Annotated in this window: 85 protein-coding genes, 3 pseudogenes and 1 riboswitch; of the genes and pseudogenes, 48 read left to right on the forward strand and 40 right to left on the reverse strand. The window is 68.9% G+C overall.

All coding sequences use genetic code 11. The annotated features are described in order from the left end of the window. Nucleotides 1–399: 399 nt before the first annotated feature. Nucleotides 400–729 (reverse strand): annotated as a pseudogene (locus AB0F41_RS17280) (Tn3 family transposase); the annotation flags it as partial. A 241-nt stretch (nt 730–970) separates the two neighbouring features. Between AB0F41_RS17280 and AB0F41_RS17285 the strand changes: the two are divergent. The 3 genes from AB0F41_RS17285 to AB0F41_RS17295 all read left to right on the forward strand — a co-directional run bounded on the left by AB0F41_RS17285 (nt 971) and on the right by AB0F41_RS17295 (nt 3268). Further along, nucleotides 971–1855 carry a PIN domain-containing protein gene (locus AB0F41_RS17285; protein WP_357424821.1) on the forward strand — a complete coding sequence of 295 codons (885 nt, stop codon included), beginning with the start codon at nt 971–973 and terminating at the stop codon, nt 1853–1855. Nucleotides 1856–2032: 177 nt separating this feature from the next. Continuing rightward, nucleotides 2033–2203 carry a hypothetical protein gene (locus AB0F41_RS17290; RefSeq protein ID WP_357424823.1) on the forward strand — a complete coding sequence of 57 codons (171 nt, stop codon included), beginning with the start codon at nt 2033–2035 and terminating at the stop codon, nt 2201–2203. A gap of 513 nt (nt 2204–2716) precedes the next feature. After that, nucleotides 2717–3268, forward strand: coding sequence for a hypothetical protein (locus tag AB0F41_RS17295; RefSeq protein ID WP_357424825.1), 552 nt, complete (start codon nt 2717–2719; stop codon nt 3266–3268). A gap of 214 nt (nt 3269–3482) precedes the next feature. On the opposite strand, the gene AB0F41_RS17300 is transcribed toward AB0F41_RS17295, so the two are convergent. After that, nucleotides 3483–4097 carry a maleylpyruvate isomerase family mycothiol-dependent enzyme gene (locus AB0F41_RS17300; RefSeq protein WP_357424828.1) on the reverse strand — a complete coding sequence of 205 codons (615 nt, stop codon included), beginning with the start codon at nt 4095–4097 and terminating at the stop codon, nt 3483–3485. A 65-nt stretch (nt 4098–4162) separates the two neighbouring features. Between AB0F41_RS17300 and AB0F41_RS17305 the strand changes: the two genes are divergently transcribed. After that, entirely contained in the window at nt 4163–5098 is a 936-nt protein-coding gene (locus AB0F41_RS17305) for a MerR family transcriptional regulator (protein WP_357424830.1), read from the forward strand. 95 nt (nt 5099–5193) lie between these two features. Continuing rightward, complete coding sequence (locus AB0F41_RS17310) at nt 5194–5661, forward strand: hypothetical protein (protein ID WP_357424832.1); 468 nt, start codon at nt 5194–5196, stop codon at nt 5659–5661. A 3-nt stretch (nt 5662–5664) separates the two neighbouring features. Here the strand turns inward: AB0F41_RS17310 and AB0F41_RS17315 are convergent, their stop codons facing one another. Then, complete coding sequence (locus AB0F41_RS17315) at nt 5665–6351, reverse strand: helix-turn-helix domain-containing protein (RefSeq protein ID WP_357424834.1); 687 nt, start codon at nt 6349–6351, stop codon at nt 5665–5667. Nucleotides 6352–6483: 132 nt separating this feature from the next. On the opposite strand from AB0F41_RS17315, the gene AB0F41_RS17320 reads away from it, so the two are divergent. Further along, nucleotides 6484–7980, forward strand: coding sequence for an MFS transporter (locus AB0F41_RS17320; protein ID WP_357424836.1), 1497 nt, complete (start codon nt 6484–6486; stop codon nt 7978–7980). Nucleotides 7981–8046: 66 nt separating this feature from the next. On the opposite strand, the gene AB0F41_RS17325 is transcribed toward AB0F41_RS17320, so the two are convergent. The 3 genes and pseudogenes from AB0F41_RS17325 to AB0F41_RS17335 form a co-directional block, all read right to left on the reverse strand. After that, nucleotides 8047–9105, reverse strand: coding sequence for a glycerophosphodiester phosphodiesterase family protein (locus tag AB0F41_RS17325; protein ID WP_357424838.1), 1059 nt, complete (start codon nt 9103–9105; stop codon nt 8047–8049). Nucleotides 9106–9240: 135 nt separating this feature from the next. After that, nucleotides 9241–9357: pseudogene (locus AB0F41_RS17330) on the reverse strand (sugar ABC transporter ATP-binding protein); the annotation flags it as partial. A gap of 194 nt (nt 9358–9551) precedes the next feature. Next, the gene (locus AB0F41_RS17335; protein WP_357424840.1) at nt 9552–11183 is read right to left on the reverse strand and encodes a DEAD/DEAH box helicase; all 1632 of its coding nucleotides are present in this window, start codon (nt 11181–11183) and stop codon (nt 9552–9554) included. 461 nt (nt 11184–11644) lie between these two features. On the opposite strand from AB0F41_RS17335, the gene AB0F41_RS17340 reads away from it, so the two are divergent. Next, nucleotides 11645–12325 (forward strand): NPCBM/NEW2 domain-containing protein, encoded by a 681-nt coding sequence (locus tag AB0F41_RS17340; RefSeq protein ID WP_357424842.1) that lies wholly within the window; start codon nt 11645–11647, stop codon nt 12323–12325. On the opposite strand, the gene AB0F41_RS17345 is transcribed toward AB0F41_RS17340, so the two are convergent. Further along, nucleotides 12315–13376: a TfoX/Sxy family DNA transformation protein gene (locus tag AB0F41_RS17345; protein ID WP_357424844.1), complete on the reverse strand. Its 1062-nt coding sequence runs from the start codon at nt 13374–13376 to the stop codon at nt 12315–12317. The genes AB0F41_RS17340 and AB0F41_RS17345 overlap by 11 nt on opposite strands. A 272-nt stretch (nt 13377–13648) precedes the next feature. Here AB0F41_RS17345 and AB0F41_RS17350 point away from each other — a divergent pair, with 272 nt between their 5' ends. Genes AB0F41_RS17350 through AB0F41_RS17360 form a run of 3 tightly spaced genes read left to right on the forward strand, consistent with a single transcriptional unit; the run spans nt 13649 to nt 17908 of the window. Continuing rightward, on the forward strand, nt 13649–15235 hold the full coding sequence (locus tag AB0F41_RS17350) for an amidohydrolase family protein (RefSeq protein ID WP_357424846.1): 1587 nt from the start codon (nt 13649–13651) through the stop codon (nt 15233–15235). Between the two features lies 1 nt (nt 15236). Beyond that, entirely contained in the window at nt 15237–16454 is a 1218-nt protein-coding gene (locus AB0F41_RS17355; protein ID WP_357424848.1) for a M20/M25/M40 family metallo-hydrolase, read from the forward strand. A 17-nt stretch (nt 16455–16471) separates the two neighbouring features. Then, nucleotides 16472–17908 carry a hypothetical protein gene (locus tag AB0F41_RS17360; protein ID WP_357424850.1) on the forward strand — a complete coding sequence of 479 codons (1437 nt, stop codon included), beginning with the start codon at nt 16472–16474 and terminating at the stop codon, nt 17906–17908. 53 nt (nt 17909–17961) lie between these two features. Here AB0F41_RS17360 and AB0F41_RS17365 read toward each other — a convergent pair whose 3' ends face one another. Further along, nucleotides 17962–18735 carry a GntR family transcriptional regulator gene (locus tag AB0F41_RS17365; RefSeq protein ID WP_357424852.1) on the reverse strand — a complete coding sequence of 258 codons (774 nt, stop codon included), beginning with the start codon at nt 18733–18735 and terminating at the stop codon, nt 17962–17964. 144 nt (nt 18736–18879) lie between these two features. On the opposite strand from AB0F41_RS17365, the gene AB0F41_RS17370 reads away from it, so the two are divergent. The 3 genes from AB0F41_RS17370 to AB0F41_RS17380 all read left to right on the forward strand — a co-directional run bounded on the left by AB0F41_RS17370 (nt 18880) and on the right by AB0F41_RS17380 (nt 22003). Then, the gene (locus AB0F41_RS17370) at nt 18880–20004 is read left to right on the forward strand and encodes a diaminopropionate ammonia-lyase (RefSeq protein ID WP_357424854.1); all 1125 of its coding nucleotides are present in this window, start codon (nt 18880–18882) and stop codon (nt 20002–20004) included. Between the two features lie 9 nt (nt 20005–20013). Next, nucleotides 20014–21288: a Zn-dependent hydrolase gene (locus AB0F41_RS17375; protein ID WP_357424856.1), complete on the forward strand. Its 1275-nt coding sequence runs from the start codon at nt 20014–20016 to the stop codon at nt 21286–21288. Between the two features lie 136 nt (nt 21289–21424). Beyond that, nucleotides 21425–22003, forward strand: a complete 579-nt coding sequence (locus AB0F41_RS17380; protein ID WP_357424858.1) for an MspA family porin — start codon at nt 21425–21427, stop codon at nt 22001–22003. Nucleotides 22004–22222: 219 nt separating this feature from the next. Here the strand turns inward: AB0F41_RS17380 and AB0F41_RS17385 are convergent, their stop codons facing one another. Next, complete coding sequence (locus AB0F41_RS17385; protein ID WP_357424860.1) at nt 22223–22522, reverse strand: DUF1540 domain-containing protein; 300 nt, start codon at nt 22520–22522, stop codon at nt 22223–22225. 266 nt (nt 22523–22788) lie between these two features. On the opposite strand from AB0F41_RS17385, the gene AB0F41_RS17390 reads away from it, so the two are divergent. From AB0F41_RS17390 to AB0F41_RS17410, 5 genes and pseudogenes are all read left to right on the forward strand, one after another. After that, complete coding sequence (locus AB0F41_RS17390) at nt 22789–24015, forward strand: cytochrome P450 (RefSeq protein WP_357424862.1); 1227 nt, start codon at nt 22789–22791, stop codon at nt 24013–24015. Continuing rightward, nucleotides 24012–24743, forward strand: coding sequence for a TetR/AcrR family transcriptional regulator (locus tag AB0F41_RS17395; protein WP_357424864.1), 732 nt, complete (start codon nt 24012–24014; stop codon nt 24741–24743). The genes AB0F41_RS17390 and AB0F41_RS17395 overlap by 4 nt, the downstream gene beginning before the upstream one ends. 158 nt (nt 24744–24901) lie before the next feature. Next, nucleotides 24902–25816, forward strand: a complete 915-nt coding sequence (locus AB0F41_RS17400) for a hypothetical protein (protein WP_357424866.1) — start codon at nt 24902–24904, stop codon at nt 25814–25816. A 254-nt stretch (nt 25817–26070) separates the two neighbouring features. Continuing rightward, the gene (locus tag AB0F41_RS17405; RefSeq protein ID WP_357424868.1) at nt 26071–26718 is read left to right on the forward strand and encodes a type IV toxin-antitoxin system AbiEi family antitoxin; all 648 of its coding nucleotides are present in this window, start codon (nt 26071–26073) and stop codon (nt 26716–26718) included. A gap of 49 nt (nt 26719–26767) precedes the next feature. Continuing rightward, nucleotides 26768–27331: pseudogene (locus AB0F41_RS17410) on the forward strand (nucleotidyl transferase AbiEii/AbiGii toxin family protein); the annotation flags it as partial. 148 nt (nt 27332–27479) lie between these two features. Here AB0F41_RS17410 and AB0F41_RS17415 read toward each other — a convergent pair. After that, complete coding sequence (locus tag AB0F41_RS17415) at nt 27480–28316, reverse strand: helix-turn-helix transcriptional regulator (protein WP_357424870.1); 837 nt, start codon at nt 28314–28316, stop codon at nt 27480–27482. Between the two features lie 100 nt (nt 28317–28416). Here AB0F41_RS17415 and AB0F41_RS17420 point away from each other — a divergent pair, with 100 nt between their 5' ends. The 5 genes from AB0F41_RS17420 to AB0F41_RS17440 all read left to right on the forward strand — a co-directional run bounded on the left by AB0F41_RS17420 (nt 28417) and on the right by AB0F41_RS17440 (nt 31566). Then, nucleotides 28417–28962 carry a YceI family protein gene (locus AB0F41_RS17420; RefSeq protein ID WP_357424872.1) on the forward strand — a complete coding sequence of 182 codons (546 nt, stop codon included), beginning with the start codon at nt 28417–28419 and terminating at the stop codon, nt 28960–28962. Between the two features lie 218 nt (nt 28963–29180). Continuing rightward, nucleotides 29181–29513, forward strand: coding sequence for a WXG100 family type VII secretion target (locus AB0F41_RS17425; RefSeq protein ID WP_357424874.1), 333 nt, complete (start codon nt 29181–29183; stop codon nt 29511–29513). Beyond that, nucleotides 29510–29806 carry a WXG100 family type VII secretion target gene (locus tag AB0F41_RS17430; RefSeq protein ID WP_357424876.1) on the forward strand — a complete coding sequence of 99 codons (297 nt, stop codon included), beginning with the start codon at nt 29510–29512 and terminating at the stop codon, nt 29804–29806. Before AB0F41_RS17425 ends, AB0F41_RS17430 begins: the two co-directional genes overlap by 4 nt. A gap of 3 nt (nt 29807–29809) precedes the next feature. After that, the gene (locus tag AB0F41_RS17435) at nt 29810–31192 is read left to right on the forward strand and encodes a hypothetical protein (protein ID WP_357424878.1); all 1383 of its coding nucleotides are present in this window, start codon (nt 29810–29812) and stop codon (nt 31190–31192) included. Continuing rightward, nucleotides 31168–31566 carry a hypothetical protein gene (locus AB0F41_RS17440; RefSeq protein ID WP_357424880.1) on the forward strand — a complete coding sequence of 133 codons (399 nt, stop codon included), beginning with the start codon at nt 31168–31170 and terminating at the stop codon, nt 31564–31566. Before AB0F41_RS17435 ends, AB0F41_RS17440 begins: the two co-directional genes overlap by 25 nt. Before the next feature lie 358 nt (nt 31567–31924). Here AB0F41_RS17440 and AB0F41_RS17445 read toward each other — a convergent pair whose 3' ends face one another. Next, a complete protein-coding gene (locus AB0F41_RS17445; RefSeq protein WP_357424882.1) occupies nt 31925–33184 on the reverse strand; it encodes a helix-turn-helix transcriptional regulator in 1260 nt (419 codons plus the stop codon). A gap of 138 nt (nt 33185–33322) precedes the next feature. On the opposite strand from AB0F41_RS17445, the gene AB0F41_RS17450 reads away from it, so the two are divergent. Beyond that, on the forward strand, nt 33323–33643 hold the full coding sequence (locus AB0F41_RS17450) for a hypothetical protein (RefSeq protein WP_357424884.1): 321 nt from the start codon (nt 33323–33325) through the stop codon (nt 33641–33643). 197 nt (nt 33644–33840) lie between these two features. Here AB0F41_RS17450 and AB0F41_RS17455 read toward each other — a convergent pair whose 3' ends face one another. From AB0F41_RS17455 to AB0F41_RS17465, 3 genes are all read right to left on the reverse strand, one after another. Further along, nucleotides 33841–34833: a GAF domain-containing protein gene (locus AB0F41_RS17455; RefSeq protein ID WP_357424886.1), complete on the reverse strand. Its 993-nt coding sequence runs from the start codon at nt 34831–34833 to the stop codon at nt 33841–33843. A gap of 10 nt (nt 34834–34843) precedes the next feature. After that, on the reverse strand, nt 34844–36265 hold the full coding sequence (locus tag AB0F41_RS17460) for a cytochrome P450 (RefSeq protein ID WP_357424888.1): 1422 nt from the start codon (nt 36263–36265) through the stop codon (nt 34844–34846). A 724-nt stretch (nt 36266–36989) separates the two neighbouring features. Further along, nucleotides 36990–37610: an antibiotic biosynthesis monooxygenase gene (locus tag AB0F41_RS17465; protein ID WP_357424890.1), complete on the reverse strand. Its 621-nt coding sequence runs from the start codon at nt 37608–37610 to the stop codon at nt 36990–36992. Between the two features lie 384 nt (nt 37611–37994). On the opposite strand from AB0F41_RS17465, the gene AB0F41_RS17470 reads away from it, so the two are divergent. Next, nucleotides 37995–38798: an alpha/beta hydrolase gene (locus AB0F41_RS17470; RefSeq protein WP_357424892.1), complete on the forward strand. Its 804-nt coding sequence runs from the start codon at nt 37995–37997 to the stop codon at nt 38796–38798. A 176-nt stretch (nt 38799–38974) separates the two neighbouring features. Here AB0F41_RS17470 and AB0F41_RS17475 read toward each other — a convergent pair whose 3' ends face one another. After that, on the reverse strand, nt 38975–40132 hold the full coding sequence (locus tag AB0F41_RS17475; RefSeq protein WP_357424894.1) for a TIGR03364 family FAD-dependent oxidoreductase: 1158 nt from the start codon (nt 40130–40132) through the stop codon (nt 38975–38977). A gap of 198 nt (nt 40133–40330) precedes the next feature. Here AB0F41_RS17475 and AB0F41_RS17480 point away from each other — a divergent pair, with 198 nt between their 5' ends. Both AB0F41_RS17480 and AB0F41_RS17485 read left to right on the forward strand, forming a co-directional pair. Next, the gene (locus AB0F41_RS17480; RefSeq protein ID WP_357424896.1) at nt 40331–41083 is read left to right on the forward strand and encodes a GntR family transcriptional regulator; all 753 of its coding nucleotides are present in this window, start codon (nt 40331–40333) and stop codon (nt 41081–41083) included. Nucleotides 41084–41243: 160 nt separating this feature from the next. After that, nucleotides 41244–42443 (forward strand): cytochrome P450, encoded by a 1200-nt coding sequence (locus AB0F41_RS17485; RefSeq protein WP_357424898.1) that lies wholly within the window; start codon nt 41244–41246, stop codon nt 42441–42443. A 31-nt stretch (nt 42444–42474) separates the two neighbouring features. Here AB0F41_RS17485 and AB0F41_RS17490 read toward each other — a convergent pair whose 3' ends face one another. The 3 genes from AB0F41_RS17490 to AB0F41_RS17500 form a co-directional block, all read right to left on the reverse strand. Beyond that, nucleotides 42475–43518: an NAD(P)/FAD-dependent oxidoreductase gene (locus AB0F41_RS17490; RefSeq protein ID WP_357424900.1), complete on the reverse strand. Its 1044-nt coding sequence runs from the start codon at nt 43516–43518 to the stop codon at nt 42475–42477. Continuing rightward, complete coding sequence (locus tag AB0F41_RS17495; RefSeq protein WP_357424902.1) at nt 43515–44459, reverse strand: AraC family transcriptional regulator; 945 nt, start codon at nt 44457–44459, stop codon at nt 43515–43517. Before AB0F41_RS17495 ends, AB0F41_RS17490 begins: the two co-directional genes overlap by 4 nt. 208 nt (nt 44460–44667) lie before the next feature. Next, a complete protein-coding gene (locus AB0F41_RS17500; protein ID WP_357424904.1) occupies nt 44668–45618 on the reverse strand; it encodes an aminoglycoside phosphotransferase family protein in 951 nt (316 codons plus the stop codon). A gap of 271 nt (nt 45619–45889) precedes the next feature. Here AB0F41_RS17500 and AB0F41_RS17505 point away from each other — a divergent pair, with 271 nt between their 5' ends. Continuing rightward, complete coding sequence (locus tag AB0F41_RS17505; protein ID WP_357424906.1) at nt 45890–46816, forward strand: alpha/beta hydrolase; 927 nt, start codon at nt 45890–45892, stop codon at nt 46814–46816. Nucleotides 46817–46821: 5 nt separating this feature from the next. Here the strand turns inward: AB0F41_RS17505 and AB0F41_RS17510 are convergent, their stop codons facing one another. Then, the gene (locus AB0F41_RS17510) at nt 46822–47634 is read right to left on the reverse strand and encodes an ABC transporter permease (RefSeq protein ID WP_357424908.1); all 813 of its coding nucleotides are present in this window, start codon (nt 47632–47634) and stop codon (nt 46822–46824) included. Beyond that, complete coding sequence (locus tag AB0F41_RS17515; protein ID WP_357424910.1) at nt 47631–48584, reverse strand: ATP-binding cassette domain-containing protein; 954 nt, start codon at nt 48582–48584, stop codon at nt 47631–47633. The genes AB0F41_RS17510 and AB0F41_RS17515 overlap by 4 nt, the downstream gene beginning before the upstream one ends. Before the next feature lie 91 nt (nt 48585–48675). Here AB0F41_RS17515 and AB0F41_RS17520 point away from each other — a divergent pair, with 91 nt between their 5' ends. From AB0F41_RS17520 to AB0F41_RS17530, 3 genes are all read left to right on the forward strand, one after another. After that, nucleotides 48676–49371 carry a TetR/AcrR family transcriptional regulator C-terminal domain-containing protein gene (locus AB0F41_RS17520; protein ID WP_357424912.1) on the forward strand — a complete coding sequence of 232 codons (696 nt, stop codon included), beginning with the start codon at nt 48676–48678 and terminating at the stop codon, nt 49369–49371. 319 nt (nt 49372–49690) lie between these two features. After that, on the forward strand, nt 49691–51232 hold the full coding sequence (locus AB0F41_RS17525; RefSeq protein WP_357424914.1) for an MFS transporter: 1542 nt from the start codon (nt 49691–49693) through the stop codon (nt 51230–51232). Beyond that, nucleotides 51229–51813, forward strand: coding sequence for a TetR family transcriptional regulator (locus tag AB0F41_RS17530; protein ID WP_357424916.1), 585 nt, complete (start codon nt 51229–51231; stop codon nt 51811–51813). The genes AB0F41_RS17525 and AB0F41_RS17530 overlap by 4 nt, the downstream gene beginning before the upstream one ends. 86 nt (nt 51814–51899) lie before the next feature. Here AB0F41_RS17530 and AB0F41_RS17535 read toward each other — a convergent pair whose 3' ends face one another. Beyond that, complete coding sequence (locus AB0F41_RS17535; protein ID WP_357424917.1) at nt 51900–52676, reverse strand: SDR family oxidoreductase; 777 nt, start codon at nt 52674–52676, stop codon at nt 51900–51902. A 281-nt stretch (nt 52677–52957) separates the two neighbouring features. Here AB0F41_RS17535 and AB0F41_RS17540 point away from each other — a divergent pair, with 281 nt between their 5' ends. From AB0F41_RS17540 to AB0F41_RS17550, 3 genes are all read left to right on the forward strand, one after another. Further along, nucleotides 52958–53599 (forward strand): TetR/AcrR family transcriptional regulator, encoded by a 642-nt coding sequence (locus AB0F41_RS17540; RefSeq protein WP_357424919.1) that lies wholly within the window; start codon nt 52958–52960, stop codon nt 53597–53599. Between the two features lie 84 nt (nt 53600–53683). Beyond that, complete coding sequence (locus AB0F41_RS17545; protein ID WP_357424921.1) at nt 53684–55081, forward strand: lipase family protein; 1398 nt, start codon at nt 53684–53686, stop codon at nt 55079–55081. Between the two features lie 49 nt (nt 55082–55130). Beyond that, nucleotides 55131–55793, forward strand: a complete 663-nt coding sequence (locus tag AB0F41_RS17550; RefSeq protein WP_357424923.1) for an O-methyltransferase — start codon at nt 55131–55133, stop codon at nt 55791–55793. A gap of 4 nt (nt 55794–55797) precedes the next feature. Here AB0F41_RS17550 and AB0F41_RS17555 read toward each other — a convergent pair whose 3' ends face one another. Further along, a complete protein-coding gene (locus tag AB0F41_RS17555) occupies nt 55798–57213 on the reverse strand; it encodes a DUF2252 domain-containing protein (protein ID WP_357424925.1) in 1416 nt (471 codons plus the stop codon). A gap of 150 nt (nt 57214–57363) precedes the next feature. On the opposite strand from AB0F41_RS17555, the gene AB0F41_RS17560 reads away from it, so the two are divergent. The 6 genes from AB0F41_RS17560 to AB0F41_RS17585 all read left to right on the forward strand — a co-directional run bounded on the left by AB0F41_RS17560 (nt 57364) and on the right by AB0F41_RS17585 (nt 66449). Beyond that, nucleotides 57364–58527, forward strand: coding sequence for an ROK family protein (locus AB0F41_RS17560; protein WP_357424927.1), 1164 nt, complete (start codon nt 57364–57366; stop codon nt 58525–58527). A gap of 151 nt (nt 58528–58678) precedes the next feature. Continuing rightward, nucleotides 58679–59719: an ABC transporter substrate-binding protein gene (locus AB0F41_RS17565; RefSeq protein WP_357424929.1), complete on the forward strand. Its 1041-nt coding sequence runs from the start codon at nt 58679–58681 to the stop codon at nt 59717–59719. Continuing rightward, nucleotides 59716–60561 (forward strand): ABC transporter permease, encoded by an 846-nt coding sequence (locus AB0F41_RS17570; protein WP_357424931.1) that lies wholly within the window; start codon nt 59716–59718, stop codon nt 60559–60561. The genes AB0F41_RS17565 and AB0F41_RS17570 overlap by 4 nt, the downstream gene beginning before the upstream one ends. Continuing rightward, entirely contained in the window at nt 60537–61259 is a 723-nt protein-coding gene (locus AB0F41_RS17575; RefSeq protein ID WP_357424933.1) for an ABC transporter ATP-binding protein, read from the forward strand. Before AB0F41_RS17570 ends, AB0F41_RS17575 begins: the two co-directional genes overlap by 25 nt. 13 nt (nt 61260–61272) lie before the next feature. Next, nucleotides 61273–62643, forward strand: coding sequence for an LLM class flavin-dependent oxidoreductase (locus AB0F41_RS17580; protein ID WP_357424935.1), 1371 nt, complete (start codon nt 61273–61275; stop codon nt 62641–62643). Next, nucleotides 62640–66449 carry an ABC transporter ATP-binding protein gene (locus AB0F41_RS17585; RefSeq protein WP_357424937.1) on the forward strand — a complete coding sequence of 1270 codons (3810 nt, stop codon included), beginning with the start codon at nt 62640–62642 and terminating at the stop codon, nt 66447–66449. Before AB0F41_RS17580 ends, AB0F41_RS17585 begins: the two co-directional genes overlap by 4 nt. Before the next feature lie 57 nt (nt 66450–66506). Here the strand turns inward: AB0F41_RS17585 and AB0F41_RS17590 are convergent, their stop codons facing one another. Further along, on the reverse strand, nt 66507–66920 hold the full coding sequence (locus tag AB0F41_RS17590) for a Dabb family protein (RefSeq protein ID WP_357424939.1): 414 nt from the start codon (nt 66918–66920) through the stop codon (nt 66507–66509). A 122-nt stretch (nt 66921–67042) separates the two neighbouring features. Between AB0F41_RS17590 and AB0F41_RS17595 the strand changes: the two genes are divergently transcribed. Beyond that, nucleotides 67043–67684 (forward strand): TetR/AcrR family transcriptional regulator, encoded by a 642-nt coding sequence (locus tag AB0F41_RS17595; protein WP_357424941.1) that lies wholly within the window; start codon nt 67043–67045, stop codon nt 67682–67684. Nucleotides 67685–67864: 180 nt separating this feature from the next. On the opposite strand, the gene AB0F41_RS17600 is transcribed toward AB0F41_RS17595, so the two are convergent. Continuing rightward, a complete protein-coding gene (locus AB0F41_RS17600) occupies nt 67865–68233 on the reverse strand; it encodes a helix-turn-helix domain-containing protein (RefSeq protein WP_357424943.1) in 369 nt (122 codons plus the stop codon). Nucleotides 68234–68332: 99 nt separating this feature from the next. Between AB0F41_RS17600 and AB0F41_RS17605 the strand changes: the two genes are divergently transcribed. Continuing rightward, nucleotides 68333–69019 carry an NAD(P)-binding domain-containing protein gene (locus tag AB0F41_RS17605; protein ID WP_357424945.1) on the forward strand — a complete coding sequence of 229 codons (687 nt, stop codon included), beginning with the start codon at nt 68333–68335 and terminating at the stop codon, nt 69017–69019. 61 nt (nt 69020–69080) lie between these two features. Here AB0F41_RS17605 and AB0F41_RS17610 read toward each other — a convergent pair whose 3' ends face one another. The 5 genes from AB0F41_RS17610 to AB0F41_RS17630 all read right to left on the reverse strand — a co-directional run bounded on the left by AB0F41_RS17610 (nt 69081) and on the right by AB0F41_RS17630 (nt 75176). Then, nucleotides 69081–70712, reverse strand: a complete 1632-nt coding sequence (locus tag AB0F41_RS17610) for an ABC transporter ATP-binding protein (protein WP_357424947.1) — start codon at nt 70710–70712, stop codon at nt 69081–69083. Nucleotides 70713–70736: 24 nt separating this feature from the next. Continuing rightward, nucleotides 70737–71600 carry an ABC transporter permease gene (locus tag AB0F41_RS17615; RefSeq protein ID WP_357424949.1) on the reverse strand — a complete coding sequence of 288 codons (864 nt, stop codon included), beginning with the start codon at nt 71598–71600 and terminating at the stop codon, nt 70737–70739. Beyond that, the gene (locus AB0F41_RS17620; protein WP_357424951.1) at nt 71597–72556 is read right to left on the reverse strand and encodes an ABC transporter permease; all 960 of its coding nucleotides are present in this window, start codon (nt 72554–72556) and stop codon (nt 71597–71599) included. Before AB0F41_RS17620 ends, AB0F41_RS17615 begins: the two co-directional genes overlap by 4 nt. Nucleotides 72557–72562: 6 nt before the next feature. Further along, nucleotides 72563–74131 carry an ABC transporter substrate-binding protein gene (locus AB0F41_RS17625; RefSeq protein ID WP_357424953.1) on the reverse strand — a complete coding sequence of 523 codons (1569 nt, stop codon included), beginning with the start codon at nt 74129–74131 and terminating at the stop codon, nt 72563–72565. 79 nt (nt 74132–74210) lie between these two features. Then, nucleotides 74211–75176 (reverse strand): TauD/TfdA family dioxygenase, encoded by a 966-nt coding sequence (locus AB0F41_RS17630; protein WP_357424955.1) that lies wholly within the window; start codon nt 75174–75176, stop codon nt 74211–74213. 226 nt (nt 75177–75402) lie between these two features. Between AB0F41_RS17630 and AB0F41_RS17635 the strand changes: the two genes are divergently transcribed. Beyond that, nucleotides 75403–76074 carry a helix-turn-helix domain-containing protein gene (locus tag AB0F41_RS17635; RefSeq protein WP_357424957.1) on the forward strand — a complete coding sequence of 224 codons (672 nt, stop codon included), beginning with the start codon at nt 75403–75405 and terminating at the stop codon, nt 76072–76074. 50 nt (nt 76075–76124) lie between these two features. Here the strand turns inward: AB0F41_RS17635 and AB0F41_RS17640 are convergent, their stop codons facing one another. The 5 genes from AB0F41_RS17640 to AB0F41_RS17660 all read right to left on the reverse strand — a co-directional run bounded on the left by AB0F41_RS17640 (nt 76125) and on the right by AB0F41_RS17660 (nt 81920). After that, nucleotides 76125–77852, reverse strand: a complete 1728-nt coding sequence (locus AB0F41_RS17640; RefSeq protein ID WP_357424959.1) for an alpha/beta fold hydrolase — start codon at nt 77850–77852, stop codon at nt 76125–76127. A 67-nt stretch (nt 77853–77919) separates the two neighbouring features. After that, entirely contained in the window at nt 77920–78474 is a 555-nt protein-coding gene (locus AB0F41_RS17645; protein WP_357424961.1) for a TetR/AcrR family transcriptional regulator, read from the reverse strand. A 72-nt stretch (nt 78475–78546) separates the two neighbouring features. After that, on the reverse strand, nt 78547–79812 hold the full coding sequence (locus tag AB0F41_RS17650) for a sensor domain-containing diguanylate cyclase (protein WP_357424963.1): 1266 nt from the start codon (nt 79810–79812) through the stop codon (nt 78547–78549). Between the two features lie 27 nt (nt 79813–79839). Further along, a complete protein-coding gene (locus tag AB0F41_RS17655; RefSeq protein ID WP_357424965.1) occupies nt 79840–80649 on the reverse strand; it encodes an SAM-dependent methyltransferase in 810 nt (269 codons plus the stop codon). A 203-nt stretch (nt 80650–80852) separates the two neighbouring features. Next, nucleotides 80853–81920: a dihydrodipicolinate reductase gene (locus AB0F41_RS17660; RefSeq protein ID WP_357424967.1), complete on the reverse strand. Its 1068-nt coding sequence runs from the start codon at nt 81918–81920 to the stop codon at nt 80853–80855. A gap of 461 nt (nt 81921–82381) precedes the next feature. On the opposite strand from AB0F41_RS17660, the gene AB0F41_RS17665 reads away from it, so the two are divergent. After that, nucleotides 82382–82828, forward strand: coding sequence for an NUDIX domain-containing protein (locus tag AB0F41_RS17665; protein WP_357424969.1), 447 nt, complete (start codon nt 82382–82384; stop codon nt 82826–82828). A gap of 115 nt (nt 82829–82943) precedes the next feature. Here the strand turns inward: AB0F41_RS17665 and AB0F41_RS17670 are convergent, their stop codons facing one another. The 3 genes from AB0F41_RS17670 to AB0F41_RS17680 form a co-directional block, all read right to left on the reverse strand. Next, nucleotides 82944–83276 (reverse strand): multidrug efflux SMR transporter, encoded by a 333-nt coding sequence (locus tag AB0F41_RS17670; protein ID WP_357424971.1) that lies wholly within the window; start codon nt 83274–83276, stop codon nt 82944–82946. A gap of 1 nt (nt 83277) precedes the next feature. Continuing rightward, the gene (locus AB0F41_RS17675) at nt 83278–83592 is read right to left on the reverse strand and encodes a multidrug efflux SMR transporter (protein ID WP_357424973.1); all 315 of its coding nucleotides are present in this window, start codon (nt 83590–83592) and stop codon (nt 83278–83280) included. A gap of 10 nt (nt 83593–83602) precedes the next feature. After that, nucleotides 83603–83669, reverse strand: a riboswitch (guanidine-III (ykkC-III) riboswitch). 76 nt (nt 83670–83745) lie between these two features. Next, complete coding sequence (locus AB0F41_RS17680; protein ID WP_357424975.1) at nt 83746–84726, reverse strand: DMT family transporter; 981 nt, start codon at nt 84724–84726, stop codon at nt 83746–83748. A gap of 28 nt (nt 84727–84754) precedes the next feature. Here AB0F41_RS17680 and AB0F41_RS17685 point away from each other — a divergent pair, with 28 nt between their 5' ends. Next, nucleotides 84755–86170, forward strand: a complete 1416-nt coding sequence (locus tag AB0F41_RS17685) for a PLP-dependent aminotransferase family protein (protein WP_357424977.1) — start codon at nt 84755–84757, stop codon at nt 86168–86170. A 31-nt stretch (nt 86171–86201) separates the two neighbouring features. Here AB0F41_RS17685 and AB0F41_RS17690 read toward each other — a convergent pair whose 3' ends face one another. Together AB0F41_RS17690 and AB0F41_RS17695 are read right to left on the reverse strand one after the other, a co-directional pair. Beyond that, on the reverse strand, nt 86202–86813 hold the full coding sequence (locus AB0F41_RS17690; protein ID WP_357424979.1) for an ATPase: 612 nt from the start codon (nt 86811–86813) through the stop codon (nt 86202–86204). Then, nucleotides 86810–87394: a peroxiredoxin-like family protein gene (locus AB0F41_RS17695; RefSeq protein WP_357424981.1), complete on the reverse strand. Its 585-nt coding sequence runs from the start codon at nt 87392–87394 to the stop codon at nt 86810–86812. The genes AB0F41_RS17690 and AB0F41_RS17695 overlap by 4 nt, the downstream gene beginning before the upstream one ends. 71 nt (nt 87395–87465) lie before the next feature. On the opposite strand from AB0F41_RS17695, the gene AB0F41_RS17700 reads away from it, so the two are divergent. Next, nucleotides 87466–88074 (forward strand): TetR/AcrR family transcriptional regulator C-terminal domain-containing protein, encoded by a 609-nt coding sequence (locus AB0F41_RS17700; protein WP_357424983.1) that lies wholly within the window; start codon nt 87466–87468, stop codon nt 88072–88074. A 39-nt stretch (nt 88075–88113) separates the two neighbouring features. On the opposite strand, the gene AB0F41_RS17705 is transcribed toward AB0F41_RS17700, so the two are convergent. Further along, entirely contained in the window at nt 88114–88338 is a 225-nt protein-coding gene (locus AB0F41_RS17705; RefSeq protein WP_357424985.1) for a hypothetical protein, read from the reverse strand. Between the two features lie 286 nt (nt 88339–88624). Between AB0F41_RS17705 and AB0F41_RS17710 the strand changes: the two genes are divergently transcribed. Together AB0F41_RS17710 and AB0F41_RS17715 are read left to right on the forward strand one after the other, a co-directional pair. Continuing rightward, a complete protein-coding gene (locus tag AB0F41_RS17710; protein WP_357424987.1) occupies nt 88625–89797 on the forward strand; it encodes an aminoglycoside phosphotransferase family protein in 1173 nt (390 codons plus the stop codon). 255 nt (nt 89798–90052) lie between these two features. After that, the gene (locus AB0F41_RS17715) at nt 90053–91339 is read left to right on the forward strand and encodes a cytochrome P450 (protein ID WP_357424989.1); all 1287 of its coding nucleotides are present in this window, start codon (nt 90053–90055) and stop codon (nt 91337–91339) included. Nucleotides 91340–91546: the final 207 nt, after the last annotated feature.

The raw sequence follows: 91546 nt of genomic DNA on the forward strand, positions 1-91546 counted from the left end.
CCGGACCAGGTGGCATCCTGGCTGCACGATGCCGGATTCGTGGTCGAGGCCCAGATGCTGCTCGACCCGGATGCGAAAGCTCAGCAAGCGATTCTTTTCGCACGCAGTAAGTCCTAACTTCTGCATATATCGGGCTCGCCACTGGCCGGGTGTGGCGGGTGATCAGCTGGCACTCCGGACGCCAGTGGGCGGGCAGCACCCGCCGACAAGCTGCGGATCGGCGTCGAGGGCGCTCCCTACGCCCTCGGCTACGTCGCCAGACCGCACTACCCGCGAGCCTGGGACCACGACTGGACCCAGGGCGGACGATCCTGTGCGGACCTGATCCCGGACATGAGGACCACCGAATGGCTCGACAGCGAGCACACGAACTGGGCCCTGGTGTAACGCCGGGACCGGTCAGAACAGGGTGTCGCGCACCCGCAGCGGCCGGTAGCCCGTCGGGCCGAGCGCGGCGAGTTCGGCCTCGATGTCGACTTCGATCGCGCCGAAGAAGTTGATGTTGGCGCTGTGCGCGGGGGAGATGTGGGCCAGGACCTCGTCGTCGATGCGGTGGCCGGCCCGGCGCATCTGGGCGACCGCGAGGCCGTAGTACTCGGTGGTCCAGGCGATCACGGCGTTAGTGGCCAAGGTCAGACACCACGCCTGCTCGGTCTGGTCGGCGAGCTGGCGGGCCCGGATCGTGCCCTCGTGGGCGTAGAGCAGATCGCGGCGCAGCGCGTGAAAGCTTCTTGAATGCGGCGAAAGACGTGCTGGAGTTCCCGAGATGCAAGTTCCTCGGGTCGATCAGATTTGCCCCTTCCGGGTCCAGCTCCAAGGGGCTTCTTCCTTAGGTACTCGCCCTCGGCCCACCTCGACACGCCGCCATCCACAGAACCAGCTCCCGCCCCGCGGTGAGACCTGGGGCCGTGTTCCGACGGATCAAGAGCACTCCACGAAACTGGTCGTCAGTAGGTGCAAGAGTGGAGCAATGAGCGCTGCCCTGCCGGACTCCTACACCCAGAGACTGCTCACCGAGCTGGACTATATCGCCGCCGCCTACAGCGAGGTTCTAAGCGCGTCGCAGATCAGAAACATTGATCCGAACCGTGGCGCGGGTGACGGGGTTGTATTCCTCGGGTTCGCCAAGTGGGGCTGGGAACCCAGCGATCCGTCCTTGGAGACCACCCGCATGGCAGTGCTGTCTCAAGTCCGCGATCTCGAACCGCGGGTGCGGCTGCTGTTCCCTCATCCGACGACACAGGTGGCAAAAAGACTCGACGCCGCGTTCAAGCACCTGAGCAGTTGGCTAGTCCGGATGAAGGGGCCGAAATCGGTTCCCGCGACCATCGAGAAGGCAAACGCGGCGATCACGGAAACAATTGCGGACCTGCGGGCGTTGATCGAGCTCGTGCCGAGCGACGAGTATGCAGTCAGGGTCGTTGTCGACACCAACGCACTGATCGACAACCCCGATCTAACCGTGTACAGGGCTGAGCTGGGCAGCAAGTATGTTGCGCACCTGCTCCCCGTGGTCCTGCGCGAAATCGACGAACTCAAACGAGGTGGCCGCAACCAGGATCTGCGTGATCGTGCCAAGGCTGCCGAGCGGCGACTCAAAGGAATCCGCAGCAACGGTGATGTCCGAGCGGGAGTCCGCGTGGCAGGGGATGTCATCGCGAAGTTCGAACACATCGAGCCCAGAAGTGCAGACCTACCCGATTGGTTGGACCTGGATGTCCCTGACGACAGGTTCGTTGCCTCGGCATTGCTGCTGCAATCGCAGCACCCGGGCTCGGCGCTGTATGCGGCCACCAGCGACATCAATCTGCAGACCAAACTGGCTGCAGTGGGACTTCCATACGTCGAGCCGTGAACCAACGGCTTCCTCGCGGCCCGGCAAGCATCAATAGCGTTGAGCCCCTACTCGTGAACGTGACTTCGATCGGACACAGCCCGCTCTGACCCGGTAACTGATAGGGGAATCCGTCCCTTCTGGACTCCCTCGAACCATGTCCTCGCCCAACCCGAACGAGGGCCACTGCTGGATCAATTGCGGACCCTGCGGCAGCAATGGGGAGTCGATGAACACCCCGGCACCCGCGCCGGTGCCGACGGCATCATCGCCGACCTTGCCACCGGCGAACTCACCCGGCCGCGGATCCACGCCAGCGAAACCGGACCGAGTGCCTCGGACGAAACAAGCGAACCGAGCCTGTTCTGACCTTCCCTTGTCGACTACTCGGGACCCAACGGCGACCACGTCCGACAAACCGTTACGAAATACCAACCGACCCCCTATTCGTGGCCTGACGTACGCGAATAGGGATTGAACGGCCGACTCCAAACCGTACGCGACCATGTGTTATCATGATCGTGACCGGGACATCTGTATCCGGATGCTCTGACTGACCACAGTCGGAGCTTTTTTCGTTTCCGCCCCCTGCCATTCGGCCGGGGGCTTTTTTTATGCCCTGTGGAGGTCGCCGTTGCTCGCCAGCCCCGCCGTCTCAGCCATCACCTCATTGGCCGGGACCAGTCTGCTTATCGTCCTTCTCGTCGCGTGCGCGGCTATCCTGATCGTGACGATCGTTGCTCTCGTCCGCGCTGACAAGCGAGATATTCCGCAGGTCTTCGGGTCGTTCGCCGCCGCTTTCGGCTTCCGCAAAACCACCCCAGCTCTTCCTGATCGCGCCCCACAGCCCGCAGCCGAGAGCCCTGGAGCCGGGGAGAATCGATGACTCGCTACCGTCACCGCACAAACCGTGTGGAGCAGCAAGCCACCGATGCCGCCGACGCACCCGGGTTCGACAAGTTCCTCCGAGAGCTCATCGAGACCCTCTCGCCCGAGCGCGCCGAACTCGTCCAACGCCTGAAGAGCGGTATGTCGCTTCGGCAGATCGCAGATACGCAGCCGAACATGACCTACGAACGGGCGCAGCGCCAGTTCTACGCCGTGCAATCGCAGCTGCGGCACCCCTCCCGCGCAATGCTGCTCGATCGCGTCCTCCGCGACCTGACCGACGACGAGATCCACGGCATCACCAGGCATTTGGAACGGATTGCGCTCCGCGATGCCGACGCCGCCCCTCTGTCCTGGTGCAAATACCACGGCTGGACCGAACCCCTCGGATTCCCGCAATGTGGCGGTTGCCCCTGCGAGGTTCCACCCGAGATCTTCGGTGACCTCGCTCCACTCGGCCGGCCACGTAAATACTGCTCCAACGCCTGCCGCCAACGCGCCTACCGCCGCCGCGTCGGCAGCCAACAACCCCCGGACAGTGCCTGAGGTTGATACGCGGCTCAAGACCACCGATTCGGGTCACTTATCGGCGGTCAGCAGCCGAGGTCGCGCCGGCCCGGAGCCTGTCCACCTGGGTGTACCTCAAATCGGCAACCGGCGCGGGCGACGAGCACGGCCCCGCAGATAGCCCGTCAAGCGTGACTCTTGTCGTTGATTCCCGGACCCGCCGACGGTGAGGGTAATTCCCACCTGGTCGGGCTCAGGCCGGGGAGATCGTCGGCACGGGTTTACGGCCGGTGAGCATCAACAGCAGCTCCGCGATCGGTGCCCGTACCGGTGTCCCGGTTCCGGCCGACCATTGCGCATCGGTCGCGATCAGCCGGTGCCCGGCGAGATCCCGCTGCGCATGGAACGGCCACCCCATCTCCCAGATCCGGTCGGCCGACCATCGCGCGGCCTGCGTCGGGATCTCCCGTTCGAGGCCGAGGGGTACCGCGATGTCCTGGCCGTGGACAATCAGGTCCATCAGGCGGTCGGTCGCCGTCGTCCCGACGGGCGTGTGCCGGAGTGTGACCAGCGCATTCAGTTCGGCGAGCAGAGTCTCCGGGGTCCTGCCATCGGCATAGCGGATGGCGGTCTCGAAGTTCATCCTCGCGATGCTCCCGCGCGCCAGGACCAGTTGCCACAGCAGCCATCCGAGCCGGGCCCGGGAGGTCAGCAGGATATGGGCGACGATATCGCGGACCCGCCAGCCCGCACACAGCGACGGATGGTCCCACTGTGCTTCCGGCAGCTCGGCCAGCAGGCCTGCCAGGCTCCGGCGTTCGGCGGCGACTGCCGCCCAGACGAGTTCTTCGGTGTGATCGCTGCTCATATCGGTACCTCCGGTGCTCGGGTCGTCTCCGGTACCGTAGGAACTCCACCCGGGTGGAGGTTCCAGTGACTGTGACGCACCTCATATATCCGCGGGACGCGGTGAGCATCGGTGAGGCTTCCCGGCGCACCGGTGTCCCGGTGCGCACCATCCGGTTCTACTGCGACGAGGGACTGCTCACCGCCTACCGCACGACCGGCGGGCATCGGGTTTTCGCACCGGCGGACCTCGACCGGCTGGGATCGATCCGGCGACTGCGGGCCGTCGGCCTGGGGTTGGCCGCCATCGCCGAGGTGCTCGCCGGTGACCAGGAGGCCGCCACCGCGATCGCCGCGGAACGCGCGGCGGTGGCGGCGGAACTCGATGAGCTGTCCTGGCGGCACGCGGTGCTGTGCGCGCTCGAGCGGGCGGAAGGTCACGACCACGCGCTGACGAGTCTGGCGGCGGTGGCCGACCGCACGGCGGCCCGCACGGCGCTGATCGATTTCTGGCGCCCGCTCCTGTCCGCCATGCCGTCGCCACTGTTCGATGATTTCGCCGAGATGGATATCCCGCCGATCCCGGCGGCGCCGGACCCCGGGCAGGTGCTCGCGTTCGCCGAGCTCGTACGGCTCGTCCGGACGCCGATATTGCGCGAGGTGATCGCCCGGCAGCTCTGGCGATCGGACGCGGAATCGATCCGCGACGAGCGCGCCCTGCTCGCCGATCTGGCCACCGCCTACGCTCCGGCCGCGAACCGGGTACTCGCCGGTGACGAGCCGGCGGCCGGGCCGGAACTGGATCTGTTCGTCGCCGCGCACGCGCGGGCGCGCGGGCGCCGGGACACCCCCGGGTTCCGGCGGAAACTGCTGGCCGGTTCGGCCGCCGGGCATCCCGCCGCGGTCCGCTACTGGACGCTCACCGCGGAGACCGTGGGTAGCCACTGCACCACCGGCGCCGTGCAGGACTGGCTGGACGCGGCGCTGCTGCGCTCGGCCGGGCCGGAGCCGGCGCGGCGGTGATCCGGGCGGATCACCGCTCCTGGTCGGTGACATCATGATTCGGTCACCGACGGTTGTCGTGCGGCCGCGCCGGGTGCCCGGGTACGCTCCGACGGGTGGGCGGGAGCAAACGAATCCGGTGGAGTGTCCTGGCCGTGCTGTGCGCGGCGGCGACACTGCCGGGCTGTGGAAGTACGGTGCCGGGCTCGGCGATCGCCGCGGAGGGTGACGGGCCCGCGGCCGCGGGGTCACCGGAGACGACCGCGATCGCCGGTCGCTGGGTCGGGACCTATACGTGTGTGCAGGGTGATACCGGGCTGACCCTCACCATCGAACCCGCCGGGCAGGCCCAATTCCGCTTCTATCCGGTGCGGACGAATATGTCCGTGGAGTCCGGAACGTTCGAGATGCGCGTGTCGTTCGAGGCCGGGCTGCCCCGGTTCGAGCAGGTCGCCTGGCTGGAACCGGCCGAGGGGTACTCGATGGTGGATCTGGCCGCGACCGAACTCGACGACCACACCATGCGCGGAACCGTGATCGCGCCGGGGTGCTCGGTCTTCAGTGTGAGCCGGGAACGGTCGTAGTCGTCAACGCCGCCGGCCGGAGGCGCACGGGCCGGCCTTGGCGGTTTTGGCCTGATCGACCTCGTCATCGGTCAGGGCGCGGACGGGAAGGTCCTGGCGCGCGACGCTGTCCGCCCGGATACCGTTCAGCGTGATCGCCATATAGCGGCGCCAGACGTCCGGGTTGATCGGTTTCGCGAACTCGGCCAGGCCGTCGACCATATGGATCATCGCGAAGAGGTCCGAGGGTTCGATATCGGGTTGCAGGACACCCGCTTCCCGGGCGCGCGCCACGATCGCCGCGACGGCGGGTTTGATCCGGTCGCGCATCCCGTGGAAGCGCTCGGTGTCCAGGTCCAGTTCGAGGATCACCTCGCTGAATCCCCGGTTGATCGCCAGATGCCGGCAGGCGTATTCGACGAACTCGACGACACCGAGCCAGGGGTCGGGGTTGGCCCGGGCGGCCTCGGCGGCGTCGGCGAAATCGCCGAGGCCCTGTTCGAAGACCTCGGTGATGAGGGCGGCCTTGTTGGCGAACCGGCGATAGACCGTGCCCACACCGACGCCCGCGTGTTCGGCGACATCGTCGAGGGTGATCTCGAGTCCGCGATCGGCGAACAGTTCCCGGGCGGCCTCGACGATGCGCTGCTGATTGCGTGCGGCGTCGGCGCGCAGCCGCCGCGGTGCGCGCAGGGTCGTGGCGTGTTTCACAGCCACATTCTAGCAACGACGGGATTATGTGGAGGGCCTTCCTCCGTTATTGTGATAGCGTTCATCAAAGCGGAGATACTTCCTCCGTTTCTCTGATCTTTCCTCCATGACCACCTTCTTTCAAGGGGCGAGATGACTACCACCATCGATCGCGGGCCATCCGCGCAGAAAACACCGACGGACAGACGCGGTTCACACGCGCTGCGCTGGTGGGTGCTCGCCGTCCTCGGCGTCGCCCAGCTCATGGTCGTGCTCGACGCGACCGTCGTGAATATCGCGCTTCCCGAGGCGCAGCGCGATCTCGGTTTCGACGATGCGAGCCGGCAGTGGGTGATCACCGGATACGCCCTGGCCTTCGGCAGTCTGCTGCTGCTCGGCGGCCGGCTCAGCGACCTCTTCGGCCGGCGCAACACCTTCATCATCGGGCTGATCGGTTTCTCGGTGGCCTCGGCCGTCGGTGGCGCGGCCACCAACTTCGAGATGCTGGTCGGGGCACGTGTCGGCCAGGGCGTCTTCGGCGCACTGCTCGCGCCCGCGGCTCTCTCGCTGCTCACTGTGACCTTCACCGAACCCTCGGAACGCGCGAAGGCCTTCGGTATCTTCGGCGCGGTCGCCGGAACCGGCGGTGCGATCGGACTGCTGCTCGGCGGCGCGCTCACCGAATGGGCGTCGTGGCGCTGGGTGATGTTCGTGAACCTGGTCTTCGCGGCCGTCGCGCTGGTCGGCGCGGTGCTGCTGCTGGCCCGGCACGCCGGGGGTGCCCGGCCGAAACTCGATATTCCGGGCACGGCCGTGGTCACCGCCGCGCTGTTCGCCATCGTCTACGGGTTCTCCCACGCCGAAAGCAACGGCTGGACCGATTCGGCCACCCTCGCCTTCCTGATCGGCGGCGCTGCCCTGCTGGCGCTGTTCGTCTGGCTCGAGACCCGGGTGGCGCATCCGCTGCTGCCGCTGCGCATCGTGCTCGACCGCACCCGCGGCGGAGCCTACCTGGCGGTGTTCGTCATGGGAATCGGGATGTTCGCCATCTTCCTGTTCCTCACCTACTACATGCAGCTGACGCTGGGCTATTCACCGATCATGACCGGCGTGGCGTTCCTGCCGATGGTGGCGGCGATGGTCGCCTCGTCCACTACCACACCCTCGCTGCTGCTGCCGAAACTCGGCCCCAAGGTGGTCGTGAGCGGTGGGTTCGTGATCGCCGCGGTCGGAATGGCCTGGCTCACCCGGATCGGTCTCGACACCGGGTACGCCACGCATATCCTGCCCGGATTGATCCTGCTGGGCCTGGGTCTGGGCGGTGCGATGTCGACCGCCTTCCAGAGCGCCACGGCCGGGGTGCGCCACGACGACGCCGGTGTCGCGTCCGCGATGATCAACACCAGCCAGCAGGTCGGCGGGTCGATCGGTACCGCGCTGCTCAGCACCATCGCGGCCTCGGCCGCCGGTGACTACCTGGCCGCGCGGACGCCGGATCAGCTCACCGTCGCGCAATCGGCCATCGAGAGTTACACCACCAGTTTCGCCTGGGGCGCAGGTATTTTCGCCTTCGGCGCGGTGGTGCTCGGCTTCCTGCTGCCGAACGCGCTCCCGGCTCCGGCCGAAGGGGAACCGGTACTCGCGCACTGAGTTCCGGTCACTCGCCCCGGTCTCGAACCGCCCGTCGCCGCATATCGCGGCGGCGGGCGGTCGGCGTTACCGCCACCGAACCGGCTCCGGCAGCGCGTATCCGCGCTCCGCCAAGAGATCTCGCAGCAGATCGGGCCGGTTCGTGATGAGCCCGTCGACGCCGAGGTCGAGCAGGGCGGCCATGGTGGCGGGGTCGTCGACCGTCCACGGCACCACCCGGATCCCGTGCCGGTGCGCGGCGTCCACCAGCGCCCGCGTGGTGAAGGGCCGGTAGCCGGGGTCGCCGCGGACACCGTCCTGCGGGTCGCCGTGGACCGGTGATACCGCGGCGACGCCCAGCGAAGCCGCGGCCGCCACATACTTCTCCGGCAGCGTGCCCGGGAAATCGTCGATATCGAGACCGCCCAGCCACGGTGAACGTCCGGGCCGGCCGTCCTGGAGGAACTGCGCGCCGTTCGTGAGCGCGACCAGCGCGAGTTCGGGCGCGAGTTCGCGCACCGAGCTGAGTGCCGCCCAGTCGAAACTCTGGATCGTGACCCGGCCGGTCAGCCGGGCCCGCCGGACCTCGTCGACGACGATGCGCGCGAAATCCGCGCGCGGCATGGTCTCCGACGGTGCGGCGGCCTCCACTTTGGTCTCGATATTGAAGCGCACCGATTCGGCGCGAGCGGCGCGCACGAGATCGAACACCTCCGACAGCAGTGGTATCGCCGCCCCGGGGGCGGTGCGCTGCCGCGGGTGGCCGGGCAACCGCCGGGAGCCGCAGTCGAGTGTCCGTACCTGGGCGAGGGTGAGGTCGCGGATGAATGTCGTTCCGGGAACGTAGGGGAACTCGGGGTCACCGGGGAAGGCGGGGGCGGTATCGGCGCACTTGGCCGGGTTCGGATCGCGGTCGTGGGTGACCACGGGGTAGCCGTCGGCGGTGATCTGCACATCCAATTCGAGTGTGCTCACCCCGAGTTCGACGGCATCGGCGAAAGCGGCGAGGGTGTTCTCCGAAACCAGTCCGAGCCCGCCCCGATGCGCTTGCAGATCGAACTCCCGCGGTGTGTCCGGCGTGCGTTCGGCGGCCGGGGCGCAACCGGCGACCAGGACCAGGAACATCAGCGTGACAACCCACCGCACAACCCCATCGTGTCCCGCCCCGCACCACCGCGTCGACCGTTCGGAGCCCGATGTTCCAACTGTCAACGACCTGGTCGGATGCGGTTCACCGGTGCGCAATCGTCCCGGTGCCGCATAGGTGGTCACTCTTCATGCCTGGTAGTGGGTGACGTACAGGGACGTCGTGGCCGGCCTGCGGTGCAGTGCGACGAAGTCCGCGCGGGTGGCGCCGCGCAGTGTGGTGTCCAGGTTGGACAGCGGCTCATCTCGGACGCCCCGCCACCGTCCATGGAACGCGATTCAGTGCAGTGCCGGCCGTCGGTGCGCTGTCGCGTCACCCGGTGCGCACGGCCGGAGCGGCCGGTCAGCGTTCGCACTCGAAGCGGCCGATGGGCAATACGCGGTCGGCCGACCCACCCGCGGGCGGTGCCGCGGGTGGGTCGGCCTGTGGTTCGGGTGCGGTCGGGTCAGCCGGTGGGCCGGGTTGCCCGGCGGGGCCGCCGCGACCCGCGCGCCGAGTCGCTGTGGTGTGCGCCGCCGGTGGCCGCGTTCCGCGAAGTGGCCGAATGCTGGTTGCCGCCCTGCTGCCGCCCGGTGGCGGCCGCGGGCTGGCGGGTCGAATGCCCGGGCGCGCCGACCCGTTTCCGGGTGCCGTCGGTGCCGTTGCCGCGGCGGGCGCCGGAACCACGTGCCCCGGCGTGCTCCACCGCGCCGGCCCGGTTGTCCGAGGTGCCGCCTTGGCCGCGACGCCCGCCGCGCGGGGCGGCGTGCTCGGCGGTCCCGCCGGTATTTCCGCCGTCCCGGCCGCGCGCCGCGGAGCCGCGTCCGCGGCCGCCACGGGAACGCCCCTGACCGCCGCCGGTGTTGCGGGCACCGTCACGTTCGGAGGCCACCGGCCGGGACTCGGCCACAACCGGTCCGGGCACCGCTCCGCCGGTGAGCGCGGTAACCGCCGGGGACGCGGCGGTCACGGATCGCGGGGCCACATCGATACCGGCCTTGCGCAGCAGCGCCGCCACATCCTTGCGCTGATCCGGCAGCACCACCGTCACCACGGTGCCTGCCGTGCCCGCGCGCGCGGTGCGGCCGGAACGGTGCAGGTAGGCCTTGTGCTCGGCGGGCGGATCCACGTGCACGACCAGTTCGAGATCGTCGACGTGGATGCCGCGGGCGGCGATATCCGTCGCGACCATCACCTTCGCGGTACCCGCGGCGAACGCCGCGAGATTGCGGTCGCGGGCGGGCTGGGACAGGTTGCCGTGCAGATCGACGGCGGAGATCCCGGCGCGCGTCAGCTCTCCGGCGAGCCGCCGGGCGTGATGTTTGGTGCGCATGAACAGGATGCGGCGGCCGTCGCCCACCGCCAGCGCCCGCACGAGTTCCTTCTTCGACGTGGCACCGTCGACCTCGAAGACGTGGTGTTCCATCTTCGGCGGCGGCGCGGCCGCGTCGTCGACCGAATGCGAGACCGGGTTGCGCATGAACCGGTTGACCAGCTTGGAAACGCCGTTGTCCAGCGTCGCCGAGAACAGCAGCCGCTGGCCGTCGGCCGGCGTGGCCGCGAGAATCCGGGTCACGCCGGGCAGGAAGCCGAGATCGGCCATATGGTCGGCCTCGTCCAGCACGGTGACGCGGACCGCGTCCAGGGTCAGTGCCCGCTGCTTCATCAGGTCTTCCAGCCGGCCGGGGCACGCGACGACGATATCCACGCCCTGCGCCAGCGTCCTGATCTGGCGGTTGACCGGAACGCCACCGAATACGGTCGTCACCCGGAGTCCGCGGATCTGGGCCAGCGGGGTGACGGTGGCCGCGATCTGGGTGGCGAGTTCACGGGTGGGGGCCAGGATCAGGCCGGTGGGTCGTTTCGGGGCTCGCGCGGTTCCGGCGAGCCGGGCCACGAGCGGGATCCCGAACGCGAGGGTTTTGCCGCTACCGGTTTTCCCGCGACCCAGGACATCGCGCCCGGTCAGGGAGTCGGGCAGGGTGGCGGCCTGGATGGGGAACGGTTCGGTGATACCGCCGGTCGCCAGCGATGCGGCGATATCGGCGGGCACGCCCAGGTCGGGGAACGACTGCGCGGCAGCAGTATGGACAGACATGTATTACGGGGGCCTTTCGGCATCGGAGGTGAAACCGCGACGTCCGTTCGGACCGTTCGTCCGCGCCTACACGAGGTGGCGGTGTCGCGGGTCCCGACGCGAAAGGCTGAGAATCCGCGACGGATAGTACGGGGGTGCGCATCGGGCGCAAGTACTACGAACACCCTACCGTACCGATCGGCCCGTTCCGATCATGGCGAACGTCACCCCGCGCCGTCGCTGCCGAAGTGAGCCGAAATCCGGCTCGGCGGCCTTCCCGTCCGGTCCGGTCCAATGAAACGTGAAAACGTGCCGACAATTTCATTGCCGGAGCGTTGCCCGGCGGGGTACTTGCGATCATCGGCTCCCCGGCGGAACAATCGAGTGAAGCGCTCCAATTCCGTAGCTCTATCTGTCGTGGTATATCTCTGCTGCGGCGCCCGACCGGGTTCCGTCGAGTTTCGTCGAAGAAGAGTGTGCGCGTGTCCAATCCAACCGAACCCACTCGCGGGCCGATCCCGCGCCCCCATTCGCTGACGACGGGCTCCGGGCCCGGGTCGTCCGGCGGCGGAGCCGAGCGCGGAGTGCTGATCGTCTCTGGTGTGGGTATCGGGTTGGCGATCGTCGGGCTGGTTGTCTCCCTGGTCGCCGGGACCGGGACCGGTGACGCGGATTCCGATACCGCACAACCGATTACGACCTCCACCTCCAGTTCGGCGTCGGTACCCCCGCCGGCGCCGCCGGCGCCCGCCGTGCCGCAGCAGTACCTGGCCGATATGTCGCCCACCAGTGGCCCGGCCTACATGGGGGCGATGACCGTGGCCGGCGCGTCCTACCCGCATTCGATTTATCAACAGTTCAGCGGCTGCGATACCGAGGTCGCCCACACCTACAACCTGAACCGCGAGTGGTCGCGTTTCTCGTCGACCGTCGGCATCGCCGACGGCGGTAATTCCCAATCGGTCCTGCAGTTCGAACTGATCGCCGACAACAAATCGATCTATAACTCCGGAAATGTCCGGGCGGGCGAGTCGCCGAAGATCGATGTGCCGGTGACGGGTGTGCAGAATCTCACCATCAGTTTCCTGTTCGTCGGCGGCAATTTGGAGAGTTGCAGCCAGGCCGGCAACGGCGTGTGGGGAGACGCGGGTCTCAGCAAATAAGGCCGCGGGCGGGCTCCGGCGGGCGGTCCAGCGCCACCGCCAGTTCCCGTTTGCGCGCGGAGGACAGGTGCCGGTAGTTGCTGCCGGAGATCGCGCAGTCCAGCGCCCACAGCATCCGCAGGTCGAGGTTCTCGCCCCCGGCCGCCCGCATCTGCCGGTAGGTCTCCACCGCACCGACCCGCCGTAACGCCTCGAAGCTGTCGATATCGGCCTTCGCGAGCCAGGCGGCGGCGTGCCGGCCGACCTGCCACTGCCGGTCGTGCCATTCGAGAATCTTCAGGTGGGCTCGGCCGCGCACGATATCGGCGGCATCCCAGATGGCGGGGCGCAGTTCGCCGGGGTCGGTGGGCGCGTCGGCGCGCTCCAGCACCGACTCCCTGGCCCGTATCGCGGTGCTCACCATGTGGTGGAACCGCCGGAAGATCTGGATCTCGCCGCTGACCCACCCGCCGGAGTGGTCCAGGTAGGTGTAGTCGGTGCCGCCGGATTCGGTGTCCAGCTGGGCGGCATTCAACGCCCAGTCGCGGCATTCCCGCGGCGAGGAGGGCCGGACCACGATTGCCTCCGCCACTCGTTCGGTATGTCCGTGCTCGGGTTCCCGATACGGCGAATGCGCGGCTCCGGCGAGTCCGCGGGTCCGCCAGCGCACGGTGCCCTCCGGTGCGGACCGTAGCGGCAGTGCGCGCCGGAGCTCGCGGGTGGCCCGGGTGGTGAGCCGCGTGCACCAGCCGGGTACCAGCACGATCGGATCGGCGGGGTCGGCCTCGAACGGGGTCGGGCTCAGGAACGGGCGATCGATCACGAGCACGGTGCCGGGGCGGGCCTGGTAGGCCAGCCCCCACAGCAGGGTGGCCAGCAGGCGCGCGCCGTGATCGTCGGAGAGCACATGCCAGGTGTAGTGGTGGTAGTTCGTGCTGAACCGGGCGGTCGTCCCCGGGCGCAACGAGATGACGGTGTGGCGACGTCCGTCCAACCGCATCGACCGGCGATGCAGTTTCAGCCCGTCACCCACCGCCCGTGCGGTCCGGGGGCGCTGTTGGAGTGTGCTCATCGCCTTCCATGAAGCCGGACGGGGTGGGCGGATTCAACAGGTTTTCGCCGCCGCGGCTCCGTTCCGGCCCGGGAGCAACCGGGCCGCGCGCCGCTCGGTGGTCTTCTATCAGCGGAGACTCGCGATAATCCGCGGTCGGGCCGGCGCGTGTCGTGAGCGTTTCCGGCCTGCCCCGGACGTAACCATCATGTTTCCTTCCTTTCCCGTTCTCTTCCGCGCGCCTGCACCCTGTGTTAGAACTCATGTCAGTTGTCATACAAATTGGAGGCACCGTGGAGGCAGCCCTTCTGATCACCGATGTCGATGTCATCGACGAAACCGGTGTCCGGACCGCTGACGTCGCCGTGGAGGGCGGCCGGATCGCCGCGGTCGGCCCGCGGCTGCCGGTCGAATCGGCCCGCGACCGGATCGACGGCACCGGACGGCTGCTGTTCCCCGGATTCATCGACCTGCACGCGCATTCCGCACTCCGCGCGTTCGACGATCCGCTGCTCACCGCCAAGATCGCGCAGGGATTCACGACCGAGCTGATCTGCCCGGACGGGCTGGGACCCGCCCCGGTCACCGACGCGACCCTGGCGAGCCGGCGCCGGTACCTGCAGGGGCTGGAACCCAGCGCGTCGGCGCCGTGGAACTGGCGCGGTACGGGGGAGTACCTGGGAGCGCTGGCCGGGGCCCGGCCAGCCGCGAACATGGTCGCCTGTGTTCCGCACAGCGCGGTCCGGGAGGCGGTGATGGGTAACGCCGACCGGCGGCCCGATGCCCGGGAGATGGCCGCGATGCGGGATCTCATCGAGGAATCGCTGGCCGCGGGCTGCCGGGCGGTCTCGTTCGGGATGATCTACGCACCCGGTCTCTACGCCGATACCGAGGAACTCATCGGGATCGCGGAGTGTGCGGCGAAGTTCGACGTTCCGCTGGTCCCGCATGTGCGCAACGAGGCGGCGGGGGTGCTCGAGTCGATCGCGGAATTCGTCCGGGTCGCCGAACTCACCGGAGCGGCGCTGCATGTCTCGCATGTGAAGCTGGTGGGCGTTCCGGAGCTGCTGGCCGACCTCATCGACCTGCTTGCCTCGGCGCAGGACCGCATCCGGCTCACCTTCGACCAGTACCCGTACGGCGCCGGCAGCACCCTGCTGAGCGCCCTGCTGCCGCCCTACGCCTTCGACGGTGGACCCACCGCGACGCTCGAACGCCTCCGCGACCCCGCCGAACGGGAACGGATGGGCCGCGATATGCATCGCGGTATCCGCGGCTGGGAGAACCTCTTCGGCGCCTGCGGGCCCGACAATATCGTCATCACCCAGGCCGGTGGCCCGCGTGCCGGGGACATGAGCAAAACCGTCGCGCAGATCGCGGGGGAGACCGGCGCGGATCCGGCGTTCGCGGTGCTGGACCTGCTCTCCGAAACCGAGCTGGACGCCGCCATGATCGACCACTACTCGGCCGAATCGGTGGTCGAGGAGATCTTCGTCCGCTCCGGTGCGATGGTCGGCTCCGACGGAGTTTTCAACCCGCATCCGCATCCGCGGCTGTACGGCACGGCGCCGAAAGTGCTCGGGCGGTTCGCGTTGCGCGAGAGCCTGATCACCCTGCCGGATGTGGTGACCCGCATGTCGGCCGGTCCGGCGCGGCTGCTCGGGCTCGACGATCGGGGCGCGGTCGCCGACGGGTTGCGCGCGGACCTGGTGCTGATCGATCCACGTCGCTACATCGACAGCGCGACCTACGCCGACCCGCACCGCACCCCCGACGGGGTGGATCTGGTGACGGTCGGCGGGACCCCGGTCTGGCGTGCGGGCGCGCATACCGGCGCGCGCCCGGGCACCGTGACCGGCGCGACCGGAAGTGAGTGCTGACATGGGCGGAACCGCCGCATTCGGCCACCCGCTGCCCGACCATCCGGATCGTGACGCGGTCAGGGGTTTCCTGTTGCGGCTGCTGGCCGCACGCAGCCCGGCCACGGCCGAACAACCCGCGGCGCGGGTATTGCGTGCGGAGCTCACCGCGCTCGGGTTCACCGTCACCGTCGACGACTGGGGCAATGTGATCGGGACCAGGAGGTTCGGGGACGGGCCGACGGTGCTGGTGGACTCTCATCTGGACACGGTGGAGGTCGCCGACCCCGGGGCGTGGTCACACGATCCGTGGGGCGAGGTGGCCGGTGGCGTGGTCTACGGCCGCGGCGCGGTCGATATGAAAGGCGCGCTGGCCGCCTGCGTCCACAGCGCGGCGATGCTCGCCGATTGCCGGCGCGGGACCCTGGTGATCTCGGGGACCGTCTGCGAGGAACTGGTCGAAGGGCCCGCGCTGAGCCGGGTACTCGAACAGGTGCGCCCCGATGTCGTGGTGATCGGGGAACCGTCGGCGAACCGGTTGATGCTCGGGCAGCGCGGCCGGGCGGAGGTCCGGGTCGAAGTGCTCGGCAGGTCGGGTCATTCGGCCTACCCCGAGGCCGGGGTGAACGCCGCCGAGGTCATGGCCGATGTGATGACCGCGCTGCGCGGGCTGGAGTTCCCTGATCACCCGGATCTCGGTCCGGCGATGATCGCGCTGACCAACCTGAAATCCGAGCCCTATCCGAATGTCTCGGTGCTGCCGGACCGGTGCACCGCCGTCTACGACCGCCGCACGGTGGTCGGGGAATCGGCCGGCGATGTGCTGGCGCCGGTCCGTGCGATCGCCGAACGCGCGGCAGGGGCGTCGGGTGCCCGCGTCCGCGTCGGCCTCGCGCACAGCGATTTCACCACCTGGACCGGAACGGCCGTACGCGCCGAATCCTTCGCCCCGGCATGGTGCTTCCCCGCGGACCGGTGGCCCGCGGCAGATGCGCTGAACGCGTTCGCCGCGGCCGGTCTGGACGCCGGCCCCGGCTACTACCGGTTCTGCACCAACGGTTCGGCCTCCGCGGGCCGCCACGGGATTCCCACCCTCGGGTTCGGCCCGGGCGATCCCGGCCGCGCCCACACCACCGACGAATGCCTCGCACTCGACGACCTGTACCGGGGCACCTACGGCTTCGCCGTCCTGTTACGGGCACTGCTCACCGCTGAAGAGTCTGCGTCCGAGCAGATCTGAACACCGAAGGATCGACAATGAACGCGACCGTTATCACCATCATGGTGGTCTATCTGGCCGTCATGATCGGGATCGGGCTGTACGCACGGACCCGCATCAAAGACGGCACCGATTATCACCTCGCCGGGCGCCGCCTGGGCGTGATGATGATGGCCGGCACCCTGGCCGCCACCGAGATCGGCGGCGGCAGTTCGGTCGGCGTGGCCAGTAAGGCCTACGGCGACTGGGGCCTGTCGGCGGGCTGGTATGTGGTGGCCGCCGGAATCGGCATCCTGCTGGTGTCGTTCGTGGCGCCCGCGATGCGCCGGACCATGGCGGTCACCGTGCCGGAGGTCATCGGGCGGCGGTACGGCCCGGCCGCGCAGACGATGTCGGCGGTACTGGGCAGCGTCGCGCTGGTGGCGCTGACCGCTGTGCAGATCACGGCGACCGCCACCATCGTGTCCACCCTGGGCGGTGTGAGCCTCACCTGGTCGATCCTGTTCACCGGGGTCGCGGTGATCTTCTACACCTGGATCGGCGGAATGTGGAGTGTCACCCTCACCGATTTCGTGCAGTTCTTCCTGATCGTGGGTGGGTTCGCTGTCGCGATCCCGTTCGCGTTGCACAACGCGGGCGGCTGGGGGTCGGTGGTGGACAATCTGCCCGAGGGGCAGCTCGGGTTCACCAAGATCGGCTGGCCCACCATCATCGGTCTCGTGGTGCTGTACTTCATGACCTTCTCCACCGGTCAGGAAGCGGTGCAGCGGTACTACTCCGCGAAATCGCCGCGGACCGCGGTGCTGGGCTCGGTGCTGTGCGGTTCGCTGATGTCGGTGTATGCCTTCATCCCCGCGGTGCTCGGGCTGATCGCGCTGGCCGTGTATCCCGATATCGATCCCAACAACGCGCTGGCCACGGTGTCGGTGGGTCTGTTGCCGCCGCTGATCGCGGGATTGCTGCTGAGCGCGGTCGTCTCGGCGACGCTGTCCAGCGCCAGCGGGAACATGCTCGGTTCGTCCACCATCTTCATCAAGGATCTGCTGCCCAAACTGGGCCGGCCGGTCACCGAGGACAACGAACTCCGCTACAGCCGCATCGCCGTGGTGGTGGTCGGGGTGCTGGCGACCCTGATCTCGCTGTGGAGTCAGGCGATCATCCCGTTGCTGGTCTTCGCGTTCACCATGCGGTCCGCCGGACCGTTCTCGGCGTTCCTGTTCGCGCTGGTGCTGAAGAAGACGAGCCGGATGGCCGGTGCGGTGTCCATCGTCGTGGGCACGGTCTGCGGATTCGGCTGGGAACTGGCGGACGAACCGTTCCAGGTCGCGGCCATCATCTTCGGCAGCGTCTGCGGCCTCGCCTCGTTCCTGCTGATCCATCTGATCGATGCGAAACGGGGCCGGCTGGTCGGCGACAGCTACGGCCCGGATGCCGAGCGCGATCCGGCGATCGCGGCGCCCGAGACCGCCCGCTGAAACGCTCTGCGCCCCGCCACCCGGTGGCGGGGCGCAGGTCGATTGCGGGGTGTTCAGCTCTCGCGGCGGCGGCGCAGCTGAAAACGGAACGCCTCCGGCGACAGCCACGCCTCGCTGCGATTCACCACGACCCCCACCGAATCGCGAGTGAGTTCGCTGAGCTGCAGCAGCGGACTGCCTTCCTCGCAGCCGAGCCGGTCGCGGAGTTCGCCGGTCGCGACCACCGGGGTGAGGGTGCAGTCGGAGTATTCGGCCAGGCCGTCGGCGAGCAGGAGGTCCAGGACCGAGCCGTCGAAGCGGCGCCGGATCAGATCGGCGGACAGCACCGATTCCGGGACGTAGTCGACGATCAGTGCGACCTTACGGTCTCCCACCGATTTCGTACGGGTCACCACGGCCACCGGTCCCGGTTCGAAAACCTCGGCGAGCGGATCGTCGTCGCGGTCGATGCGGGTGAATTCCAGGTCACCGGTGCGGATTTCCTTGCCGGACTGTTCGGCGAAGGTATCGAAGGACGACAGCCGGTCGATACCGGAGCTGATCGATTCGGGCAGCGGCAGCACGATCGAGCCCGACCCCCGGACGATGCGGATATAGCCCTGATCCTTGAGGCTCTGCAGCGCGGCGCGGATGGTCACCCGGGAGGCGCCGAAAAGGCGTGACAGTTCACTCTCCGAGGGCAGTCGCTCGCCGGCTCCGAGGCGCCGGGACAGGATGAATTCGTTGAGTATCGCGTCCCGGATCTCCGCGTGCAGCTGGCGCCGCGACCGGATCCGGGTGATGTCGTCGCCGATACCCGCGGAATCGCCGGACGGGCTGCTGGCCATCGCGGAACCCTTTCCCAAGCTGTGGACGGAAATGCACGCCGAGACGCTCCGGCAGCCTATCAGGGCGATTTGGCTTAAGTCACTTGACAGTTGTCATACAAATTTCTAGGCTGAGGCCGATATCCGCAGGCCCGGGAGGAACCCATGTCAGAACCGCGACTCGTACCGAATCCCTTGGTGGCCAAGGGCGCCGTGGGTTCGCTCGTGGGCGAGAGCCGCGCCTTCCACCGGTCCATGCCGGACTACCGGCCCACCCCGGTTGCGGCCCTGCCCGCGGCCGCCGCGCGGCTGGGCGTGGGATCGGTGTACGCGAAGGACGAATCCCGCCGCATGGGTATGCCGTCGTTCAAGATCCTCGGCGCCTCCTGGGCCACCTACCGCAGCCTGCTCGCCCATCTCGGCCACCGCGCCGACAGCGGAATCGGGCTCGCCGAGTTGCGCGCCGAACTGGCCGCCGGGCCGGATCTGCGGCTGGTCTCGGCCACCGACGGGAACCACGGCCGCGCCGTCGCCCGGATGGCGGGCCTGCTCGGACTCTCCGCGCATATCCTGGTGCCCGAAGATATGGTGCGGGAACGAATCGATGCCATCGCCGTGGAGGGCGCCGAGGTCGAAATCGTGTCCGGCGGTTACGACGACGCCATCCGCCGCAGCGCCGAACTCGCCGATGCCCGCTCGCTGGTCGTCTCCGACACCTCCTGGGAGGGTTACGTCGAACCGCCGTCCTGGGTGATCGACGGCTACTCCACGATGATCGGCGAAATCCTCGACGAGATCGACGCCGGAAATATCCCGCGACCCACCGTCGTGGCCGCGCAGATCGGTGTGGGCGCCTTCGCGGCCGCGGTGGCGCGCGGGTTCGCCGGCCGTACCGGTACCCGTCTCGTGGGTGTCGAGCCGACCGACGCCGACTGTATGACCGCGAGCGTGGAAGCCGGTGGCATCACCACCATCCCCGGTCCGCAGCGGTCGAATATGGCCGGGCTCAACTGCGGCACACCGTCGGTGATCGCCTGGCCCGATGTGTCCTCGGGGTACGACACCTTCGTCACGGTCGCCGATTCCGCCGCCGAGGAGGCGATGCGGCTGATGTTCGGCGACGGGCTGGTGTCGGGGGAGAGCGGCGCGGCCGGGCTGGCCGGTCTGCTGAGCCACACCGGCGCGCTCGGACTCGGGCCGGACGATCACGTGCTGGTGATCTCCACCGAGGGAGCCACCGATATCGCGAACTTCAACCGGGTCACCGGTGCCGCGCTCGTCGCCGAGTAGGAGTAGCAGATGACCATCCACGATTCCTCGCTCCGTATCGATGCGGAGCGGCTGTGGCGATCCCTGGACGAACTGGGATCGGTAGGGGCGTATTTCGACGAGGACGCGGGACTGCACGGGGTGCGCCGGCTGGCACTGACCGACGCCGATATCGCGGGCCGGGAACTGGTCACCGGCTGGATGCGGGCGGCCGGGCTCGCCGTCACCACCGACCGGGTGGGCAATATCTACGCCCGGCGCGCCGGTGCGGACAACGCCGCCGCGCCCGTGATGGTCGGTTCACATATCGACTCAGTGGCGACCGCGGGCCGGTTCGACGGCTGTTTGGGTGTGCTGGGCGGGCTCGAGGTGGTCCGCACCCTGAACGACCACGGCATCACCACCGAGCACCCGATCGAGGTGGCGATCTTCACCGAGGAGGAGGGCGCCCGCTTCGGCACCGATATGCTCGGCAGCGCCGTGGCCGCGGGCCGGATCGATCTGGACGCCGCACGGGCGCGCACCGATTCCGCCGGAGTGACCGTGGGATCCGAACTCGACCGGCACGGCCTGGCCGGCGCGGTCGAGGTTCCCATACGGTCACCCCACGCCTACCTCGAATGCCATATCGAGCAGGGCCCGATCCTGTCCACCGGAGACACCCGGATCGGCGTGGTCCAGGGCGTGCAGGCGATCACCTGGCTGGAACTCCGGATCACCGGCCGCGCCGCGCACGCCGGCGCCACCCCCCAGCGCCTGCGCCGCAACGCGGGCCTGGCCGCCGCGCTGATCACGGTGCGCCTCGACGAGATGGTGGAGTCGGGGGAGTACGGGCTGCTGCTGGCCACCGTCGGGCGGCAGGTCAACTACCCCAACCTGATCAATATCGTGCCCGAGAAATCGCTGCTCACGGTCGATCTACGCAATCCCGACGGCGCGGCCATGGCGCGCGCCGAGGCCGATCTCGCCACCTGCATCGCCGAGGTGGAGAAGGCCACCGGGGTCACGATCACCTCCCGGGTCACCGCCAAGACCCCGCCGGTGGCATTCCCCGACTCCATGCGCGACCTGGTCGAGAAACACGCCTCGAATCTCGGGATGAGTTGTGAACGGCTGACTTCCGGCGCCGGCCACGATGCCGGGGAGATCGCCGCCCTGTGCCCGTCGGGGATGATTTTCGTGCCCGGACTGTACGACGGTATAAGTCATAATCCGCGTGAATATTCGACGCCCGAAGCCTGCGCGGACGGAATCGACGTCCTGCTGCACGCTGTTCTCGAACTGGCGGGGTCGGGGAACGAGTGAAGTACCGGCGGCCCGGAAAACAAGAACGGCGCGGAATTTCTGTTCCGCCGGGCCCGTCCCGGACGTTTACCCCGCTTTCGGTAACACGCTGAAATATGCCCCGGAACAGCGCTTTCACTCTGTTACTGTTCCGCGCATGAAATTCACCTCGGGCAGGCTTTTTTCGTGTGCGATGGGTGTGGTTTGTTCGGTTGCGGCGTCCCTGGCCGCGGCCCCGGCGGGAAATGCCGAAGTGGTGTCACTTCCGCCGCACGAGAAGACATTCCAATCCGTCGACGGCCCGGTTTTCGTCGTCGGCCATCGGGACGAACTGGTCGACAAAGTGCCCCCGCTGAACCTGGCCGGAACGGTGCGCGAGGTGTTTCTGTCCGGTGTCGCCTACAGTTCGGTCGATTCGGGTGCCGGTGGTGAACTCCACGTCGGGTATCACGTCGGCTGCTGGGCCGAATTCACCGGCGCCTCGGCCGGAACGGGCACGACCCAGGAGTCCCTCGGCCTCGAGGTATCGGTGCTGCCCGGGCAGGTTGTCGATGTTCCGCTGGTCGAGAAGACGATCGTCCCGGGCGTGCCGGGCCGGGTCGCGTATCACGACGTGCATCTGGTGATCAACGGCTGTATCGGGCCGGCGGTGGTCCGTCAATACGCCGAGATCCAGATGAAATCGGATGCCGTGGATGAACGGGGCGTGGTCTACGGCGACCCGCTGTGGATCTGACCGTCGGTGCCCGCGGGCAACTCGGCGAGGCACTCGAACGACCGGGCAGGTGTTCACGACCGGTGGCGTCGGATCGAGAGGTAGCGGTCCCGCCCGAGTATCGAAAAGTTCGTGTCGCAGAGGGGCGTGAGCCGGCGGCCGGTCACCGGTCGGCGCGGGTGGACTGCGGGTTCTCACGGCTACCCTCGCACCGGGCCGTGGCGATGACCGGCCGGTTGGTCAGCGTGGCGTGTAGGTCATGCAGCGGGCCGAGTGGTCGGCCTCGCCCGGGCCGACCCGGATATCGCCGGCGGTGCATTCGAGGTCCGCGTTGTGCGCGCAGTCGGCGCGCTGGCACGCCCCGACCATGCTGGTGACCGTGTCCAGTCCGCCGCGGACGGCCAGCGGGATGAACGTCGCGCAGTCGGCGGTGCCGTTCTGGCCGGAGACGTTGATCGCGTAGGCGTGACAGCCGTCGTGGTTGTAGGAACAACTGTTTACTGTGCATTCGCTGACGTGCGGCATTTCCATGGTGGTCATGTGCTTAGTCCTCCGGGGCTGTGGGGAGTCCTGCTCATGCGGCTACCACCATAGACGCGCGGAACGGCACTCGGAACCCTTCCGCGTCTGTCGGCGCGCGGTCGCCCCCCGGTGTTCGGCAGCTGGTATCCGGTGTTTGCCGAATGTTGTCCGAACCCGCATCCGTGATCCCTTCGAGCAATAAGTGAACGTTATTTACTAAAGCATGTTCACAAATGTGGTGTGGTGTGGTTCACTCCTGTTACTGCGTATCTAGAGGAGGCATCGTGACCGCACCGTCCCTGTCCCACGATTTCGATTTCACCGACCCCGACCTCTTGGCCGGCCGGCTGCCGATCGAGGAGTGGGCCGAGCTGCGCCGCGCCGCGCCGGTGTGGTGGGTCGACCAGCCCGACGGGGTCAGTGGTTTCGACGACGGCGGTTACTGGGTGGTCAGCAAGCTCGACCACATCAAGGAGATCTCCAAGAACTCCGAGGTCTACTCCACCCACGCCAACACCGCGGTGATCCGTTTCAACGGCGAGATCACCCGCGACGAGATCGATATCCAGCGCGCCATGCTGGTCAATACCGACCCGCCGGAGCACGACAAACTCCGCCGCATCATCTCCCGCGGTTTCACCCCCCGCGCCATCCAGAGCCTGCGCGACGCCCTGCGTGAACGCGCCGAGCGCATCGTGCACGAGGCGAAGAAGACCGGCGGCGGTGACTTCGTCGAACAGGTCGCGTGCGAACTGCCCCTGCAGGCCATCGCCGAACTGCTCGGCGTGCCGCAGGAGGACCGCGGCAAACTCTTCGACTGGTCCAACCAGATGATGGGTTACGACGACCCCCAGTACGCAGACAGCTACCGGATGGCCAACGCGCAGGTCATGGGCTACGCCTGGAACCTCGCCGAAGAACGCCGCGGCTGCCCCGCCGACGACATCATCACCCAGCTGCTCAGCGCCGATGTCGACGGTGAGGCGCTGACGTCCGAGGAATTCGCCTGGTTCGTCATCCTGCTCGCGGTGGCCGGTAACGAGACCACCCGCAACGCCACCACCCACGGCATGAAGGCCTTCGTCGACAACCCCGAACAGTGGGAGCTCTACCGGGCCGAACGTCCCCGCACCGCCCCCGACGAGATCGTCCGCTGGGCCACTCCGGTGATCGCCTTCCAGCGAACCACCTTGCAGGACACCGAGATCGGCGGCCAGGAGATCAAGAAGGGTCAGCGCGTCGGCCTCTTCTACGCCTCCGCCAACTTCGACGAGGACCACTTCACCAACCCGTTCGAATTCGACTGCACCCGCAACCCGAACCCGCACGTCGGCTTCGGCGGGACCGGCACCCACTACTGTGTCGGCGCCAATCTCGCCCGCCTGCAGCTCGACCTGATCTTCAACGCCATCGCCGATGTGATGCCGAACCTGCGTCAGGTCTCCGAACCCGTTCGGCTACGGTCGGGTTGGCTCAACGGAATCAAGAACTGGCAGGTCGCCTACGAATGACACCACCCGCCCGGCGCGGCCGGATGCCCGCGGTCAGCGACGCGGATATCCGGCGCGTGGCCGCGGAACTCCTGGTCGAGCACGGCGCGGAGGCATTGACCCTCCGCGCCATCGCGCGTGCGCTCGGCATCACCGCGCCCGCCCTCTACCGCTACTACCCCTCCCGCGAAGAGATCCTGGCCGCTCTGCGCCGCGATATCTGTAAACGGCTGGCCGACGACCTCGCCGGGCAGGTGGCGGAGCTCCCCGACGACGGCGTGGTCCGGCTGTTCGCCATCTGCCGCGCGTTCCGGCGGTGGGCGCTGGCCCATCGCAACGAGTTCACGCTCGTGTTCGCCTCGCCGGCGGCCGACGGGGAGGGCACGGTGCGCCGGTTCGACGAATCGTTCGGGCTGGTATTCCTCGAGGCGGCGGGCAAGCTGCTGGCCGCCTACGACCTGGCCACCCCGCCGGTCGATTCCATCCCGGAAGCGCTCCGAACGGACCTGCTCGCGTTCCAAGGGGAACTGCTGGCGCTGCTGGCGGGGTCGGATCAGAAGTTCCCGGCGGAGAAATTCGATCTCGGGATCGCGTATCTGATGATGACGGTGTGGGTGCGGCTCTACGGTCATGTGACGCTGGAGGTGTTCGGGAATTACCCGATGCCGGTGAGTGATCCGGACGTGCTGTTCGACGCGGTCCTCACCGACCTCGCCGCCGGAATGGGTCTCACCACCTCGGCCGAGTAACCCGGGTCCGCGTCCAGAGGTCCGGCATTTCCGGATCGAATCCTGTCGGTGGCCCCCTTGTTCGATGGGGCCGGTTCGAGAACCTGTCCGGAATGCGTGCGATAACCTCTGGGCCGACAGCAGTTTCGATGAACGGTGGGGGATTCATGATCCGGCGGGTGGGGATACTGGTTGTGCTCGCGCTGGCCGCGGCGGGTTGCGGGCACGGCTCGTCGAGCCCGCTGCTACCGGCCGCCGAGACCGACCCGCCGGCCGAGACGCTGGCCCGGCTCCGCGATACCGATATCTGCGCACTGATACCGCGTGCGACGCTGGCGGAGTACGGGATGACCGCGGTCGGCACCAATCATCTGTACGGGTGCACCGCGGCACTCGGTGACGACTCCGGACCGGCCGGCCAGGTCGATTGGGTGGTGCGGGCACTCGGCGATACCGCCCTCGATACCGGCGATACCGTCACCATCGACGGCATGGTGGTCACCTTGCTCGGCGACCACCACGTCCTCTCGCCCAGCGAGATCACCGCCGCCCGGCCGCGATTGTGTACCGCGTATTCGCCGTTGCCGACGGGAGGCTCGCTCGAGGTCCGCCTCACCCTCGGCCCGGACACCGAACCGTGCACCGCGGTTCGGTCGCTGGTCGGCGTGGCGCTGTCCGAGTGGAAACGCCACCCACGATTGGGTGAATCGCCGGATACCGTGCGTACCGCGGTGACCGGTGTGGATCCATGCGAGGTTCTGACCCGGCTTCCCGATGCTCGCGGCGGCGGCACTCAATGGGTAGATCGCTGCTGGTTCGACCTCGACGGTGACCACATGTACGTGGGCTACACCCACGCCTCGGACCGCGAATTCGAGAATTACGAACCGGTCGAGATCGCCGGGCGCGAGGTATTCGCGACAAGTGAGGACGGGACACCGGCCTACATGATCCGAGTCGGTCCGACATTCGACCCGGTCGCCGACGGCTACGAATTCGACGACGTTCCCGCAGTGCAGATCCGAGGACACGATCACGCCGCCGTGGAGAAGGCCGTGACCGCGGTGCTCGACATCTTCCCGGAATCCGGGTGAACGGCGCCGGACAGCGGCGGGCGGCTCCCGGCGCCATGCATGGGAATCGCGGCCCGAAAAGGTGGTTTTCGCTGCCGGCTCGTACGTGACAGGTTGCAGAGATCACCTGACATGCGACCGAATGCCGGTCGCCTGGAAAAATGGGGTCAAGCGTGGGTCGCAACATGCGCGGTTGGGTGCTCTCGATGTTATTGCGCTTGCGATATGCGTTACGTAGGGTAGGAGCCTACGAAACGCATAGTAAAGGGGAATTCGTGGAGAGGAAGCGTGGGACACCGATACCGGCCGACCTTGCGCGTTCCGCGCTGCGGACCCTCCGCCCGCAGGACGCCGCCCATGTGTACGCGCATCCGCGCCCGGAGCTTGCGCGACTCGCCGACCGCGGGGTCCTGCACCGAGCGGCCCACGGTTATTACATCGTCGTACCGCAGGAACAAGTCGGGCGGCCGTGGCTCCCTGGTCTCGAAGCACTTGCCGCGGGAATAGCATCGGCGATCTACGGCGCCGACTGTGCGGTGGTGATGGGTGTCAGCGCGGCCCGCCTGCTCGGAGCGATTCCGCGCGCGCTGGCCACTGCGGTGGTCGCCGTCCCCGGCCAGCACCGATCGATCGCATTGTCCGACCGCCCTGCCACCATTCGGTTCGTGCGACGCGACACCGAAAAACTCGACGCCGAACGAGTGGAGACACCGCTCGGCCCGGCCCTGGCCACGACACCCGAACAGACCGTGCTCGACCTGGCCCGGCGACCCGATCTCGGCAATGCGCAGACCGACGTCCCCACGGCGGTCGCTGTGCTGTATCGCCGCAGCGACCCGGCTCGGCTGGTCGAGCTCGCCGAGTCGCAGCGTCTCGTCGCGGCGCTGCGTCGCGCCGAGGTCTGGGCCGGGGCGAAGCCGTGAACCCGGAAGAACGTGACACCGTCACCTCGTCGCACTCGGAAATCGCAACGAGCTGGCTGCCGAGATCGATGCTGTGCTCCCCCGGGCGGTGGCACGCAGCCACGGTAGGTTGATCTGGGAGCCCGAGCTCGCGGCCGTTCGGGACACCGGGACGGCCAACCTCCGCACCGGTAGCGGGCTGACCGTGAAGATCCAGCTGTTGTCCTCTCGGAACCGGACGCTGTGGCCGACGGAGTTTCGGGCGCTGGAGCAGCGTTACAGCGATGCGCCCTCTTCTATTTTGTCGGTGCCCACGCAGGCCGCCTTTGCCGCCGCAAAGACCGCGACGTGGCACGACCGGCGTGCCTCGCGTGACCTGTGGGATCTGTGGGCCCTCGCTGGAATCGGGGCCATCGATCCGGAGGCAGCCCGGTTGTTCGAGCGGTATGGACCGACGAACAGACCGCCCGCTGGTCACCTGTTCGACCGCCCGCCGAGTGAGGCCGATTGGATTGCACAGCTGGCCGGTCAAACTCACCTGACCGTGTCGGCGACAACAGCACTCAGAACTGTCCGCGATGCGTGGGCGCTCGCCACGGCCCACGACGTAGAGCCGGGGGCCGCGGAACAGTAACTCGGTGATCTGTTCGTTGCGGACCGTAGGGTATTTCTCCACCGCCTCCGCCTCGGTATCACCGAGTACGAAACAGGAAATGCGATCGGGCCGGCAGCGCGCGATCTCATCGCGACCCCGCCACCGCGCGGGCCGGCAACCGGCGGAATCACTCCCCGGAGGCCTGCGGCGTGACCAGGCGCAGGCCCGGACCGGCCGCGGCGGAGCGGTCGACGAGCCAGACCACGAGGCTCTGATCCGCATCGCTTTCCAGCATTTCGACCGGGACGTCGAGGGCGCCGAGTTCGGGATGCTCGAACCGCAGGACCTTCGCCATCTCGAGTCCGGTGCCCTGCGGGCGCCAGCGCGCCGTGAACTCGGGATTCTTGCGGAGCGTGTCGATGGTTTCGCGCAGGTCCGGGTCGCCGGGCCGGCGCAGCGTCGACCGGCGTAGCACCTCGGCGAAGGTATCGGCGGTCGCCGCCCAGTTGCGCAACACCCGGCGGGCGAGCGGATGGGTGTAGACGTACTCGGCCAGGTTCACGTTCTCCCGGTCGTCCAGGAGACCGAGGGGGACCGCGAAATCCTCCCAGGCCGGATTCCAGCCCAGCACGTTGAGCCGGCGGCCGAGTACGAACGCCGGGGTGGGCGCCAGTGCCCGGAGGATCGCCTCCATCGTCTCCGACAGTTGCTCCCGGGCCGGGGACGCCACCGGGCAACGAGACTCATGGCTGCTGGTCAGCGCCAGCCATCCGAACACACTCCGCTCCTGCTCGTCCAGCAGCAGCGCCTCGGCCAGTGCTTCGACCACCGCGGCGGAGGGATTGGTATCGCGGCCCTGCTCCAAACGGGCCAGGTAGTCGGCACTCACGCCGGCCTGGACCGCCACCTCCTCGCGTCGCAGGCCCGGTGTCCGACGCCGGCCGCCCACGGGCAAGCCGATATCGGCGGGGCGCAGTTCGGCGCGACGCCTGACCAGGAAATCCGCGAACGCATTGCGGGTCATCACACCATGGTGCCCTCCCACGGCCCGATCAGCCGCGCCCTCTCAGGTCCAGGATAAACAGGGTCTGGCCGGCGGGCGCCGGTGCGGAGATCGTGAGGTCATGACGACAACACCGGAAACCACCAGCTCAACCCTGCGCGCCGGCCAGTGGGCGCTCGATCCCGCGCACTCCTCGGTCGCGTTCACCATCCGCCACCTCGGCATCGCCAAAGTGCGCGGCGGGTTCGGCCGCTTCACCACCCGGTTCGAGGTGGACGAGACGGGCGCGGCGTCGATCGGCGCGAGTATCGACCTCGATTCGTTCGACACCGGCAACCCCGACCGCGACGCGCATATCCGCGCCGCGGATTTCCTGGACGTGGCCAATCGGCCGACCCTCACTTTCCACGCCGCCGAGCCGGTGCGGGTCACCGAGAACTTCACCGTGACGGGGGACGCGACGCTCGGCGGGGTGACCGCGCCGGTGACCCTGGATGTCGAATGGGGCGGGGTCCAGGATTTCGGTCCCGGCGGCGACCGGCACGCCGGATTCTCCGCGACCGGTGTCATCAAACGCTCTGATTTCGGCGTCGGTGATTCGCTGCCGGGACTGTTGAGCGATGCCGTGAAGATCGAATTGGAGATCCAGCTGATCGAACCGCGGTAGGGGAACTGCCGGGTAGTCGGGTCCGGCCGAGCTGCGGTCACCGTCGGCTGTTCGAGCAGTTCGATACGACGGTCATGAAGTTGGTCCCGGAGACCGGACGAGCAGACGGTTCAAGTCCGGGAGGGCGCGCAGTCTCGACGCGCGTCCTCGCCGGCCGTGCTCACGCAGCGGTAGTCAACCGAGTGTGTCGGCGGAGTAGGCCTGATAATCTCGCGAACATGGTTGATTCAGGGGGGAATCCGAATCCCGCCGGTGACGTTACGGTTGTGCCGGAAGAGGTTCGGGCGGTCGGGCAGTTCGTGGCGGATATCGCCCGGAATCTGCGATCCGGTCTGGATTCGGCGAGTACGGATGTCGATGCCCTGCTCGCCGACGGGTGGAGGGGTGACGCCTCCGACGAGTTCAGTGGCGGCTGGACCGAGCTCCGCGACGGCGGCATCAAGATCTTGCAGGCATTGGACGGTATGGCCGCCGAACTGGGTGTCCAGGCCGGGAGTTACGTCACCACCGATGACGGTATCGCCCAGCAGTTCCCGAGCCTGAACCTATGAACTCGGAATTCACCGTCGACGTCGAACGACTCGACGCCATCGTGTCGCGCCTGTCGAATCTGGCCGGTTACCTCACCGAACAACTCGACCTCATCGACGACAAGGTCGCCGGCCTCGACGGCGCCTGGGAAACGCTGGCCGCCAACGCCTACCGCGACGCCCACCTGCTGTGGTCGGCCGGGGCCCGCGAATTCGCGACCGGCCTCGCCGATATCAGCGACGCCGCCCGCACCGCACACACCCGCTACACCACCGCCGCCGAAGTCAACCGGAAAATGCTGCAGGACGGGTGAACCATGGCATGGGTCATCGACTCCGGCATGTACTACGCCGCCGCCGATAAATGCCACCTCCTCGCCGGGGACATCAGCCTCGCGCTGGGCCCGCTGCACAGCACGCTGGTGCACGACTGCGGCGGTATGGCCGGCGACCACGAAACGTCCGAGGACTGGACCACCACTTACAACAAGCACGCCACCGATATCGTCACCCTCGCCGCCACCCTGGCCAACGCCCTGCAACGATTCGGCGATGTACTCGCCGCCAACGGCTACAACTGGTGGCACGCGAACCGAGCCAAGGCCAGCGGACCCGAACCGGACCGGCCGAGTGCTTCCGAACCGCTCTACGACTCCGGGATGGCGCTGCCCACGAACGCCAAAGGCGATAACGGACCCGGGCTGGACGAGGGCGCGGTCGCCGGACTACTGGAGAAGGTCGGCCGCATCCCCAACGGCGACGTCACGAAACTCGGCAAGGCCAAAGACGCCTGGCAGGCATTCGCCGACCACGCCACCATCACCGGCGCAGCCGACCGGATCAAAGGCATCAATGCCGCATTCACCGGCAGCACCGACCCCAACATCGCCGATATCGAAGCCAAACTCACCACCTTGACCCGAGCCGCGGAAATGCTGGCCCAAGCATCCAAAGCCTTGGCCACACCAGTAGGTGAACACCGCGACGCGCTCGTGGACATGCGTGACGACATCCAGACCGCAGTCGCGAACGCCGGTAAGGAGATCGCCGCCGCCATCGCCATCACCGCGGGAATCGTCGCGATCGCCGCCATCGCCTCCGCCGGGCTGGCCGCCCCCGCCGCTGCAGGGGGCGGCGTCGTGGTCACCGCCGAGATCGTCACCACCACCGCCGGACTCATCAAGAACGCCGTCACCATCAGCCGCCTCCTGGCCATCTTCGGCTCCGTCCTCGCCGTCGGCACGGCCTCCGGCGCCTTCACCGCCATCCCCGACCTCACCACCGACGGCATCAACGCCGCCCTCGCCTCCATCGCCGCCATGGCAGTCCACATCGCCGACGACGGCGACGACAGCGCTGCAAGTGACTCGTCGCAGGATTCGACGGCCGCCTTTCCCCCACAGGAAGCAGTCGATAAGGTCCCGGATGAGTGGGGTCCCGGACAGCCCAACAGGAAGAAGGAAGGGGAGCGGTGGCTCGACCCCGACAACCCTCAGGGCAATGGCGTACGGATAGACAAGGGCGATCCGGCGAGCCCGAATCCGTCTCAGCGCGTTGACCATGTCGTCGTCCGCACGGACGGGAAGGTTCTCGGCCCCGACGGGCAACCAATTCCTCCGGGCGCGCCTATCAAGGATCACCCGGAAGCTCATATTCCCCTCAGTGAGTGGCTCAAGTGGAGGAGCTGGAATCAGCCGTGAGTGTGCGTTATCCAGAAATGCGTATCCAGGTGTTGAGCGCTGTCAACGCATTGGCGGACCGTGATTACCAGCAGCGCGTTTGGATCGACCGGATCTATCCCCATGAGAACTATTATGACGATCTCGATCTGAATATCAGCATTCTCTACGATGACACGTTGGTGCTTCCTGATCCGGCGACGGCGTTGGGGACGATTCTGGCCAACACGGTAGAGGTGGGCAGTTTGCGATCACTAGCCGAACATCTGGATCCGATTATCGACGAACTAGGTGACTCGCCCGATTCTCGATATCTCTCCCACCCAAAGTGGCCTGGCGTAGTCTCTGCCGCCAATGCTGCTCTCGAGGTCATGAGATCGACAGGAAGCTCGTGACGTATGTACAACTCTACAAAGCATGACTGCCTTCTAGGTGTTTACCTGAAGGATGCCTCCGGTGGGGAAGACTGTGGAAATATCGATTCCCTCCTTACCCTCTATGACGGCTATCGGATAGAAGGCGATTGGGGATCGGTGCGGATCTGGAGTAGCGCGCCTCCGAGTCTGCACCCCATCTCCCGGTGCGACGCAGCGGACGACTGATGAGTGGGCTACGCGCGAAGTCGACGGGACGCGCATTGCTACGACACGTCGCGGCGCTCTCACGTGGTGACCACAGGCTTCAGATCTCCTACGATCTCGAGGACCGGCGGGGCCATCGCCGCGCTATCGCTCTGAAGGCATTGGCTGCAGCCTAGGCCGAGACCACTCCGACTCGTTGCGCCAACCGACCGAGTTCACCCGCGGTCAGATCTCGCCGAGCGGACCGCATCATTTGCCCGGCCAGTTCCCGGACGTGGGTCATGTTCCGGACCTTCTGTGGCGCTGCGTGTTCGGCATGAAGGAGCGCGTGCAGCGAACCACGGTAGTTCCGGCGCATCGCCTGCGCCCGGCCGATTTCGACGAAGTACTGGGCGCGCCTACCTTCGGACGGTAGGTCGGTTGGACGGAGTTGTGGTGCGAGGGTGAGTACCTGTTCGGCGTCTCTGCGCTCCATAGCCGCGGACATGCGCCAGAGAACGACGTTGGCCTTCACGAATGTCGGGTCGGAAAGCAGCGAGGTGTTCGGCGCCGCGTACGTTCGCCGGACCGTTTGTTCCGTGGCTTCGTCGAAGTGTGGAGTGGGGTCATTGCCCATGGCAGCAGTTACCAGACCGACTTGCAGTTGCAGCATTCCGCACAATTCCATCTCGCCGGCCGTGTGTGCGAGACCTCCGAGTGCGGCCCCCGCGCTTGTCGCGGACTCCAGGGCTGCCGGTAGCCCGTCCGGTCGGGACAGCATGATTTGACTGCGGATGAATGCGGCCGCAGCGTGCGCCGCTGTTCCGCCGCCGTTGTGGGCCGCCTTCTCCGCTTCCTGCGCGGCGGTCCAAGCCAAGGACTGGTAGCCGAAGTTCTTGAGCACCGCCGCCGCGGTATGCGCGGTCGCCGCCAGGATGTCCCATGCACGGTCTCGATCGGCGCCACGGGTGTCGCGTGCGTGCTGATAACACTCGGTGAGTACGGGTGCGATCTTCGGTCCGAGTTCGGCATAATTGCACTCGAGTTTCAGTGCCGCGATCTCCCGCGCGGCAGAAGCCAACTGGTCCAGGGTCCGTTTGGGTGCTGTTGGAGTGATGTTTCCCGCTGCCCACAGTGCGGTTTCGATGGCGAGAACCGAACCGTGGATGCCCGCCACCGATGGATCGAAGCGCTCTTCGACCTGACCGGTGAGGTCACCGAGGGTGACGCCCAATGCCTTCGCGAGTGCGAGGAGAGTACGACGAGAATCGACCGGTCGTTCACCGGTCTCGTACTTGGCTATGGCGCTGCGGCTCAGCCCGGCCAGGTCTGCGAGCACCTGTTGGGAGATACCTCGGCGGGCTCGGATCATGCGCACTCGCTGACCGACGTATCGGTCTTCGTCTGGACCGTTCATTCGTGTGCTCCCCTCGAATTCACGCGCAAAACCCATGCTAACCACGTTGTTCCGGAAGGGGACAGTCGCCGGCGTAGGTCGGGCCACTCTTTACGCCGACGACCGGCGCCGGGTCGACCTGGAGTCCTCGGCGCCGGGCGTCTGCCAATCCAACACTGTGGTCAAGGGGTGCGTATGACCGGCGAGTTGCCGAAGGCGATCGGGTTGACGCGAAGGGACGTGGTCAGCCGGGGTGCTGATCTTCATGTTCTCGCCGAGCGACACCGGCATCGGCTGGTATTCAGCGTTGTGCTCGATACGGGTCCGCTGGTTTCGGCCCTCGTGATCGCGCAGCACGTGTACGAGCACAATGCCGCCGCGGTGGTGGTACCTGGATTCGAGCACGCCGACTCGGTGCGGCACGTGGTGACCGACCTCGCCGCACTCATTACTCCGATGTGGATCTACCCGCGTGGGTACCGGTGGCCGTTGAACGACCTCGGGGAACGGCATTGAGCGGCGCTGACCTAGCACTCGCCCTGTTGTCGCTCGGTTTGGTCGCGCTGACCGTGGTGTTGTGCCGACCCCCCGGTGAATAGCGGGAGCCGGTCCGGCCAGTTCCGGGACCCGGAGATGGGCGAGGGCCAGTTCGAATTCCCGGACGTCGAGGGCTTCCACCCCGGTCTGCCGGCGGCGTTGACTCGTAGGAGGTTCTACTCGACCCGGGCGATCCTGACTATGTGCAGGCGGCTGCCGACCTCACCGGGGTAGCGGCGGGAAGTGATGGTGACGGGTTGCCATCCGCTGGGGTTGTGGGCGCGGATGCGAGCCGGGGTGACGGCCTTGGTATCGGGTAGTCCCGACTGCAGCATGACCGCCGATTTGGCGATTGCGTCCCAGTCGTCTCGGTGGATGAGTTCGGCGTCTCCTTCGCGTTGCCAGTCGATCCAGGCGGGCACGTGGCCGATCCACTGTGCGATGAGCGGGGCGCCGGTGGGCGGGAACGCGATCAATGCGGCGGCCGGTGTTTCGGGTCCGGGTTCGTCGGTGAGGCCGAGAGCTTCGTGCGGTCCGAGGACCGGCGGTTCGACGTCGGAGACATCATGGGTCAGGCCCCGCAGCCCGGCTCGTTCCAGATCCGTTCGGCCACGGGCGAAGATCTGCCAGTTCATCAGGTGGCCGTTGTCGTGCAACACCACGATGTTCGAGGTGAACCGGGCGTCGGGTTCGGGGTTGGTGCCGAGCGCTATCAATGCCGTGGCGTCATCGAATTTCACCACCTTGCGGAAGAACTCACCCGGTGATCGAACCCGTTTGAATCCGTCGGCGTCATCGGTGCTCATCATCCACGACTCGAGCCGCTGTTGAACCTGTAATTCGCCCGCGTACCAGCCGATTCCGGCTGCCGGCCGGGGCGCGGGGATCGGTTCGCCTGGTGCACCGACCCAGAGGTGAAGGGCGTATACGTCGCCTTCCGGGCCGAGGATGGGCAGGGCGCGAACGCGACGGTGACCGCCGCGCCCCGATACGACCTGATCGGCTTCCGAACCGGATTGACGGACCCAGTCGGCCAGGTCGGCGGCATCCACGCCTTCGTTGCGTTGCAGGGAACGCAGGGAAACCCAATCGCGACGCTCGCCGTCCTTGGCGACGATGGTCATCGGAGTCTCCAGCGGACCCAGCGCTTCGATGAGAAACCATGGCATCGGAGAGTGCCTACCTCTCCGGAACGGCGGCCGCCGAGCGGCCGCGGGCGATCAATTCGAAGGGTTCGGGACGCAGGGTGCCCCGCTCCTGTAGCGCCAGCGGTAGGTCGGAGGAGCTGCGCAGATCGAAGGCGTGGACCAGCCGGCCGAGCAGGAGTGTGGCCTCGTGGAGTGCGAACGCCCGGCCGATGCACGAGCGTGGACCCGTGCCCCACGGCTGGAAGAACCGATCGGGGAAGGCCCGGAGCGCGGCGGTATCGAAGCGATCGGGGTCGAAGGTTCCGGCATCCGGCCCCCACACCTCCGGATCGCGTTGCGCGGCCAGAGCCAGCACGAAGACCGCTCGTCCGGCCGGAATCTCGTAGCCGCCGAGGTTCTGCGCGGTGCGAGCGATACGGAAGTAGCCGGGGGCGGGTGGACAGAGGCGCAGGCATTCGTTCAGGAACTGGCGCGTGAATCGCATCCTGGTCACGGCGTCGTAATCGAGGTGCGTTGCCTGCGCGGGCATTTCGGCTCGGACGCGCTCCTGATGGCCGGGGTTCTGCGCCAAGTAGTACAGCGCGACTTCCAGCAGTGCCGCGGTGGTCTCGTGGCCGGCGATCAAGAACGTGAGGGTCTGGTCGCGAACGTTGGAGTTGGGCAGGCGCGACCCGGTCTCCGGATCGACAGCGGTCAGCATCAAATCGAGCAGATTGGTCGGTTCGCCGTTGTTCTCGACCTTCCGGCCCGCTATCAGTTCGTCGACGTACTGCTGCAGTGCGGCGATATCGCGCCGTACGGTCGAAGCTCGCAGTGCTTCTCGGATATGGCCGAGGATCGGTACGTCATTGGTGGATTCCGAGGCCCACTGCAGGGTGCGGCCGAGTGCGCGCACGAAGCGGTGTGAATCGCTGTCCTCGCCGGAGGAGTCGAACAACCCCAGGTTCCGCCCGAACCCGGCCCGTGCGATCACCTCGAGGGTGGCGCGGGTCATCGCCGAATGGGCTGCCACCGGCCCGCTGCCGGCCGAGGTCCACTCCGCCACCAGATCATCGGCGACCGTGGCCATCGCGTCGTGGTATGTGCGCATCGCGGCCTGGGCGAACCCCGGCGTGAGAATCCGCCGCGCCTGTCCCCAGAGCGGATCCTTGGAGCTGGCCGTGAACATCCCGTGTGGTGCCATCGGACGCAGCTTCGCCAGGGGGCCGAGGAGTACACGGCCCCAGGCTGATTCGTCATTGCACTGTGCCGCCAGTCGGCCCCCGGCCACGATGATCAGCTGGGTGCCGAGCAGTTTGCGCTGGAAGATCGGGCCCAGTCCGCCTTGGGCGAGCTTCAACTCGTGCTGCGTCGGGCGGTGCCGGTCCACACTGGCCACATCGCCGATGATCGGCAGCCGACCCGGCGGATGTGGTAGCGCCTCCACGGGCAACGTGGCGCTGGACGATTCCATGCGACCACTCAAACATGTCTGCGGACCGATCGCCACGTCGCCCGCGAACCGGTAGGCCCGCTGTATACGCCCCGGCGCAGACAGCTCGATCGGATCCCGGAAGCGGTGATTCTTGCCATGGCCGGCTCGCTTCGGTGCGACCTACGTGCTGGTTGCGGTGTGCCACGAGCTTGTGTTTAGCTGTGGCCAGGTCGGGCGGCTCATTCCCCTGGCTGGACGTAAGAAGCTCGCACTATCCCGCGTACTCCATGTACCCGGCTGTCTTGCTGAGCGATAAACACGACCAGCAGGTAGGCGGCGATGGGCGACGAGTGGGCTGATACGGCCCTCGATCATTCCCGATGTCACCCGGCAGCCCGTCTTCCGTGGACCGCAATTTTGCGGCCGACCTTGCCGAAACACGAAGTCCACCGCTTTGTGTCGCCGATCAGAGGGCCACCGTCCTTACTCAACCGTTATAGCCATCACCTATTGGCCTGTGGCGGGGTCTTGCCCGGCAAACCCTGAACCTTCGACCCTCGAGAGGTCGTTGCGGCTATCGGCACGGCTGGTGGGGCCGGATTCGGAGGGGAACTCCGGCCCCGTGGGATGTCGTTGTCCGGGTCGAATTGCGGATCCGGCTCGTCCGGATACGACCGGCTTCCGCACCGAGCAGCAACCGGTATCGCGTCGGCCTGATGAGCGAACGCCCCTGCTGCCCGCGCATATCGACTTCGGTTGGAGGTCAGGCCATTTCCGGGACCCGGAGGTGGGCGAGGGCCAGTTCGAACTCCCGGACGTCGAGGGCTTCCACCCCGGCCTGGCGGGCGGCGTCGACCCTGAGTGAGGCCGACTGCTCCCGGCTCGCCCGCATCGCTTCGGCGCTGTCGTAGCTGGTGCACGAGACGGCGCGGCCGGATTTCCGGTTGACCATCAGGCTCGCGCTGCAGAACCCCTCCAGATCTTCCATGGCGGGCAGGGTGGAGGCCTTGTAGATTTCGATGGCCGTGTCGAGGCGGGTGGGGTCGGTTTTGACCCAGGTGGCGCGGACGCAGGCGCCGTCGTTCGCGTGGTGGGCTCGGTGCAGGCCGGCGATCTCCCATTCCTCCACCTGGGCGGCTCCGCCGAATGTGGTGAGGGCGCGGTCGCGGATGGGGGCGACCTGCACCATGCTGTCGTGCATTGCGTCTTCGGACTCCCAGGCGCTGGTGGCGATGCAGTGCCCGTTGTCCCGGTCGACCAGTAGCGATAGTCCGATGCATCCGGGAAGTACCCGTAATGCGGGTAGGACGATATCGCGCATATGCGTGATCCCGGCGTCGATGGCCGCGGGTTGCGCCTGGATAGTGGTAGATCGCGCGAACATGATCCACCCCCTCTCTGCTCGGGGCAACGCCCGGTGGCGCCACCGGTCTCTTCACCCTGCTCTTCCATGGTCGCGGTGGCAAGGATCACCCGCACCCGGGGGCCGCCTGCGGGTCGGGCCGCGTCGTGCAGTGGTAGGGCGGTGGGCCGGGCGTAGGGTCGCCGTGTCGTGCGTTGTCCGGGGGCTCGGCGAGGCGGGCCGTGCGAACCGCGGGAGGCGAGGGCGTGCACCGAATAACGACCGGGTCGCGGGCTCGCAACGACCCCTTCGCCGGTGGGCCCACCGGGTTACACTTGCTAGCCGTATCACCTGTGCGGCGCCCGCAGTCATGGCGCCGGCCTGCTCGAATTCGTGAAAAACCGATCGAGACCGGACAGGGAAACCATGACCATCATCCGCATACTGCGTACCGCTCTGTTCACCCTGATCCTCGCGCTGATCGCCGCGACCGCGGCCGCCGTACCCGCCGCGGCCGCGCCGAAGCCGACGGTGGTGCTGGTGCACGGCGCCTTCGCCGACGCCACCAGCTGGGACGCGGTTGCCGCGCAGCTGCGCGGTCAGGGATATCAGGTGCTCACCCCGGACAACCCCTTGCGCGGGCCGGGTTACGACGCGGCCGCCATCCAGCGCACCCTCGATACCGTCGAGGGGCCGATCGTGCTGGTGGGCCACTCCTACGGCGGGTTCGTGATCACCAATGTGCACGACCCGGATATCGAGTCCATGGTCTATGTGGCGGCCTTCGCGCCCAGCCAGGGTGAGGTCGCGCAGCTGGCGCTGGACCCGATCCGCTTCCCGGGCAGCGAACTGCTGCCGCCGACGCTCCAGGTGGAGCTGGTCGACGATCCGCAGGGGATCGCGGGACGCAACCTCGACGGCTATGTGGCGCCGGATCGCTTCCACGATGTGTTCGCCCAGGATGTCGACGATGCGACCGCGGCGCAGATGCTCGCGCATCAGAAGTCGATCGCGGTGTCGGCCAATCTCCAGCCGTCCGGTCCGCCGGCGTGGGCGGAGAAGCCCAGCTGGTATGTGGTGTCCGGTCAGGACCGGGTGATTCCGGCGTCCTCGCAGCGGTTCATGGCGGGCCGGATGGGCGCGCAGACCAGTGAACTGGATTCCTCCCACGCGTCGCTGGTCTCGCATCCGGGTGAAGTCACCGCGGTCATCGTCACCGCGGCCGGGTAGTCACAGGTTCGAATTCGGGGCGGTCCGGTGTCGCTACGGCGCCGGACCGCTTGCGTTCGCCGGGTCCGCGTGAGCGTCACGGCATCGCGCACGCGACTCCTGTTACCGGTATGTACGGACGCCGCGCGGGGGCTGCTCGCGGCGCCGTAGTGCGACTGCCGTGGTTCGCGGGGCGGTCAGACCAGCCCGTCGAGCACGGTCGGGGCCAGGCCCAGGGCCGTCGTCATCCCGATACCGGAGGTCACCGAGACGACGCGGATACCCGGCGCCGGTGTGGCGACCAGGAAGTCGGTGGTGGGGGAGTCGGCGTAGATGCCGCGCCACCGCCGCCGCACGGTGAGGCGGTCGGTGGCGAACAGCCGGGCGCCTTCGCGCAACACCAGCTCGCTGACCCATTCCTCGTCGAACGGGGCGTGGGTGCGCTCGTAGTGGTGGGTGTCGCCCAGGACGATCGACCCGTCGGGACGCTGGGTGAGCATCAGGTTCATCACGACCTCGAGCGTTTCCGGTGCCCGCTCGGTGATTTCGGCGCGCACTTCCGCCGCCGCGGGGGTAGCGGCCAGGCCGCCGTAGCGGAGCATGGAGTGGCCGGTGAGGACGGCCGGGTCGATCCGCACGTCACCCGGCGGCGCGACCTCGAGCATATGGAGGCGGCACCGGCGCACGCCGTGCTCCGCGGCGAGCGCGGGGAACAGCCGGTCCACATCGTGGCCGGTGGCGTGCACGATCGCGGTCGCGGCCAGGTCGCCACGGGGGGTGTGGACCGCGCCTTCGGAGAGTGAACCCACCTGGGTGTGCCAGGTGAAGGTCACGCCGCGGGTGGCCAGCCAGGCGGCGAGGGCGGGGACGGCGGCGCGGGGGTCGACACGCAGATCCAGCGGTAGGTGGGCGCCGCCGGTGATCTCGCTGTTCGCGTGCGTGGCGGCGGGGAACATCCGGCCCACCTCGTCCCGGGTCAGGAGGCGGACCTGGTCGCGGCCCCGCTGGGCGGCGAACTCCTCGAGGACGGCCTGTTCGGCGGCGCTACGGGCGACGACCAGGGTGCCGGCCCGGACGACCTCGAAACCGGCGAGTTCGCCGAGCCGCAGCCATTTCTCGCGGGCGGCCCAGGCGTAGTCGAGGGCGACTCCGGTCTGCGGGGTGGCGCAGATATGGCCGAAGTTGCGGACGGACGCCCCGACCGCGCGGGTGTCGCGTTCGAGCACCGCGACCCGCATCCCGCGTTCGACGGCATCGACGGCATGGGCGAGGCCGACGATCCCGGCGCCGACGACGGCGAGATCGATCGGACCTGCCGGCAGGGCGGGGGTGGTGGGTTCCGTGGAGGCTGGCATAACCGGAAGCCTGGCATTCCGGTATGGCGTGTAGCCAGATGTCGGGGCAACTTGTATAGATAAGTTCACCGGATGTTAGGCCAGCTTGCCGCGTTGGGGGTCGGCCTCGGCGGTGGTGATGCGTGATACTTGTCTGGTCAAGATGGGCTCTGGTCGAGAGGGCCTCCGCCGAGACCACGACCCGATGGAGAGGACCACGTGGCCCCACCGCTGCACGCCCGCGTTTCCGCGGCACTCCGCGATCGGATCGCCCGGGGTGAACTCCCTCCCGGCGCTGCGCTGCCCTCCGAAGCCCGCCTGTGCGAGGAATTCGGGGCGTCGCGCGGCACGATCCGCAACGCGCTGGCCACTCTCCGGCACGAGGGGTTGATCGCGGGTGGCCAGGGCAAGCCGCCGGTGGTGCGCGATTCCGCGCTCGGGCAGCCGTTCGAAACGCTGCTGTCGTTCACCGCGTGGGCGCGGCGGATCGGCCGGACGCCCGGTCAGCGCACCCTGGAGATCGCGCGCCGCGGCGCCTCGGCGACCGTCGCCGACGCACTCGGAATCGACGAGGACACACCGGTGATCGAACTGCTGCGCCTGCGATCGCTCGACGGTGAACCGGTGCTGCTCGAGCGCGCCGCGTTCGTGGAGCCGGTCGGGCGGCTCCTGTTCGATTTCGACCCGGACGCCGCGTCGATCTACGCCTCCCTCGCCGAGCGGGGTGTGGACCTGCACGCGGCCCGCCACACCATCGACGCGATCGGCGCGGACCCCGAGGATGCGGCGTTGTTGGGGACAATGCCGGGTGCGCCGCTGTTGCGCGAACGACGCCGCACACTGTCCTCCGACGGGGTGCCGCTCGAATACGGTGACGACCGCTACCGCCCCGACCGGGTCAGTTTCACCATCGACAACACCCGCCCGGCGGGATTCGGCCACGATCTGACGGTGGTCGAGGACGCCGGATGATCGGCAAAAAGCCCGGAATGTCCGGAGTTTCGGGAAGGCGGTAATCACGTTCCGGTGCACCGGAATGCCGGTGCGGGGCACGAATCACCGCTCCGATTGTGAGGGCCCGGGCCGCCTCTCACACTTGGCTCAGTTCCAGAGAGAAGAGCCGGGAGAAAACATGTCCGAGTCCTTGATTCAGCTTCCGACGCCGGGAGAATCCATCCTCGAAACCCACGAGCGGATCCTGCGTGCCGGTGAGATCGTACCCATCGAACTGCCCGGCGGGGTGCCGGCCTATATGGCGGTCAGCTACAACGCGATCAGCGAGGTCCTCGACGACAAGATTTTCGCCAAGCACCACTCGAACTGCCCCGCCCTGAGCGACGGCACGATTCCCGCCGACTGGCCGCTGCGCCCGCTCACCGATGCCGAACATATGCTCAACCAGGACGGCGCCGCGCATCGGCGACTGCGGACGAAGATCAACAAAGCCTTCACACCCGGGCGAATCGCCGCCATGGAACCCCGTATCCAGCAGATCGCCGACGACTTCATCGATGCCCTGCCCGATACCGAGGTCGTCGATCTGGTCGCGAACTACACCACCCCCCTGCCGGTTCGGGTGATCTGCGAACTGTTCGGGGTGCCCGAGGACGAACAGCCGCAGATCAAGACCTGGACCCTGACGGTCGTCTCGGCGACCGCGACCGGCGAGGAGACGCAGGCGGCGATGGCCGCGATGGGCGCCTACTTCGCCGAACTGATCGAGCGTAAACGGCGCGAACCGGGTGACGATCTCACCTCGGCGTTGCTGGAGGCCAACGCCGACAACGATCTCAGCGACGAAGAACTGATCATGATCCTGTGGGTGGTGATCGTCGCGGGCCACGAGACCACCGTCCACCTGCTGGGCAACACGGTGATCGCGCTGCGGGAACATCCCGGCCAGCTCGCGCGCATCGGTGCCGAGGACCGCTGGGCGGACGCGGTGGAGGAGGCACTGCGGTACACCTCGCCGGTGGTGGCCGCGCTGGGACGTTACCCCCGTGCGGATGTGACCGTCGCCGGTGTGGAAGTACCGAAGGGCAGCATGGTGCTGTGGCACGGCGGTGTCGGGCGCGATCCGTCGCGAACCGCCGAGCCGAATATCTTCGATATCGACAACGACCACCGCGACCAGCTCGCCTTCGGCCGCGGGCCGCATTTCTGCCTGGGCGCGCCGCTGGCCCGGCTGGAAGCCCGTATCGCCCTGCAGACGCTGTTCACCCGGTACCCCGACCTGGATCTGGCGATCCCGGCCACGGATATCGACTACCTCGTCCAGATCGCCACGGTCGGCCCGGCCTCGCTCCCGGTGCGCCTGAAGCCGGGGTCGTAACACCGGCGGACCCGGCCGTCCGCCACTACGCTCAGGCCCGCATCCGGCGCGCCACCCGCTCCCGTTCGTCGGTGATCGCGCGGCGGCGGGTGCGCATGGCGTCGGCCGGGGAGCCGCCGGTGACGATCGCGTGGTGCACCGCCTCGATATCCTCGATACCCTCGCGCGCGCCCACACCGGCGGCGGGTGTGATGGCATGGTCGGCGTCGCCGACGAGGATCACCGGAGCGGCCGGCGCCGCCGCGGTCGCGAGCGCGACATTGCGTGCGTTGGAGACGTGAACCTGTTCGGTGGCCGAGACCAGCAGTTCGGTCAGTTCCCGGACCGAGCCGGGCGCCACCGCTGTCACCGCCCCGGCCCAGCGGCCGGCCGGCACGATCCCGGTCTCGGTGGCCGGCAGCGGGTCCCGTTCGATGCGCAGGAACCAGAGTGCCGCGTCGGCGCCGGGGCGCCAGATATGCCCGAAAGTGGTGGCGGGGCGGGTGCCGGACGCGGATTCGGCGTGGAAGTGCAGAACGTACGGGTCGGTCGGGCATTCCACGGGTGTCGCGGTCATTCCGTAGATCACGACATCACCCGCGTATTCCGGGGTGCGGCCGGGTTCGATACCCGCCCGCGCGACCGAATCGATACCGTCGGCGCCGATCACCAGGTCACGGGCGGTGACCGTGCGGTCGCCGATCCGCAGGGTGGTGTGGCCGGTCGGCGCGTCCACCGCCACCTTCTCGATCGGGCTGCCGTAATCGATCTCGGCGCCCGCGTCGAGCGCGAACCGGTTCAGCACCGCGATCAGCTCACTGCGCAGCCAGAACCGATGTCCCTCGCTGGGACGCCGCCGGGTGACCCCGTCGCCGGGGGTGTACTGCAATTCGCTCAGCGGATACGAGACGGCGTGCAACTGCTCCTCCGGCACTCCGAGGGAGACGAGACTGCGATGGCCACGACCGTCGAGGATCAGGAACGCCCCGCCGCCTCCGCCGTTGCGCTGCTCGTAGACCGTGACCGGCCGGCCGGACCTCGAAAGGGCGCCGGCCAGTGCGGTTCCCGCGATCCCGCTGCCCAGAATGGTGATCATCGAATCCTTCCGATAGGGGTGTTCTCGGAGAGCCGATGCCTACGGTAGTCGCGGGGTGTCATACCGAACCGCTCCCGGAACGCCGCGGAGAACCAGGAGGCGGTGAACCCGCACCGGGTGGCCAGTTCGGCGATGGTCATGGTGGCGTGCGGATCCTCGAGCAGATCGCGCGCCACCCGCAGGGCCTCCTCGCGCCGGACCTCGCGGAACGTGGTTCCCGACTCGCTCAGCACGACTCGTAACTGCCGCGCCGACCAGCCGAGGGCGTGCGCGACAGCGGGCAGCCGGACATCGGCGTGGCCGATATTGTCGCGCAGATGACGCCGCACGGATTCGGCGACCTCGGCGTGCTGGGCGCGCTGCGGCTGCGTGTCACCGGCGGCCAGCATGCACAGCAGTTCGGTGACCCGATCGCAGACCGCGTTGAATTCCCGTTCCGACAGGCGTGATTGTTCGGCGTGGATACCCCGGATCATGGTGTCGGCGATCCGGCCCAGGCCCCGGGTCATATCCAGGACCATGTTCATATGCGATCGAGGCCGTATCCGGTTCTCGAACTCGGTGCGCGGTATCTCCAGCGCGAACGCCGTCGAATCGGGTATGTGCAGGTGGCACGGGACCTCCAGTCCGGCCACCAGCGCCCGGCCGGCCCCGACCTGGGTCACGTCGTCGCGAAAACGTACCGCGAAGGTGCCGCGATCGGGCACGACGACCCAGTAGAAATCGTCCCCCGGATCGTCGCGGATATGCCTGCCGGTGCGGGTGCACAGGCGTGAACCGTGCTGATCCCAGCGCAGCACGGTGTAGACGTTGGACTCCTGTGAGGCGAGTGCCGAGTCCCAGCGCTCGATTTCGCGGAATTCGTGTGCCATCGGCACGAAACCGTCGGCGAGCTGGGTGAAGGTTTCCGGGCCACAGTCGGCCACGCTGATGGAACGCATGATGATCATCCCCTCGATCAGGATCGGCTGCTACCCGGGTCAGTTCGCCGATACGATCCGCGGGACAACCCTACTGGCCGAGGCACGGACATGTGTGCCGGAACCGGGAGCCGGGCTCGAGGTGTCCGGTTCGCTCCGCTCAGTGAGACCCGTTCGCTCCGCTCAGTGAGATCCGTTCAATCCGCTCAGTGACATTCGTTCGCTCCGCTCAGTGACATTCGTTCGCTCCGCTCAGCGCCCCTGCCACCTGCCGGTACCGCGCCGCGTCGGCGGGGCGGCCGTCGTCGACCGACCAGATGATCTCCTCCACCGCGCGCATCAGGGCCCAGCCCCGCGCCCGGCCCCGGTCCACCTCGAGGGCGTCGGCCGTCGCGGCCAGCAGGCGCGGGACCAGCGCGGGGTCGGGATCGGTCTCCACCTGTTTCATGATCAGGAATCCGGCGTCGAAGGCCGCTTCACCGAGGTATCCCTTCGGGTCTATCAACAGCCACGGCTCCCGTTCGGCGGCCACGATATTGCCCAGATGGGTATCGCGGTTGACGATCAGCAGCGGACCGTCCGGTTCGGCCAGCGCCGCGCACCAGTCGCGGGCCCGGCCGAGCAGCGCGTCGTCGAGGTAGGTGACCGGTGGCGCGTCCGCGAGCCGGTGAGCCCAGCCGGACACGATATCGGCGACGAGCGGGAGCGCGGGAAACCCCTCCGGGAGTTCACCGGGCGTGCGGCGCAGCCGCCGGTACAGCGCGCAGGCGAGCCGGACCCGGTCGCGGTGCTCGGGCAGACCTTCCAGCGGGATCTCCGGCTGCGGTACGAGCGGCGTACCGGGCACGGCCCATTCGAGCAGCATCGCACCGCTGCCGGGGTCGTATTCGAACAGCCGGACGGCGCCGTCCCCGTCGTACCAGTGCAGGGCGGCCACTTCGCCGAGGTCCTCCTCGTCGACGACCGGGATCTTCAACACCGCGAGCGTGCCGTCCTCGCGGCGAACCGGCGCCGCGAACGAGTGCGTCCCGCCCTCGAACGACTCCCCGATCACCTCGAGCCCCCACGCCCGGCAGCGGTCGGCGACCATCCGCGGCAGATCGGCCAGCCAGTGTTCACCTCGTTCGCCGAATACCGTGCGGACGGTGGCGGTCACCTCGGGAGGCAGCGTGATCGGCATCGGTCCAGGGTGTCGGCCCGGTACCACTCTGGCAAGCGGTTTTGCCTCCGCCCGCGGGAAGGATCGCGCGGTTCGGATCGGATGCGATCGATTGCCGGGCGGCGCGTGCGCGGGTGGGGCGGATCTCGGACCGGGTGAGCCCCACGATCGGTGCGCACGGTGGGTCCGAGGCGGTGCGCCGGAAGCGCTGCGGTAGCGCGAAGGGGCCGCGTACGCTGCGTGGGCAGGCCGGACGCGGTACCGGTCCGACCACGAGAGGATGGACGCGACGATGGCGTCGGACTACGTCTTCCACCCCGAACTGCGCCGGGCGCGGTTCCTGCCCCGGACCGTCGTGAACCGCCGAACCCTCGGCCTCATCCGCAGGGTCACCGCGCGCGCCGCCCGGGCACAGCCCGCCGGCGGCACCATCGAACGGGTCGACGACCGGGTGACGGTCCGGGTGTTCCGGCCCGCCGGGGCCGCCGGGCGGGTGCCCGGGTTGTTGTTCGTGCACGGCGGCGGCTACGTCATCGGCAATGCCGCCATGGGCGACCGGTTCTGCCGGCTGGTGGCCGACCGGCTCGGTGTGGTCGCGGCATCGGTGGAGTACCGGCTGGCGCCCGAACATCCCTATCCCGCCCCGCTCGACGACTGCTACGCCGGTCTGTGCTGGCTGGCCCGGCAACCCGATATCGACTCCGAGCGGATCGCGGTCGCGGGGGAGAGCGCGGGTGGTGGGCTGGCGGCGGCGCTGACCCTGCTCGCCCGGGAGCGTGCCGAGGTGCGGCCCGTGTTCCAGCTGCTGTCCTATCCGATGCTCGACGACCGGACCTCGGCGCGGGCGGAGGTCGATCCGCGCCGGCTGCGGATGTGGAGCCGGCGTAACAACCGCTTCGGGTGGACGTCCTATCTCGGCGCCGCGGCCACCGCGGCGGAGATTCCGGCACTGGCGGCGCCGGGTCGCTGTGACGATCTGGCCGGGCTCCCACCGGCCTGGATCGGTGTGGGCACCCATGATCTGTTCTACGACGAGGACATCATCTACGCCGAACGCCTGCGTGCGGCCGGTGTGGCCTGCACGCTGTACGAGGTACCGGGCGCGTACCACGGGTTCGACCTGGTCGAACCGGGCGCCGGTGTCTCGCGGGTGTACCGGAACGCCCAATTGGCCGCCCTGTCCGCGGCGCTCGGCGACAGCGACCGCGTCTCGTCCTGAACCGGTCAGGCCCGCGTCGAGCCGTAGTTCCGGACCGCCACCGGTACGGTCACCAGCAGCATCACCACGATCCAGAACACCGACGCGGCGATCGGTTCCCGCAGCGGCCACGCGGCGCCCTCGGCCACCACTCCCGGCGCCCCGAACAGTTCGCGCAGCGCGGCGACGACGGCGCTCACCGGGTTCCATTCCGCGATCGCCCGCACCGCCGAAGGCATCGATTCGGTGGGCACGAAGATATTCGAGAACATGATCGTCCCGAAGATCAGGGGCGCGACCTGCTGCAGCATCTGCTCGTCGCGGATCGCTGAGCCGAGGCAGATCCCGGCCCAGCCCAGCGCGAAACGGAACACCAGCAGCAGCGCGGCCGCACCGGCGATACCGGCCGGACCGGCCTCGATCCGCCAGCCCGCGAGCAATCCGACTCCGGACATGAGCAGCAGGGCGAGACCGCCGGTGACGGTTTCGGCGAGTGCGAGCCCGGCCGGCACCGATATCGCCGGGAGCGGCAGGGCCCGGAACCGGTCGGTGAGCCCACTGCTCAGATCCGAATTCGCGGTGGTGGCGGTCGCGGCCAGACCCATCGCCGCGACCAGGACCAGGACCCCGGGCGTGAGATACGAGCGATACGCGGCGGCGTCGGCGGTACCGGCGAGTGCGCCGCCGAAGACGAATCCGAACAGCAGCATCATGCCTGCCGGGGCGGCGAGGGTCACTGCGAGCAGTCCGGGGGAGTGTTTGTAGGACAACAGGATACGGACGAAACTGGTGCGGACGGCGGACAGCGGGGAAGGCGGGCGCGGGGTGAGCGCGGTCATCGGGTGATCCTCTGGGTCGGGCCGGTGAGGGCGAGGAAGGCATCGTCGAGGGTGGCGCGGCGGCGGCCGATATCGTGCACATCGATACCGGCGGTGTCGAGGGCGCGCAGGATCGGCAGCAGCGGGATATCCGCCTGCGGAAACGAATACGACAGGGTCGCGGCATCCGGGACATCCGAGTCGCCGCCGCCGGTGGGGACACCGCCGAAACCCGTGATCACCGTGGTGATGTCGTCGCCGCGGCGGGCGTCCGCGACGATATCCAGGCCGCCCCCGATCTCGGCGGTGAGGTCGTGCGGCGTCCCGGCCGCCACCACCCGGCCCGCATCGAGAATGGTGACGGTATCGGCGAGCCGGGCGGCCTCCTCCAGATACTGGGTGGTGAGCAGGACCGCCGTGCCCGCCGCCACGAATTCGCGGATACAGCCGTAGATCTGGTTGCGGCTGCGGGGATCGAGTGCGGTGGTCGGTTCGTCCAGGAACAGCACGGCGGGGCGCACCACCATCGCCGCGACGATATCCAGACGCCGCCGCATACCGCCGGAATACTCCCGCGCCGGCCGGTCCGCCGCGGCCGTGAGATCGAATCGTTCGAGGAGTTCGCGGGCGTGGTCGCGGGCACGGCGGGCGGGCAGGCCGTTCATCCGGCCGAACATGGTGAGGTTCTCGGCGCCGGTGAGCCGTGGGTCGATCGCGTGGAACTGACCCACCAGGCCGATCCGGCGTTTCACCTCGCGGGCGTCACGGACGGTGTCGTGCCCGGCGATCCGGGCGTATCCGGCGCTGGGGCGCACGAGGGTTGCCAGCATCCGCACGGTGGTGGTCTTCCCGGATCCGTTGGGTCCGAGCAAGGCGTGGACCCGGCCCGCGGCCACATCGAGATCGACGGAATCGACCACGGTTCTGTCACCGTAGATCCTGGTCAGGCCGCCGGTTTCGATTACCGTCATGGCCGCTCCTTAATTGGGAACAATGTTCGCTGATCAATAATCTACGCGAATGCGAACAGTGTTCGCAAACCTCTCGAGGCATGCTTGTCCGATGCCCTCCGCCGAACCGACGACTGCGCTGTGGCTGCGGACCGGTGACTCCAGGCCCGGCCCCCGGCCCGGCTTCACCCTCGACGACATCGCGGCGGCCGCGGTCCGGCTCGCCGACGCCGAAGGGTTGCGCGCGCTCTCGATGCGCCGGGTCGCCGAGGAGATGGGCACCGGCGCCGCGTCCCTGTACCGCTATGTCTCCGGGAAGGGTGACCTGCTGTCGCTGATGTACGACCGGGTCGCCGGGGAATGTGAATTCGCGCCCGCCACCGGCGATCTGCGCGCCGACGTCCTCGACGCCGCCGAACGGACCCGTGCCCTGTACCGCCGGCACGGCTGGCTCGCCGAGGTGCGCCCCGGCACCCTCGGGCCCAACGGTCTGCGCTACTTGGACCATATGGTCGCGGTCCTCGCGCCGGCGGGGCTCACCCCGGCGGCGACGATGCACGGGATCGCGATGATCTCCGGCTGGGTGACGGTATTCGCCGCCCAGGAGGCCTCGGGGCAGGCGGTGGGCGCCACCGGCGGTGGGGCCGAGCATATTGCCGCGATGATGTCTCTCGGCGACTACCCGCACCTGACCGCGCTGTTCGCCGGCTCCGACGCACCGGCCGAAGCGCCGGTGGACGCCGACGCCGCCTTCCGGGCCGGTATCGACGCCCTGCTCTTCGGTATCGGCGGGTCCTCGCCGCGGTGACGCCGCTGTCGCGGCCGTGAATTCGCCGGCCGCCCTCGTCGGCGGTCCGGCGGCGTTCTCTGCATCCGGGTAGGTCATCCGGCCGGGCTGGGTGGCGATGGTCTTGCCGGGCTTTCGATTGCCTCCCCCGTCGGGTTCGACGAGCGTGCGCCGGCCGAGGCCGGGTCGTGTGGCGCGTCGGTCGATCACCTTGCGAGCAGGCTCCGCCTGTCCTCCGTGCTCGAGGTGGGGCGTTCGCGTGTGGCAACTCGCACCACCTTCTTTTTTGAACGATGGTACAACTAGTACGATAGTTCAACTAGAGTGAAGAGGCGGCACGATGAAACCGAGACAGTCGGCTGGATGGCGGGAATGGGGTGGCCTTGCCCTGCTGGCATTGCCAACCATGTTGCTGGGACTCGATGTCACGGCGCTCTACCTCGTGGTCCCGGGTTTGGCCGCGGACCTGGAGCCGACCGCGACCGAGACGCTGTGGATCATGGATGCCTACGGCTTCCTCATCGCCGGGCTTCTGATCACGATGGGAACATTGGGCGACCGGATCGGACGGCGCCGGCTGCTGATGATCGGAGTGGCGGCGTTCGCCGCGGCGTCGGTCGCAGTGGCGTTCGCTCCGACGGCCCTGTGGCTGATCGCGGCGCGCGCGCTACTCGGCGTGGCCGGAGCGACGCTGATGCCCTCGACCCTATCCCTGATCAGCACTATGTTCACCGACGCCCGGCAGCGCGCACTGGCCCTCGGGGTCTGGGCGACGATGTTCGCCGTGGGGATGGCCGCGGGCCCGGTCGTGGGTGGGATCCTGAGCGCCGCCTTCTGGTGGGGCGCGGTCTTCCTCATCGCGATCCCGGTCGCAGTGCCGGTGCTGGTCGCCGCTCCGACGCTGCTTCCCGAGCATCGGACCCGTGGCGGTCGGCTCGACCTGCTCAGTGTCGGGTTGTCGCTGGCGGCGCTGCTGCCGATCATCTACGCGATCAAGCATGCCGCCTCCCACGGCATGGACCTCCAGGCCGTGGCCGCTGCCCTTGTCGGTGGTGGCGCCACCGTCGCGTTCATCCGTCGTCAGCTGCGCCTCGCGGAGCCGCTGCTCGATATGAAGCTGTTCGCCGGCCGGGCCTTTTCCGCGGCGCTGGCCGTATTGTTGATCGGCCTCGTCGGGTTCGGTGGCGTGATGTTCCTGGTCACCCAGTACCTGCAACTCGTCGCGGACCTCTCGCCGACGACGGCCGGGCTGTGGATGGGCCCGCCCGCGCTGGCCATGCTCATCGGGGCCATCGGGGCACCGCTCGTGGCCGCCCGTATCTCACCCGGGGTCGTCATGGCCGCCACTTCGGCGCTGTCGCTGGCCGGATACACGCTGCTGGCCCTGGCCGGGACCGAGAGCAAGCATGCCGTCGTCGCCGGCTTCGCCCTGGTCTACCTCGGGCTCGGGGTCATCGCCGCGCTGGGCACCGATATCGTCGTGGGCGCGGCACCTCCGGAAAGGTCCGGATCGGCGGCCGCACTGTCCGAAACCGTTCAAGAGCTCGGCATCGCCGCCGGTGTCGCGCTCCTGGGCAGCTTCAGCACCGCCCTCTACCGCGGGAGCATCGAGGTTCCCTCCGGGATGTCGGCACCGGTGGCCGAGATCTACCGCGACAGTCTCGCCGGCGCCGAATCCCTGGAGAACCGGATATCGGCAGAGGCTCTCGACCATGCGCGTACCGTGTTCACCGGCGGACTCAACACCGCCTCTCTCGCAGCGGGTATCGCCATCGCGGTCGCCTCCCTGGCCTGCTTCGTGATGCTGCGGCACCTCCGGCCCCTCGGCGCCGCAGCCCCTGAAGCGGAGCCGGTAACCTCGACCTCCGGGAGCGACCGATGACGGATGAAGCGATGGCGGCCGAGCAAGAAACTGTCGATGGACGCACACTGCGCGGCCGCCGGCGACGAGCCCAGATCATCGAGGCAACGCTGGAGATCGTCCGCCGCGACGGCGCGACCGGCGTCACCCACCGCACCGTCGCCAAGGAAGCCGGGATCACCACCAGCCTGACCCTCTACTACTTCGCCACCCTGGACGATCTGCTGGTGGCCGCCCTGACCAGCGTCACCGACGCATACACGCACCGCATCCGCGAACTCATCGACACCGAGGCGGACCCACTCGGCGGCCTCGCCGAACTCATCGCGGAATCGGCCGGGCCGGGCCGTGAGCGAGCGCTCGCCGAGCGGGAGCTGTCGACCCTCGCGGCACGCCGACCGGCCCTGCGACCGGTCGCGCGCCGCTGGCGCGACAACGTCGCCGAACTCGCCCGGACGCAGACCGATGACCTCGATGCGATCGAGGCCTTCGTCGCCATGTCCGACGGCCTGTGTACCGCGATCCTCCTCGACGACCACGAGGCCGACCCCGGCCATATCCGGGCAGTTCTCAGCAAGGCGCTATTGCGAAGCAGTCGGTAGGCGGCCGCATCGTGTGGTTTCCGACGCCCACGATTCGTGCCGCGAACGTCTGGCACCGCCACGCCTGAAGGGAGTCGTCGCGACGCTCAGAGGGCGTGACCGCCCGCCACCTGGAGTACCTGCCCGGTGATCCAGCGGGCCTGCCGCGACGCCAGGAACACCACCGCGTCGGCGATATCCTCCGGTTCGCCGACGGTGCCCAGCGGGACGGCCGCCCGAACCTGCTCCACCAGTTCCTCGCTCATCCAGCCCGTCTGCACCGGCCCGGGCGCGACCGCGTTGACCCGGATACCGGCCGCGGCCAGATCCAGTGCGGCGGCACGGGTGAGCGCTTCCAGTGCGGCCTTGGAGGTTCCGTAGCCGATCTGCCCGGGAAAGGCTCGCGCGGCATCGGTGGATATGTTGACGACGCAGCGCGGGCTGGTGCCGCCGCGCCGGCTCAGCTCGCCGATCAGCAGTGCGGGGGCGACCGCGTTGACGCGGAAATTGCGTTCGAGCGAGGCGAAGGTGGCGGTATCGATACGGTCCGGGCTTTCACAGTGGGCGGCATTGTTCACCACGATGTCCACCGGCCCGAGCCTGCGTTCCACCTCGTCGAACAGCGCGGCCGCCGAGTCCGGGGCGGCGAGATCCGCGGCGACGGTGATCGCGTCGCCGAGGCCGGCGGCCAGTTCCTCGACCCGGGCGGGTGCTGTCGCGGTGTGCTCCCAGCGCACGCCGTCGGGCGGCGGGTCCTGGGCGGGTAGGTGATGCAGTGCGGTCCGTGCGCCCTGGGCGGCGAATGCCCGCGCGATCGCGGCGCCGATTCCCGCGCTCGCCCCGGTCACCAGAACTACACGGCCGTCGAGTCCGGTATCGATCATCGGGCCAGGATCGCCAGCGGTGGTGCCGGAACGCAAATGAAATACCGGGAGTGGTCGAGACCGTTGTGGACCCGAGCCCCGGACAAGGCTGCGTCGGCGGCCCCGATTGCGCGGTAGAGCACCCGGACCTCCAACGGGGGTCCACGTGCCCAGGCAGTAGGGTGGGCCCGCCCGACCCGACCACAGGAGTGCGCAGGTATCAGAGTGACCCACTACCGGCCGGTCTCCCGTTTCGCCGGCGGGTGCCGCAGGTCCCCGGGTCCGAGTGGATCCGGGCGGATATGAGCGGCGCGCGCACCAGGCACAGCTATGCCGGGCGGTCGGTTGCCGAACGGCGGGCCGAGCGCCGAGCGCTGTTCATCGACGCCGGCCTGACGGTGTTCGCGCAGCGGTCGTACGCGGCGAGTTCCATCGCGGATGTCTGCGCCGTGGCGGGATTGTCGCGGCGGCAGTTCTACGAGCAGTACTCCGCGCGCGAGGAATTGCTGGTCGATGTGTACGACCATGTCCAGCAGCGGGCCCGGGCGGCGTTCGCCGACGGGCTGGCCGCCGCCGGTAGCGGCGATGCCCGGACGCTGATGGATGCGGCGCTGCGGGCCTACGTCGGTGCGATCACCGCGGACAACCGCTGGGTGCAGGTCGCTTTCGTGGAGATCGTGGGGGTGGGTCCGGAGGTCGAGCGGCATCGCGAGCGGGTGCGTACCGGCTGGGGCGAGGTGATCGCGGCGGCCGCCGCCGCGGTGCCGGGAGTGCGGACGCCCACGGGTGGCTGGGAGCTGGCGATGTCGGCGTTCATCGGCGCGGTGAACGGCGCCGTGCACCACTGGAGCCGGCAGCAACCGCGCCCGTCGGCCGACGATCTGCTCGCGGTGCTCTCGGCGCTGCTGGCGGCGTTGATCCTGCCGGCCTCCGGCGCCGACTGATTGTGTTGTCCGACACCGCCGTGCCATACTCTGCGCCATGTTTGAGACGTAGGCGTCTCAACGTGGTCGTGAGGATGTGGGTCGATGAGGACCGAGACCGGGCGGGTACGCCGGATCGGCACACTGCTGCTGAGCGCACTGCTGCTGACGGCGGTACCGATCGCCGGAACAGCCGGGGCGGAACCGAATCCGGACGTGGTGGAACCCGCACGGGTCCTGCCGTTGCCCCCCGAACTGGACCCGGGGTTCTATCGGCCGGCGGCCGAGACGGTCGCGGCCCACGCGCCCGGCGAGATCATCGCGGTACGGCGGGTGAATGTGGCCAATTTCGGTCTCGTCCCGCTGAACGTCGACGCCTGGCAGGTCTCCTACCGGTCCAACAACAGCCGCGACGAGGCCGTACCCGCCGTCGCGACCGTGCTGAAGCCGCGCGGCGCCGCGGCGGCGCCGCGCCCGCTGCTGTCGGTGCAGATCGCCGAGGATTCCACCGCCGGTTACTGCACGCCGTCCTATGCGCTACAGCATCTTTCGGCGGCCCCGCTCCTGGGCCAGATCGTCGCTCCCGCCGAGTTCGTCTTCGCGCAGGCGGCATTGCAGCAGGGCTGGGCGGTGGTGATCCCGGACCATCAGGGTCCCGACTCGGCCTATGCCGCGGGACCGCTGGCCGGCCGGATCACGCTGGACGGTATCCGGGCGGCCACCTCGTTCGCGCCGCTGGAATCCGGGCCGGCGGCGCCGGTCGGGATGTACGGCTATTCGGGCGGCTCGATCGCCACCGGTCATGCCGCGGAACTGCACGCCTCCTATGCCCCGGAACTGAACATCGTCGCGAGCGCGATGGGCGGTGTGGGCGCGGATCTGGGCGCCGCCCTGGAAATGGCGAACAATCAGGCGACCTCCGGACTCGTCTTCGCCGCGGTGATGGGATTGGCCCGCGAGTACCCGGATTTCGCGGACTTCCTGGACCGCAATCTCGATCCGGTCGGGAAAACCCTCATGACCCTCAAAGCGCCGCTGTGCGTGCAGTATCAGTCGGCCCTGCTGCCGTTCCTGAACCTCAAAGGGATGATGCGCACCCAGGGCGACCCGATGCGCGATCCCGCGGTCACCGCGATGCTCGACGACACCCGGATGGGCCGGTCGGTCCCCGATATGCCGCTGTTCGTCTGGCATTCGGCGTGGGACGAGATCCTGCCGCTGCCGGCCACGAACCGGCTCGTGGACACCTACTGCGCCGACCCCGGCGCCAGTGTCCAGTACACCCGCGATCACGCGAGTGAGCACATCGCGGCCGAGGTCACCGGGGGACCCGCGGCCCTGCTCTGGCTGCGCGACCGGCTCGGCGGCGTACCCGCACAACCCGGCTGCGCTACCGCGGACGTTGCGACGATGCTGGCCACGCCCGGTGAATTGCCTTTCCTCGCCTCGGTGTTCGGCGAGACCGTGGCCTCGTTTTTCGGGAAGCCGATCGGCGCCCGGTAGCGGCGGTCGGATCCGGCCGGGAGCCGCGGCGGGGTGGCAGACTGCGGGTATGAGTACACCTGATTGGGCGGATGTGGACCGGTACGTGGTGGACCATCTGGTGCGGGACACCGAATCGAGCGCGACGCTGCGGGCCAACGCCGACGCGGGGCTGCCGGCCATCGATGTCTCCGAGGCGCAGGGAAAGTTCCTGTCCCTGCTCGCCCGGTCCACCGGCGCCCGCCGGGTGCTGGAGATCGGCACCCTCGGCGGGTTCAGCACCCTGTGGCTGGCCCGCGGAGTCGGCGCCGAAGGCCTGGTCACCACGCTGGAATACGAATCGCGGCACGCCGAGGTGGCACGGGCGAATCTGGACCGCGCGGGCGTCGGCGAGCGGGTCGAGATCCGGGTCGGCGCGGCGATCGACAGCCTGCCGGTACTTGCTGATGAGCGGCCCGACCCCTACGACCTGATCTTCATCGACGCCGACAAGGTCAACAACGCCAACTATGTGCGCTGGGCGCTGCGGCTCGGCCGGCCGGGCGCGACGATCGTGGTGGACAACGTGGTGCGCGGCGGTGGTCTGGCCGACGACACCTCGGCCGACCCCGCCGTCCGCGCGAGCCGGGAACTGGTCGAATTGCTGGCCACCGAACCACGTCTGGACGCCACCGTCATCCAGACCGTGGGTGCGAAGGGCTGGGACGGGTTCGCGTTCGCGGTGGTGAACTAGCGGCTCACCCGTCGGTGGTCGCGGACGCGGTGATCCGGCCGTCGTCGATCGCCTGCCGCAGCAGGGCGTGGTCGCGGGCGCTCTGCTCGGCGTAGTCCTCGGCGAAGGCGGCCATGGCCTCGTCGAACTCCGTGCCGGTGCCGAGATAGCCCGCGAGCGCGAAACGGTCGCCGCCGCGGGCGTGCGCCTGGGCCAGCACCCGCGCGCACAGCCGGCCGTACAGCGTCATCATCTCGGGCGGCATCGTATCGATCACCGCGCTGCCCTTGCCGTCGCGCAGCTGGCGGACATAGAAGTCCCGGGTGACACCGTCGATATCGGGGCCCTGATGCCAGCCGAGGAAGATATCGCTGGCCGCCTGCATGAGGCGCTGCCCGGTGACCACCCGTTCGCCCTGGTTGCTGTATTGCGGGCCGTCCAGATACCCGGCGAGAACCGACGGTTGCGCCTCCTTGGCCTGCAGGAACAGTGGATCCCCGCCGGCGCCGCGCATGAGGATGATCCAGCAGCGGGTGCCGACACTGCCCACCCCGACGACCTTGCGGGCCGAATGCACGTAGTCGAAGCGGTCGAGCAGATACCGGCGGTCCGACTGCAGGGTGGCGCGATAGTCGACCAGCCGGTCCATCATGGTTTCGTGGATGCGGGCCGCGTCGGCCGCGGAGAACAGCTCTTCCACCGGGACGACCAGCGGCGGCATGCTCACGATCCGTGGGCGGCCGTCGTCGCCGGTGACGGTCAGTTTCGACAGCGCGTGCGCGCTGTCGCGGCCCCACGCCTTGTCGATGGCCTTGGTGACCCGTTTCCGGACCGAGGCGTCGACCACCTCCTTCACCTGCGCCATCTCCTCCGTGGCCGCGATATGGGCGTACCAGACCTCCAGTTCGCCGCGTCCGGCCAGCCGGGCCACCGTTTCGCGGTATTCGGCGCAGCAGGCCAGCGCGATCCGGCGGCGGTGTTTGGTTTTGAACCCGTTATCGCGTCCGGCGACGACCAGGCTGGCGACGAGGCGTTTGACGTCCCATTCGAACGGCCCCGGATACGTCTCGTCGAAATCGTTGACGTCGAAGGCGAGCCGCCGTTCGGGGGTGGCGAACAGGCCGAAATTGCTCAGATGCGCGTCCCCGCACAGCTGGGTGCGCAGACCGCTCCCGGGTGCGCGGGCCAGATCGTCGGCCATCACCAGCGCCGCGCCCCGGTAGAACGCGGTCTGCGAGGTCGCCATCCGGGCGTAGCGCACCGGTACGAGTTCCGGGACGCGGGTCGGGGCCTGGGATTCGAGCAGCGCCAGGGGATCGCGGTCGGTAGACGGTTGATACGCGGCGACGGCGTCGAACGGTGCCAGGTCGCGCTGCCGGACACCGGATGCGTGCCGCTGCTCGCGGGTATCGGCGAGGGCGGCAGCGGGCGGGCGGGACATCGGCCCAACCTAGAGCGGTGCCGACGGTGGCGTCGTCACCCGATCCGGGTGAAGCGGCGGGGCTTCGGATCACTCTGCGCTCAACCCTGCGTGGCGCACCCGCGCGTCGCTACCGTTTTCCGGCGGCGCGGTGATGAAGAGGTGGCGGCGATGGCGGACGGCAGCGCGGGATCGGTACTGCGGGCGGTACTGGAACTCGGGCACGCCCCGCGCAGCGTGATCGCCCGGCATGCCGCGATATCCCCCGCCACCCTCACCATGCAGTCCCGGGCGCTTATCGCCGCCGGACTGCTGGTGGAGCTGCCGGATACCACTGCCGCCGGGATCGGGCGGCCCTACAGCCCGCTGGCGCTCGACACCGACGGCAATGTGGTGGTGGGCGTACATATCGCGGCCGAGCACACGACGGTGGCGGTGGTGGACATCGCGGGCACGGTGGTGCGGAGCCGTCGCCTTCCGCATCCGTCCGCGGACCCCGGTGCGATCCTCGCGTCGGCGGGTGACCAGGTGCGCCGGATCCGGGACGAATGCGGCGCGCGGCGCATCCTCGGCATGGGGGTGGCGACCGGTGGATGGGTGGATACCGAGGCCGGTACCGTCGTGCACCACTCGTTTCTGGGCTGGCGCGATGTACCGGTGCGGGAGGTGCTGGCGGCCGCGACCGGGTTGCCGGCCGTACTGGACAACCACACCCGGGCGCTGATGTACGCGGAGCAGCTCTACGGCACGACCCGCGCGGCGCCGAGCTCGATCATGCTGTTCGTGGGCAATGTGATCGATGTGGCCTTCACGGTGCACGGGCGGGTGCACTACGGGCCGCGGTCGGCGGCCGGCTCGCTGGCCCGGTGGCTGGGTGGCTCCCCGGCGGGTCCGCTCGCTCCCGCCGAGCTCGAGCGGCTCGCCGATCACGCGTTGCTGCGCGCCGCCCGGGAGCGGTCGCCCGGGAGGTTCGCGAGTTTCCCGGATCTGCTGGACCACGCCGCGGAACCGCTGGTACAGGATCTGTTCCGCGAGCGCGCGGTCATTCTGGGCGGGGTGCTGGCGGCACTCATCGATCTGCTGGACCCAGCGGCGGTGGTGGTCAGTGATCGCGCCTACGCGCGGGTGCCGGGGGTGCGGGAGGCGTACCTGGACACCGTGGGCCACCAGGCGGGAACCGGTATCGAGCCGGATCACCTGATCACGGCGTCCTCGTTCCAGGGGCGGGTGCTGGAGACCGCGGCGGCCGCGGTCGCGTTGCAGCGGCTTTTCGACCGGCCGCTCGCCCCCTTCGCACCGGATCCCCGGGACGCATTCGACTCGGACTTAGTTTAATACGGACGAATATTGACGGTCACCGGGAGGTTCGGCACAGTAATTCCATGAGCGAAATGTATCTCGCGGCGGATATGAAAACGAGCGCATCGTGTCGTCCGGTGGCGGAAATCCATGTCATCGAATCCGGAATCGGACCCAGGAAATCAACGTGCTCAATTCTCTGCGAAGAATAAGTGTCGCGCTGGCGGCGGCCGGGCTGCTCGCCGCCTGCGCGACCGATAGCGGCGGCGATGTGGCCCTCACCGCCGCGCTGCCCGACTCGGTACCGCCGGGCACCGCGCTGTCGATCTCGGTGCGCACCAGCCGGGTGGCGCTGCAGACCTCCGGTGAGGTGGGGAAGCTGCCTTTCACCGTGAGCGACTGGCCCGCGGTGACCGCCGGCCCGGACGTGATCCAGGCCTTCCGCGGCGGGGCGGTCGATATTGCCTCCAACGCGGGTATCCCGCCCATCCACGCCCGCGCCACCGGACTCGACGCCAAGATCATCGGGGTCAAACAGCGTGCGCTGCCCAACTATCATCTCGCCACCGCGCCCGGCTCGAATATCACCGATATCGCGGGACTGCGCGGGAAGCGGATCGCGTTCTCGCCCGGGCAGGCCCAGGGTGTGGTGGTGCTGCGGACGTTGCAGGCCGCCGGTATCTCCCTTGACGAGGTGCAATTGGTGGAGTTGAACAGCCCGCAGTTCCTCACCGCGCTGCAGGGCGGCCAGATCGACGTCGCCCCGCTGGGTGAACCGTCGCTCACCAAATATCTCGACCAGTATCGCGCCCAGGGCGCCACCGCGGTCGCCACCGACGCGGTGGACGCGCTGACGGTCCTGTGGGCGCCCACCGCGGTCCTGCAGGATTCGGCGAAACTCGCCGCCGCCAAGACCTTCGTGGAATTCTGGGCGCGCGGCGAAGTATGGGCCTGGGAGCATCCCGAAGAATGGATCAAAGCCTATTACGTCGAGGATCAGGAAGTTTCCGAAGCCGACGGCAGGCGAATTCTGAATACCACCCCGAAACCGTATTTCCCGGCCAATTGGAATTCGGCGATCGAATGGGAACAGGAAACCATCGATCTGGTCACCGGATCCGGTTATTTCGGTGAATCGTTCGACGCCGAGGAATTGTTCGACCGGCGTTTCGAGGGTATCGCCGCCGCGGCGGTGGCGCCGCAGTACCGGACCGAGGAGTCGCAATGACCATCGCACTCGACCGCCGGTTCGCGGCGCCGGTCCGTCCCGACGGTTTCGTCGCGCGGCGGCCGCTGCGCCGGCTGGGCCTGCGCAGATCGGTGCCGTTCGCCCGGCTGCTCGGCGTGGTGCTGCTCCTCGGCGCCTGGACCGCCGGCGTCGCGGGCGGTGTGATCGACGAACGGAAACTCGCCGCGCCGTGGACCGTTCTGCAGACCGGCCGGCAACTGGTGGCCGACGGGATCCTGCTGAGCAATATCGCGGCATCGCTGGAGCGGGCGGCCATCGGTCTCGGGATAGGCCTGGTGATCGGTACCGGCCTGGCACTGATCTCGGGTCTGTCGCGGCTGGGCGAATCCATCGTGGACGGGCCGGTGCAGCTCAAACGCGCCATACCCACACTGGGCCTGATCCCGCTGCTGATCCTGTGGCTGGGTATCGGCGAGACCTTCAAGATCGTGCTGATCACCCTCGGGGTGGTCGTGCATATGTACATCCAGGTCCACGCGTCGCTGACCACCATCGACAAACGGCTGGTGGAACTCGCCGAGGTGCAGGGGGTTTCGCGGGCGACCTTCATCCGCCAGGTCGTGATTCCCGGTTCGCTGCCCGGATTCTTTCTCGGACTGCGGCTCTCGGTGACCGGCGCCTGGCTGATCCTGATCGTCGTGGAATCGGTGAACGCCATCGACGGTCTGGGCAAGATGATGACCAATGCGCAGAACTACGGCCAGGCCGATGTGATCCTGGTGGGCCTGGTCGTCTACGGCGCCTTCGGCCTCCTCTCGGACGCGGCCATCCGGCTGCTGGAACGGAAGGTGCTGTCGTGGCGGCGGACGATCGCGAGCTAGGCGTTCAGGTACGGAAACTGACCCGCGGTTTCGGCGACCGCACGGTGCTCGACGAACTGGATCTGCGGATCCCGCAGGGCCAGTTCGTGGCCCTGCTGGGCCGCAGCGGTTCGGGGAAGAGCACGCTGCTGCGGGCGCTGGCCGGTCTGGACTACGACGTGGCGGGCTCCGGCACGCTGCGGGTCCCGGACAAGACCTCGGTGGTGTTCCAGGATTCCCGGCTGCTGCCCTGGCAGCGCTTGCTCACCAATGTGCTGTTCGGGCAGCCGCGGGGGCACCGGGCCGACGGGCTGCGGGTGCTGGCGGAGGTGGGTCTGGCGGGCCGGGAACGGGCCTGGCCCGCGGAACTGTCCGGCGGTGAACAGCAGCGGGTCTCGCTGGCGCGGGCGCTGGTCGACGAACCCGATCTGCTGCTGGCCGACGAACCGTTCGGTGCGCTGGACGCGCTGACCCGGATCAAGATGCACGAACTGCTGCGGGCGCTCATCCGCCGCCGCCGGCCGACCGTGCTGCTGGTGACCCACGATGTCGACGAGGCGATCGCGCTCGCCGACCGGGTGCTGGTGCTCGAGGACGGAGTGATCGCGGTGGACGTCACCGTGGACCTGCCCGAGCAGCGCGATACCGGCCTGCCCGAATTCCAGCGCATCCGGCGCACCCTGCTGACGGCCCTGGGTATCGACCCGGTCGCCGCGTGAAAGGAAACCGACCATGACCTCTGCCGATAGCCCGCGCCCGGGCGGGAAGACCCTGCACCTCAACGCGTTTCTGATGTCGGTGGGCCACCACGAGGCGGCGTGGCGGTTACCCGAGAGCGATCCTGGCGCCCATGTGGATATCGACCATTTCGTCCGGCTGGCCCAAACCGCCGAACGCGGCAAGTTCGATTCCATCTTCTTCGCCGACAGCCCGGTTCTGATGGGGGATCCGGGCCGGCGCCCGGGCGGGAAACTCGAACCGACTGTCATCCTGACCGCGGTGGCCGTGCAAACCAGCCGGATCGGGCTCATCGCGACCGCCTCCACCAGCTACAACGACCCCTACAACCTGGCCCGGCGGTTCGCGTCGGTGGACTGGGTGAGCAAGGGCCGGGTGGGCTGGAACATCGTCACCACGGCGGGCGCGGACGCCGCCCGCAATTTCGGACTCGACGACACTCCCGATCATCGGCTCCGCTACGAGAAGGCCGCCGAATTCGTCGAGGTCGCGACGAAACTGTGGGACAGCTGGGAGGACGACGCGATCATCGCCGACAAGGAACTCGGCGTGCACGCGGACGCGAACAAGGTGCGCAAGATCCGTCATCGCGGCGAGTTCTTCTCCGTGGACGGCCCACTGAACGTGCCCCGGTCGCCGCAGGCGTATCCGGTGCTGGTGCAGGCCGGTTCGTCGGAGGACGGCAAGAATTTCGCCGCCCGCTACGCCGAGGCGGTGTTCACCGCGCAGCAGACCCTCGCCGACGGCACCGCCTTCTACACCGATCTGAAGGACCGCGCCCGCCGGCTCGGCCGCGACCCGGAGACGCTCAAGATCCTGCCCGGAATCGTGCCGGTGATCGGCGATACCGAGGCCGAGGCCCGCGCCCTGGACGCCGAACTGGCGCGGCTGATCTCGCCGGAGTACGCCCGCCGCCAGCTGGCCGAACGATTCGGCCTGCCGGTCGAGGCACTGGAACTGGATCGCGAACTGCCCGGCGATCTGCCCAGTGAGGACGATATCCAGGGCGCCAAGAGCCGGTACACGCTCATCGTGAACCTGGCCCGCACCGAACGGCTCACCGTGCGCCAGCTGATCGCCCGGCTCGGCGGCGGGCGCGGGCACCGCACCTTCGCCGGGACCGCCGAACAGGTCGCCGACACGATCGAGGAATGGTTCACGGCCGGGGCCGCCGACGGGTTCAATGTGATGCCCGCGGTGCTGCCGTCCGGGCTGGACCGGTTCGTGGAGCGCGTGGTGCCGATCCTGCAGGAGCGCGGACTGTTCCGCACCGACTACACCGAGACCACCCTGCGCGGGCACTACGGGCTGGCGCGGCCGGAGAACCGGCTGGCCGCCGAGACCCCGCTCGCGGTGGCTCGGTGACCCGCACCGCGACACCACCGCGGACCTCCGGAATCGAGGGCGACGCCGACGGTGTGGGCTGGCTGCGGTATCTGGCCCGCCGATGTCTGGTGCACCGCCGCCTGGTGCTCGCCGCCTACCTCGGCGCCGCCGCCGCGGCGGCGCTCACCGCGGCGCTGCCGCTCGTGGTCCGACATGTGGTGGATACGCTCACCGTGACCGCCGAATCGGTGACACCGTGGGCGTTGCTGCTGCTGGCGCTGGGCGTCGCGCGGTTCGCCGCCTCGTTCACGCGCCGGGTCGGTTCGTCGAAACTCTCGCTCGGTGTACAGCACGATCTGCGGCGCGATCTGTTCGCCGCACTGCTGCGCCTGGAGGGGCGCGACCGGGAGGGTCTGCAGACCGGGCAGGTCGTCAGCCGGGCCATCACCGACGTCACGCTGATCCAGATGTTTCTGCAGCTGATCCCGATGGTGACGGGCAATGTGGTGCTGCTGGTGGGTGCGCTGGGGCTGATGGCGGTGATGTCGCCGCCGCTGACGCTGATCGCGCTGCTGGTGCTGCCCGCACTGTGGTGGATCGCCCGGCGCAGCCAGCGGGAACTGTTCCCCGCCAACTGGGATGCCCAGGCTCGGGCCGCCGAGGTGGCGATGCGGGTGGAGGCCGCGGTGGCCGGGGTCCGGGTGGTGAAGGGGTTCGGGCAGGAGAGGCACGAACTCGACGGGCTGCGTGACCGCGCCGCCGCGCTGTTCCGGTCGCGGCTGCGGGTCGCGCGGATCACCAGCCGCTTCACCCCGGCCATGCAGGCGGTGCCCGCGGTGGGGCAGGCGGCGGTGCTGATCGTGGGCGGGCTGCTGGCACTGCATCACTCGATCACGCTCGGCACGTTCCTGGCCTTCATGACCTACCTCGGTGCGTTCGTGAGCCCGATCCGGCAGTTCTCCATGCTGCTCACCGTCAGCCAGCAGGGCCGGGCTTCGCTGGACCGGGTGCGGGAGGTGATCGATACGCCCTCGCCCAAGGTTTCGGTCGCCCGCGGTGAACCGGCAGGCGGCGCACCGCCGCGCATCGAATTCCGGGATGTGGGCTTCCGTTTCGGCGGTAACCAGGTGCTCGACGGACTCGATCTGACGATCGAGTCGGGGGAGACCGTGGCCGTCGCGGGCAGTGCCGGGTCCGGCAAATCGGTACTCGCGCAACTGGTGCCGCGCCTGTTCGACCCCGACACCGGCAGTGTGCGGTTCGGCGATACCGATATCCGGGCGCTGCCCGCCCCGCGCGCGCAGGTCGCGATGGTTTTCGAGGACACCCACCTCATGGCCGACACCATCCGCGCCAATGTCGCCTACGGACGGCCGGACGCGACCGACGAACAAATCTGGCACGCACTGCATCTGGCCGCAGCCGACGGTTTCGTCGCCGCCACCCCCGACGGTCTCGGCACCCGGATCGGCGAACGCGGCCAGCGACTGTCCGGCGGCCAGCGCCAACGCATCGCGCTGGCCCGGGCGTTGCTCACCGACGCGCCGATCCTGGTACTCGACGACGCGACCTCCGCGATCGACGCCCGCGTGGAGGAACTGATCTTCACCCGGATCGCGGGTGAGGTGCGCCGCCGCACCACGCTGGTCGTGGCGCACCGGCTGTCCACGCTGGCGCTGGCCGACCGGGTCGCGATCCTGGACGGCGGCCGGGTCGCCGAACTGGGTGCGCTGTCCGAACTCCAGGATCGCGGCCGGTTGTTCCGGACGCTGTTCACCCCACCCGGTCCCGGTGCGATCGACACCTCCGCGGTATCCGGCGAGCCGCCCGTTGCCACCGCCGTGCTCTGGGTGGAACCCGAGGCCGATACCGAGGACACGCGCACTCTCGAACAGGTGGCGAAGGCGTTCGCGCAGCGTGCCGCCGGGGCGCCGGCCGGCGTCGGCCGGGGTGCGGCGATGGGCGGCATGATGGCGGCCGCACCGCCCAGCGGCGATGTGGCCCGGCTCATCGACGGGCTGCCGCCCGCCACCGGCGAACCCGAGGTACCGGAATCGTTCTCGCACACCGCCGACCCGCGATTCACCCTGCCCCGGTTGCTGCGTCCGTTCGCCTGGCCGCTGCTGGCCGGGCTGGCACTGGTCGCTATCGACGCGCTGGCACAGGTGCTGATCCCGTTCCTGGTGCGGCACGGTATCGACCACGGCGTACTCGCCGACGCGCAGGGCGTGCTGCTGGTCGCGGCGGGACTCACCGTGCTGGTGGTGGCCGCGGACTGGGTGATCGGGGTGGCCCAGGTGCGGGTCACCGGCCGGGCGGGCGAACGGCTGCTGTTCGGGCTGCGGGTGAAGACGTTCGCGCAACTGCAGCGACTGGGGTTGCAGTACTACGAACGCGAACTCGGCGGCCGCATCATGACCCGAATGACCAGCGACGTCGACGGCTTGTCCGGATTTCTGCAGACCGGCCTGGCGACGGCATTGACCAGCACGATCACCATCGTCGGTGTGGTAGTGGCGCTCCTGGTCGTGGACGCCGGGCTCGCGCTGGTGGTGCTGGCGACGCTGCCGGTGCTGGTGGTCACGACCCTCGTGTTCCGGCGGGCGTCGGTTCCGGCCTACAACCTGGCCCGCGACCGGGTGAGTGCGGTCAACGCCTACCTGCAGGAGAACGTCGACACCATCAAGGTCACCCAGAGCTATCGGCGCGAAGTGGTGAACCAGGCCGAATTCGAACGGCGGTCCTGGAGTTACCGCGACGCCCGGCTGCGCAGCCAGACACTGATGGCGGTGTTCTTCCCGTTCATCGAGCTCATGTCGGTGGTGGCGACCGCGGCGGTGCTGGCGGTCGGTGTGCACCAGGTGCGCGACGAGGTGGTCACCGCGGGCACGCTGATCGCGTTCCTGCTCTATATCGATCTGCTGTTCTCGCCGATCCAGCAGCTGTCCCAGGTGTTCGACAGTTATCAGCAGGCCGTGGTCGGTGTGGACCGGCTCGGTGAGCTGATGCGTACACCGGTCGACACCCCCGACGCTCCCGATTCCCGGCCGGTGCGGTCCTTGCGCGGTGAGATCGAGATGCGGTCGGTGGATTTCGCGTACGCCCCGCGTGGCGGTGCCACCGGAGTACCGCCGGTGCGCGCGCTGGGCGGTGTGGATCTGCGGATCGCTCCCGGGCAGCGGGTGGCGCTGGTCGGAGAGACCGGCGCGGGCAAGTCGACACTGGTGAAACTGCTCGCCCGGTTCTACGACCCGACGGCGGGCCAGGTGCTGGTCGACGGTGTCGATATTCGCCGCTACGCATTGCGCGACTACCGCAAACGCCTCGGTGTGGTGCCGCAGGAACCGTTCCTGTTCGGCGATACGGTGCGCGATGCCATCGCCTACGGCCGGCCCGAGGCGAGTCCGGCCGAGATCGAATGGGCCGCCCGGGCGGTCGGCGCGCACGAGATGATCGCCGCGCTGGATCACGGATATCTGCAACCGATCGGGGAGCACGGGCGCGGGCTGTCGGCGGGGCAGCGTCAGTTGCTCGCCCTGGCGCGTGCCCAACTGGTGGAACCCGACATCCTGATTCTCGACGAGGCCACCGCGTCCCTGGATCTGGGCACCGAGGCCCGGGTGCAGGCGGCGATCGACGTGCTCACTGCGGGCCGCACCACGCTCGTGGTGGCCCACCGCCTGGCCACCGCCGCGGCAGCTGATCTGATCGTGGTGCTCGGCGACGGCCGCCTGCTGGAGACCGGCACCCACACCGATCTGCTCGCGCGGGACGACGGGGCCTACCGGGCGCTGTGGGCGGCCTACGTGGGCGCGAGCGCCGGGGAGCCGGCGGCAGCGCGCTGACCCGGAACCGCGCCGGTGCGGCCGGTGCCCGGATGGGGCCCGGCCGCACCCGGCCGCTCAGACGGCGGGTTCGGTGACGATGGTGTGGTCGGTGATTTCGGCCAGCGCCCGGCCCCAGTCCGGATAGAGCCGCACCTTCGCCAGATGCAGCTCCTCGATACGGGCGGCGAGGTCCGGAGCCGGATCGTCGGAGAATCGGACCGCCGAGAGCCGGTCGAAGTACGGCAGGATATTCGGGTCGCCGGCCAGGTGAACGGGGTCGTGCAGATAGCGCTCGAGCGCCGGCAGGTCGGCGACGGCCGCGCAGTAGGCGTGGGTGAATCCTTCGGCGGGGTCGCCGATATCGCGCCCGACCGAGCCGAAGACGACCGATTCCACACTCGCCGTGCGGCGCATGGTCGTCAGCACCTCGTCCTGCTGTTCGGCCGATACGTCGTCTTTGAAGCGGAAGCGCAAGAGATTGACTATCACCGGTAGACCCTCCTGGGTGAACCCATGGGTTCATAAAAGCTATCTGACCGGTCCAGTGAAGCACGGTTTCGCATTTTGAACCAGTGGGTTCAACCGATCGGTTCTCTTGGTACTCTGGACCGGTGCGAGCAGCGGAGGTCCCGGCCCGGGGGCGGATCGATAAACGGCAGGCCATCCTCGACGCGGCCTTCGCCGTTTTCGCCCGGCTCGGCTACGAACAGGCCTGCGTCCGGGAGATAGCCGCCGAGGCCGGCGTGGCCAAACCCACCGTCTACAACCACATGAGCGATAAAGAAGCCCTGCTCCGGGAGTCGCTGCTGCTGGCGGCCGACCGGGTGGGCGCGCAATGCCTCGACGCCGTCGAACGCCTGCGCGACCCCGGCGCCGATCTGCCCGCGGCGCTCGACGACACCGCCCGCCGGCTGCTGCGCATCTGCGCGGGAGAGACCTCGCACGCGCTGCGCCGGCTCACGTCCGCACAGGCGAACCGGCTGCCCGAACTCGTCCTGGACGTCCGGGACCGCACCGGGGCCCGGACCCTGGACGCCCTCACCGACCGGCTGGGCCTGCTCGCGCTGTCCGGGAAATTGAGCACCACCGACCCGGCGACCGCCGCCGAACAGTTCCTCGCGCTGCTCACCGGTCCCCTGGAGAACCGGTCCGCTCAGGGCACCCGGAAGGTCGCGGCCGCGGAGCAGCGCGCGATCGCCGCCGCGGCGGTCCGGACGTTCTGGGCGGCCTACGGGTCCGGCGACCGCACCTGATCAGGCCACCGCGCACGGCCGCGACGAGCTGCGCAGTACCCGGTCGCCCGAGACTCGGGCAGACCCGGGCGATTGCGGGCGGGGCCGCCGTGCTGCGCCTCGGGGTCAGGACGGTCGCGGGAGCCCGCGACAGTGGAAACACCGAGCGCCGGGGCCGTCCACGGCGTAGCGCCGCGCAGCTCAGGACCGGCGTAGCGGCGGATCGGTTTCGCCGGGAACCCGCAGTTCGTCACCGTATTCGCTGACCCAGGCCGCCAATGAGCGCAGCGGGCCGTCCACGAAGCCGGCACCGAGATCGGTGAGCCGGTACTCGACCCCGGGCGGCGCGTGCCGGCCCGGGTGCCGGGAGATCAGAGCCCGGCCGATGAGCCGCCGCAAGGCCTCGGTGAGGGCTTTATCGCTGATTCCGCCGATCTCGGTGCGCAGGTCCACCCGTCGGCGGGGGCCGGCGGCGAGTGCGGCGAGGAGCACCGGATCCCAGGTGTGGGCGAACAGGTCCAGCGCCCCGCGCAGCCGGCAGTCGGCGATCGGTTCGGTGTGATCGGTCATCGCCCACCAGCGTTGTCGGTCGCTACGCACCGATCGGTGCGTATTCCGGTTTCTACGGTAGTCCTCGCATGTAGATCGTTATGACGGAGGAGTCGACCGATGCGAATCGCCATTCTGGGAACGGGACATCTCGCCGAAGCGCTCGGCGCCTGCTGGGTGCGGGCCGGGCACCGGGTCACCGTCGCCGGGCGGGTACCGGAGCGGGCCGAGGCGCTGGCCGCACGACTGAATCGGGCCGCCCTGCCGGGCGCTCGCGGGGACTCCGGTGCGGTAGCCGCCGAACCGGCTGCACGCGCCGCCACCCCACGGGACGTGGTGCGCGGCGCGGACGCGGTCCTGCTCGCGGTGCCCTGGGATGCGGCGGCCGAAGTCGTCGAGGCCGCCGGCGGGGCGGACGGGAGCTGGGCGGGTCTGCCCGTTATCGACCCGACCAACCCGGTGGGCCACGGGGTGGGCGTGGTGCTGAACCCGCCAGGAGTGTCCAATGCGCAGCGGATCGCCGACGCCGCGCCGGGCAGCCATGTGGTCAAGGGATTTCATCTGGTCCCCTCCACACAATGGGGGTCGGCCGGCGCGGAGACCACCGTGGTGCTGTGCGGTGACGATCCCGCGGCGCTGGAAACCACCTCGACACTGGTCCGCGACGCCGGAGCGGTGCCCGCGGTGCTGGGACCGCTGGCCCGGGCGCGGCAGCTGGAAGAGGCGGCCGGTCTGCTCATTGCGTTGGCCTTCGCGGGAGTCGACGCCCGGACCGTGGTACCGGCGCTGCCGCCGGTCCAGGTCTGAGGGGCCGGCCGCTTGTCACCGCTGCCGCGTGGCACGGGCGGCGGATCCGGGACCGGCCGGGTCAGACCGCGACCGGCTGCCGTGGCGCCCGATCCGGGCGGTGCACCGGGTCCGGCACCGGGACGGCCGCGACGAGGGCCCGGGTGTACGGATCGCGCGGGGCGGTGAACACCGTGCCGACCGGGCCGGTTTCGACCACCGACCCCGCGCGCAGCACCGCGACCCGGTCGGCGACCCGGTGCACCACGGCCAGATCGTGACTGATGAACAGGCAGGCGAAACCGAGTTCGCGCTGGATCTCGGTGAGCAAATCCAGGATCTCGGCCTGGACGGAGACGTCGAGCGCACTGGTGGGTTCATCGGCGATGAGCAGCCGCGGGGCCAGGGCCAGTGCGCGGGCCAGTGCGACCCGCTGCCGCTGGCCACCCGAGAGTTCGTGGGGCAGCCGGTCGGCCAGGGTCGCGGGCAGCCGCACGGCGTCGAGTAGTTCGAGGACCCGGCGGCGGCGCTCGGCCGGCGTCCCCTCGCCGTGCACATCGAGCGGTTCGCGGATGGTGGCCGCGATCCGCAACCGGGGGTCCAGCGCGGTCGCCGGGTCCTGCTGGACGAAGGCCAGGCCGCGCCGGATCCGGCGCAACTCCCGTCGCGAGACGGCGGCGAGATCGTGACCGCCGAACCGGACCCGCCCGGCGGTGAGCGGTACCAGCCCCGCCGCGACCTGCCCGAGTGTCGTTTTGCCGGAACCCGATTCACCGACCAGGCCCAGCACCTCGCCCCGGTGGACGGCGAGGTTCACCGAATCGACGGCGCGGAACTCCGGATCGGTGCGCCGGGCCGGATAGGTGACCACGGCGTCGGTGAATTCCAGCACGATATCGTCGTCCGGTCCGGCCGGTGGGGTGACCGGTGTCCCGGTGGGCAGCCGGGGGACCGCCGCGAGCAGGGATCGGGTGTAGGGATGGGTGGGGGTATCGAACAGCGAATGCGTGGTACCGGTTTCGACGACCGCGCCCGCGCGCATCACCAGCACCCGGTCGGCATGCCGGGCGACGATTCCCATGTTGTGGGTGATGAGCAGGACGGCCATACCGCGGCGGTCGCGGATCCGGTCGAGTAGCGCCAGGACCTCGGCCTGCACGGTGACATCGAGCGCGGTGGTCGGCTCGTCGGCTATCAGCAGATCCGGGTCGCCGGCCAGGGCCAGCGCGATGGCCACCCGCTGTTTCTGGCCGCCGGAGAGTTGATGCGGGAAATAGTTCACCCGCCGTGCCGGATCGGGGATCTCGACCTGGTCGAGCAGTTCGATCGCCAGCGCCCGGGCGGTGGCCGCCGATACCGTGCGGTGGGACCGGATCGCCTCGCGCAGTTGCCAGCCCACCCGCCGGACCGGGTTCAGGGCGGTCTGCGGTTCCTGCTGTATCAAGGCGATCCGGGTGCCGCGCAGCCGGTTGAGTTCCGGCTCGGCGGTGCCGATGATCTCGGCCCCGCCCAGAGTTACCGATCCGGTGGGGCGGGCCGCGGTGGGCAGCAGGCCGATGATCGCGCGCGCGGTCAGCGATTTGCCGGAACCCGATTCGCCGACGAGGGCGACGACTTCGCCACGGTCTATCTCGAATGAGACCCCGTCCACGGCGGGTGCGGCCGGATCGAAGGCGATCCGCAGATTACGGACATCCAGGAGTGCAGTGGGCACCGGGAGCTCCTCGAACGAGACGGGTCACTGCCGCCGGGACCGGGCGGCGAGTGCTTGGGAGATCAGCAGCAGTCCGAGGACCAGCAGCAGGACCGCGGCCAGCGGCCCGGCCACGAACAGCGGTGAGTAGTAGGCGTTCTGGGTGCCCTCCTCGATGAGCGACCCCAGCGACGGCGCCGGCGGCACGATACCGAGACCGAGGAAACTCATCGCGCCCTCGATGAACACCCCGACCGACATCGCCAGCGCGAGTTGCACGGTCAGCGGTTCGAGGCAGTTGGGCAGGATATGCCGGCGCAGGATCCAGCCCTCGCCGGCGCCGAGCGCCCGCGCCGCCTCGACATAGGGCGCCTGCCGGATGGTGCGTACCGAGGTGCGGGTCAACCGGCCGAACACCGGGATCTCGGCGAGGGCGATGACCAGGCCGATCGTCAGCACACCCGGCCCCGCCACCATGGTCAGCGCGATGGCCAGCACGATGGCCGGGAAGGCCAGCAGTAGGTCGAACGCGCGCTGGATCGCGGTATCGAGCCGGTCGAAGCGGGTGGCGGCCAGGCCGAGCGCGGCACCGACGACGGCGCCCAGCGGCACGGCCAGGAAGATCACCAGCAGATCGATCCGGATGCCGTACAGGGTCCGCGAGAAGATATCGCGGCCCACCGAATCGGTGCCGAACAGGTGCTCGGCGTCCGGCGCCAGCAGTACGGCGCCGGAAATCTGCTGGTCCGGTGCGTAGGGCGCCAGCCACGGGGCGAGCAGCCCGGCCAGCGCCACGAACGCCACCAGGACGGCTCCGGCCAGTCCGCGGCCGGTGCGCAGACCCGACCACAGACTCACCCGGTCGGCAGCCCGCCGCGGTGCCTCCGGCAGTACGGTCACGGTGCTCATCGCGTTCCTCCCAATCGGATCCGGGGATCGAGCCAGGCGTTGACGAGATCGGTCGTCAGCTGGATCACCACGAACAGCGCCACCGAGAACAGCAGCATCACCTGCACCACGGGATAGTCGCGGGCGCCGATCGCGCGTTCGATGAGATATCCGAGCCCGGGCCAGGCGAATATCACCTCGACCAGGACCGCGCCGCCGAGCAGATGACCGATCTGGATACCCAGCACGGTGACGGTGGCGGGTAGTGCGTTCGGTAGCGCCTGGGTGAAGACGATGCGCCGCCGCGGGATTCCGAGGGCGCGGGCCGTGGTGATATACGGTTCGGCGAGCTGGGTGCGCAGGGCTTCGGTGAGGAACCGGGTCAGCGCGGCCGCGATCGGCAGTGCCAGGCAGACGGCCGGTAATACCAGGTACTGCACCGAGATCACCGGATCGTCGAGGAAACCGCGGCGGGGAATACCACCGGCGGGTAACACCATCCACACCACGCCGAACAGCACCACCAGGATCGCGCCGGTGACGAAGTTGGGGATGGCGACCGCGAGGGTGCCGAACACGGTGACCGCGTTGTTGAGCCACCGCCGATCGGCGATCACCGAGGCGGTGCTCAGTCCGAAGGCGAGCGACACCGCGATCAGCAGCGCCGACACCGCGAGGATCAGGGTGTTGCCCAGCGCGTCCAGGACCAGGGTGCCGATATCGCCGCCGAGGATCAGCGACCGCCCCAGATCGAAACCGGCGATATCGCCGAGCCAGGACAGATAGCCGCCGACCGGCGACCCGCTCAGCCCCAGTTCCGCCCGCAACGCGGCCAGCGCCTCGGGCGAGGCGTCCGGACCGGCCAGGGTCAGCGCCGGATCGCCGGGCACCAGCCGCAGCATCGTGAAAACCAGGACCGAGCCGGCGGCGAGGACCAGCAGCGCCGACGGTATCCGGCGCAGGGTGTAGCGCAGCATGGTCGCTCACCCGCCCAGGTAGGCGTCGGCGAGTTCGAGCTCGGCCCGTTTGGACCAGGCCACCCCGTGCACCCCACCGGCCATCAGCAGATCGTTCTCGAAGCCGACCAGTTCGATGACGAACGCGTTGTCGAGCAGTTCGGTGTTGAACCGGTGATACGCGGCGGCGGCCTCGGGACTCTCCGGATCGACGATCGCCCAGGCCGATTCGACCGCGCGGCGGTAATCGTCGTCCGCGAAATTCGAGGCGTTCTTCTGCGGATTGAACGGGTAGGCGCTCGTCGGCAGCGTCGCGGGATTGAACTGCGCGTAGGTGTGCGCGGTGATCCACAGTCCCGGATACGTGCCGCCGATGAGCCGTTCGATCGTCGTGGCGTAATCCAGGGGGTCGAGCCGGGTGTCGATACCGGCCGCCGCGAGATCGGCCTGCACGATCTGCGCGACCGCCTCGGTTTCGGTGGATCCGGTGGTGTAGCTGATCGGGATGACCGGCAGTTCCCCGGCCTCCGCGACGAGGGCCCGCGCCTTGTCCGGATCGTGGCTGTAGGCGGAGTTCAGCCCGGCGTCGAAGGCCGGGGAGTACTCGGGCCAGGGAAGTGCGTCGGTGGATCCGTGCCCCCGATAGACATCGGCCAGGATCCGGGCGCGGTCCACGGCGTGGGCGATCGCGCGGCGCACCCGCACATCCTGTAATCCCGGGGCGCGGACGTTGGCGCCGATATACCAGTTGGCGCGTACACCGGTCTGCGGGACCACCCGGAAGGCCGGGTTGCGGGAGAGGGCGTCGGCGTCCCGGGGCCCCGCGCCGAGCAGCAGGTCGAGCTGTCCGGAGCGCAGCTGGGAGATCCGGGTCTGCGCGTCGGGGACGACGACGTATTCGACCCCGTCGAGGTGGGGTCTGCCGCCCCAGTAGTGTTCGTTCGCTGCGAAGGTCATCGACGCTCCCGGTTTCCATTCCACGAACCGGAAGGCCCCGGTCCCGTTGTAGCCCTTGCCCGTATCGAAATCGGCGAGCGTGTTGCGGTCGATGATCGGCACCACGGCGAGCAGATCGAGTACGGTGCCCGCCGGGCGGGCGAGCCGCAGCGTCAGCCGGTGCGGGCCGCCGATCTCATAGCCGGTGATGAGCGCCGCGGTGCGGGCCAGCTGCCCGGCGCGTCGCGGTTCGGCGTAGGTGGTGAGGCTGAACTGGACATCCGCCGCGGTGAAGGGCCGGCCGTCGTGGAAGGTGACGTCGTCGCGCAGGGTCAGGTCCACGGAACGGCCGTCTTCGGCGATCCGCCACGATCGGGCCAGTGCCGGTTGCGCTTCCAGGCTTTCGGCGGGGTAGGTGAGCAGCGTGTCGTACACCAGGCCGGTCAGGGTGGCCTGGGCCGGTGCGCCGGAATAGAGACTGGCCGGGGCGAAATCGCCGTTGTTGCCGACCCGCAGGGTGCCGCCCTCGGTGACCTCCGTCCCGGACCGGGCCTGTTCGACAGCCGACCGGCAGCCGGTCACGGCGAGCACCGCGGCGAAACACAGCGCGGCCGTCACCCAGAGGGATCGGCGGTGCCGGAGCGTGTGTCGGCTGAACACGGACGGGTCCTTTCGAGGGCCCGCGGACCGGTCGCGATTCGGCGACCGGTCCGCGGGGCGGATATGTTCTCGGCCTGGATCAGGAACCGAAGCCGGGGAACCGGTCGGCGGGATCAATGATCGAGAAGTGGGAGGCGTCGCCGGTGCGGATCCGGCTGGTGGTGCCGTCCAGCGCGACGGGGACATCGCCGGCCAGCGTCACCCGGTGCACACTGCGCTTGTGGTCGCCGAAGTCGGCGATCCCGTAGTGCTGGGTGGCGCGGTTGTCCCAGATCACCAGATCGCCGGGGGTCCAGTTCCAGCGCAGCGTGTTCTCCAGGCGGGTGATCCGTTCCTGCAGGAACTGGAAGATCGCCGTGGACTCCGAGGACTTCACCCCGATCAGGCTCTTGACGAAATGGCCCAGCAGCAGCGATTTCTCACCGGTCTCGGGGTGGACCCGGACCACCGGATGCTCGGTTTCGAAGATGATGCGGGTGAAGTTCTGCATCCGGTCCTTCGCCAGGCCCGAGCGTTTCGGGTCGTTGCCGTGGACACCGGCGTAGTCGTATTCGTTGCTGTGCACGGCCCACAGATTGTCGGCCAGTGCCTTGAGCGAGGCCGGGAGCTGTTCGTAGGCGGCGACGGTGGAGGCCCAGGTGGTCGCCCCGCCGTAGGGCGGGATATCGACGGCACGCAGGATCGAGGCCTTCGGCGGGCGGTCGATGAAGGTGACATCGGTATGCCAGCTGTTCGCGGCGCCCTCGATCACCAGCGTCCGATTGTCCTCGGAGGTGAGGGTGGGATGGGTGGTGGTCGGGGTGCCGAGGGCCGAGGCGAACCGGTACTGCTCGTCGTCGTCGAGGTGGTGCTGACCGCGGAACACGATGACCTTGTGCGCGGCCAGGGCGTATCGGATCGCGTACGCGGTATCCGCGGAGATATCTCCCGTGGCGTGGACCCCCTCGATGAGGGCGCCGATGTTCTCACCGAGTTTGGTGACGGTGAGACCGCCCGCGGCGTAGATATCGGCAGCGGCGACAGGACGGCTTTCGGTGGTGGTCACGGTTTTCCTCCGAGATCGGTGCGACGGTGGCGGCCCGGTCGGACACGGCGGCGGATGGCCGCGGGGTGGTCCGGTACGGCAGGTACCCGAGAAAAAGTAATCGCAGGGCATTAATTTGCGAAGGCATCCGATCGGCCTGCTCGCTTCCCTTTACAAACCCGGCGGCGTTCGGTACGACGGCAGCGTCAGATGTCGATCACCCCGCTCCGGATTGGGCCGAATATCGATGACCGCCAGACGCGGCCGCTACAGCGCGGGGGAGGAAACCCGGGTGCTGCTGATCGAAACCGCCGAGCGCCTCTTCGCCCAGCGCGGATACGAGGCCGTCACCCTCGCCGAGATCCGCGCCGCCGCGGGGCAGCACAACGCCTCGGTGATCAGCTACTACTTCGGTTCCAAGGCAAACCTGCTGCGCGCGGTGTTCGAGCACCGCCTGCCTGTCATCAACGCCGAACGTGAGGCGCTCATCCGGGAGCTGAGCGCCACCGGGGCGGAGCTGACCACCCGGGAGGCGCTCTGGGCGCTGGTGCTGCCCCTGGTCGACAGTGTCCGTCGCGGTCACCACTACGCGGGTCTGCTCGACCGGCTGCTGGAGGCCGAGATGCTCGACGGCGCCTTCAATTCCGCGGATCCGGAGGTCACCACCAGCGGCCTCACGGTGAACCGCGTCCTGCATTCGGCGCTCGACCGGTTGCCGGCCGAACTCGGACATCGCCGCGTTCGCATCGTGTACGCGAGTGTGATGCGCACGCTGGCCGGTTTCGGCCGGTCCGGGAGTTATCCGGAGGAGGCGGCGCTGGCGGATCTGATCGACGCCTGGGACGGATTGCTCAACGCTCCCGCGACCGGCCGGATGTTGCGGCTCGGTGCCGGCGCCCTCCCGGGTGACGCGCGATAGCGCCACCCGGGAGGGCGAGCGGAGAAGTCCCCCGTGTCATCCGGGCCGGATCATACGACCGATTCCGCGAAAGCGGCTCGGGCGGCGCGTAATACGTCGGCGACCCGCTCGGGATGGGTGAGATGGGGATTGTGACCGGCGCCCTCGATCACGGTCACCGGGAACCGGGCCGCGCTGTCGACGGGATCCTCGGAACCGGCCACGATCCGGATCGGCACCGTCGTCTCGCCGAGCAGGTCGCGGGCGGCCGCCCGGCTACCCGGCCGGCTCGCGGCGCGCAGGGCGGCGAGCGTCCGGCGCGCCACCCCCGGGCGGCGCAGTGCCGCGTTCGCGCTCTCGATCGCCGGACCGTCGGGGACGCCGAGCAGCCGGGCCAGCCGGGCTGATGGCAGGCGGCGCAGCAGGGCGGCGGTGAACGGCATCCGGAGAAGGCGCGGCCCCCGCGGCTGGAGGAAGGCGGGGGCCACCAGGACGACACCCGCGATTCGGTCGGGATGAGCGTGCGCGTAGCGCAGCACCGGCAGGCAGCCGAGCGAATGACCCACCAGCACAGGCCGCCCGGTGATATCGGCCATGAGTTCGTCGAGGCGGAAATCGGGCGCTGCGGGTCCGGGATGCGAGCGGCCGAGTCCCGGCAGGTCCACGGCCAGGGTGGTGCCGCCGGTACGCGCGCGGACCTCCCGCCATGCCTCGCTATCGGTGGGAAGTCCGTGCAGCAGCACGAATTCCGGTGTGCGGCGATCGCCGTCGGTCCACAGCCCGCGATGGAATCCGGCGGCCGGATTCGCCGCCGTCGCGCCGAAGCGGCTGCTCACCAGATGATCCGCCCAGTTCCGGAGTGCCGTCGCGGCGGGCGGCATGACGAGGCCGGCCGCCGCGGCGACCGCGTCCGCCGCGGAGGTGTCGTATCGATCGTCGGCGATGAAGGCCAGCCGCTCCCGGTCGACTCCGGTCACCCGGCGCGGCAGTCGTTCGACCAGCCCGGCCGGGACGGTGAACCTGGGTGCGCGCACGCCGAGGTGGGCGGCGAGCAGCCGGACCATATCGGGAAGCGGCGGTGTGGACGGGTCGAGCACGGTATAGGACCGGCCCGCCGTCTCCGGGTGCTGCGGGAGCGACCTCAGGAAGTCGACGAAGTATTCGAGATCCACGATGGGCAGCAAGGTCCGGGCGTTGCCCGGTAGCGCCGGCAACCGGCCCTCCCACAGGTCCCGGACCAGCTCGGCCAGGCCGATGTATTGTCCGGGGCCGATCACCGTGCTCGGATCGGCGACGGTCAGCGGCACCCCGGCCGCGGTGGCGCGTTCCCGCAGTATCGCGTCGCCCTCGAATTTCGAGGCGCCGTAGGCGCCGACGCCGTAGTCGTGTTCGGCGGAATCCGGCACGGTCACCCGGTAGCCGGTGATGTGGACCAGCCGGCGCAAGCCTGGCCGGCGCGCGGACCATTCGAGGATTCGCAGGGCGCCGTCGATATTGACGGCCCGGGCCCGGCCGGGATCGAGACCGAAGGCGAACAGCGCGGCGCAGTTGTAGACATCGCGGATATCGGTGAGGGCGGCCGCGCCCATCTCGCCGAGTTCCGGATCGGTGATATCGCAGGCGTAGACGCTCAGGGCGCCGCGCGGTACCCCTTGGGCGTCGAGGTAGTCGGTGAGGCGCTGCCCGGTCCCGGGCCGGACCGCGGCCGCCACGGTATGGCCCCGGGCCAGCAGCCGGGCGACGAGTGCGCGTCCGATGAATCCGGCGGCGCCGAAGACCGCGCTATCGGGTGTGGTCATGAGTTGTCCTAACTAGACTGGTCTACATATTTTATGCCGCCGCGAAAAGCTCGCGAAAGGCACTCCGTCAGAGCATGGTTCGCGCGACGCGCGACACGCTGTCCAGTGGTGCGCGACTGCGCTGCGCCTGTGCCAGCACCAATCCGCCCTCGACGAGGGCGAGCAGGGCGACGGCGAGATCGTCGGCGTCGGCGCGGCCGGTGGCGCGCAGGACGACCCGCAGGGCCTGCGTCCACCGGTCGTACACCTCGGCGCAGGCGCGTTGCACCGTATCGTTCTCCCCGGCGACCTCCAGCGCGACGGTGGCGATCGGGCAGCCGCATACCCAGCCGGATTCCTCGAGCCGGTCGCCCAGCAGGGTGATGAGGCCGGTGAACGCCGCGGCCGGGTCGGTGATGTCGGCGGCCTGGATGGCCGCCTCGATCGATCCCGTGGACCGGGTGACCGCCGCCGCGACGAGTTCGTCCTTACCGCCGGGGAAATGGAAGTAGAGCGAACCGCGCGGGGTGTCGCTGTCGGCCAATATCTGATTGAGCCCGGTCCCGAAATAGCCGCGGCGTTCGATCGAGGCGCGTGTCGCCTCGATCATCCGCTGCTTGGTCTCGGCCCCTTTTGCGCTCATAAGGAAAAAGTAGACCGGTCGTCATAGAAAGTCAACGGGAAGGCGCGGTCCGGTCCGGCCCGGAGCCCGGATTCAGGCGCGGGAACGGGTGGTCTTGTTGCGGTACATGGCCGCATCGGCGGCCTGCATGGCCTCGTCCACCGCGGTGGGCGCGTCCTCGAGATACACCGTGCCGATACTCGCGCCGACACTGATCGTCTGCCCGCGGACCGCCATCGGCGCGGTGAGCGCCGCGGTCAGTTCGTCGCGCAGCGCGGTGAGCCGTTCGGTGCCGGTGCACTGTTCGACCATCACGATGAACTCGTCACCGCCCAGGCGCGCGGCGATCCCGCCCGCGGCCTCGACGACGTGGCGCAGCCGGGCGCTCACCGTGCGCAGCACCTCGTCGCCCACCGAATGGCCCCACCGGTCGTTGACCTCTTTGAACCCGTCCAGATCGAGATAGGCGACCCCCACCGGCGGGCGTGCGGCCGCCAGCCGATCGAAGAAATGACCGCGATTGGGCAGTCCGGTGAGTTCGTCGTGGTTGGCGTCGTGCCACAGTCGGGCGGCCAGTTCCCGGCGTTCGGTGACATCCACCGCGACGCCGATCAGGAACAACACCTCGCCGCGGCGGTCGCGGACCGCCGACATGGACAGATCGATCCCGGCGGTCGAACCGTCGGGGCGCCGGTGGTCGACCTCCAGCCGGAAGCGGTCGATCCCGCCCGTCAGTAGATTGGTCATCCGGGCATAGGCGGCGCCGATATTGGCCGCGCCGATCAGTTCGATCACCGTCCGGCCGGGCATCTGCTCGACGTCCAGGCCGAGCATCTCGGCGAAGGCGGTGTTGGCGTCCAGCACCCGGCCCCGGGTATCGACCGTCCCGATACCCACCGAGGCACCGGCGAATACGGCCGAGAAACGGGCCTCGGAGAGTTCCCGCCGCCGGTCGGCCTCCTTGGCGGCGGCCAGGGCCGCGGCCAAGGTGATCTCCTGCTCCTGCAGTGCCGCCGAGCGCAGGGCGTCCGTATATCCGGTGGCGAACTCGGCGGCGACCAGGACGGCCCGATCGTCGACCCCCGCCGCCTCGACGCCCTCGCGGCGGATGTGATCGGCCATGGGGCCCAGGATCACCGGCAGGGTCCGCCCCGCGACCCGGGGATCGCGATAGTTCACCGCCACCAGCGCCGCGGCCGCCGATTGCGCGGTCTGGGGGAGGTGGCAACCGCGCAGCGCGTCGAGCAGCCCTCCGGTGAGTTCGGTGAGCAGGTCCTCGATCCGATCCCGGGTCAGCGTCGGCGCCACCGTCCCGTCCAGCGCGTCCGCCCACCCGGCGGCGAGGTCCCGTACGCTCACCCCGGATCCCCTACCCCGCCGCGGTTGTCAGGCCTTGCACGCCACACCGGCCAGTCCGAGCGACCGGCCGGGGGCCTCGTGCCGGTCGCGCTCGGATTCCGGCCGCCACAGCGGTAGTTCGACCACGCCCGGTTCCACCAGCTCCCAGCCGTCGAACAGTGCGCTGATGGCGGCGCGCGAGCGGAACTGGATACCGACCTGGTTGCCCGTGGCCGACGATTCGTGCAGCCGTTCGGCATCGTCGGGACGCAGCGCCGAGGTCAGGTGGGAGATCGCCACATGACTGCCCGGGGCCACCGCCTGCCGCAGGGCCGTGACCCGCGCCGCGGGCAGATCGGCGTCGGCCAGCAGATGCAGAACCGCGAAGAGCAGGATCGCCACCGGCCGGTCGAAATCGAGGAGTCCGGTCGTGCGCACCCGGCGCAGCAGTTCGTCCGGATCGCGCAGATCCGCTTCGAGTGCGCCGCAGTGGTCGTCGCCCGCCAGGATCGCACGGGAATGCGCGACCGCGATCGGATCGATGTCCACGTACAGCACGCGGGCCCCGGAGTCGCGCTCCCGCACGATTTCGTGGACATTGCCGGCGGTCGGGATACCCGAGCCGATATCGAGGAATTGGGTGATGCCGCGGTCCATGAGGAAACCCACCGCGCGTCGCAGGAACGCCCGATTGCTCAGCGCCAGCCGGGGCAGGTCGGGCACCAACCGGCTACCGCGCTGCGCGGCCAGCCGATCGACCTCGAAGTTGTGCGATCCGCCCAGCAGCGCGTCGTACATCCGCGCCGGGCTCGGCTGTGTCATATCCACACCCTCGGGCGCCCATCCCGGCCTGTCCATCTCGTCCCCTCTGCGCTCGGGGTCCGCACACCGACGGTCGCGGGGGACACTCCGGCCGTGCGGGAACTCCCGCGCCGCGCAGCGGATCCCTCCACTGTGCCGCGCCCGCCGCCGGACGGCCCCGGACGGCGATATGCGAATAGTAGCCGCCGGCGGGGTGGATGGCCCGGCGCCGGTACCGCCGGCCGAGAGGGCCGGTGCGGCTACCGGATTCCGGGTACCACCCCGCGGGGCTGGATCAACGGAAGATCGTTGTAGGTGACTATGCCCGGTTCCGCGGCCACCACGGCGGGGATCGCGTTGATCACCGGCATGGCGGTCATGATGTGCCCGAGAGTCATGAAATCGGCGATGGTCTCGGCCTGGAAATCCGGGGGCGGCAGGAAACTCACGATGTTCTTGACCGTCGGGCGGCCGTCCACCTGGAGTACCCAGCCGTCCTGGTCGATCTTCCAGTCGGGTTCGAGGGTCTGGCCCTTGCGCCAGCGAACCGTCAGTTCCACCAGCGTGCGGCCTGCGACCAGGCCCTTCCAGGACGCGTAGACGCCCGCGACGCCGCCCGCCGGGATGGTCCAGGATCCGAGATCCAGATCGGCGGTGGTCTGCGCGAATTCGGCATCGCAGCGCACTTCGTCGAGTTCCACGCCCAGGGCGTCGGCGATGAGACGCACCGCCTCGCCGAATACGGCCGTTCCCTCGGCCGCCATCGCGGGCAGATCCGGGCGGTCGATCGGTTCGCCGAAGCCCACCGGCCGCTCGGTCGCGGGCGAATCGTAGAAGGTGGTGTCGGCCGCCTCGCTCACGGTGACCTTGTCGACCCGGTCGCAGATCCCCGCCGACACGATGGCCAGCAGGTTGACGAATCCGGGGCTGATGCCGGATCCGAAGATGGTGGAGCCGCCGCGGCGGCAGGCCTCGGCGATCCGGTCGCGGCCGGGCCCCTGCCGATGGCCGGTGATGAACGAGGCGCTGGAGACCACGTCGACGCCCGCGGCCAGGATGCGGACCAGTTCGTCGACGTCGATCCACATCGGGTTGTAGACCACGCAATCCGGCTTCAGGGCCAGCAGCGCGTCGATATCGTCGGTCGCGGTGAGCCCCACGGGCTCCAGTCCGCACAGCTCACCGATATCGCGGCCGACCTTGTCCGGCGACCACGCGTAGCAGCCGACGAGTTCCAGCGTCGGGTTCGCGACGATCGCGCGTACCGAGCTCTTACCGACATTGCCGGTCGTCCACTGGACGACCCGGTAGCGACGATCCTTGGGCACGCGCTCAGCATAGGGCGGCCGGCGCCGTTCCGGAACGAAACCCCCGATTCCGGAGAATTGTATTCTCTTCCGCCTGCCGACCGTCCTTCGCCGCGTCCGCTCGACGCGGGCGATGGCGCGCCGCCCGGTCTCGAGGTTTGCGTCACAGTCGCCCGGTATCCGCGGGGGCGGGAGGCGCAGGCGCGCACGATGGTTCGGGGTGGGCAGGGTCCGCCGGGATGCGGGAGGGTGCCGGGCGCGAATACGTTGGCGACCAATACTGTTCACCTGGTCGTCGCGGCTTCGTAGCCGACCGGAAACCACTGGTCCCGGCGGCCGCCCAGAGGCGCCGGTGAAACCATGTGAACGCGTTGACTTCCGTGATCTGCTGTCACCTCCCGGTCATGGCACGGTAATATCGAAGTATTCGCCGTCGGCGTGTTACGGCGAGTTCGCCCGATCGAAGGTTGGTGAGGCCATCCATGTCGGTATCGATGTTCGACGAGACCCTGCCGCGTGGAGAGCGAGACGGGGTGGGGCTGAGGGTCGGCGCGATCATCGATCGGGGCGGTCAGATCCTGCTGCTGGAACTACCCAGCACCGGGCCCATTCGTCCCACCCGGAAGCTGCCCGGAGCCACCGTCGAAGCCGGTGAATCGGTGACCGGCGCGCTCACGCGCGGCGTCTTCGAGGAGACCGGGCTCACGGTGACCGATGTCCGCCACCACATCGGGGACTTCGACTATCTGTCGCCGCAGGGCAAACCGGTGCGGCGGTTGCATTTCGCGGTCGAGGTCGCGGCTTACGGTCCGGTAGTGCTGAGCGCGCACGCGCGCTATCTCTGGGCACCGCTCGACGGGAAGGATCTGTCGGTCACGTCCTCGATCCAGAAGATCCTCGACAGCTACCGCGAGCGCGTCTATCCCTGATCTCGGCGGGCCGGCTCGCCGCCGTGGGTTCGGCGGATCGGCGGCGGAGGAATTCGGGTCGTGCTGCGTGATCAGCCCTGCCGACACCCGGAATCGGGCGTCGGCAGAGCGGATCTCAACGCTGCGCTTTCTCGTGCGGTAGCAGTTCGAGGCCGAGCACCGCCACGACGATGCCCGCGAGGCAGACGAGCTTGGCGGCGGTTACCGCCTCGCCGCCCGTCACCATGGTGTAGCCGACGGTCAGGGCCGTGCCCACGCCGGTCCACACCGCGTAGGCGCTGCCGATCGGAATCCGGCGGACCGCCAGGCCCAGTCCGGCCATACTGGCCGCCAGCGCCACGAAGAAGACGGCGGTGGGCAGCGGCCGGGTGAATCCGTCGGATTGCCCGAGCGCGGTCGCCCACACGGCCTCGCAGACGGCGCTGGCCAGCAGGATGATCCATGCCATCTCAGCTCACCACCTTCAGGCCCACCACCGAGGCGATGAGCAGGGTGAGCAGCAGAACACGAGTCGTATCGGCGCGTTCTCGGCCGGTGGCGACACCCCAGACGACGGTCAGCGTCGCGCCGGTCCCGACCCACACCGCATAGGCCGTGCCGGTGGGGAGATCGATCATGGCCCAGGCCAGACCGGCCATACTCAGCGCGAGAGCGATCAGGAAGACAACGGTCGGTTTCCAGCGGCGGAAGCCGTGCGACGCCGACAGCGCCGTGGCCCACACCGCCTCCAGTACACCGGAGACCACCAGGACGAACCAGGACATGACAAACCCTTTCGAGTCAGTCTTGTCGCGATGCGGGTACTGCTCCCTCGTCCGCGAGCCCGCTTGCCGGACTCCTTCCGCTCAACGGTACCGAAGGATCACCGATTCCCCATGGTGACCGGAAGCACCGGGGATGCGCCCGGGTCGCCCGGATCAGGACCCGGTCCGGGCACTCACCGCCTGCTTTCGCGCCGACGTTCCGGAGGTCGCGACGGCAGGCGGTTGCCGGCGTAGCCGGGTGCGTACGGCGGTACCGGCGCATCCGATCACCGCCACCGCGCCGAGCACGGTCGGCCAGGTCAGTGGCTCGCCCAGCAATAGTGCGGCCCAGGCGATGCTCAGTACCGGCTGGATCAACTGCACCTGGCTGACCTGTGCCATCGGCCCGAGGGCGAGCCCGCGGTACCAGGCCAGGAAACCCAGGAACATGCTGACCAGGCCGAGATAACCGAACGCCGCCCACTGCCCGGGAGCGGCCGAAGGTGTTTCCACGGAAACCGCGACACCGGTGAGCCCGATCATGAGCGGGGCGGAGAGCACCAGTGCCCAGGAGATGGTCTGCCAGGAACCGAGTTCCCGGCTGAGTAGTCCGCCTTCGGCATAACCGGCCGCGGCCGCGGCGACCGCTCCCAGGAGCAGCAGATCCGACCAGTGCGCACCGCCGGTGCCGCCACCCTGGAGCGCGGCGAACCCTACGGCGGTGGCGGTACCGGCGGCCGCGGTGAACCAGAACGCGCGCGGCGGATGCTCCCGGGTGCGAAGTACCGCGAGGACCGCGGTGGCGGCCGGGAGCAGCGCGATGACCACGGCGCTGTGGCCCGCCGACGCCTCGGTGAGCGCGAACGTCGTGAGCAACGGGAAACCGATGACCACACCGGCCGCGACGATGCCCAGCCGCAGCCACTGGGATCCGCGTGGCAGGGGTCGGCGGGTGAGCACGAGTGCCGCGGCCGCCGGAATCACCGCCACGACCGCGCGGGCGGCGGCGATGAACAGCGGAGACAGCCCGTCGTCGGCGACGGCGTGCTTGGTGAGGGGAACTGTGAGCGAGAACGCCGCGACCCCGAGCAGTCCCCAGGCCGGGCCTGCCCACACGTTCGACAGCGTGGAGGGCGACGATAGCACTGAGGTCATTGGAGCGGTAGCGCTACTATTGGCTCTCATGTCCAACGATAGCAGCTCGCGAATTGTCGCGGATCTACGCGACTGGATCGCCGCCGCGCCCCCGGGTGCCCGGCTGCCGTCCACCCGCGCGCTCGTGGAGCGGTATTCGGCCGGTCCGGTCACTGTCCAGAAGGCATTGCGCACCCTGACAGCGCAGGGGCTGATCGAAAGCCGACCGGGGGTAGGCACTTTCGTCCGCACGGTGCCCACCGCCCGATCCGCCGACTACGGCTGGCAGACCGCCGCCCTGGGTTCGCCGCGCGGTCACGGTTCGCGCTTGTTCAGCGCCTTGCGGACCATTCCGAACGACAGGATCGCGCTGCATTCCGGATATCCGGACCGGGAACTGCTTCCCGAGCGACTGGTCCGGGCCGCGTTCACCCGGGCCGGCCGAGGCGACGCGGCGGTGAACCGGCCGCCCAGCGCCGGGCAGCCGGATCTGCAGGCCTGGTTCGCCGCCGAACTGGCGGCGGTGGCCCCCGCCGCAGTGTTGCCCCCGGCGCCGAGCGATGTGGTGGTGTTCCCGGGCAGTCAGAGCGGCCTCAACAGCACCTTCCAATCGCTGGTCGGGCCGGGGCGGCCGCTGCTGGTGGAATCGCCGACCTACTGGGGTGCGATCCTGGCGGCCGCCCGCGCCGGGGTCCGGGTGGTGCCCGTGCCCGGTGATTCGCGGGGTCCCCGGATCGAGGATCTGATCCGGGCCTTCCGGCAGACCGGAGCGCGGGCGTTCTACGCGCAACCGCATTTCGCCAATCCCACCGGCGTGCAATGGGCGCCGGAGCGGGCCGCCGAAGTCCTCGAGGTGGTGCGGGACAACGGTGCGTTCCTCGTCGAGGACGACTGGGCCCACGATTTCGGCATCGACTCCGTGCCGATCCCGCTGGCCGCCCGCGACGATGCCGGTCATGTGGTCTATCTCCGCTCGCTCACCAAAAGCGTTTCCCCGGCGGTCCGGATCGCCGCCGTCGTCGCCCGGGGACCCGCGCGGGAACGGATCGTGGCCGACGCGCAGGCGGAATCGATGTACGTGAGCGGGTTACTGCAGACGGTCGCCCTGGATATCGTCACCCACCCCGGCTGGCGCACCCATCTGCGGAGTCTGGCGCAGCGGCTGGCGACCCGGCGGGATCTGCTGGTCGGCGCGTTGCGCGAGCACGTCCCCGACGCGCGGCTGGAGGTGGTGCCCCGGGGTGGATTGCATCTGTGGGTGCGGCTTCCCGACCGGACCGATCTCGCACGCCTGGTCCGGGATTGTGAGGACGAGGGGGTGTTCGTCGCGCCGGGCGACGAATGGTTTCCCGCCGAACCCACGGGCGAATACCTGCGGATCAATTTCTCCGGACCCAATCCGGGCGCCTTTCCGGAAGGCGCCCGGATCATCGGGGCGGCACTCGCCCGGCAACTCCACGGTTAGCGCCGGGCCGTGGCCGGGACCGGCCGTGGTCTCAGCGTGTCGCGTGATCTTCCAGGAAGACCTTGCGGCACGACGGAGCGCAGAAGGCGTAGTCGATTCCGTTGTGGGTGGCGGTGATCCGGGTGGTGGCCCATTCGACGGTCATTCCACAGGTCGGATCGATGGTGAAGCCCTCGGGTGCGTCCGGCACCCGGCCGGACTCCCGGAAGTCCGCCGTCATCAGCCGGGTGAGTTCGGTACTGGTGGTCGTCCGGCCCAGCATCCCCACACAGTGCTCGCGGAGCCCGACGATCTGGACGACACAATGCGGTTCGCGGCGTAGCCGCTGCGGATCGGGTTCGGTGGCGGCGATCGCGTCGGTGATCGCCGGGACGACGCCCCGCCCGAATTCGCCGTCTCCGCTCCACGATCCGGGAACCGTCAGCCGGACGAGATAGCGGGGCGCGCTCGCGCTGTCCGGCCCGCCGGTCGCCCAAGCGTCCGGCCGGTGCACCAGTACGTGGGTGAACTCGCGGGCCTTGCCCATGGTTTCGTCGGGTGCGTCGTCGAATTCGGTGAGGGCGGACAGCACCCGGTCGGCCAGGTCGCGGGCGGCCGCTTCGTCGAGCGGACGGCCGGTCACCCATATCTCCACGGTCATCATGGGCGGGCCTCCTGTGTGGTGGGTTCCGTGGTCGTATGCGCCTCGGCGAGGGCGAGCAGTTCGTCGACCGGCCACTGATCGTCGGCGTGCACGCCGTATTTCGCGGCGACGACGGTGCCGCCGGGGGCGATGAGGAAGTCGGCGGGCAGGCCGAGGCGCCCGCCCTCGGGACGGGCCGGTGGTGCGGGCCGTCCGCCGTCACGTCCGCCGGAGACTTCGCTGCCCACGGCTCGCGCGATGCCCGGCCACGCGCGCGGGTCCAGCAGAGCGCGGGCGCCGGACTCGACACCGAATTCGCGGTACAGCGCGCGCTCGGGGTCGGCGATCACATCCAGGCCGAGATCGTCGGTGTACTTGCGTAGTTCCGCGACCGTCGAGTGGAAGACGACCACCTCCTGGATACCGGCCGCGCGGATCTCGGCGTGCCGGGTGGCGACGGAGCGCAGGTGCAGGTTGCAGACCGGGCAGCCGGCGAAACGCCGGAACTGCAGATGGGTGAGCAGTTCGGGATGGGGGACCGGGACGGTGTCGCCGCTTGCGGTCGGGAGGGTGCGGGCGGGAATCGGATCGGGGTACGGCACGGGACTGCTCCTTTAGGTGTACAAAGTACGCTTATAATCGAGTATGCGCGTATCCAGTACGCTGTCAACCCGTGCCCAGGCCGCGTTCGCTCACCGAGGATCAACTGGTGGCCGCCGCCCTGGCGGTCCTCGACCGCGACGGTCTGGAAGCCCTCACCATGCGGGCCGTCGCCGGTGAACTCGGTATGGCCACCATGGGTCTCTACCGCTACGTGGCCGATCGGCGGGCGCTGGAAGTGCTGGTGGTCGACCACATCTTCCGGACGATCGACCCGGCACTGCCCGATACCGGATGGCCGGACCGGATCCGCGTGCTCATGGACCGGATCCGTATCGCGGTCGCCGGACATCCGGCCGTGGTGCCGCTGGTGCTGCGGCATCGCCAGGCCTCACGCGAATCGCTGCGCCTGATCGACACCGTGCTCGGTGTGCTCACCGACGGCGGGATCACCGGAGTGGACCGGGTGATCGCACAGCGCACCCTCATCGCTTATGTGCTCGGATTCCTGCAGAACGAGCATTACGCGGCGCTGTCCGGCGCGGGCACGGTCGCCATGTCCGAACTGCCGCCCGGTGAGTTCCCGTTCCTGGCGCGTACCGCGGCCGACGCGCGGGGAGTCGCGCCCGAGGTGGAATTCCGGCGCGGGCTGGACCTGGTGCTCCGCGGACTGGGTGGTTGAGAGGCCCGCAGCGCGGTGTGGCCGGAGGTGGGCCGCCGGCTACCGCTCGGAGTCCGGATCGTCACCGGTGCTCTCCGGGTCGTCGTCGGATTCGGCCGGGTTCCGCGCCAGCACCGAACCCAGCCGGGTCCGTGGGGGCGGTGTCACCGCCTCGGCCAGGATCGCCAGGATCTCGGCCTCGACACCGCGGCCGTGATCGCCCGCGCGGACCTGCAGGGCGCGGTACACCGCGTCCGGTACATGTCGAACAGACAGCGTCACCATGAGAGCGCTTCTTTCGTCGACAGTGGTCGGTGCCCCGATTATATTTCCGCCGGCCCGGCCGCCCGGCCGCGGAGCGGTTTCGTTCCGGTATCGGGTCACCCGGTAGCGGATCCGGTGAACCGGCATGCCGCCGCCGCCCGCTACCCGTAACGTAGGCGCCCGAAAGTCGTTCCCGCGCTGCGGATACGACTGTGCGCCGGGCTCTTCCGGTGCGACAGGATGCCCGGGCCGGGTGGCCCGGCAGCGGTGCGCGGCCGTTCGCCCGCGTCCGGAAAGTGAGGCGGAAATGAATCACAAGCTCTGGTTGCTCGGCCGGTTGGTCGCGGTGGGGGGACATATCGCGGGGGAGAAGCTCACGGGGCATCGGGCCCGCGCCATCGACGATGTACCCGCCTCCGGCGCCGCGCTGACCAGCGAATGGCTCACCGCGGTGCTGTGCCGTGACACCCCCGGCGCGCAGGTGCAGTCGTTCGAACTCACCGATGCCAGCAGCGGCACCTCGACCCGGGTGGCGATCCGGGTGGAATACAACGAGGCCGGCCTCGCCGCCGATCTACCGCGGGCGTTGTTCGCCAAGACCACGACCTCGCTGAGTCAGCGCATTCTGCTGGGTGGCGGCAAGATGATCGACGGCGAGACCCGGTTCTTCCGGGATTTCCGGCCGAAGCTCGATATCCAGGCGCCGCTGGGCTACTGGGGCGCCTCCGATGCCGCCTCGTGGCGTTCCATCGCGCTGATGGAGGATATCGCCGTGACCCGCGGCGCGGTGTTCAGCGAGCCCACCGCCCCGATCGGCCGTGCGGAGATGGAGGATCTGGTCCGTAATCTGGCCCGGCTGCACGGCACCTTCTGGGAGGATCCGGCCATCGAGGTCCTCAAGACCACCAACGAGGCATTGCAGGCCTACCTCGCCGCGATCGATATGAAGACCCGCTGCGGGGTCGGGCTGGAGCGGGCCGCGGAAGTGGTTCCCGAGGCGCTGCACGGCCGGGCGGACCGGTTGTGGGCGGGAGTCGAACGGGCCGTCGATCTGGCGACCCGCGAACTGCCGCACACCCTGCTGCACGGCGATCCACATATCGGTCAGACCTACCGCACCGCCGAGGGCCGGATGGGGTATGTGGACTGGCAGGTCGTCATGCGCGGCGGCTGGGGTCACGATTTCGCGTATACGGTCAATTCCGGGTGCGAACCCGAGGACCGCCGGGCCTGGGCCCCCGATCTGCTGCGGGCCTATCTCGAGGAGCTCGCCGCCGCGGGCGGCCGGGCGCCGGGCTTCGACGAGGCATGGCTCATCTATCGGCAGCAGTCCATGTTCGCCTACGCCGCGTGGGCCTTCACCATCGGCCGGGCGGCCTATCAGCCCGAGATGCAGTCGCGTGAGACCTGCCTGACGCTGATGCGCCGGATCACCACCGCGGTGCACGACAACGAATCGCTGGACGCGCTCGGAGTCTGACGGGGTGTGGGCCGGGCCGGTGTGGTCCGGCTCCCTCCCGGGCGCCGTCACCGTGCGGAAATGCGATCGGACCAGTCCAATTGGACCGAAAAGTGTGCCTGTACAACATGATTCGAAATCGAACAGATGTAATGAGGGTGTCGTACCATCGCCACGTTCCGGCTCGAGCCGGCAGATCGCAGGAGGAGGCTCGAACCGGCGCCGGTCGCTGGAAAACCAGTGACCCCGCATCACGAACGGCATGGAGTCCCGTCCTTGACTACCTCGGATTACAGAAAACACGCACAGGCCCCGGTCGTGCACGGCGCACCGGTCGATTCCGATGAGCCCCGGGTACCGCTCTACGTTCCCGAGTTCGCGGCGGACCCGCACCGGGTGTATTCGGAGTTGCGGCGGCGCTACGGTTCGCTCGCGCCGGTGGAGCTGGCCCCGGGGGTGCCGGCGACACTGGTGATCGGATACGCCACCGCGCTGAAGGTGCTCAACGATCCGGACCGGTTTCCGGCGGATCCGCGGGTGTGGCAGAAGGATATTCCGGCCGAATGCCCGATTCTGCCGCTGCTGGAGTGGCGGCCGATGGCCAGCCGGTGCGCCGGACAGGAATTCCTGCGCTACCGCCAGGCCATCACCGCGAGCATCGACGAAGTGGATATGTATGCCATCCACACGGTCGTCGCGAATATCGCCGGTCCGCTGATCAATTCGTTCTGCCGCGACGGCGAGGCCGAACTCATTCAGCAGTACGTGTTCCCGCTGACCTTCCAGGTGATGAACTATCTGCTCGGCAGCCCGCCCGAGATCGGCCACCAGGTGGCCGCCGGGATCGCCGCGATGCTCGAGGGGGTGGACGCGGAGGAGGGCAGCCGGATGCTGGGTGAGGCGCTGATGAACCTGGTGCTGCTCAAGCGTTCCGAGCCGGACAGCGATATGACCTCGGTCCTGCTACAGCATCCCGCCGGACTCACCGAGGAGGAGGTTTCCCATCACGTCTCGCAGGTCTACGGCACCGGTATCGAGTTCGAACTGAACCTGATCGTGAACACCCTGCTGCTGATCCTCACCGACGAACGGTTCGGCGGCAGCGTCCTCGGCGGTAACCTCACCTCCCGCGATGCCCTGGACGAAGTGCTGTTCAACGACCCCCCGCTGGCGAACCTGCTCATCACCTACCCCCGGATGCCCATCCTGCTCGACGACGTCTGGCTGCCCGCGCACCAGCCGGTGGTCATCAGCATGGCCGCCTGTAACAACGATCCCGCGATCCGGGCCTCGGAGCTCACCGGTAACCGCGCCCACCTGGCCTGGGGCCTGGGCCCGCACGCCTGCCCCGCCCAGTCGCTGGCCTATATGATCGCCGAAGGCGCCATCGACCAGTTGCTCGACGCCTTACCGGAGATGCAGGCCTCCTTCCCCGACGACGACCCGACCTGGCGCCCCGGCCCGTTCCACCGCTCCCTGGCCGCCCTCCCGGTCACCTTCCCGCCCGGCGCCCCCCTCCTCGGACACGAGGACCCCGCGATGCCTCCCGCGCTGCGCCCCTGACCGCCCGGGCCCGGGGCGCGCTCGACCTGCCGAACCGAGTGCACGTGCGATCGCGCCGGTACAACCACCCGATCGCGCCGGTACCACCAACCCCGCCGAGGCAGCTCCAGCCAACGGAAATAGCCACGGGCGCCGCCGATTCGGTTGCCGCGCGAATCAGTAACAATATCGGAATACGATCAGAATCATGATCTGGGACGCCCACCG

This window comes from Nocardia sp. NPDC024068 (assembly GCF_040638875.1).
Taxonomy (GTDB): domain Bacteria; phylum Actinomycetota; class Actinomycetes; order Mycobacteriales; family Mycobacteriaceae; genus Nocardia.

Bases quoted from the DNA above. Each gene is read 5' to 3' on its own strand.
- AB0F41_RS17285 (WP_357424821.1), top strand. From the start codon at position 971: ATGAGCGCTGCCCTGCCGGACTCCTACACCCAGAGACTGCTCACCGAG.
- AB0F41_RS17295 (WP_357424825.1), top strand. From the start codon at position 2,717: ATGACTCGCTACCGTCACCGCACAAACCGTGTGGAGCAGCAAGCCACC.
- AB0F41_RS17300 (WP_357424828.1), bottom strand. From the start codon at position 4,097: ATGAGCAGCGATCACACCGAAGAACTCGTCTGGGCGGCAGTCGCCGCC.
- AB0F41_RS17320 (WP_357424836.1), top strand. From the start codon at position 6,484: ATGACTACCACCATCGATCGCGGGCCATCCGCGCAGAAAACACCGACG.
- AB0F41_RS17335 (WP_357424840.1), bottom strand. From the start codon at position 11,183: ATGTCTGTCCATACTGCTGCCGCGCAGTCGTTCCCCGACCTGGGCGTG.
- AB0F41_RS17345 (WP_357424844.1), bottom strand. From the start codon at position 13,376: ATGAGCACACTCCAACAGCGCCCCCGGACCGCACGGGCGGTGGGTGAC.
- AB0F41_RS17355 (WP_357424848.1), top strand. From the start codon at position 15,237: ATGGGCGGAACCGCCGCATTCGGCCACCCGCTGCCCGACCATCCGGAT.
- AB0F41_RS17360 (WP_357424850.1), top strand. From the start codon at position 16,472: ATGAACGCGACCGTTATCACCATCATGGTGGTCTATCTGGCCGTCATG.
- AB0F41_RS17365 (WP_357424852.1), bottom strand. From the start codon at position 18,735: ATGGCCAGCAGCCCGTCCGGCGATTCCGCGGGTATCGGCGACGACATC.
- AB0F41_RS17370 (WP_357424854.1), top strand. From the start codon at position 18,880: ATGTCAGAACCGCGACTCGTACCGAATCCCTTGGTGGCCAAGGGCGCC.
- AB0F41_RS17375 (WP_357424856.1), top strand. From the start codon at position 20,014: ATGACCATCCACGATTCCTCGCTCCGTATCGATGCGGAGCGGCTGTGG.
- AB0F41_RS17380 (WP_357424858.1), top strand. From the start codon at position 21,425: ATGAAATTCACCTCGGGCAGGCTTTTTTCGTGTGCGATGGGTGTGGTT.
- AB0F41_RS17385 (WP_357424860.1), bottom strand. From the start codon at position 22,522: ATGACCACCATGGAAATGCCGCACGTCAGCGAATGCACAGTAAACAGT.
- AB0F41_RS17395 (WP_357424864.1), top strand. From the start codon at position 24,012: ATGACACCACCCGCCCGGCGCGGCCGGATGCCCGCGGTCAGCGACGCG.
- AB0F41_RS17415 (WP_357424870.1), bottom strand. From the start codon at position 28,316: ATGACCCGCAATGCGTTCGCGGATTTCCTGGTCAGGCGTCGCGCCGAA.
- AB0F41_RS17420 (WP_357424872.1), top strand. From the start codon at position 28,417: ATGACGACAACACCGGAAACCACCAGCTCAACCCTGCGCGCCGGCCAG.
- AB0F41_RS17425 (WP_357424874.1), top strand. From the start codon at position 29,181: ATGGTTGATTCAGGGGGGAATCCGAATCCCGCCGGTGACGTTACGGTT.
- AB0F41_RS17430 (WP_357424876.1), top strand. From the start codon at position 29,510: ATGAACTCGGAATTCACCGTCGACGTCGAACGACTCGACGCCATCGTG.
- AB0F41_RS17435 (WP_357424878.1), top strand. From the start codon at position 29,810: ATGGCATGGGTCATCGACTCCGGCATGTACTACGCCGCCGCCGATAAA.
- AB0F41_RS17445 (WP_357424882.1), bottom strand. From the start codon at position 33,184: ATGGGTTTTGCGCGTGAATTCGAGGGGAGCACACGAATGAACGGTCCA.
- AB0F41_RS17450 (WP_357424884.1), top strand. From the start codon at position 33,323: ATGACCGGCGAGTTGCCGAAGGCGATCGGGTTGACGCGAAGGGACGTG.
- AB0F41_RS17455 (WP_357424886.1), bottom strand. From the start codon at position 34,833: ATGCCATGGTTTCTCATCGAAGCGCTGGGTCCGCTGGAGACTCCGATG.
- AB0F41_RS17460 (WP_357424888.1), bottom strand. From the start codon at position 36,265: ATGGAATCGTCCAGCGCCACGTTGCCCGTGGAGGCGCTACCACATCCG.
- AB0F41_RS17465 (WP_357424890.1), bottom strand. From the start codon at position 37,610: ATGTTCGCGCGATCTACCACTATCCAGGCGCAACCCGCGGCCATCGAC.
- AB0F41_RS17470 (WP_357424892.1), top strand. From the start codon at position 37,995: ATGACCATCATCCGCATACTGCGTACCGCTCTGTTCACCCTGATCCTC.
- AB0F41_RS17475 (WP_357424894.1), bottom strand. From the start codon at position 40,132: ATGCCAGCCTCCACGGAACCCACCACCCCCGCCCTGCCGGCAGGTCCG.
- AB0F41_RS17485 (WP_357424898.1), top strand. From the start codon at position 41,244: ATGTCCGAGTCCTTGATTCAGCTTCCGACGCCGGGAGAATCCATCCTC.
- AB0F41_RS17490 (WP_357424900.1), bottom strand. From the start codon at position 43,518: ATGATCACCATTCTGGGCAGCGGGATCGCGGGAACCGCACTGGCCGGC.
- AB0F41_RS17495 (WP_357424902.1), bottom strand. From the start codon at position 44,459: ATGCGTTCCATCAGCGTGGCCGACTGTGGCCCGGAAACCTTCACCCAG.
- AB0F41_RS17500 (WP_357424904.1), bottom strand. From the start codon at position 45,618: ATGCCGATCACGCTGCCTCCCGAGGTGACCGCCACCGTCCGCACGGTA.
- AB0F41_RS17505 (WP_357424906.1), top strand. From the start codon at position 45,890: ATGGCGTCGGACTACGTCTTCCACCCCGAACTGCGCCGGGCGCGGTTC.
- AB0F41_RS17510 (WP_357424908.1), bottom strand. From the start codon at position 47,634: ATGACCGCGCTCACCCCGCGCCCGCCTTCCCCGCTGTCCGCCGTCCGC.
- AB0F41_RS17515 (WP_357424910.1), bottom strand. From the start codon at position 48,584: ATGACGGTAATCGAAACCGGCGGCCTGACCAGGATCTACGGTGACAGA.
- AB0F41_RS17520 (WP_357424912.1), top strand. From the start codon at position 48,676: ATGCCCTCCGCCGAACCGACGACTGCGCTGTGGCTGCGGACCGGTGAC.
- AB0F41_RS17525 (WP_357424914.1), top strand. From the start codon at position 49,691: ATGAAACCGAGACAGTCGGCTGGATGGCGGGAATGGGGTGGCCTTGCC.
- AB0F41_RS17530 (WP_357424916.1), top strand. From the start codon at position 51,229: ATGACGGATGAAGCGATGGCGGCCGAGCAAGAAACTGTCGATGGACGC.
- AB0F41_RS17535 (WP_357424917.1), bottom strand. From the start codon at position 52,676: ATGATCGATACCGGACTCGACGGCCGTGTAGTTCTGGTGACCGGGGCG.
- AB0F41_RS17540 (WP_357424919.1), top strand. From the start codon at position 52,958: ATGAGCGGCGCGCGCACCAGGCACAGCTATGCCGGGCGGTCGGTTGCC.
- AB0F41_RS17545 (WP_357424921.1), top strand. From the start codon at position 53,684: ATGAGGACCGAGACCGGGCGGGTACGCCGGATCGGCACACTGCTGCTG.
- AB0F41_RS17550 (WP_357424923.1), top strand. From the start codon at position 55,131: ATGAGTACACCTGATTGGGCGGATGTGGACCGGTACGTGGTGGACCAT.
- AB0F41_RS17555 (WP_357424925.1), bottom strand. From the start codon at position 57,213: ATGTCCCGCCCGCCCGCTGCCGCCCTCGCCGATACCCGCGAGCAGCGG.
- AB0F41_RS17560 (WP_357424927.1), top strand. From the start codon at position 57,364: ATGGCGGACGGCAGCGCGGGATCGGTACTGCGGGCGGTACTGGAACTC.
- AB0F41_RS17570 (WP_357424931.1), top strand. From the start codon at position 59,716: ATGACCATCGCACTCGACCGCCGGTTCGCGGCGCCGGTCCGTCCCGAC.
- AB0F41_RS17580 (WP_357424935.1), top strand. From the start codon at position 61,273: ATGACCTCTGCCGATAGCCCGCGCCCGGGCGGGAAGACCCTGCACCTC.
- AB0F41_RS17600 (WP_357424943.1), bottom strand. From the start codon at position 68,233: ATGACCGATCACACCGAACCGATCGCCGACTGCCGGCTGCGCGGGGCG.
- AB0F41_RS17605 (WP_357424945.1), top strand. From the start codon at position 68,333: ATGCGAATCGCCATTCTGGGAACGGGACATCTCGCCGAAGCGCTCGGC.
- AB0F41_RS17615 (WP_357424949.1), bottom strand. From the start codon at position 71,600: ATGAGCACCGTGACCGTACTGCCGGAGGCACCGCGGCGGGCTGCCGAC.
- AB0F41_RS17620 (WP_357424951.1), bottom strand. From the start codon at position 72,556: ATGCTGCGCTACACCCTGCGCCGGATACCGTCGGCGCTGCTGGTCCTC.
- AB0F41_RS17635 (WP_357424957.1), top strand. From the start codon at position 75,403: ATGACCGCCAGACGCGGCCGCTACAGCGCGGGGGAGGAAACCCGGGTG.
- AB0F41_RS17640 (WP_357424959.1), bottom strand. From the start codon at position 77,852: ATGACCACACCCGATAGCGCGGTCTTCGGCGCCGCCGGATTCATCGGA.
- AB0F41_RS17645 (WP_357424961.1), bottom strand. From the start codon at position 78,474: ATGAGCGCAAAAGGGGCCGAGACCAAGCAGCGGATGATCGAGGCGACA.
- AB0F41_RS17655 (WP_357424965.1), bottom strand. From the start codon at position 80,649: ATGGACAGGCCGGGATGGGCGCCCGAGGGTGTGGATATGACACAGCCG.
- AB0F41_RS17665 (WP_357424969.1), top strand. From the start codon at position 82,382: ATGTCGGTATCGATGTTCGACGAGACCCTGCCGCGTGGAGAGCGAGAC.
- AB0F41_RS17670 (WP_357424971.1), bottom strand. From the start codon at position 83,276: ATGGCATGGATCATCCTGCTGGCCAGCGCCGTCTGCGAGGCCGTGTGG.
- AB0F41_RS17675 (WP_357424973.1), bottom strand. From the start codon at position 83,592: ATGTCCTGGTTCGTCCTGGTGGTCTCCGGTGTACTGGAGGCGGTGTGG.
- AB0F41_RS17680 (WP_357424975.1), bottom strand. From the start codon at position 84,726: ATGACCTCAGTGCTATCGTCGCCCTCCACGCTGTCGAACGTGTGGGCA.
- AB0F41_RS17685 (WP_357424977.1), top strand. From the start codon at position 84,755: ATGTCCAACGATAGCAGCTCGCGAATTGTCGCGGATCTACGCGACTGG.
- AB0F41_RS17690 (WP_357424979.1), bottom strand. From the start codon at position 86,813: ATGATGACCGTGGAGATATGGGTGACCGGCCGTCCGCTCGACGAAGCG.
- AB0F41_RS17705 (WP_357424985.1), bottom strand. From the start codon at position 88,338: ATGGTGACGCTGTCTGTTCGACATGTACCGGACGCGGTGTACCGCGCC.
- AB0F41_RS17710 (WP_357424987.1), top strand. From the start codon at position 88,625: ATGAATCACAAGCTCTGGTTGCTCGGCCGGTTGGTCGCGGTGGGGGGA.